This is a genomic window from Pseudomonas sp. MPB03 (assembly GCF_046605385.1).
Classification (GTDB): domain Bacteria; phylum Pseudomonadota; class Gammaproteobacteria; order Pseudomonadales; family Pseudomonadaceae; genus Aquipseudomonas; species Aquipseudomonas zanjanensis.
This window is the reverse complement of record NZ_CP176770.1, coordinates 397501-512843: the sequence shown is the minus strand read 5'-3', so window position 1 is coordinate 512843 and position 115343 is coordinate 397501. Positions and strand designations below refer to the sequence as shown.

Sequence of the window (115343 nt, the reverse complement as noted above, 5' to 3'; positions counted from 1 at the left end):
GGTGACCACCTGCCCGGCTTCGGCGTTCCAGGCGGTGACGACGGCGTCGTGGTCCGCGTGCAATTGGCTGTAGTTGAGTTGGTCGCGGGCCTGCTCCACCGAAGCCCGGGCCTGTTCGAGGGACGCCCCGGTGGTTTTCAGGTCAGTCTGGGCGACGTCCAGTTGCGCCTGGGCGCCGACACCACGGTCGAACAATTGCTGCTGGCGACGGGCATTGGCCTGGGCATTGATGTACTGCGCCTCGATCCGCGCCAGATCGCCCTGGGCGGCGCGGAGCTGGTTCTGCTGGTCGGTGGGATCGAGCGTGGCGAGCAGGTCGCCCTTCTTCACTTCGGCGCCAACATCGACGTTGCGGCTGGCAATGCGTCCGGGCACCCGGAAACCGACGTTGCTCTCGTAGCGGGCCTGGATATTCCCGGCGAAACGCCCGAGGGCCTGCTGGTCGAGGGCCCGGACTTCAACGGACAATACCGGGCGTACCGGTTCGGGCGGTGCTTCTTCCTGGGAGCAGGCGGCCAGCAAGAGGCCGGCCGCGACCATCCACACACGCTTCATGGCTGGGCTCCCGGCGTGGATTTTTCATAAGTGTTTTCAGCGATCTCGACGCGTACGCCGGGGTGCAGCAATTGCCCACCGGCGGTGACGATTTTCTCTCCCCCCTTGAGGCCCGCGCTGATGATGACCTTGCCGGTCAGGTAGCGGCCGACCGTCACCGTCTGCAACTGCGCCTTGCCCTCGCCGTCCACCAGCCACACGGCCGGCTCACTGAGGTTCTTGGTCAGGGCCGACCAAGGCAACTCGAAGGCGGTCTTGCCGGCGGACTTGGCCGTGGCGCTGACCACCGACCCCAAGCGCATGCCTTCGGGCAACGCATCGAGGGTCACCTTGACCTGCACGGTGCCGGTCTGGGCAGACACCGCCGGGGTGATCTCGCGCACGGTGCCGGTGGTCTTGATGGTGGGGTTATCCAACAGGCTGATGGTGATTGCAGGGTCCGATGGCGGTTCGCTCAACAGTGATTCGTAGATGTTGAACACCGCGTCGCGTTCACCGTCCCGGGCCAGACTGAAGATCGGCTCCGTGGCCTGCACCACCTGGCCGACTTCCGCCTGGCGCGCGGTGATGATGCCCGGCGCTTCGGCAATCAGCGCGGTGTAGCTCAGTTGTTCGCGAGCGTTGGCCAGTTGGGCCTGGGCGGCGGTCAGCGCACTCTGGCTGCTGCGCAGTTGGGCCTGGGCCGCGTCGTATTCGCTCTGGCTGGTGTAGCCCTTGGGCAGGAGCTTCTGTTGGCGCACGAACGCCGCCGCACTCTGCTTGACCCGCGCCTGCTCGGCGGCCACCTGGGCTTGGGCGGAGTCGACGTTGGTCTGCAGGTCCCGGGGATCGAGCCGGGCCAGCACTTGCCGGGCCGAGACTCGGTCGCCGACATCCACCTTGCGCTCGATGATCTTGCCACCCACGCGAAACGACAGGTCGGCCTGCACCCGCGCCTGGACATCGCCGGTCAGGGTCACCGAGGCCGCGTATTCGCTGGGCACGGCCTGCTGCACGAAAACCCGTGGCAGGGCCTTTTCTTCGGGCTTCTTGTCACCACACCCCGCCAACAACGCACACACGCCCAAGCCAACAATCAATTTGATTCCGGGACCAGCCATGCAGACTCCTTTGCGTTGTACGGACGTACCAGTGACGATACGACTGTGAGCTTAGAACAGGGTTCACTGAATGCACAGCAATCGGGCAGACTTGCCCTCCACGCCCAGGCAGAAAGGAAATATGCATGCTCGAGACCCTGGCAGTGGCCAACTACCGGTCCATCAATAAACTGGTCGTTCCACTGGGCCGGCTGAACCTGATCACCGGGCCCAACGGCAGTGGCAAATCCAATCTGTATCGCGCCCTTCGGCTGCTGTCGGAAACGGCACAAGGCGGCGTGATCAATGCGCTTGCCCGTGAAGGCGGACTGGACTCGACCTTCTGGGCCGGGCCGGAGGAAATCAGCCGTCGCATGCGCAACGGCGAAGTGCCTGTCCAGGCGGTTGTGCGCCAGGGCACCAAGCGCCTGCGCCTGGGCTTCGCCGGCGAAGACTTCAGCTATTCCATCGCCCTCGGCCTGCCTGCACCCAGTCGCTCAGCGTTTTCCCTGGACCCGGAAATCAAGCGTGAATGCATCTGGGCCGGCCCGGTGTTTCGTCCCGCCAGCCTGCTGGTGGACCGCAACGGGCCGATGGTCCGTGCCCGCGAAGGCCGTTCATGGGATGTACTGGCCCAGCACACGCCCACCTTCGACAGCCTGTTCGACCAGGTCGGCAGCCTGCGCGCTTCGCCGGAGGTCCTGCAGATGCGCGAGTTCATTCGTCGCTGGCGCTTCTACGATCATTTTCGCAGCGACGCCGACGCCCCGGTGCGCCAACCACAACTGGGCACCCGCACGCCGGTGCTGCATCACGATGGGCGCGATCTGGCCGCCGCGCTCCAGACCATTCTTGAAATCGGTGACGTCGAGGCCTTGCATGCCGCCATCGGGGACGCGTTCCCCGGCGCCCGACTGCACATCGATAAGCTGCAAGGTGGACGTTTCGCCATCGCGTTCCAGCAGCACGGCCTGCTGCGGCCGCTGTCCGCCGCCGAGCTGTCGGACGGGACCTTGCGCTATCTGTTGCTGGTGGCCGCCCTGCTCACCCCCAGACCGCCCTCGCTGATGGTGCTCAACGAACCGGAAACCAGCCTGCACCCCGACCTGTTGCCGGCCCTGGCGCGGTTGATTATCCGCGCCTCGGCAAATTGCCAGGTCTGGGTGGTGTCCCATGCCTCGCGTCTGATTGCCGCGTTGGAGCAGGATGAACAGTGCAATTGCATCGTGCTGGAGAAAGACCTTGGACAGACCGGGATTGTCGGGCAGCGGGCGTTGGATGAGCCGGCCTGGCATTGGCCGGATTGAATGGCGCCTGATCAACCGAATCGCGAGCAAGCTCGCTCCCACAGTAGCCGGTGGTGGGCGGAGGAGTTGCGGTCGAACACAATTCCACCTGTGGGAGCGAGCTTGCTCGCGATAGCTATCGGAAGGCCTAAACAAAATCAGCGAATCACCCCTGCCACTTCCCACCCTCGACAATCACGCTCTCAGGCTTGGTGTCATCGCTCAGTTCCTTGCGCACATATTGGTCGTACAGCTTGAGCAAATACTTCTCTTCACCCAGCTTCGCCAGCTCGGCATTGACCCAATCGCGCAACTCGACATTGCCCTTCTTCACCGCTGGTGCAATCGGTGCTTCGGCGCCCAGGGTCTGCTCAAGCACACGATAGCCAGGGTTCTGCTTGGCCCAACTGAACAGCACCAGGTTGTCTTGGGCATACGCATCGCCGCGACCATTGGCCAACGCCTGCAAGGACTCGGAATTTTTCTCGAACTTGAGCAACTTCCAGTCCGGGTGATTCTTGGTCAGCCAGATGTCCGCCGTAGTGCCGGTGGTGACGATGGTGGTGCGGGTCGCCAGGTCATCGAGGCTTTTCACCGCGCTGGCTTGTGGCACCAGCGCCTGCACCGCGACTTTCAGGTTCGGGTTGGTGAATTCAACCGCTTCCTTGCGCTCCGGGGTCACGGTCATGTTGGCGAGGATCAGGTCGACCTTGTCGCTTTGCAGGAACGGAATCCGGCTCGCCGGTTCAACCGCAACGAACTCCACCTTGTTCTCATCGCCGAGCAGATCCTTGGCGAATCGACGGCCGATGTCGGTATCGAAGCCGACATACCGCCCTGCCTCATCGACGAAGCCAAACGGTGGCTTGTCGGTAAAGACGCCGACGATCAATTTGTCCCGTGCCTTGATTTTGTCCAGGTAGCTGACCGGTGCGGTGCCTTGGCTGGCGACGTTCGGCTTCGGCGGTTCTTCGGGTTTATTGCAGCCGGCCAGTAAGGCGGCGAGCAGCGGCAGTAGCAGCAGAGAAGACTTGGCAGCTTTCATGACAGTTCCAGTTCCTTTTTTTGAGTCGTTTCAGGGAGTGCGGCGACGTAGGAGAACTTCTCCAGGAACTGCTGCGCGCGTGCGGTTTGCGGGTTCGTAAAGAAAGTCTCGGGTGGGTTTTGTTCAAGGATGCGCCCGGCGTCCATGAACACGATGCGGTCAGCCACGGCGCGGGCGAACGCCATTTCGTGGGTGACGATCAACAGCGTCATGCCTTCGCGGGCCAAGCCCTGGATGACTTCCAGGACCTCCTTGACCATTTCCGGATCGAGGGCGGCGGTGACCTCATCGAACAACATGACCTTGGGGTTCATGCACAGCGAACGCACGATGGCGATACGTTGCTGCTGGCCGCCGGAGAGCTGGCGCGGGAAAGCATCACGCTTGTCCAGCAGGCCCACCCGCGCCAGCAAGGCTTCGGCCTGGTCGCGTGCTTCGCGGCGATCGCGTTTTTGCACCTTGACCGGGCCCAGCAGCAGGTTATCGAGCACGCTCATGTGCGGGAACAGGTGATAGCTCTGGAACACCATGCCGATCTGCTGCCGCACTTCGCGCCAGTCGGTGCCCTTGTCCAGCAACTCGCGACCGGCGAATGCCAGGCTGCCGCTGTGGGCCGCTTCCAGCCCGTTGAGGCAACGCAGCAAAGTACTTTTGCCGCAACCACTAGGGCCGAGAATGACGATCACCTCGCCTGGCTTCACGTGCAGGTCGATGCCATCCAGCACCTGCTGTTCGCCGAAAAACTTGTTGAAACCCTTGAACTCGATCAATGCGTTCATGCTTGCGTCCAGCGCCGCTCCAGCACGCGGGAGGCGGCCGAAAGCGGGTAGCAGATGAAAAAGAAAAACAGGAACAGCGCGCCGTAGATCAGCACGGATTCGTAGGTGCGTTCGATGATCTGCTGGCCGACCTTGATCACATCCACCACGCCAATCAGCACGGCCAGGGAGCTGGTCTTGATGATGCGTGTGTAGACGTTGATGGTCGGCGGCGTCATGCGTCTCAGCGCTTGCGGAAGCAGCACATGGCCGTAGAGTTGCGGACCGTTCAACCCAATCGACAAGCCCGCCTCGCGCTGGCCGCGCGGCAACGAATGCAAGGCGCCGCGCACCACTTCACCGACCTCACTGGCACCCCACAGCGACAACACCAGGACCGCGCACCAAAAGCTTGGAAGGCTCACACCGAAAAAGATCGGCAAGCCGAAGAACAGCAGGTACAACCAGACCAGCACCGGGATCGCCCGGAACAACTCCAGGTAGACCCGCAGGACGGCGTCCAGCCACTTCACACCCAGCGTACGCAACACCCCATAAAGCACACCGCCCACGGTGCTGAAGGCGATACTCAGAAAGGAAATCGACAAAGTTTGCGCAGCGCCCTTGCCCAGTTGCGGCAGAGACACCCAGAGCAACTCAAGACCCGAACTGGCCATGCTGGAGCCTCCTTTCCAAGCGGCTGAGCAACAGCGACAGCGGCAAAAACAGCAGCACGCAAATCAACGTCAGCACGGCGAGCATTTCGTAGGTCTTGTAGTAGAGCGCGATGTAGCTTTTGGTGGTGTAGAGGATCTCCGGCACCGCCACGGCCGAGACCACGGTGGTCTCCTTCAGCAGGAAAATGAAGTTGGCGAACAACGACGGCAGGCTGAGAATACCGGCCTGTGGCAGGACTACGTAGCGCAGCAATTGCCCGTGGGACAGCCCGATGGAGCGACCGGATTCCAATTGCGCCTGGGGCACCGCGTCCACCCCCGCCCGCAGCACTTCCGTGAGGTAGGCACCGCCCAGGAACGTCATGGTGATGATCGCAGCCGCAAACCCCGAGACCTTGACGCCCAGCGCCGGCAAGGCGAAGTAGACGAAGAACAACTGGATGAGCAGCGGCGTGTTACGGGCCAGCTCCACATACAGCCCCACCAAGCGTTGCAGGTAAGGCGTGCGCGACACGAGGATCGTCGCGTTGACCAGCGCCACCAGCAGCGACGTGGCGATGGCGATAAGGCCGACCTGCAGCGTCACGCCCACAGCCTTGAGAAACGCCGGGAGGGTGCTGAGGATAAAAGCGTAATCGAAGTTCATTGAGCATCCTGGACGCCGCTCGGTAAGCGACAGTGATACGGTCCATGGGCAGCGGATAGCTGCTCGGCAGGAGCTGACTTTAAAGGCATAAGAACTGTAATTTAAATACCGTTAAAGCATATTGATATCACACAAAAAACTATCTTCGGATTTGCCGGAAAGGACAAAGACGACTATTTTCCTTGCGCCGCAGGGAGCATCTTTTCGACATCCCCCTCACCATTACAAGGAAGAAAAACATGGCTGACGTGAAAGTGCCGCAGCGACTGGAACCACAGGAAATAGTGAAATTATTGGTGGCGTTGCGCCGCGCGTTGAAGACCAGGGTGGCCTGATTTGCGCCTCTGATCTGTGACCTGTAGGAGCTGTGTAGGAGCTGACGAGTGCAGCGAGGCTGCGATCCTTCCAAAGACACTTGAATCCCAAGCGAAAGATCAAAAGATCGTCCGAACGCGGCCCGAGCCTTCGCCAGCTCCTACAGAGCCGAGCGGGAGCAAGCTCCCTCGCCACAGGTAATCCTGTCCTCTACCCAAGCAATCTTTCGAGCATAAAAAACGCCGACGCTGTATCAGCCGTCGACGTTTGAAACCGTAACAGGGTTAACCGCGCGAATCAGAACGCCGGCAGTACCGCGCCGCTGTATTTCTTCTCGATGAACGCCTTCACTTCAGGACTGGTCAGGGCCTTGGCCAGTTTCTGGATGGCCGGGCTGTCCTTGTTGTCCGGGCGGGCAACCAGGAAGTTCACGTATGGCGAATCCGAACCTTCGATCACCAAGGCGTCCTTGGCCGGGTTAAGACCTGCTTCCAAGGCGTAATTGGTGTTGATCATGTCCAGGTCGACCTGATCCAACACACGCGGCAGCATGGCCGATTCCAGTTCCTTGAACTTGAAGTTCTTAGGGTTCTCGGCAATGTCCTTCGGCGTCGCCAGGGCGTTTTTCGGATCCTTGAGTGTGATCAGGCCAGCCTTCTGCAGCAGGATCAGCGCACGGCCGCTGTTGCTGCCTTCGTTAGGGATGGCAATGGTTGCGCCGTCCTTCAGCTCAGCCAGGCTCTTGACCTTTTTCGAGTAGCCGCCAAACGGTTCGACGTGCACGCCGATGACCGTCACCAGGTGAGTGCCTTTGCCTTCGTTGAAGCTCGTGAGGTAAGGCAAGGTCTGGAAATAGTTGGCGTCCAGGCGTTTCTGGTCGACTTGTACGTTGGGTTGGACGTAGTCGGTGAAAACCTTGATCTGCAAATCCACGCCTTCTTTAGCCAGGGCCGGCTTGATCAGCTCGAGGATTTCCGCGTGGGGTACTGGCGTGGCGGCCACGACCAGCTTCTCCGCGGCCTGGGCCAGGCCCGAGGCCAGGGCTGCCGCCAATGCGGTGAACAACAGAACCTTTTTCATGCAGTGTCCTTATCGAAAATCACGGTCGTCATGGACGACGGCTAAATGTGGGTGTGCCAGTGAAGTGCTATCGCTGGCGTGATGCGGACAATACCGATATTTTTTATTCCTTAACAATATCTTTTATTCAAGTTCATATTCATTTCTCTCATATAGAAAACACCGTTTTTGTGGCGAGGGAGCTTGCTCCCGCTGGGCCGCGCAGCGGACCCAAGATTTTGCGGTCGCTGCGCAACCGAGCGGGAGCAAGCTCCCTCGCCACAGGTGGGTATCCAGTCTAGAGCGTTTGGCTCAATTGATTGAGCAGCGCCTTGAGGGCTGTACGCTCGGCGTCCGAACCCAGGGCAATGACCTGCGCCACTTGCTGATCGATCAGCTCCAGGGCCGATGGTTGGGACGGCAGATTCAAATGCTCCGGCAAAATTTCATCCCCTGTGCTCACCAGCAATGCAAAGTGAATGACGTTCTCCAGCTCGCGAGTGTTGCCCGGCCAACTGTGCCGCTCAAGAGCTTGCTGCGCGGCTTCACTGATCAGCGGCACGGCCAGGCCGAGTCGCTGGCTGTAGATGCCCAGGAAGTATTCGGCCAGGGACAGGATATCGCCCACCCGTTCGCGCAGGGCCGGCAGTTCGAGCCGGCCTTCGCCCAGATAGTGATAGAGCCGTTCATGGAATTTCCCCGCCGCCACCGCTTGCGCCAGGTCGATGCTGGTGGCCGCGACCAGGCGAACATCCACCGGACTGGGCTGATGAGCGCCGACACGGGTGACTTCATGGTTTTCCAGGGCCGCCAGCAGCTTGATCTGGATCGGCAGCGGCAAATCGCCGATTTCATCCAGGTAAAGGGTGCCGCCGTTGGCCGAACCGAACCAGCCGGCCCGGCTGCTGGCCGAACCGCTGTAGCTGCCGGCGGCATAGCCGAACAGTTCGGCGTCGGCGTAGGTCGGGCTGATGGCGCCGCAGTTGACCGACACAAACAATCCGCCGCGATCGCTTTCGCGATGGATATGCCGGGCCAGCAGTTCCTTGCCGCTACCGGTTTCGCCGCGTATCAGCACTGAAATCGCCCGGGGCGCCAATTGCTCCAATTCCTGGCGCAACTGCCGTGAACGGGGATCGACGAACACCAGCGCCTTGGCGCGAATGCTCAGGGGGCTTTTTTCCGCATCGGGAAAGGTCAGCAAGGGCTGACCGAAGGTTTCATGCAAACTCATGGCAGGCTCCCGCCCCAGGCCGCCGGGAGACGGGGGGCGCTAAAAATTCAGGCGCGACGCAGGGCGTGATGCTCCATGCGGTTTTGCAGACGGTAGAGGTAAGCGAAACCCTGCTCCCAACGCTGGTGGCCAGACTTCACATTGATATGCCCCGCCCCTGACAGAATCCCGGCCTCGGAGCCCCAGTTGCGGGCCAGCTCCAAGGCGCGCGGGGCGCTCACGGCGGCGTCGTTGTCGGAGCTGACCACTTGGCTTGGGAACGGCAGCAGATCATTGGGAATCGGCGCGAAATTGCGCAGCGCCGGGACGCAGGCTGGCCGCTCGACATCCGCCGGCGCCACCAGCAACGCCCCGCGCACCTGCCGCAGGAAGTGCACCGGTGCGGTGGCGGCCCAATGGGCCACGGTGATGCAGCCCAGGCTATGGGCAATCAGGATCACCGGCGTGCTGTCGGCGGCCACGGCCTCGGCCAGCGCCGCGACCCAGTCCTCACGCCGGGGCGTCATCCAGTCGGCCTGCTCGACCCGGGCGCTGTTGGGCAGGCTGTTCTGCCAGTGGGTTTGCCAATGATTTTCCGGCGATCCTTGCCAGCCCGGCACAATCAGGTAGCGAATCGATTCGTTGCGCATGGGTGCTCTCCTGCGTGTCTGTTCCCGGACGAGTATAGGGAGGAGAGGTATATTATTTAAGGAATAAGAAGCTATTTGTTAATACTTAAAACGAATAACAAGTTAACCCTGTGGGAGCGAGCTTGCTCGCGATAGCGATATGTCTGTTGCATCAGTGTTGGCTGACGGTCCGCCATCGCGAGCAAGCTCGCTCCCACAAGTTATTGCCCAAGCCCTGCATCGGCATCACTCACTGCGGCCCTTGCGCAACAGCACGTCGAGCTGATCCACCACCACCGCCCAGTCCGCATCCTCGAGGATTTCGTCGCGCAGGAGTTGCCGCTGACCCTCGCTCCAGAAGAAGGCATCGGACAGGTGCAGATCGGGTTTAAGGGGAGAATGGCTGGCAATGAATTGATCGATGCTGATGGCGTCGTCAGGCAGGCCGAGTTGTTTGAACAGGGCGGGAAGTGTATGGATCGGGGTTTCCATGCGGGACTCCTGGGCATGAATGGATGGCTGGGCTCTACTCCTGCAGTCTAGTCCCTTGGAGCTGAGCACACCGTGGCGAGGAGGCTTGCTCCCGCTGGGCCGGTCCGACGCTTCGGGCGAAGCGGCCCCACGACTTTGCGGTTGCTGCGCAACCGAGCGGGAGCAAGCTCCCTCGCCACAAAAGCGGTTTGAATCCCGCTACGGAGGGAGTGAGTTCAACGCCTCGTAAGGCCCCTGCGCCCAGCGCAGGACCCGCTCACGCAACAGCGCCGAAGCCTCCCGGCGCTTGTCCTCGCTGTCGCCAACAAACACCTGCGCCGGCTGCTTGGCATGTTGCCCGACCGCTGCGAACATTTGTTTGCACTGCCCTTCATCGAGGCCGAAAAACGCCGCCAGTCTGCCCGTCATCGCCTCAGGCAGGTCAGTGTAGTTGACCGCCATCCCAGCCAATGCCTGGCAGTGGTCCAAGCCCGTCGCCAATAACCGTCCCACCCGGCGCGGGATGAAATCTTCCTGGCCGGCGAACGGCAATCCATCGTCCAGGACCGTCGCACCGATCATCCCCGGCACCATGTGCATGCCGGGACGGCGCAGGTGAGAGACCGAGATTTCCAAGGGGTCGCGGTACACGAACAACCAGGGCGTGTCGGGAAAGCACTCACGCAACAACGGCAGTTCACCGATGTTCCAGGCGTCGAGCTTGACCACCAGCCGTTGCTCCACGCCTCGGCGGCGCTGCCCATAGGCCGACATCAAGCCCTTGAGCGCCACGCACCGCTCGGGCAACGGCAAATCACTGCGCAGCAGCGTATCCAGGGGCGGTGGTTCCGAAATGACGATGTGATGGTCCAATTGGGCAAGCATCTGGCTGATCAATGTCGAGCCGCAACGGGAAGCATGGAAAATGAACGCATTGGGCGCCAGGCCCGGGCTTTGTCGTTGCCACTGACCGAGCACCTCCAAGGGTGTCTGGCGGCGGAACGCCTGGTTGAAGGGCAGGCGCAGGGCGTCTTCCACCGCATCTCCAAAGAACGGCTGTGACAGTCGCATGTCGCCGAACCAGCACCAATCGACCCGCCACTGCCCGGCCTCTTGCCATACGCGGATCGGCAACCAGCCGTGCAGATTCAGGTCTTCCACTGGTTTCTCCACTGCTGGCGACCGGTGCGCATCGCAGCCCGCAATTCCTCCCGGGTGAAGTGAAGCCCTTGTTCGGCCCCCAGTGCCAGGGCAGAGTCAATGAAAGCGTCCAGCTCATGCAAGTTCTGCAAGGTTCGCGCGAGATGAGGATCCGTTTCCACGCGCTGCTGAAAACGGACAAAGTCGCTTGGCCCGACGCCCGCGGCGGGTGTGGTGGGTAGCCCATCGGCAATCTGCTGGGCCAGCCACGGCCCGGGGCGACAATCGAGCACCAGGTGAACCCGCGAATGAGCACTTCGATTCATAACGCGATGGGGCCGCGCCAGATCGAGAAACCAGCACTCGCCGGCCGTCATCGGAATAATGTGTCCATCCAGGAAAAAATCCACGTCAGGTGGGCTGAGCAGCGGCACGTGCAGGCGCAGATCAGCATCCGGCCCGCCCAGATCATAGTCGCGATGCTCGTGGATGCGCCCACCGGGGCCCAACCGCAGCAGCCGGGCCGAGACGATCTCCAGGGGCCAGTCATGCAATGCCTCTTGCCAGCGACTGTCCGCTGTCCAAGGCGCGCGATGCACGGGCTGACCGTGCCCGGGCGACAGTTCGGTAACGGCATCGGCCGCCGATATCAGCGCCACGCCGCTCCAGTCGCCGCTGTGATAGGCACTGTTGAAGTGCCCCTGCCAACGTGCGTCGTCAATGGCCGCCAGTGCGTGCAACAGCAACGGCAGGTTCACCGCCACCGGCAGCCGGGAAAACGCCGGGCGCGTCATCATGGTTGCGCCCGGTTATTGAGTCACCGTGGCAGGCTTCGGCAGCGTGATATCACCTTGGGCCCAGGCCGCTTCGCGGTTGGCCAGCGCCGTGGCAATCGACTGGACTTCGGTCGACTGCACTTCGTTCGGCAGTGGATCGAGGCCGGCGCTGGCAAAGATCTGCCCGTAGGCGTTGCGCAGGTCGGCATAAGCCAAGTCCCGACGCAGGTCGGCCTGCAAGGTGTTCAGTTCACCCTGGATCAGGTCCAACTCGCCAATGCCGGCAGCCTGGTGACGGCTACGCAATTGACCGACAATCTGCCCATCGATGTCCGACAGTTGCTGGCTGGTCTTGAACTGGCGCAGGGCTTCACGATAGTTGGCATTGGCCACGTACAGCTGCGCCAGCACGGCGATTGACATCGCCTGACGCCGTGCCGACGCCACTTCTTCACCGGCCTTGGCCACGTCGATGGCCGCCGGGGCGGAGATCACGTTGAACAGGTTCCAGGTGACTTTCACGCCATAGTCGGCCCAGCCTTGTTCCACCAAAAACGAGTTGCTGTCGTAGTGCCCGCCGGCGGAAAACTCCAGCCCCGGCAGCAGGCGCAACATGGCCTTGCGGGTTTCGGCGGCGGTGATGCGGGTCTGGTAATCCTGCTCGCGCAATTCCGGACGACTGGCCAGGGCTTCCTGTTCGAGACGAGCCAGGTCGACCTTGAGTTCCGGGATGGTGTATTCATCCTGGGTCGCCAGGGTCAGCTCGGTGCCCAGGGGCAAGTTGATCAGCGTCGCCAGTTCGGTCTTGGCCAGGGACAGCGCCCGGCGTTGCTCTTCCAGTTGGCGGGTGGCCTGGATCAGCGAACGCTGGTAACCCAGGGCTTGCACCGGGTCGCCGATGCGCTGTTCACTCATGCTCTGGCTGTTGTCACGTGCCGCCTCGACCCGGACCATCAGGCTGTCGATCTGCTTGAGCAGGCGCTCGGCGGCCATGGCGCGCCAGTAGGCCGAACGCACGTCCTGGACGATGGTGTTGATCACCTTGCGCCGACGTTCCTGCACGATCAGCCGCTGGTCCCCGGCTTGCTTGGCACTGATGTAGCTGACACCGAAATCGAGCACGTTCCAGACCATGGTCAGGTCCGCCACTTCACGGTCACGGTCTTGGGAGGTCGACGGCTCCAGGGACTGGGTACCGGTTTCCACGCTCTGGCTGCTGGAGGCACTGACGTTGTTACGGCCCACGTACCCGGCGTCCAGGGCCATGCGCGGCAGCATGTCGAAACTGGCCAGATCCAGCTGACGCTTGGCCAGGGCTTCCTCCATGATCTTCAAGCGACCTTCGAGGTTGTACTTCACCGCCCGGGCCATGGCCTGGTGCAGGGTCAGGGGGCCGCTCAGCGGCTCCTGGTCCTTGTACATGTTCTGCAGGTCGGTTCGAGCGCGCTGTTCGCTGACGCTACGCTCGATCGGATCGCTGGTGACCGCACATCCACTCACCACCAACGCCAGCACACTCATACCGAATAACTTCTGACTTCTATTCATTCCCTGGATTGCCCCTGGCTGCCCCAATATTTTTTAGAATTCAGGCCTGCACTTGGCTGATGCCGACCTGTCGTAACGCGGTTGCCAGGCTGTCGACCTGATGTTGTTCAGTGTCCTTGAGCTGTTGCAGTTGCTGACCCAGGGTGGGCGCCCCGAACACCCCACGCACCCCTTGGGACACATCGCCGCCCTGCATCGACTGGCTGCCGAAGGCCTCCATCGACTCGCCCTCGGAACCAGAGTCCTGGTTGAACAGGGTCGAAAGCGTGCTGCTGCCGAACACCCCGCCATCACCCCCACCAAAGCCCAGGAACCCCTGGCCGCTACCGTCGCCGGCGGCGTCAGTGCTGAACACCTGGGCGATATAGCTCGGCGCCAGGGCGCCATGGTTGATGAAAATATCCCCGATCGGCCGCAGGCCCCCACCCACGTCCCGTTGCTCGAACAGCGGCGGGAAGCCCAGCGGCGAACCCAGGTTGCCGGTCGGCGGGGTAAAGACGATCGGTTGCAGCGGCACCTCGGACGGCGAGATCACCGTGACCGGGTCGGACGTCAGGAACTCCGGTGGCGGCTTCACGTCGTTGGGCACCACGGTGTCGATCGCATAGTTGTTGGACACCGCCACGCTGGCCCCGGCGTTGCCCGTCAGGTCGCTGACGTTGCTGGTGTCCAGGGCGATGAAGTTGCTCGGGTCGGTGAGGTTCACCGTTGGCGTGAATGTCGCCGTCCAGGTCTTGCCGCCGTCGCTGGTGGTCAGGTTGGTCAGTTCACCGTTGGTGACGCTGAGGTCCGACAGGTCGAAATCCGTCACCGCTTCGCTGAAGGTGAAGGTCACTTGGGTCGTCTCGCCCACCGTCAGGTCCGGATCGGCGACGACGATGGTCGCCGTCGGCCGGGTGGCGTCGAGTGCATAGTTGCTGGAAATCGCGATGCCCACCCCGGCGTTGCCGGCCAGGTCCTGCACAGTGCTGGCGTCGAGCAGAATCAGGTTGGTGGCATCGTTGACGCCCGCAGTCGGCGTCAGTGTCGCCGTCCAGGTCAGGCCGCCGTTACTGCTGGCGAGGTTGGACAACACGCCATTGGCGACGCTGAGGTCCGACAGGTCGAATCCGGACACCGCCTCGCTGAAACTGATGGTCACGGTGGTGCTCTGGCCAATGCCCAAGGTGGTATCGCCGACGGTGATGGTCGCGCCTGGACGAACCGTGTCGATCGCGTAGTTGTTGGAGTTCACCACGTCGACACCACTGTTGCCCGAGGCGTTGACCACGCCGCTGGTGTCCAGGCTGATCAGGTTGCTGGTGTCGGTGATGCTGGTGGTCGGGGTGAAGGTGGCCGTCCAGGTGACGCCGCCGTCGGAAGAGGAAACGTTGCTCAGCGTGCCGTTGCTGATGGTCAGGTCGCTGTTGTCGAAACCGCTGACCGCTTCCGAGAAGGTGATGGTGACCTGCGAGGTTTCCCCTATCCGCAGCGCACTGTCGGCCACCACGATGGTAGCCGTCGGGACGCGTGTCTCGACCGCATAGTTGGCCGAGTCGGTCGTGCCTGTCCCGATGTTGCCGGCCGCATCGCTCACACCGGTATTGTCCAGGGTGATCACATTGCTGGCGTCGGTCACGCCCAGGGTCGGCGTGAACGTCGCGGTCCAGGTCAGGCCGCCGTCGCTGCTGCTGACGGCGCTCAGGGTGCCGTTGGCCACGCTCAGGTCAGCGTTGCTGAAACCCGTCACCGCCTCGCTGAAGGTGATGGTCACCTGGGCAGTTTCGCCCGGTTTCAACACCGAATCGCTCAGCACAATGGTGGCAGTCGGACGCTGGCTGTCGACGCTGTAGTTGTTCGAATCGGTGGTGCCGCTGCCGGCGTTGCCCGCCAGGTCGGCGACGCCGCTGTTGGCGAGGGTGATGAGATTGCTGGTGTCGGTGATGCCAACAGCAGGCGTGAAGGTCGCGGTCCAGGTGATGCCGCCGTCGCTGCTGCTCAGCCCGCTGAGCGTACCGTTGGCGACGCTCAGGTCGGCGTCGGTGAAGCCCGTCACGGCCTCATTGAAGGTGATGGTCACCAGCGAAGTTTCACCTGCGGCGATAGCCGTGTCGGCAACGACGATGGTTGCCGTTGGACGCACGGTGTCGATGGAGTAGTTGTTCGAATCGGTAGTGCCGACGCCGGCGTTGCCCGAGACGTTGACGACACCTGTATTGTCCAGGGTGATCAGGTTGCTGGTGTCGGCAATGCTCGCGCTCGGCGTGAACGTGGCCGTCCAGGTAACGCCGCCGTCGGAGGACGACACATTGCTCAGCGTGCCGTTGCTGATGGTCAGGTCGCTGTTGTCGAAACCGCTCACTGCTTCGTTGAAGGTGATGGTTACCTGGCTGGTTTCACCGATGCTCAGGGACGTATCGGCCACCACGATGGTCGCCGTCGGCACCTGGGTGTCGATGGCGTAGTTGGCCGAGTTGGTCGTGCCCGTGCCGGTGTTGCCCGCCGCGTCGCTTACGCCGCTGTTATTCAGGACGATCAGGTTGGTCGCGTCCCGCACGCCGAGGGTCGGCGTGAAAGTCGCGGTCCAGGTCAAGCCGCCATCGCTGCTGCTGACAGCGCTGAGTGTGCCGTTGGCAACGCTCAGGTCCGAATTGTCGAAACCGCTGACCGCCTCGGAGAAGGTGATGGTCACCAACGAGGTCTCACCGACACTGAGGTTGGAGTCGGCCAGCACGATCGTTGCGGTGGGACGTTCAGTGTCCAGCGCATAATTGTTGGAGTCGGTGCCGCCGACGTTGACGTTGCCGGCCAGGTCGACGATGCCGCCACTGTTGAGCGAGATGACGTTACTGGTGTCCGTGACGCCAGCGGTCGGCGTAAAGGTCGCGGTCCAGGTGATGCCGCCGTCGCTGCTGCTCAACCCTGAGATCACGCCGTTGGCGACCGTCAGGTCGGCACTGGTGAACGCCGTCACGGCCTCGCTGAAGGTGATGGTCACCAGCGAAGTCTCGCCGGCGGCAATGGCCGTGTCGGCCACGACGATGGTCGCGGTCGGACGCACCGTGTCGACCGCGTAGTTGTTCGAGTCGGTAGTGCCCACGCCAGCGTTGCCCGCGCCGTTGATCAAGCCAGTGTTGTCCAGGGTAATGACGTTGCTGGTATCGGAAATGCTCGCGCTCGGCGTGAACGTGGCCGTCCAGGTGACGCCGCCGTCGGTGCTGCTCATGGTGCTCAGGGTGCCGTTGCTGACGGTCAGGTCCGCATTGTCGAACCCGCTGACCGCCGAGTTGAAGGTCACGGTGACCACGGTGGTTTCACCGATGCTCAGAGACGAGTCGGCCACCACCACGGTCGCCGTCGGCACGTTGGTGTCGATGGCGTAGTTGTTGGAACTGGTCGTGCCGGTGCCGGTGTTGCCCGCCCCATCGTTGATCCCGGTGTTGTTCAGGACAATGAGGTTGGAGACGTCGGTGACCCCGAGGCTGGGCGTGAACGTCGCGGTCCAGGTGATGCCGCCATCGCTGCTGCTGACCGCACTCAGCGTGCCGTTGGCTACGCTCAGGTCCGAATTGTCGAAACCTGTGACCGCCTCGCTGAAGGTAATGGTCACCAGCGACGTTTCGCCGACGCTCAGCGCCGTGTCGGCCACCACGATGGTAGCGGTCGGACGCTGGGTATCGACGGCGTAGTTGTTGGAGTCGGTGGTGCCGCTGCCGGTATTGCCCGCGCCGTCCACCACCCCCGTGTTATTGAGGGTGATCAGGTTGGAGGCATCGCTGACGCCCGCGCTCGGCGTAAAAGTCGCGGTGTAGGTAATGTTGTCGCTGGTGCTCAGGCCGCTCAGGCTGCCGTTGGTGACACTCAGGTCCGCCAGGGTGAAACCGGTCACCGCCTCGCTGAAGGTGATGGTCACCACCGAGGTTTCGCCCACGGCGATGGCCGTGTCGGCGACCACGACGGTGGCGGTCGGACGCGCGGTGTCGACGGCGTAGTTGTTGGAGTCGGTGGTGCCGCTGCCAGCATTGCCCGCCGCGTCGCTCACGCCGGTGTTATCCAGGGTGATGAGGTTGCTGGTGTCGCTGGTGCTGGCGCTTGGCGTGAGCGTCCCGGTCCAGGTAATGCCGCCGTCGCCGCTGCTCAGGCCGGTGACCGTGCCGTTGGCGACCGTCAGGTCGGCGGTGGTAAAGCCGGTCACCGCTTCGTTGAAAGTAATGGTCACCAGCGAGGTTTCGCCGACGCTCAGGGAGGTGTCGCTCACGACGATACTGGCGGTTGGGCGCTGTGTGTCGACGGCGTAGTTGTTGGAACTGGTGGTGCCGCTGCCGGCGTTCCCGGCCGCGTCCGCCACACCGGTATTGGCCAGGATGACCAGGTTGGTGGCATCGCTGATGCTGGCGCTCGGGGTGAGCGTCGCGGTCCAGGTGATGCCGCCGTCACCGCTGCTCAGACCGCTCAAGGAGCCGTTGGCCACGGTCATGTCCGCCAGGGTGAAACCCGTGACGGCCTCGCTGAAGGTGATCGTGACCAGGGACGTTTCGCCGATGTTCAGCGCGTTATCGGCCACCACGATGGAAGCGGTCGGACGCTGGGTATCGACGGCGTAGTTGTTCGAGTCGGTGGTGCCGCTGCCGACGTTGCCGGCCAGGTCGGCAATGCCACTGTTGGTCAGCGTGATCAGGTTGCTGGTGTCATCGATGCTGGCGCTCGGGGTGAGCGTCGAGGTCCAGGTGATACCGCCGTCACCGCTGCTCAGCCCGCTCAAGCTGCCATTGGCAGCGGCCAGGTCCGCCAGGGTGAAACCACTCACCGCCTCGGTGAAGGTGATCGTCACTACGGAGGTTTCACCGATCCTCAGCGCGGTATCGGTCACTACGATGGTGGCCGTCGGGCGTTGCGTGTCAATGGCGTAGTTGTTGGAGTTGGTCGTCCCCACGCCGGCGTTGCCATTGAGGTCGGCCACGCCCGTGTTGTTCAGGACAATGAGATTGGAGGTATCGGTGACAGTCGCATCCGGTGTCAGCGTGGCCGTCCAGGTGATGCCGCCGTCACTGGTGCTCAGGCCGCTGATCGAGCCGTTGGCGACGGTCAGGTCGGCCGTGGTGAAGCCGGAGACGGCCTCGGAGAACGTGATGGTGACCGTCGAGGTCTCGCCAATCCTGAGGGCCGTGTCACTCACCACGATGGACGCCGTAGGCGCCACGGTGTCGTTGACGATGTAATTGTTCGAATCGGTGGTGCCCACCCCGGCATTGCCGGCCAGGTCGGCCACGCCGGTATTGTTCAGGGTGATGATGTTGGTGGTGTCGGCGATGTTGCTGGCCGCGGTCAACGTACCGGTCCAGGTGATGCCGCCGTCGCCACTGGTCAAGGTGCCGACGGTGCCGTTCTGCACCGTCAGGTCCGCCGCGGTGAGGCCGGTCACGGCTTCGGAGAAGGTGATGGTCACCGTCGACGTGCCACCGGAGTTCAGGTTGGTATTGGCCACCACGACGGTCGCGGTGGGCGGCGTCTCGTCCGGCACATAGTTGGTGTTGATGGTGCCGCCATCGCCGTAGACGTTGGCCACCGACGCTGGCGAAACACCGGCGGTGCCCGCACTCGTCCCACCCACGCCGCTGCCGCCGACGTTGCCGGCCAGGGCGGCGAAGTTGGCGGCAGTGATCAGGATCGAGCCCTTGTTCCAGATGGCACCGACACCGACACCGCCCGCACCACCTGCCTGGAGATAGCTACCGCCCGCCCCGCCGCCACCACCGCCACCGCCGGCGCCGACGTTGTTGGAAATGGTCGAGTTGCCGATGATCCGCAGGGTCGCGCCGGTGTCGTTATAGATACCACCGACCGCACCGCCGCCGTCGCCGCCGAAGTTGTCATACCCGTCACCACCGCCGCCACCGCCGATGGACAAGCCACCGCTGGAGGCCGTGCCGCCGGCCGAACCGGTGCTGTAGCCCGGATACGCCGCACCACCCGCGCCACCCGTGGTGGAACCGCCACGCCCGCCAATGTTGAAGAAACCGCCGCCCGCGCCGCCCTGCCCGGCCGAGCCATTGGAGCCCGTGGAGTTGAGCGTGTCGCCGCCCTTGCCGCCGATACCGCTACCGACCGCACCACCGCCACCGCCGCCGCCACCGGCGTACTGCGGCGTCACACCGCCGCCGCCACCGCCGCCTGAAGCGGCGTTCGCGGTGACCGTAACGTTGCGCAGGGTCAAGGTGCCGGCGTTGTAGATGCCGCCGCCCTGGGACACCAGCGCATCGTCGCCGCCATTACCACCGTTGCCTGCCACCATGCCCCGGGTGATCACCAGGCCATCGAGGGTGGCCGTGGTGCCGGACGTCACTTGCATGATCTGGGTGCGGTTCTGGCCGTCGAGGGTCACGTCGGCGACGTTGTCATTGTTCAGGTCACCATCGATGGTGACGTTCCTGTTGACCACCAGCACCTGGGTCAGGGCGACGGTCATGCTGGTATTGAACGTGACAATGTCGCCGTTCTGCGCGGACGTCAGGGCGGCGCGCAGGGAGCCCACGCCGCTATTGAGGTTGTTGGTGGCGGTCCAGGTAGCCAGGCCCCACTGGTACTCGCTCATGGCATTGGCCGAGAGCACGTTGGCGCTTTCGATGGTGCCGGTGGCGATTTCCAGGTCCCAGTCGCCACCCAGGCCGGTGCGGTCGTTGGACGCCGCCACATCGCGGCCGGTCAACTGCGCCAATGAATCCACCAGGCTCAAACCACGCTCGCCTTCGGCGGTGTAGCAGCCATAGATCAGGATATCGCCACCGGCGTTCATGTCCTGGCCGATCTGCGCCAGCACTTCGCTACGGGCCTGGACGTTATCCGCCGACAGGTAGCTGTTGCCCAGCCACAAATCACCGGCGTTGCCGTGGGCGATGATCTGCACCGAGCTGACGCCCTGGTGGGTGTCCAGGTAATCGGCAATCTGCTGCAAGCCGTCCTTCGTGGCATCCAGCTGTACGACCTGGGTACCGGGCGCCACGCCTTCGAGCAGGCTGGCGGAATCCTTGACCCGGGAATCGACAAACACCACGGATTTGCCCGGCACGGCAGCCTGGGTGGCATCGACCTGGCCCTGGGGCGCATGGGTATCGGTCGCCTGGTCCGCCGTTGGCGTCTTGGCCGCCTCGGCAGTGGGCTGCGCGTCCGGCTGCGCGGCATCGGCCACGGTGGCCGCCACCGCGCCGTCGAACAGCATTCGCGGTTCCAGGGACATGATCATTGGCGATGCCAGGGCCTGTGTGCCCTCGGTTACCCGCGATTTGCCTTTGCTCCACCACATGACGATCACCTGGACTCGAACTTTCTGAAACGCAAATGAAAAAAACCGCAGTCAGCTGACGGCGGCGTCGGTTTTCATACGAATGACATTGGCGGCGCTTGCTGACCCATCGCGCCAGAACGACAACTCGGCATACTTTTCAAACAGGTCCGGCGGCAACAAGGTCCGCCGGGCTTGCGGCGCGACCTTGGGCTTGACCTTATGCAGGCCGGCCACGCCCAAGGCCTGGTCGAAGGCCGGTGCGTCGTAGGTCAAGTGATTGAAATCGTGTTCGAACCAGGGCTCGCCGATGAACTCGTACACCAGGCGCATCACCCGCTCCGGGGCCTGGCTCAACAAGTCGTAGTCGACGATCAGCAGCGACTCGGCGTTCTCGCCGTAATAGGCCTCTTTGAGCGCCGTCCAGGCGAACCCCACCAGGCGGTTGCGCTGGGCCAGGGTTTCACAGCGGCTGTAGACGGTGTTGCGCTCATCATCGTCGTTGAACAGCTTGGTGTTCTCGAACGGGTTGGCACGGTAGAGCCGCTCCAGGCTGTCGAGCACCCAGGCCACGTTGCGCACGCAAGCGATGGTCTTGGCTTGGGGGAACAGGTCCTGCAGGGCTGGCAGGCGGGCACACCATTGGCGGTTGGTGTCGAAGATGACCGGCTTGTCGGCTTTGTCGGCGTAGTAGGAATCGAAGAGGCCGCGCAAGAGGCGGCGGCGCAGGTCGGTGTCGATCACCGAGCCGAACTCGCTGCCGGCGCTGCATTGCTGCAGGACGCTGTTGAACAGCGTGCCGACGGGACTGGTCATGCCGGCATGAAAGCGCGGGTTCTGCAACAAAATGGCAGAGAGCAGGGTCGAGCCTGAGCGCGGCAAACCGGAAATGAAGTGAAACTGCGGCAATCCATTCACCTTTGTTTGTAGTCCTTTTGTAGCCGAAGCGTAGCCGAGGAAACAATCTTCGCCTAGTAGTACTTTGATATCAGATTCATCCCAAGCCGTAAAAAAGGATGGACGGTAGCGTCGCTCGGGAACCTGAATCGATTAAGCCGTGTCGCGGAATTTTTCCGCCCGCTTCGCCCGGCAAAATCAAACATCCCGGTCTACGCTCAGCCGTGCGTGACCAGGCCAGGGAATCAAGGAGTCGGGCTGATCGCACTCTTGTCCTTCACGTCCGGGCACTGCAAGAACCAATCACCTGAAGGATGAGGAATCTATGGAAGTATTCATCGGCACTATCCAGTCGTTCGCCTTTAACTTTGCACCCAGGGATTGGGCGCTGTGCAACGGGCAGACGCTTGCCCTTTCCCAGTACCAGACCTTGTTCGCCCTGATCGGCGTGACCTACGGAGGCAACGGCCAGACCACCTTCATGCTACCCAACCTGCAAGGTCGCCTGCCCATGGGCCAAGGCAGTGGCCTGGGCCTGACCCCGCGAGTCATCGGAGAGATATCCGGCACCGAAAACGTCACGGCAACGCTCAACAACCTGCCCAACCACACCCATGCCCTCACCGGCATTACCGCTTCCACTACCCTGCAGTTGGCCAACCCGGCCAGCAACCCGGTGAATACGCCCACGGCAACCAACTCGTTCATCGGCACCTCGGGCACCGGGCCGGGCTCGGCGGCGATCTATTCCGACCAGATAGGCGCTTCGCCAGTGCCGCTGCAAGGCGTGACCACCACGGTCAACGGCACGGTCGCCCCCACCGGCGGCAACACGCCGATGACGGTCATGAACCCGTTCCTGGCCATCAACTTCAGCATCGCCCTTCAAGGCTACTTCCCGTCCCGTAACTGATGAGCCGCCGGAGGGCTGCGGTCCTCCGGCCTTTTGGAGTGTCGACATGCTGCAACAGGTTCATAGCCGCCATTTCCAACCGCTGCTGGGCCAGACCGGCAGCCTGACCCTCCCCGACGGCAGCTGCCTGCCGGTGCGCTTCGAAACCCTTGAAGAAAGCCCACGGGCGAAGATGCCGAACACCGCGCGGATGCCGTTCAGCGTGGAATTCAACAGCCTGGAAGGTACTGAATTCGTCGACGGACTCTGCGCTCTGGAAGTGCCGGAACTGGGCAAGATCGAGGGGGTGTTCGTATCACGGATACCGCCCATGGGGCGGGATCCGACGCTGGGGTATTTCTACATCGCGTTTAACTGACTGGACTCATTTCAAACTGTGGTAGCGAGCTTGCTCGCGATGGCGTCAGCCCAGACGACCCGGAACCTGTGGCGAGGGAGCTTGCTCCCGCTCGGCTGCGAAGCAGTCGCAAAACCTGACAAAACTGTCCGACTGGAGAAAGACAGAGGGCCTGCTTCGCAGGCCAGCGGGAGCAAGCTCCCTCGCCACGGGTTCCGGATGGATGGAAGATCGCCTTCGCGAGCAAGCTCGCTCCCACATGGGCCATGCATGGGGTAGATCAGTTGCCTTTCGGATACCAGACCAACCGCTCCGCCGCCGGGTTGCGCTCTTGCACTTCGAAGCCCAGCGCCAGGTAGTGCCGACGGGCGTGGGGGTTGCTGGCCCAGACCACGGTCGCCACCGGGCAGCGGATCTGTTGCGCGGCTTTCTGCACCCCTTGCAACACCGCCCGGCCATAGCCCTGGCCACGGGCCTGGGGGATGAAGGCCAGGTACAGCACGCGAATCTCATTGGGGCCGAAATCCGTACTCAAGGCGCCAATCGCAGTGCCGAGTTTTTCCACGACGTAATGCATGGCGTTGGGGAAGTTCTCGCCCAACCCTTGCTCCTGCACTTGGAACTGCTGGGCAATCACCTGCTGTACCTGTTCATGTTCGCCGTCGATCCATTGCAGGTCCGGCCGCGCCGCCTGGTACAGGCCCTGCAGGAACGGACCATCGCTGATCCGCGATGGACGCACCACCAACCCCTCTGCCGCCACCGAATCCATGCTTGCCCCCTAGGCCTAGAACCCGCTTTCCCTGACACCCAACGCCGCCAACCGACGCCAGGCCGCTCCCAACACCGACTCGCCCTCGCCCTGCAACACCGCCACGCCACGCAGCGGCTGCACCGGAGCGGACGTGGCGTCCACCGTACTCAGGCGCACGCCGTACTGGGCCTGGACCGGCTCGGCCCGTTGTTGCGAGTCGCGGCGCACCGCAATCGGCCCGTGATGGTCGGACGTCAACGCTTGCTGTTCGACCCAGGCCACGCCGTTGGTGTCGATTTCATTCAACCGCACGGCCATCGATGTGTGCATCGGATCGTCAGCGATGAACCGGCCCGTGGCACCCGGCCCGACCCGCCAAAGCTCGGCTTCGGTGAGGTAGCCGCGCAACCGCGAATCGGTCTGCACCACCCGCGCCAGTGCCTGTGTGGGTGACAACCAGCGCCCTATCGACAGTTGCGGCAACACATCGCGCACCTGGCCGGCATGGGGCGCACGCAACAACAGCCGTTCGCGCTGGGCCACCAGGCCGCGGTACTCGGCCACCGCTTCGGCCAGTTGCTGTTCGACGATGCCGGCATCGGCGGCGGTTTCGCTGCGCCCGGCCTGACGGCGCATCTGCAACTGCTGGATCTCGATTTCCCGGCGCACAATGGCCAGGCGCGACGCCATGTCCGGCGACTCCAACTCAATCAGCACATCGCCTTGGGCCACGGTCTGGCCGTCGTGCACATTCACCTGCTTGACCCGCGCCGCCACCGGCGCATGCAAGGCACTGGCGCGCCCGGCCTCGAGCATGGCCGGCACTTCCACCGCGCTGCGCCAAGGGAGCAGCAACACCAGCAGCAGCGCCAGCAACACCAGGCCACTCAGGAGCATCCGCCCGCCGTGGGCTTGCTCACGACGACTCCACCATTGCCGCCACTCATTCACGATGGGCATGAAAATGAACCACACCAATTCCACCATCATTAGAAAAATGCCCAGCACCTTGAAGAACAGGTGATAGACCGCCAAGGCAATCCCGAAAAACAACAATGCCCGCCACAGCCACGAGCCATAACCCCACACCAGCAAACGCCGACGCATCTTCGGCGACCAGGGTTCCGGCGCCGCCGCGCCATACCCGAACAAGGCTTCGCGCAGGCGCCAGCGACACAGGGCAAACGCCCGCCCCTGAAGGTTATCCACCGCCCAGAAATCACTGAGCAGGAAATACCCGTCGAAGCGCATGAAGGGGTTCAGGTTGATGATCAACGTGGTGATCCAGGTGGCGCTGGCCAACATGAACGCCGCGGTACGTGCCGGCCCATCGGGCAACAGCGACCAGGCCAGCAGCGCGATGCACGCCAGCAGCAGTTCGGCCAGCACCCCACCGGCACCGATCAGCAACCGTGCGCGGCGATCCCTGATCCGCCAGGCGTCGCTGACGTCGGTATAGAACATCGGCAACAGCACCATGAACGCCACGCCCATGCTCTGTACCCGGCAACCGGCGCGCTTGGCCATGAAGGCGTGGCCGAACTCGTGGCACAGCTTGGCGAAGAGCAACGCCGCCCCGAACGCCAGCGCACCGCCCAGGCTGAACAGGTGTGGAAATGTCGCGACGAATCGCTGCCAGTCCCGCGACACCAGGAAGATGCCGAGACCCAGGGTCAGCGGCAGGCCATAACGCAGGATCCCAGGGCCGAACCGCGCCAACCAGGGCCAGGCCCGATTTAGAAAAGCGTCCGGGCGCCACAGCGGAATGCGAAAAAACAGGTACTGATGCAGCAGGATCTGCCACACGCTCTGGCGTTGTGCAGCGGTCTTGAACAGATAGCTGTCGCGCTGTTGCGGGTCCATCGCGCTGATCAGGTCATGACCACGCAAGAAGCCCAGCAGTTGCTCCAGCGATTCGCCATTGAGCGGCAGGCCCGGCTCGCGGTTCGCGGCCTGCAGTACCTGTTCCGGATCGCCCAGGGACCAGTGCCGCAACATGCGCATCGCCGCCGCGCCCAGTTTGAAATAGCGCCCGCGCACCGGATCGGCCAAGGTCCACTGCGGCGAACCGTCCGGGTCTGAGGCCGCCGGGGACAGTTGCAGGTCCGGCCGCAGGCTCGGCAAGTCCATGCTACAGGCCTACGCTCTGGCGCAGGCCGGCCAGCGGCCGCCGCAGCAGGTACAACGCCAGCGGGGCACGGTCGCCGAAGACCTTCGCCGTGCCTCGCAGGCCAATGCGCGGCGCCGTGGCATCGAAACGCGCATCCAATCGATACGCCAGTTGGCCGGCGGCGGTAGGCTGCGCTTCATAGGCCGAACGCTCGAGCCGGGCCAGGTGCCGCTGCAACGGGTCGCTGTCGAGAAACAACGCCACTTGCGCACCGGGCTCAAGGGCAATCGCGTCACCCACCGCCAATTCAATGCGTAACTCGGCCTGGTTTGGATCGGCGATTTCCATCAGCCGCTCACCGGTCTGCACGGGCTTGCCGAGCCAGCGCTCAGCGTCGGCAAACACCGCGATGCCATCCCGCTCGGCGCGCACTTCGCTGCGCTTGAGCAGTTCAAGTGCGTAGTTGCGCTCGGCGCGCTTCTGCTCGACGCGGGCAGCCAGCAGGTCAATCTTGGAACTGGATTCAGCGTCGGCAAACGAGCGCTGGGAATTGGCCTTGAGTTCGGCCTCGGCCACGCCCAACGCCCGCTCGGCCACATCGGCCTGGGCCTTGAGACTGGTACTTTCGAAACGCAACAACAGGTCGCCGTTCTTGACGCTCTGGTTGGGCTTGACCAGGAACTCGGCGATCACCCCATCCAACGGCGCCGCCACCACTTGCCCGCCCAGCGGTACCACTTCGGCCGGGGCCAAAACGGACTGGCGCACCGGGATCAGCAAGCCCAGCAGCAACAGCGCCACCAGCGCCACCTGGCGCTTGCGTGTCCAGCGCAGGCGCCATGGCTTGCGCGGTTGCAACGCCAACCACGCATGGCTGTAGGTGTCGCCCAGTTGCGACAGCAGCACTTGCTCCGGCGGCGTCCATGGCAGGTCGCGGGCCAACCACAAACCGCCGAACACCTGGCCCTGATGATCGATCAACGGCAGCCAGAACACTTGCCCGGCCGACAGGCTGCGCCAGTCTGCCCGGATGGATTCGCTCACCCCATCGGCGGCGATCACCCGGGCCTGGTTCAACAGGCCCTGTTTGAACAACTGCGCCACCGCCTGCTCGACAAACGCCACGAACGGCGCATTCGGCTCCACGGTACTGACGCCGGTCACGGCCTGGACCTTGCCGGCGATCAACAACGCGGCGTGGCGAAAGCCGAACAGCGCCTGGCCGTCGTTGACCAGGCTGTAACTCAGCTGCTCCGGTGTACGCGCAGCCCTCGTCTGGCGCTCCAGATCGAGGAAGCGGGCGAACACCTGCTCGGTACTGCCCGTCACTGGCGCGTTCACTTCGACTCCGAGAAACGCGCCGTGCCGCTCATGCCGGACAGCAGGCCGCTGGCATCCGGCACGTTCGCCACCAGTAGCAGCGTCTGGCTGCCCTCGTCGATGCGCGCGCCCAGGCGCTTGACCGTCGCTTGCAACGGTTTGCCGGTTTCATCGGGGACGAAGGTAAAGGGCTGGCCGGGCTTGAGCCTGTCCATCCAGCGTGAAGGCACCAGCAGGTGAATCTCCAGGGTGCGGTTATCGACCACATCCAGCAATGGCGCGCCGGCCGCGACGCTTTCATAACGCTGGACCTTGCGCGCCACCACCTGTCCATCGAACGGCGCGATCACGCTGCAACGCTTGACCTGCACCTGGTACACCTGGGATTGCGCCTGGGCCTCGCTGAGGCGCGCCTCGGCCCGCGACACCTCGAAACGCCCGACGGATTTCAACGCCGCCAACTGCCGGTTATGGGCCAGTTCTTCACCGGCACCACGGCTGGCCGCCTGGGCCGCATTGAGCTGGGCCTGATAGGCCGAACAATCGAAACGCGCCAGGGTGTCACCCTTCTTGAACGACTCGCCCTCGCTGAACGGCAACTCGACAATCCGCCCGGCCAACTCGCTGGCCAACACTGCCTGGTCCCGTGCTCGAAGCACGCCACGCGCCTCGCTGGCCGACGCACTGGTCGAGACGTTGCTCTCCAGCAACGGATCATCGGAAGCCGGCGTCTGCGCCTGAACCCCGCACGTGATGAAGGCCAATCCCACAACCCAACTGCACAAACGTCGCATGACCGTTACTCCCTGACGGATGGGCGGAGTCTACGACAGCGGTGGGGGGCGTCAAGGGAGTAGCGGTGAAGAAGGGGGAATTCTCTGTGGCAACGGTGGTGTTGACCTCGCGATTTCTTCAACTTAGGATTCGCTCACTGCTCAACCCCGTACGCAGAGATTAAGTTCTCTGGCCGTTGGGGTGAAAACACCGGCTTCGGCCGGTTTTTTCGTTTCTGGGGATTGAGAACAGCTCCAGAGTTGAACGCACTCCTTGTGGCGAGGGAGCTTGCTCCCGCTGGACTGCGCAGCAGTCCCAAACCCTAACGCCTCGGTGTATCAGGCAGATCGCATTCAAATTGCTTGGGGTTGCTGCGCAACCCAGCGGGAGCAAGCTCCCTCGCCACAGGTTCTGTGATCGACGGATCATCGCGCTGCCTACTCCACCAACCTCAACACCCCATCGCAATACACCACCTCACGCCCCAACCAAGCCACATCCACCTGAGGCAATACCGCCGAAGGCTTGCGCAATTCACGCAGCAGCGTCGAGCCGTGGGACAGGCGGCCACCCATGCGCGCGATCACCGCACGGGCGCTTTGATAGTGGGCGTGGCGACCAGGGTCCAGGGTGTCCTCCAACAGGATATCCTCGCCCAAAATACCTTGAGCCTGCCCCGGGTAAATCAAGAAACCACTCGCCTGCTCGGTGCCTTCACGGCCGTCCTGCCAGAAGCTGCCGTCACGGCTACGAATGTCCGGGTGCGGGGTGAACCAATACGCCCGGTCCACCGCCGGCATGGCGTGATGCAAGCGAAAGAAAATCCGCATCAGGTTGTCGCGATACCATTCGCGCACTTGCAAGTAATAACCGCGCAGCCCCGGCAGGCCGGCGCCATGGGCCAGGCGAATCGCCAACGGCCATTGTGGGAAGGCCTGCAACGGCAGCTCGGTCGGTGCCGGGCGTGGCGTCGCTGGGTCGGTCTCCCACGGCAGCCGATGGGGGCTGTGTTCAAGGTTGTCATAGGCGGTCGGTGGCCGTCCCAGCCAGTCACCGCCACTGCTGGCCAAGGCGCTGGCGATGCACAGGTTGCCCTGCACCACGAACACGTAGAAGCGGGTAAACCAGTCGGCCAGTTGCTGGCCGTCGGCACCTTGCTCGGTGAGTTCGTGCAGTTCTCGATCAAAACGTCGCAAGCCATTTTCCAGCGTCAGCAAATGCCCACGGGCGATGCGTTGCATGCGCAGGAACAACGGCAGCGAACGCATCAGGCGCAGTGGCCGCCAAGGCAGGTGCGGTGTCGCGCCGCCGACCTCGCCGGCGTAGCTGCTGGCGCTGATGCCCCAGTCGGCCAGTCGGGCGAGAAACAGGTCATTGTTGATGTACGAAGCGCCGCCAAACACTGCCGTGAAGGGCTCGTTGTCCTGCAGCACCCGCGAATCCCAACGCGCCATGATCGCCGGAATGCTTGCCGCCGCGCGACGCTGGGCGTACTCCACCAACACACTGGGTCGGGGCGGCAGGATCTCGGCGATGTTGGCGGCGGTCAGGTGGCGGCGCCAGCCGTAGTCGCTGATCGGCCGGTATTGCAGCAGCCACAGTTGGGTGCCGTCCCAGGCCCATTCGACGTCGCCGGGCACGTAGTGAAAGACCCGCAATACGCCTTGGAGAAAGCGCCATAGCGCCTCGGCGGTCAGGCCGTGGGCTGGCTTGAACGTGCCGCTGTTCCATGACTCGCCGAGGCGGGAAATAACCGCCCGCTCGGGGCTCACTTGGCCATCGGCCAACGACTCCAGGTGCCCCTCGACCCATTCCAGTTCAACGGACAGGTGACGCACGAACGCGATCCCGGACAGCCGTGGCGTGATGAAGCGCTGCACCACCACTTCCTCGACACCCGCCGCGCTCAACTCGGCAATCCGCGCTGGCACGTTGTGCGTCGGTTCGCGCAGGTACGTGGTGCTCAAGCCCGCATTGGCCGCATCGGCCTGGTCCTCACCGTAACTGGAGGAGCGCACCGCCCAGGTAGCGTCCGGCTGGCCGTCCAAAAAACCCTGCAGACGCGGATCATCGCAATGGTTGAGTGACAGCGCCGCCGGCACCGGCTGCCCCGCCAGCGCCGCGAGACGCAAGCGGCCGCCTTTGGTATGCGCGACAAAACCACGCTCGCCAGACTCCAGCCATGCCGTGAATTCAGCGGGCGAGTCGATCCACGGGTAGTGGCCCCAACCGGGCTTCAGGCTGATGGTCAAGTCGGCACGGGCCAGAATGGCCGACCAGGCCGCCGCCTGCGCAATGCCCAATACCTTGTCCTGATCGCCCCACACCAGTTCGACCGGATCGGTAATCCACTCCAGCAATGGCAACGCGGTGTCGGCACGCACCAGGTCCCAGTGCGGCACAAAGGCTCGGCAACGAGCATAGCCGGCGCCCATGCGTTGGTACTGCGCAGGCGTCCAGGCCTGGCTGGAGAACTTGTGGGCAAACAGCGTCGGCTTGTTCGCCAGCAGCCAATGAATGGTCTTGCGAATCGGCAGTGGCGACATCAATGCCGGCAGTCGCCGCTGCCACAAAAACGCGCCCACCGGCGCCAGCAACACGCTGCGGCAAAAGTGCCCCGGTTGCCGTTGCAAGGCGTGCAGCACCAGCAAGGCGTTGACTCCGACCGCCATGATCGCGCTGCCCTTGTCCGTTGCCGCCAGCAATGCCTGCGCGTAGGCCGCCAGGTCTTCACAGGGAGCCTGAGGATTGCTGCCAAAACCAGGCAGCTCCAGCGACACCACGTCGTGGTGTTGAAAATGCGGCAACGCGTCGTCCCACCAATCGGCCGCGCTGCCGTTGCCGGCTAGCAGGTACATCCGGGGCTTACTCATGGGCGCTCCTCAGGCCAAGTCGCGCAGGGCGGCGTCGAGCGTCGGGTAACGGAACGTATAGCCGGCCTCGACGAGACGATTGGGCACCACCCGCTGGCCGTCGAAAAACAACTGGGCCATCTCACCTGCCAAGGCGCGCACCGGCGCAGCGGGAATGTGAAACCACACTGGCCGCTTGAGCACCTTGCCGACACTTTCGGCAAACAACGCCTGGCTGACCGACTCGGGTGCCACCAGGTTGTAGGTGCCGCACAGGCTTTCATCATCGAAGGCTCGGGCGATCACTTGGATGACATCGTCGCGGTGCACCCAGCTCATGATCTGTTTGCCGTCGCCCATGCGCCCGCCGAACCCCAGGCGAAACGGAATCAGCAACGGCAGCAACGCACCGCCCGGACCGAACACCACGCCCAGGCGCATCACCACCTGCCGCACGCCCAACTCAGTGGCAGGCCGGGCTGAGGCTTCCCAACGCACACAGAGTTCAGCCATGAAGCCATCGCCCTGGGCGGCGCTTTCATCGAGGCTTTCGCTGGCGTCACGCACGCCGTAAAAACCCACGGCTGAGGCCTGTATCCACAATGCCGGTTTGTGCCGGGCGTTTTTCAACCAGGCCATCAAGGCTTCGGTGGTGTTGACCCGGCTGGCAATGAGTTGCGCCTGACGCTTGGGACTCCAACGCGGCCCAGCCACCGGGGCACCCGCCAGGTTGATCACCACATCGAACATTTCGTCATGGCCCAGCTTGCCCAGCGAACGCAGGCAGCGGGCGCGGCCGTCAAACAGATAAGCCGCTTTCAACGGATCGCGAGCCAGCACGCTGACCGTGTGCCCGGCGTCGAGCAATTGATTGACCAGGGTCTCGCCGATAAACCCGGTGCCCCCCGTGACCAGCACGCGCTTGTAGGCGCCACCGGCAAACGGGTTGGCAGGCTTGCCTGCGCGTTGCATGCGCAAGGCCGCCAAGCCGTCGCGAATACCCGAGGCCGTGACCCCGATGGCGAACAAGGTCAGCAGCCAGCCGCGCCAACCGAGGTCGATCGCGCTCAGGCCGGTGGGCAAACTCGCCCACTGCGCCAGTTGCACGCCGTACAGTGCGAAAAAGGCCCCGCCGTTGACCGCCAGCACCGTATGCATGATGCGCTCGATGGCCGGCAGCTTGCGGCTGCGGTCCTCGACCACGAAGTCCCAGAGCGTCAGGCAAATCTCCAGGGCGAACAGCAGCGCGATGACAATCGCCCACGTTCCCTCGAAGGCCAGATGCGCCATGCCCAGGAACAGGATCCCGTAGAAACATGAGCGCAGGGCGTGGATCGACAGCTCCAGCCGCGCACTGTGGCGATAGGGCAAGGCGACGGTGAGTTCGTGGTGATACAGGGTGTCCAGCGCACCGAGGATGGCTTGGGCGATCAGCAGGGCGATGGCCCAGTCCAGCAGTGAAAAATCAGCCATGGTTGGAATCACTCGGCGCATTGTCAGTCAGGGAGGTACGGCGGTCGTGGCGATAGAGCCAGAACAGCGGCGGCAATAAAACGAGCAGTGCGAAGCTGTCGAACCACAGGTGCGACCAGACCTGTGCCTGGGCGGAAATCCACATGTCCTGGGGTGCCCACAGCAGGATGCCGGCGATCAGCCAGCCCCAGGGCATGGCGCGTTTCAATCGATTGCCGATGTGGACGAGGGCGAGCATGTACAGCGCGTAGCTTTGCAACGTGGCGCCGAACAAGGCCAGCCACCAGACTTGTTGTGCGTGGGCCGTAGCGGGCACGGCATTGGTGCCCCAGAACGCTTGTTCGATGGTGTTCAGATAGTGATCGAGCAAGCCAGAGTGACCAGCCCACGTCAGCGTGACGCCGGCGAGCAGGTGCATCAGGGCCGCCGCGTACAACCAAACGACCAGGGCTTTGCGAAGGGTGCGGTGAGGGGTTGGCATTCCATGTCCTGAAGGCTTGCTTGAGGGCGGCCAGTCTAAAGGAAATGGGAGGGGCTTTACTGGGCTGATGGGCTGGCAGCGATAATTAAATCTCGCCAACGAGACCTGCTTCGCAGGCCAGCGGGATCAAGCTCTCTCGCCACAGGGATTTAAGTGTCAGGTTAGCGGTGAATTGAAGATTGTCATCGCGAGCAAGCTCGCTCCCACAGGGGTTTTGTGTCGAACTCAATATCGAGACCAACCCCGATCACCTGTGGGAGCGAGCTTGCTCGCGATGACGTCAGCCCAGACAACCCGTGGCGAGGGAGCTTGCTCCCGCTGGCCTGCGAAGCAGGCCCCCAGCATTCCTTCCGGCACACCGCATCGCCCGGGTTTGCGACTGCTGCGCAGCCGAGCGGGAGCAAGCTCCCTCGCCACAGGTTCTGTGTACCGCTTACCTACAACTGCGTCCTAGGAGATTTCCTTCAAGTTGCGGCGATGTTGGTGAACTTGTCCGCCTTTAGGCTCACCGCTAGTCTGGGTTTGTCACTGAAAAAACGGTGACACGGACGTGCAAGTCCGAACAAACTGTTTAGGATGCGACGCTACATCGCTCAGGGGCTTTCTTCTGCCCACTGGCTTTATGGCGGCTGCGCGCAGGAGATCCTTGGATCTGCTGGGTGTCCTAAACAGGCCCGGTCTTGCACACCTGCGTACGGCCGCCACCCCATTCGCGTGCAAGCGGACGGTGACGGTTCCCAACTAATTACTGTTTAGGGTATCTCTCATGTTCAAAGTAACGCCAAATCCGCCAGGAAGCCCTGGCAACACCGCCGACAAATCCTCGAAAACCAAAAAACTCGACGAAGCCGCCGAGCGCGCCCTCGACTACTACCTCAACCCCAAACCTGCCGATAAATCCTCAGCCAAATCCCAAACCGCCCAGCTCTTCACGGTCGCCCCAGACATCGACACCGAAACCTTGCTGGCCAATGCTTCCGAAGACCTGCTGTCCATCAGCGCCATCGCCGCCGACCTGGCCGATGATGTCGACGGTTCGCGCCGCAGCGTGATCCTGGCGATCAGTCGAATGGCCGATGGGGTGCATCTGTTGGTGGAGCGGGCGATGGATCGGCTGGAGGTTCAAGCGGCGGGCTGACATACCTGTGGTGAATTGAGGATTGCCATCGCGAGCAAGCTCGCTCCCACAGGGTTTTGTGTCGAACTCAATATCGAGATCAACACCGATCAACTGTGGGAGCGAGCTTGCTCGCGAAGGCGTCAGCCCAGGCAACCCAACCCCCGTGGCGAGGGAGCTTGCTCCCGCTGGCCTGCGAAGCAGGCCCCCGGCATTCCTTCAGGCACACCGCATCGCCCGATTTTGCGACTGCTGCGCAGCCGAGCGGGAGCAAGCTCCCTCGCCACAAGGGTGTATCACTGGCTCACCGCTGCATCCCCCAACGCTTCACCGTCACCCGCTCCAAACTGTCGAACACCAGGTTCTCCACCAGCAACCCGATGAGGATCACCACCGCCAACCCGGCAAACACCTTGTCGGTGTACAGCTCGTTACGGTTCTGGAAGATGTACCAACCCAAGCCGCCCTTGCCGCTGGTGGCACCGAACACCAGCTCCGCGGCGATCAGGGTGCGCCAGGCGAACGCCCAGCCGATCTTCAACCCGGCGAGGATCGACGGCAGCGCCGCCGGGATCAGGATGAACAAGACAAAGCGCAGGCCCTTGAGCCCGTAGTTGCGCCCAGCCATGCGCAGCGTTTCCGACACGCCAAGAAATCCCGCATACATGTTCAACGCCAGCGCCCACAGCACCGAATGCACCAGCACGAAAATCAGGCTGTTCTGCCCCAGGCCGAACCACAGCAGCGCCAAAGGCAACAGGGCGATGGCCGGCAGCGGGTTGAACATCGAGGTCAAGGTGCTGAGCAGGTCGCGGCCCAACTGGGTCGACACCGCCAGGGTAGTCAGGCCAAACGCCAGGAGGATGCCCAGCAAATAACCCTTGAGCAGCACCACCAGGGAAATCCACACTTTGCCCAGCAGCTCGCCACTCAGCATTCCGTCGTACAAAGCGCTGGTGGTCTGCAAAAAGCTCGGCAGCAGCAGGTCGTTATTTTGATAGCGGGCTACTCCTTCCCACAGAACCGCCAGCACAATCAGGATCAGCGCTTTACGCAGCCAACCCTGTTGCCAGAGGCGCTGGCCCAGGGGCAACTCCCGCTCCAGCGGCACGTGGGTCAGAGGTTGCAGGTCGACTTCGTATTCTTCGCGCACAGGCGATAACTGGCTCATGAAACGCTTTCCTTAATACGCGATACGGATGTCGGTGAAATCCAGCTCACGCTCGGCGTCCGGCAACTGGCCTTGCTCGAACAGCAACGAATGAATCCGTCGCGCCGTGTGCTGGAAACCCACGCCGCCGAGGCTGTGCAGGTCGTATTGATGGCTGTGGATTTCCGCCCTCACCCGTCCCGGGTGCGGCGACAACAGCAAAATACGATTGCCCACCACCAATGCCTCTTCAATGGAGTGGGTGACGAACAACAGGGTGAAACGCACCTCCTCCCAGAGCAGCAGCAATTCCTCCTGCATCTTGCGTCGTGTCAGGGCATCGAGGGCGGCAAAGGGCTCGTCCATCAAGAGGATTTTTGGTTGCATCGCCAGCGCCCGGGCAATCGCGACGCGGGCCTTCATGCCACCGGACAAGGTGTGGGGGTAGGCATCGGCAAACGCCGCCAGGCCGACCTTGTCGAGGTAATGCAGCGCCCGCTCCTCGGCCTCGCGACGCTTGAGCGTGCCCGACGCCAGCAGCGCGAACATCACGTTCTGCTTGACGGTTTTCCACGGCGGCAATTGGTCGAACTCCTGGAACACCACGATGCGATCCGGGCCCGGCGCGTTGACGGTTTGGCCTTGCAAGCGGATCTCACCTTCGCACGGTGCGATAAACCCACCAATGGCCTTGAGCAGCGTGGACTTGCCGCACCCGGACGGGCCGAGCAGTACAAAGCGGTCCGCCGGATCGACCTCGAAACTCACTTGATGGGTGGCCCGCACCACACGCTGCGGGGTGCGGTATTCCAGGCTGACGTTGTCCACTGACAGCAGCGCAGTGTCAGCGGAGGTGGCGTTGCTGGCCGCGTGGCCTTGCAATGGCGCGTTCATGACGATCAGCTCCCCTGCAACGGCTTGGCGTCCTGGAAGAAATAATCTTCCCACGACGCCGGTTTGTGCTTGATGGCGCCGACGCGGTAGAGGAACTCCGCCAGCGGGTAGGTGTTTTTCGGGGTGACGGTGAATTCGATCTGCGGGTTGTCGATGATCTTCAGCAAGGTCGCCCGGTCGATCTTGGCCTTGGTCACACGCAGGTAGGTGTCCGCCGCCGCGCCTTTGTCCTTCTGGGCGAACTCGGCCGCTTCGGTCAGGGCCTCGACGAAGGCCTTGTAGGTCTTCGGGTTTTGATCGCGGAATTTCTCGGTGGCGAACAGCACCGTGGGTGAATTCAGCCCGAGCACGTCATAGGAATTGAGTACGACGTGGACGTTGGGATTTTGCAGGGCCTGGTCCTGGAACGGCGGGTTGGAAAAATGCCCGGTCAACTCGGTGCCGCCGGCAATCAACGCGGCCGTGGCGTCCGGGTGCGGGACGGCCAGGGTGTACTTGTCGAGGCGATTGAAGTCCTTGTCGCCCCACTGCTTGGCGGCGGCGAATTGCAGGAACCGCGACTGCACCGACACCCCCACCGCGGGGACCGCGATGCGGTCCTTCTCGGTGAAGTCGGCGATGGTCTTGACGTTCGGGTTGTTGCTCAACAGGTAATAGGGAAAGTTGCCCAGGGAGGCCACGGCCTTGACGTTCTGCTTGCCACGGGTGCGGTCCCAGACCGTCAGCAGCGGTCCGACGCCAGCCCCGGCAATGTCGATGGAACCCGACAGCAACGCATCGTTGACAGCCGCGCCGCCTGATAGCTGGGTCCAGTCGACCTTGATGTCGATGCCCTCCTCCTTGCCATGCTTCTCGATCAATTGCTGGTCGCGGACCACGTTCAGCAACAGGTAAACGATGCCGAACTGTTCGGCGATGCGAATCTCGCCCTCGGCGTGGGCGCTGGCGGGCGCGACGAGGCTGCCGGCCAGCAAACTGAACCCCAGGCCGATGGCGGCGGCCAGCGGGGCAAAAGCAATGCGTGTGGACATGGTGATTCTCCGGGCTTTGTGCGCAAGGCGCAGCCGATCAGAAAGGGGCGTCGCCCTGGATGGTGGTGCGGTACAGCTTGCGGCGCAGATGACTCGGGCAACCGGCGGCCAGGTGAATCAGCGAGCGGTTGTCCCAGAACACCAAGTCGTGGGGCTGCCATTGATGGCGATAGATGTTCTGCGGCAGCACGCTGTGGGCATACAGATCCGTCAGGATGGCTTTGCTTTCATCTTCCGGCAGGCCGACGATGCGGGTGGTGAAGCCTTCGCTGACGAACAGCGCCTTGCGCCCGGTTTCCGGATGGGTGCGGACGATGGGATGCACGACTTCGGCGACCTGGGCCAGTTGCTCAGGCGTGAGCGTCGGGCGCCAGTTGCCTTCGAATTTGGTCTCGCTGTAGCGCGCCGTGTAGGAGTGCGCCGCCGAACGGCCCTCCACCGCTTTGCGCAGCGTTTCCGGCAACCCGTCCCAGGCCTTGTGCATGTCAGCGAACAGCGTATCGCCGCCTTCGCTCGGCAGCTCCTGGGCATGAAGCATCGAGCCGAGGCTGGGCAGTTCTTTATAGGAAAGATCCGAATGCCAGAACTTGCCGGCGTCCCCCAGGCCGATGGATTGGCCGTTTTCGATGATGTTGGAAACGATGAGGATTTCCGGATGCCCGGCCAGCAGGAATTGCTTGAGCACATGGATCTGCAGCACGCCAAAACGACGACTGAAAGCAATGTGCTGTTCGGGTGTGATGCGTTGGTCGCGAAACACCACGACGTGATAGTCCAAGTGGGCGCGGTGGATGCGGGCGAAATCCTGGTCGTTGATGGGGCTGGACAAGTCCAGGCCAACGATCTCGGCGCCTACGGCATCGGGGAATGGACGGATGTCGAACGACTGCGGCGCGATGTTCGCGGCATTTGAATCTGGAGAAAAAGAGACGACTGGCATACATCACTCCCACGCACGGCGCGCTTGAATGGGCGCGCAATCGATCAAAACTCACGGCGTTACCGTGTTGGTTTGTGTCGTGCGGCGCGCCGATTGGTCGGCAGGTACGCAGGGGGATGACTTTAAAGGTATAAGAACAGCAATTTAAATACTAAAAATGCATAACCATATGGCAGAACCGGTGGGAGCGACTCTGATCCTGTGGGAGCCGGCGTTTTTCAAGGTAGTTGTCGCGTCACCGTTTTGTTATGCCACTTTTGCGATCACAGTAAGCTCTCTTCAGGGTTCAGATACACCGTCCCGACTGGCCTCCAGTTACGTGTTTCTCCTGACCACCGTCCAGGTTTTTTCGCTCTAGCTAATCTGTAAACAGTGTCACGGCGGGCGAGGATTTCATTGTCCTTGCCTTCATGACGCTGGGCCGGCGTGACGAAGCGGATTCTGCTATGACGATGCACGGTGTTGTACCAGACCATAAAATCCCGAACCCAGACACGCGCATCATCCAGACTGTCAAACCCGCCCAAGGGCCACTGCGGACAGTATTTCAATGTTCTGAACAACGACTCGGAATAAGGGTTGTCGTTGCTGACGCGAGGTCGTCCTCGCGAAGGCGTAATGCCCAAATCGTACATTTTGGACAGCAGTGTCACCGACTTCATGGGCGCGCCATTATCCGAGTGGAGCACCAACGGCTGCTGCCAGCACTTCTCCTGATTCACGCTTCGTTGCAGCAGTGCCGCCGCCTTTTCTCCGCTTTCTGCTTCGTAGACTTCCCAGCCCACGGCTTTGCGGCTGTAGATATCTTCGATCAAGTAGAGATAGTAAAACTGCCCGCGAATCGGCGTGGGCAGATAGGTAATGTCCCAGGACCACACCTGGTTGGCCGACGTCGCGGCATACGTCGTCGGTGCCACATGATGCTGTGGTCTCTTGGCTCGTGACCTGTGTTGCTGCTGGCCCGCAGCCTTGAGCACCCGATAAAAGGTGGCCTTCGAAGCGAGATAACGCCCTTCGTCTGCCAATTGCGGCACGATCTGACTTGGCGGCAGATGGGCATAGGCCTTGCTGTTGCACAGTACCAGGATGTTTGGCGCTCCAGTTCACTGAGCGCATTACCGGGTATGGGCCTGATCGTTGTCGTACGGCCATCGGCGAGGATTTCGGACGGTAACTCCAGCGTTGCAGCGTCCTGAGCGAAATGCCAACTTCCTGACAAGCAGGCGCCCTACGGGCGCCCGCCGTGATGGCTTCGTTGAGCCAGCCCACGAGCAAATACCGTTCTGGCAACAAGGTCAGTTGTCCTCGTCGTCGCTTCCCCAGTAGGCATTGAGCTTTTTTCGCAGCACCAGCAGAGCCGCCGTTTCAGCGAGAGCGGCATCTTTGCGGCGCAGTTCGCGTTCCAGTTGTTGGATGCGTTTCTTGTCCCTCGCACTTGCGCGGCATCAGCTTTCTACCGGTCGGCTGATGGGTGCTGTTAGCAATAAACTCGTTGCGCCAAGCGGCGACCTGCTCAGGGAAAATGCCCACTCGGCGGCAATATTCGCCCATTTCCAGTTCCGATAGTGCTGATGTTTCGATGACCGCTGTCAGTTTTGACTCGGCTGACCAGTTCTCTACCGGTTGATTTTTTTCGGACAATTGTGAGCCTCGGGCAGCCGCTTGTTTGCGCCATTGATAAAGAGAAAAATCGCTGCAACCCTCACGACGCGCGACCTCTTTGCAGAGAGACTAAGGGGCGGAAGCATCATTTTCAGCAACGCGGCTTTACGTTCAGGTGAATAGAAAGGCATGACCATACTCTTGCCGCCCCCGAAATGCTTTTAGGAATTTGGAGAGGCGACAACTAGCCTGACACCGGGGAGCGAGCTTGCTCGCGATAGCGTCAGGTCAGACACGTATCTGTCGCTGACAGACTGCTATCGCGAGCAAGCTCGCTCCCACAAGGGTTTCGGGAGCACCACGGTCCTGTGGCGAGGGAGCTTGCTCCCGCTCGAGTGCGCAGCGCTCATCGCTTTTTGGGGCCGCTGCGCGACCCAGCGGAGCAAGCTCCCTCGCCACAAAAGCGTCCAAATCATCACATCATAAATTGATCAACAGTAAATCCTGTGGGAGCGAGCTTGCTCGCGATGGCGTCAGGTCAGACACGCATCTGTCGCTGACACACTGCTATCGCGAGCAAGCTCGCTCCCACAAGGGTTTCGGGAGCACCACGGTCCTGTGGCGAGGGAGCTTGCTCCCGCTCGAGTGCGCAGCGCTCATCGCTTTTTTGAGGCCGCTGCGCGACCCAGCGGAGCAAGCTCCCTCGCCACAAAAGCGTCCAAATCATCACATCATAAATTGATCAACAGTAAATCCTGTGGAGCGAGCTTGCTCGCGATGGCGTCAGGTCAGACACGCATCTGTCGCTGACACATTGCTATCGCGAGCAAGCTCGCTCCCACAAGGGTTTCGGGAGCACCACGGTCCTGTGGCGAGGGAGCTTGCTCCCGCTTGAGTGCGCAGCGCTCATCGCTTTTTGGGGCCGCTGCGCGACCCAGCGGGTGCAAGCTCCCTCGCCACAAAAGCGTCCAAATCATCACATCATAAATTGATCAACAGTAAATCCTGTGGAGCGAGCTTGCTCGCGATGGCGTCAGGTCAGACACGCATCTGTCGCTGACACACTGCTATCGCGAGCAAGCTCGCTCCCACAACGATTTCGGGAACGCCACAGAGATATCGCTGGACCTGGCGACTCGGTGCTACCGCTCGTGCAACGCCTCGGACCGGGCCTTGATGATCGGCTTGAGCAGGTAGCTGAGCACGGTTTTCTTGCCGGTGATGATGTCCACCGACGCCACCATCCCAGGGATGATCAGCAAGGGCTTTTCAGGCGTGCCCAGATGGCTGCGTTCGGTGCGCAGCTTGATGATGTAGTAGGTGGTCTTCTTGTCTTCATCGGTGATGGTGTCGGCGCCGATCTGTTCCAGCTTGGCTTTCATCCCACCGTAGATGGTGTAGTCGTACGCGGTGAATTTAACCGTGGCGTCCTGGCCAGGATGCAGGAAGGCGATGTCCTGGGGACGGATTTTCGCTTCCACCAGGAGGGTGTCGTCCAGCGGCACGATTTCCACCAGGTCGCTGCCGGGCTGGATCACGCCGCCGATGGTGTTCACCAGCAGTTTATTGACAATGCCGCGCACCGGCGAGGTCACCAGGGTACGGCTCACGCGGTCTTCCAAGGCCTTGCCGGTGGCTTGGGCCTTGTTCAGGTCGGTACGTGCTTCGTTGAGTTGGGTCAGGGCTTCGCTGCGGAACTTGCCGCGGGTCTCGTCGATCTTGCGCTGCACTTCCTTGATCGCCGATTCGGCGCGAGGAATCGCCAGCGTCGTGGCGTCCAGTTGCCCGCGGGTCTCGACTTCGGCGCGCTTGAGCCGCAGCACTTCCACCGGCGACACCGCGCCTTGGGCCACCAACGGCTCGGACATGTTGATTTCCTGGCGTTGCAGCGCCAGGCCGGAGCGGTACTGCGCCTGCTTGGACACGAACTCACGCAGTTCCTGCTGGCGCTGGATCAACTGCTCCTGCAAGCCACCGATTTCATCATGCAATTGCTGGCGACGGCTGATGTACAGCGACTCTTCGCTGGCGGCCTGGCCCGGCACCGCCTTGAGCACATCGGCCGGGAAGTTCAGTGGCCGGTCATCGACCTCGGCACTCAGGCGTTCGACCCGCAACAGCATGGACAGGCGATCCGCTTCGGTTTCGCCGACGTTGGAGACGAACCGCGTGTCGTCCAGGCGAATCAACGACGCGCCGGCTTCGACAATTTGCCCTTCCTTCACGAACAGCTCAGCGACGATGCCGCCTTCCAGGTTCTGGATTTTCTGGATCTTGGACGAGGGGATCGCCTTGCCGTCGCCCTTGGTCACTTCGTCGATCTCGGCGAAGTTGGCCCACAGCGCCAGGAACACAAAGAAGCCGATGATGCCCCAGATTGTCAGGCGCACCACCCGGGGAGCGTCCTCGATCAGGGCTTTGTTGACCTCGGGCAGCGGTTGGCCATGCAGTGAATCGGAACCTTTGAAGTAACGACCCACAGCGCCCTTGAAACCTGATTTAAGCAACACTGATCTGCCCCTTTTTCAACGCTTCCATGACGGCGGCTTTCGGGCCATCGGCGAGGATCTGTCCACGGTCGATCACCAGCAGGCGGTCCACCAGGGACAGCAAGGAGGCCCGGTGCGTCACCAGCAGCACGGTCTTGTTTTCCACCACGGCGGCCAGGCGCTGTTTCAAGCGTTCTTCACCGGTGTTGTCCATGGCGCTGGTGGGTTCGTCCAGCAGCAGGATCGGCGGGTTGAGCAACAACGCACGGGCCAGGGCGACATTCTGGCGTTGGCCACCAGACAGGTTCTGCCCGCGCTCGCCAACTTGCAGTTCATAGCCTTGCGGATGCAGGCGGGCGAACTCATGCACGCCGGCCAGCTCAGCGGCCTGGAGCACCAGTTCGTCTTCGACGTAACGGGCACCGGAGGTCAGGTTGTCCCGCAGGGTCCCGGCCAGCAATTGGATGTCCTGGGGCACGTAGCCAATGTTGTAGCGCAGCTCGCTGACGTCGATCTGGCGGATGTCCACGCCGTCCACCAGCAAGGCGCCGTCATCCGGCTGATAAAGGCCCACCAGCAACTTGGCCAGGGAACTCTTGCCCGAGCCGCTGCGGCCGATGATGCCGATTTTCTCGCCCGGCTTGATCACCAGGTTGATGTTCTTCAGCGCGGGGTTCTGCTGGTTCGGGTAGGTGAAGTTCAACTGCCGGCATTCAACGGCGCCCTGCAACACCTTGCGACTCAGTGGGCGCTCGTCGAAATTGCGCTCCTGGGGCAGCTCCATCATCTGGTCGACCGAGGTCATGGTCACCCGCGCCTGCTGGTAACGGGTCAGCAGGCCCGACAGCGAGGCTAACGGGCTGAGGGCGCGGCCGCTGAGCATGTAGCAGGCCACCAGCCCACCCATGCTCAGGTTGCCGGCGATGATCAGGTAAACCCCGAAGACGATCATGATCACCCCGGCCAATTGCTGGATCAGCAAGGTGATGTTCATCGCCAGGCCGGACAGCATCTTCACCCGCAGTTCGAGGCGACTGAGGGTGCCGATGGTCTGCTCCCACTGGTACTGGCGTTCGCTCTCGGCGTTGTTGACCTTCACCGCGTCCAGGCCGGCCAGGGTTTCGATCAGGCTCGACTGGCGCTCGGCGCCCAGGGCCATGGTGCGCTCCATGGTCGCGACCAATGGCTTCTGCAAGGCATAGCCGATCAGCAGGGCAATCGGGAACGCCAGCACCGGAATCCACACCAGGTGCCCACCGATAATCGCGATGACCATGAAGATCAGCAGGGTGAACGGCAAGTCGATCAGGCTGGTGAGGGTGAGCGAGGCGAGGAAGTCCCGCAGGCTCTGGAACTCATGGATGTTCTGGGCAAAGCTGCCGACCCGCGCCGGGCGGTGTTTCATGGCCATGCCGACGATGCGCTCGAACAGCGTCGCCGAAATGATCAAGTCGGTTTTCTTGCCCGCCAGGTCCAGGCACAGGCTGCGCAGCATCTTGAGGATCAGGTCGAAGACATAGGCGCCGGTGATGCCGACGGCCAATACCCACAGGGTCGATTCGGCCTGGTTCGGCACGACGCGGTCGTAGACGTTCATCACGAACAGCGGCGCGGCCATGGCGATGATGTTGATCAGCAGGCTGGCGGCGATGGCATCGGCGTACAGCCAACGGGAGCGCTTGAGGGTGTCGCGAAACCACGAACGCGCCCGGGGAATGAGCGTGCCGTGGTTAACGTCAAATTTATGCTGCGGTTGGGCGAAGAACACCTTGCCGCTGTAGTCATCGGCCAGCAGCTCGCGGCTGACCGTCACCTCACCGCCGTCGCTTTCGCTGAGCAGCAATCGCGCCTGGTCGTCACCGACCCAGCCCAGCAGCACGGCGCTGCGGCCGTCTTTAAGCAGCAGCAGCGCCGGCATGGCGATGGTCGGAATTTGCTCGAGCTTGCGTTGCAACACCCGCCCTTGCAGACCGGCACGGGCTGCCGCGCGCGACAATAATTCGACGCTCAGCCGTTGCTTGGGCAGCGGCAGGCCGGTGGTGAGCATCGCCGCGCTGGCCGGCTTCTGATGCAGCATGCAGAGCGCCAGCAGACCGTCCAGCAGCGGGTCGTCGTGCAGCGTGCGCGGGTCATGAACTAGTTCGACTGGACTGACTTCTGATTCCACGCTCGGCACTCTGACTGATTAAAACGGCTGGTAGGACTCAATTCATCCCAGGCAACTGGACCTTGGGTTTCACGTCGTTCTGCACAACCGATGCCAACGGCGCGACCACACCCTGGCTTTTCAACAACTGGCCCATGGTTGCCTTGATCCGGTACTGGGTGAACAGCTGCACATTCTTGATTTCCGCCAGGCGACGGGAAGCGCTGAACAGCTCGTTTTCGCTGTCGAGCAAGTCGAGCAGCGTGCGTTCGCCGAGGCTGAACTGCTTCTGGTAGGCGGTGCGCACGTTGGCGCTGCGGTCCACGTATTGCTGGGCGACCGGCACCTGGGCATTGGCGTTGTTCAAGGCGTTCCAGGCCAGGCCCAATTCTTCGTTCAACTGGCGCAGCGCGTTGTTGCGGATGTCCAGGGCCTGGTTGGACAGGTACGACTTGGATTCCAGGTCGGCCTTGTTGCTGCCACCGGCATACAGGTTGAAACGCATGCGCAGCATGGCTTGCCATTCATTGTTGTGACCGTTCTGGCCGTCCAGGTCGTTGTCGGCGGTGCGACCCAACTCGGCGTCGAAGCGTGGGTAGAAGCTCGATTTGGCGGCTTCATACTGTTGCTCGGCGGCAGCGATGTCGGCTTCGGCCGAACGCAGCACCGGGCTGTTTTCCAGCATCTGGGCGCGGGCTTCGGTCAGGTTGGCCGGCAGCAATGCCAGAAAATCGGCAGGACGCTCCAGTTGATCGGGCAGTTGGCCGACGGCGCTGAGGTAGTTGGTCTCGGCATCGGCCAGGTTGGTTTGTTCGGTGATCAAGTTGTTGCGAGCCTGGGCCATGCGCGCTTCGGCCTGGTCCAGGTCAGCGCCGCTGCCCACGCCACGGGAAGTGCGCAGCTTGATCTGGTCGAAGATGCGTTCATGGCTCTTGAGGTTTTCCTCGGCCAGGCGCACGAACTCACGACGGGTCAGCACGTCCAGGTAAACCTGGGCCACTGTCAAACCGGTGCGCTCGGAGGCGTCCAGCAACGAATAGGCACGGGCATTGACGGTGGCTTGTTGACGCCCGACTTCGCTGGACGTCGCAAAACCGTCAAAAACCATTTGCGACAAGCGCAGGCTCGATTCGCTGCGGTTCAGGGTTTCCCAATGGTTATTACCGCCCGAACGGGTGGTGACACTGTCGGTGCCTTCGCGGCCATATCCGGCTGCAAGGTCCACTCTAGGCAGGTAGCCGCCCTTGGCCGCCTTGAGTTGGTAATCCGCCGCGAGACGACTGTTCACGCCGGCCTGGATTTCAGGATGGACATCCAAAGCCTGTTGCATGGCCTGCGGCAAGGTTTGTGCTTGTACGAAACTGGCGGCGAGGGCGAAGGGTAAAGCCTTGAGCAGGTGCGAACGCATGGTTGGATTATTCCCAGAACTCTTGTCTTGAATCACAGCGAAACGTGGCGCTGCATCGGATGATGGCAACCGGAATGACCGTATGTCGGAAAGTTCAAAACAGGAGCAGGAACACGCACTGAAAGAACAGGTCGCCGCTTAAATATCAATGTGACATTACGTTGGCAATTGTTTAGGATGGCCAGCAGAAGGTCAATAGTTTGGCACAAACAAAAATGATCGGAAAAACAGCCAAAATATTGACAAAGAAAAGCGTCAAATAACCTTACCTTGTACACATGAACGTCCAGACCGCTGCTGCCTAAAAGCCGCCGGGTCCATGGAAGTCTACTGAGCGTGGCACCCGGAGAGTCTTCAATGAGCAGTGTTATTGCCGTTGTCAAAAGCATTGTTGGTCAGGTTTTCGTCGTATCCCCAGAGGGCATCCGGCGCGTACTCATTGAAGGCGATCGCCTGAACGTAGGCGACCAGTTGGACACCGGCCCTGCCGGCGCCGTCACATTGGAGCTGGCCGATGGCCGCACCCTGGACCTGGGCCGCGACACCCAGTGGAGCGCCAATGCTCCGGACTCGTCCACTGACCTGGCACAAGCCACCGCCCAAGCCGCGCCGTCGGTAGAAGAACTGCAACAAGCCATCGCCGCGGGCGTCGACCCGACGACTGCCCTGGAAGCCACCGCCGCCGGCGCCACTGCCGCAGGTACGGGGGGCGCCGCTGGTGGCGGCCACAGCTTTGTGGTGCTGGATGCCACCGCCGGCAGCGTCGACCCTACCGTCGGTTTCCCAACCGAAGGCCTCGCTGCGGCGGCGGCCACCGATGACAACATCCTGGGTGGCGATACCACGGCCGATACGACCGCCAACGCCGTGCTCAATGCGACCATGACCCTGAGCGCCACGCCGACCCTGACCGAGGCCGGCGGCGTGCTGGTGTACACCGCGACCGTGACCCAGGCGCCGCAGACCAACCTGACCGTAACCTTGTCCAACGGCGCGGTCATCGTGATCCCGGCTGGCCAACTGACCGGCAGCGTCAACGTTCCACTGGCGCCGAACGACACGGTCTACAACGACCCAAGCCAGATCAGCGTGACCGTCACCGGCACCACCGGCGGCACCGGCATCGCCGTGACCGTGCCCACTACGCCGGCCGTGACTCAGATCACCGACACCGTCGACACCACCACTGTCACCCTGAGCGCGGGCAATACGGTCACCGAAGGCGGCCAGATTACCTACACCGCGACGCTGACCAACCCGGCCCAGACTCCGGTGACCGTGACCTTGAGCAACGGCTCGGTCATCACCATTGCTGCTGGCCAAACCACCGGCACTGTCAACGTTGATACGCCAGCCAATGACGTCTACAACAACGGCAGTACCGTCAGCACCACCATCACCGGTGCGACCGGTGGCAACTTCGAAAACCTGGTGCCGAGCACGGCGCCTGCGGTCACCACGATTACTGATTCGGCGGATGCCACTGGCCTGACCTTGACCGCCAGCAACACCATCACCGAAGGCGGCCAGATCACCTACACCGCGACGCTGACCAACCCGGCCCAGACTCCGGTGACCGTGACCTTGAGCAATGGCTCGGTCATCACCATTGCTGCTGGCCAAACCACGGGCACCGTCAACGTCGATACACCGACCAATGACGTCTACAACAACGGCAGTACCGTCAGCACCACCATCACCGGTGCGACCGGTGGCAACTTCGAGAACCTGGTGCCGAGCACGGCGCCTGCGGTCACCACGATTACCGATTCGGCCGACACCACCGGCCTGACGCTGACGGCCAGCAATACCATCACCGAAGGCGGCCAGATTACCTACACCGCCACCTTGACTAACCCGGCCCAGACGCCGGTGACCGTGACCTTGAGCAATGGCTCGGTGATCACCATTGCTGCTGGCCAGACGACCGGCAGCGTTAACGTCGAGACGCCAGCCAATGACGTCTACAACAACGGCAGCACGGTCAGCACCACGATTACCGGCGCAACCGGCGGTAACTTCGAGAACCTGGTCCCGAGCACTGCGCCTGCGGTCACCACCATCACTGACTCCGCCGACACCACTGGCCTGACGCTGACGGCCAGCAATACCATCACCGAAGGCGGCCAGATTACCTACACCGCCACCCTGACCAACCCGGCCCAGACGCCGGTGACCGTGACCTTGAGCAATGGCTCGGTGATCACCATTGCTGCTGGCCAAACCACTGGCACTGTCGCCGTTGATACGCCTGCCAATGACGTCTACAACAACGGCAGTACCGTCAGCACCACGATTACCGGCGCAACCGGCGGTAACTTCGAGAACCTGGTGCCGAGCACGGCGCCTGCGGTCACCACGATTACTGATTCGGCGGATGCCACTGGCCTGACCTTGACCGCCAGCAACACCATCACCGAAGGTGGCCAGATCACCTACACCGCCACCTTGACCAACCCGGCCCAGACTCCGGTAACCGTGACCTTGAGCAATGGCTCGGTCATCACCATTGCTGCTGGCCAAACCACGGGCACTGTCAACGTTGATACGCCTGCCAATGACGTCTACAACAACGGCAGCACCGTCAGCACCACCATCACCGGTACGACCGGTGGCAACTTCGAGAACCTGGTGCCGAGCACGGCGCCTGCGGTCACCACGATTACTGATTCGGCGGATACCACTGGCCTGACCTTGACCGCCAGCAACACCATCACCGAAGGCGGCCAGATCACCTACACCGCCACCTTGACCAACCCGGCCCAGACTCCGGTGACCGTGACCTTGAGCAACGGCGCGGTGATCAACATCGCTGCCGGTCAGACGACCGGGACCGTCAACGTCGAGACACCGGCTAATGACGTCTATAACAACGGCAGCACGGTCAGCACCACGATTACCGGCACAACCGGCGGTAACTTCGAGAATCTGGTGCCGAGCACGACGCCTGCCGTTACTACGATCACCGATTCGGCCGATACAACCGGCCTGACGCTGAGCGCCAGCGAAACCATCACCGAAGGCGGCCAGATCACCTACACGGCGACGCTGAGCAACCCGGCCCAGACCCCGGTGACCGTGACCTTGAGCAACGGCGCGGTGATCAACATCGCTGCCGGTGCGACCACCGGCACCGTCGCCGTGGATACACCCGCCAACGACGTCTACAACAACGGCAGTACCGTCAGCACCACTATTACCGGTGCGACGGGTGGCAACTTTGAGAGTCTGGTGCCGAGCACTGTGCCTGCGGTCACTACGATTACCGATTCGGTAGACCCTACTACCGTGACGTTGACTGCTACGCCAACCGTGAATGAAAACGGCACCATCACTTACACCGCGACCCTGACCGGTGCCGATGGCAAGCCCGTCACCGCGCAGAACGGTCCGGTGACCGTGACGCTGGAAAGCGGCAAGACCATCACCATCGCTGCTGGCGCTAGCTCGGGCACGCTCGATGTCGCTGTGGGTAACGACGTTTACCAAGGTCCGACCACCGTCACCGAAAGCATCAGTACCGCCACTGGCGGCAACCTCGAAGCTATCGCGCCAAACACCGCTCCGGTCAGCACCGTAGTCAGCGATGTCAACGACACCACCACCGTGACGTTGACCGCTACGCCGACCGTGAACGAAAACGGCACCATCACCTACACCGCGACCCTGACCGGTGCCGATGGCAAGCCCGTCACCGCGCAGAACGGTCCGGTGACCGTGACGCTGGAAAGCGGCAAGACCATCACCATCGCTGCTGGCGCTAGCTCGGGCACGCTCGATGTCGCTGTGGGTAACGACGTTTACCAAGGTCCGACCACCGTCACCGAAAGCATCAGTACCGCCACTGGCGGCAACCTCGAAGCTATCGCGCCAAACACCGCTCCGGTCAGCACCGTAGTCAGCGATGTCAACGACACCACCACCGTGACGTTGACCGCTACGCCGACCGTGAACGAAAACGGCACCATCACCTACACCGCGACCCTGACCGGTGCCGATGGCAAGCCCGTCACCGCGCAGAACGGTCCGGTGACCGTGACTCTGGAAAGTGGCAAGACCATCACCATCGCCGCTGGCGCAAGCTCGGGTACGCTCGATGTCGCTGTGGGTAACGACGTTTACCAAGGTCCGACCACCGTCACCGAAAGCATCAGTACCGCCACTGGCGGCAACCTCGAAGCTATCGCGCCAAACACCGCTCCGGTTAGCACCGTGGTCAGCGATGTCAACGACACCACCACCGTGACGTTGACCGCTACGCCGACCGTGAACGAAAACGGCACCATCACCTACACCGCGACCCTGACCGGTGCCGATGGCAAGCCCGTCACCGCGCAGAACGGTCCGGTGACCGTGACGCTGGAAAGCGGCAAGACCATCACCATCGCCGCTGGCGCAAGCTCGGGCACGCTCGATGTCGCTGTGGGTAACGACGTTTACCAAGGTCCGACCACCGTCACCGAAAGCATCAGTACCGCCACTGGCGGCAACCTCGAAGCTATCGCGCCTAACACCGCTCCGGTCAGCACCGTGGTCAGTGATGTCGATGACACCACCACCGTGACGTTGACCGCTACGCCGACCGTGAATGAAAACGGCACCATCACTTACACCGCGACCCTGACCGGTGCCGATGGCAAGCCAGTTACCGCGCAGAACGGTCCCGTGACCGTGACGCTGGAAAGCGGCAAGACCATCACCATCGCCGCTGGCGCAAGCTCGGGCACGCTCGATGTCGCTGTGGGTAACGACGTTTACCAAGGTCCGACCACCGTCACCGAATCGATTGACTCGGCATCGGGCGGTAACCTGGAAGCCATCGCTCCAAACACTACGCCAGTTAGCACTGTGGTCAGCGATGTCAACGACACCACCACCGTGACGTTGACCGCCACGCCGACCGTGAATGAAAACGGCACCATCACCTACACCGCGACTCTGACTGGTGCCGACGGCAAGCCAGTTACCGCGCAAAACGGTCCGGTGACAGTCACGCTCGAAAGCGGCAAAACCATCACCATCGTCGCCGGCGCGAGCTCAGGCGAATTGGACGTGACGGTCGGCAACGACGTGTACCAAGGTCCGACCACCGTCACCGAAAGCATCAGTACCGCTACTGGCGGCAACCTCGAAGCCATCGCGCCTAACACCGCTCCGGTTAGCACCGTGGTCAGCGACGTCAACGACACCACCACCGTGACGTTGACCGCTACGCCGACCGTGAACGAAAACGGCACCATCACCTACACCGCGACCCTGACCGGTGCCGATGGCAAGCCCGTCACCGCGCAGAACGGTCCGGTGACCGTGACTCTGGAAAGCGGCAAGACCATCACCATCGCTGCTGGCGCTAGCTCGGGTACGCTCGATGTCGCTGTGGGTAACGACGTTTATCAAGGTCCGACCACCGTCACCGAATCGATTGCCTCGGCATCGGGCGGTAACCTGGAAGCCATCGCGCCTAACACTGCGCCAGTCAGCACTGTCGTTAGCGATGTTGACGACACCACCACTGTGACGTTGACCGCCACTCCGACCGTGAATGAAAACGGCACCATCACCTACACCGCGACCCTGACCGGTGCCGACGGAAAACCCGTCACCGCGCAGAACGGTCCGGTCACCGTGACGTTGGAAAGCGGCAAGACCATCACCATCGCCGCCGGCGCAAGCTCGGGTGCATTGGATGTAGCCGTTGGCAACGATGTGTACCAAGGCCCAACGACAGTTACTGAGTCGATCAAAGATGCATCCGGTGGCAACTTGGAGGCCATTGCTCCAAACACCGCCCCAGTTAGCACCATCGTTAGCGATGTCGACGACACCACCACCGTGACGTTGACCGCTACGCCAACTGTGAACGAAAACGGCACCATCACTTACACCGCAACCCTCACCGGCGCCGACGGCAAACCGGTTACCGCGCAAAACGGTCCCGTGACCGTGACCTTGGAAAGCGGCAAGACCATCACCATCGCCGCCGGCGCAAGCTCGGGTGCATTGGATGTAGCCGTTGGCAACGATGTGTACCAAGGCCCAACGACAGTTACTGAGTCGATCAAAGATGCATCCGGTGGCAACTTGGAGGCCATTGCTCCAAACACCGCCCCAGTTAGCACCATCGTTAGCGATGTCGACGACACCACCACCGTGACGTTGACCGCTACGCCAACTGTGAACGAAAACGGCACCATCACTTACACCGCAACCCTCACCGGCGCCGACGGCAAACCGGTTACCGCGCAAAACGGTCCCGTGACCGTGACCTTGGAAAGCGGCAAGACCATCACCATCGCCGCCGGCGCAAGCTCGGGTGCATTGGATGTAGCCGTTGGCAACGATGTGTACCAAGGCCCAACGACAGTTACTGAGTCGATCAAAGATGCATCCGGTGGCAACTTGGAGGCCATTGCTCCAAACACCGCCCCAGTTAGCACCATCGTTAGCGATGTCGACGACACCACCACCGTGACGTTGACCGCCACTCCGACCGTGAATGAAAACGGCACCATCACTTACACCGCTACCCTGACCGGTGCCGACGGCAAGCCAGTTACCGCACAAAACGGCCCGGTCACCGTGACGCTGGAAAGCGGCAAGACCATCACCATCGCAGCCGGTGCAAGTTCGGGTACGCTCGATGTCGCTGTGGGTAATGACGTTTACCAAGGTCCGACCACCGTCACTGAGTCGATCAAAGATGCATCCGGTGGCAACCTCGAAGCCATCGCGCCTAACACCGCTCCGGTTAGCACCGTGGTCAGCGATGTCAACGACACCACCACCGTGACGTTGACCGCCACTCCGACCGTGAATGAAAACGGCACCATCACTTACACCGCTACCCTGACCGGTGCCGACGGCAAGCCAGTTACCGCACAAAACGGCCCGGTCACCGTGACGCTGGAAAGCGGCAAGACCATCACCATCGCAGCCGGTGCAAGTTCGGGTACGCTCGATGTCGCTGTGGGTAATGACGTTTACCAAGGTCCGACCACCGTCACTGAGTCGATCAAAGATGCATCCGGTGGCAACCTCGAAGCCATCGCGCCTAACACCGCTCCGGTTAGCACCGTGGTCAGCGATGTCAACGACACCACCACCGTGACGTTGACCGCCACTCCGACCGTGAATGAAAACGGCACCATCACTTACACCGCTACCCTGACCGGTGCCGACGGCAAGCCAGTTACCGCACAAAACGGCCCGGTCACCGTGACGCTGGAAAGCGGCAAGACCATCACCATCGCAGCCGGTGCAAGTTCGGGTACGCTCGATGTCGCTGTGGGTAATGACGTTTATCAAGGTCCGACCACCGTCACCGAATCGATTGACTCGGCATCGGGCGGTAACCTGGAAGCCATCGCTCCAAACACTACGCCAGTTAGCACTGTGGTCAGCGATGTCAACGACACCACCACCGTGACGTTGACCGCCACGCCGACCGTGAATGAAAACGGCACCATCACCTACACCGCGACTCTGACTGGTGCCGACGGCAAGCCAGTTACCGCGCAAAACGGTCCGGTGACAGTCACGCTCGAAAGCGGCAAAACCATCACCATCGTCGCCGGCGCGAGCTCAGGCGAATTGGACGTGACGGTCGGCAACGACGTGTACCAAGGTCCGACCACCGTCACCGAAAGCATCAGTACCGCTACTGGCGGCAACCTCGAAGCCATCGCGCCTAACACCGCTCCGGTTAGCACCGTGGTCAGCGACGTCAACGACACCACCACCGTGACGTTGACCGCTAATCCGACCGTGAATGAAAACGGCACGATCACTTACACCGCGACCCTGACCGGCGCCGATGGCAAGCCAGTTACTGCGCAAAACGGTCCGGTGACAGTCACGCTCGAAAGCGGCAAAACCATCACCATCGTCGCCGGCGCGAGCTCAGGCGAATTGGACGTGACGGTCGGCAACGACGTGTACCAAGGTCCGACCACCGTCACCGAAAGCATCAGTACCGCTACTGGCGGCAACCTCGAAGCCATCGCGCCTAACACCGCTCCGGTTAGCACCGTGGTCAGCGACGTCAACGACACCACCACCGTGACGTTGACCGCTAATCCGACCGTGAATGAAAACGGCACGATCACTTACACCGCGACCCTGACCGGCGCCGATGGCAAGCCAGTTACTGCGCAAAACGGTCCGGTGACCGTGACGTTGGAAAGTGGCAAAACCATCACCATCGCCGCCGGCGCAAGCTCGGGTGCGTTGGATGTAGCCGTCGGCAACGATGTTTACCAAGGCCCAACCACCATCACCGAATCGATTACCTCGGCATCGGGCGGTAACCTGGAAGCCATCGCTCCAAACACCACGCCAGTCAGCACTGTGGTTAGCGATGTCAACGACACCACTACCGTGACGCTGACCGCCACGCCGACCGTGAACGAAAACGGCACCATCACCTACACCGCCACCCTGACCGGTGCCGACGGCAAACCCGTCACTGCGCAGAACGGTCCGGTCACCGTGACGTTGGAAAGCGGCAAGACCATCACCATCGCTGCCGGCGCGAGCTCAGGCGAATTGGACGTAGCAGTCGGCAACGACGTGTACCAAGGCCCAACCACCGTCACCGAGTCGATCAAAGATGCATCCGGTGGCAACTTGGAAGCCATCGCCCCAAACACCGCGCCAGTTAGCACTGTGGTCAGCGACGTCAACGACACCACCACCGTGACGTTGACCGCTAATCCGACCGTGAACGAAAACGGCACCATCACCTACACCGCCACCCTGACCGGTGCCGATGGCAAGCCAGTTACCGCGCAAAACGGTCCTGTGACGGTCACGCTCGAAAGCGGCAAGACCATCACCATCGCAGCCGGCGCAAGCTCGGGTGCGTTGGATGTAGCCGTCGGCAACGACGTCTACCAAGGCCCAACCACCGTCACTGAGTCGATCAAAGATGCATCCGGTGGCAACCTCGAAGCCATTGCTCCGAACACCGCGCCAGTCAGCACCGTGGTCAGCGACGTCAACGACACCACCACCGTGACATTGACCGCTAATCCGACCGTGAACGAAAACGGCACCATCACCTACACCGCGACCCTGACCGGTGCCGACGGCAAACCCGTCACTGCGCAGAACGGTCCGGTGACCGTGACGCTGGAAAGCGGCAAGACCGTCACCATCGCCGCCGGCGCAAGCTCGGGCGCGCTGGATGTCGCGGTTGGCAACGATGTGTACCAAGGCCCAACCACCGTCACCGAGTCGATCAAGGATGCATCCGGTGGCAACCTCGAAGCCATCGCAGTCGATAAGACCGGCGCGTCGACGGCCGTGGGCGACACTGTCGACAACACCAGCGTCAGCATCACCGGCAGCACATCGGTCACCGAAGGCCAAGCAGCGACCTACACCGTCAGCCTGACGAACCCGGCGCAAACCGAGGTAACGCTCAAGATCGTCTACAGCGGCACCGCCGCCGACGGCACGGACTTCACCGGCGTCTACACCGTGAAGATCCCGGCCAACGCCACCAGCGCGACCTTCAACGTGGCGACGCTGGACGACAAGATCACCGAAGGCACCGAAAACTTCGTGGTCCGGATCGACTCGGCCACCGGTGGCAACTTCGAGCACCTGGCGGTCAGCGGCACCAATGGCAGCGTCAGCACCTCGATCATCGACAACGATGCACCGCCGGTACTCGACCTGGACGCCAACAACTCCAGCGGCAAGACCGGTGCCGATTACCAAGTGACCTTTACCGAAGGCACCACCGGCCCGGGCGTGTCGATTGGCGACACCGACCTGAAGATCACCGACCCGGACAGCACCCTGCTGACCGGCGCCACCATCGTGCTGACCAACCGTCAGCCTGGCGATCATCTGAACCTGGGCAATAGCGTCAACGGCATCAGCATCAACGCCAACAGCACCGACGGCAAAGTCGTCCTGACGCTGACAGGCAATGCAACGCTGGCCGACTACATGCAGCAGATCAAGAACATCAGCTTCATCAACAACAGCGAAGATCCGAGCACCGTACCGCGCGTCATCACCGTGACGGTGACCGACGGCACGAGTTATTCCAACACGGCGACCACCACCGTGAACGTGGTCGGGGTCAACGACGCACCCGTAGCCACCGGTGGCGCGGTGACCGGTACCGAAGACACTTCACTGGTCCTCGGCTGGTCGACGTTCGGCATCAGCGACGTGGACAGCGCCGCCGCCAGCCAAGGTGTGAAAATCACCGGGCTGCCGGGTGACGGCAAGTTGCAGTACCTGGACGGCGCAACCTGGAAGGACGTGGCCAACAACCAGACCTTCACCAAGGCGGACATCGACGCTGGCAAGCTGCGCTTCACCCCCGATGCCAACGAATCCGGTGCCAACGGCAACCCGGCGGGCGTGGGCAATCAAAAGGCCGACTACGCGCAAATCAGCTTCCAGCCAACCGACGGCCAGACGCTGGGCAATACCGGCACCGTGAAGATCGACATCACGCCGGTCGCCGACGCACCGAGCCTCAACGTGGCCGGCAACAACGTGACCTCCACCGGTTTGATCAAGGAAGTCTGGACCGGCCTGTCGGGCCTGGGCACCGATGGCAGCGGCGCGCCGTCCGGCACGCTCAAGTCGGTGATCGATGCCGCCGGCACGCCGAACAGCAGCACCAATGTGAGCAACGTTCAGAACGACGGCAACGTCAATCCGGGCACCGCGTCGAAAACTTCAGGGCTGATTTTCCTCGAGGCCGGCAAGACCTACACCTTCAGCGGCACGGGCGATGACAGCCTGCTGGTGACCATCGGCGGCAAGACCGCCGCGGCAACCACGTGGGGTGCGGGCGGTCAGTTGAACGGTTCGTTCACGCCAACCGCAAGCGGCTACTACACCCTGGACATCTACCACCACAACCAGACCGGACCGGGCAGCTACGACGTGAACCTGTCGGTCAACGGCAGCACGCCAGTGGACCTGAGCAATGCCGGCGTGCCGCTCTACACCGGTGTGACCGACCTGGCGAACGCGGGCGTGACCGTCTCCGACCTGCACGGCACCAACGGCGAAGGCTACTACGACGGCTTCAAGCTCAACGAAGGCGCCGAAGGCACCAGCGTGCACCTGTCGAAGATCACCACCGCCCTGACCGACACCGACGGCTCCGAAAGCCTGAGCGTGAAGATCGGTGGCATTCCGGAAGGCAGCGTACTGACCGACGGCGCCGGCCATACCGCGACCGTGGGCAGCAACGGCGAAGCCTCGGTCACCGGCTGGAACCTGGGCAGCCTCACCCTGACCCCACCGACCTACTACCACGGCCAGTTCAACCTGACCGTGACCTCGACGTCCACCGAAGCCCTTGGCGGCTCGGCGGTCAGCACGGCGCAGATTCCTGTCACGGTGTATCCGGCCACTTACAACGCAATCACCGCCACGTCCGGTAGTGACAATGTCACGGGGACCGATGGCAACGACATCGTGGTCGCCGACATCGGTGGGCTGACCGTCGTGCCAGGGGTCAACTACAACATCGCCTTCATGGTCGACAGCTCCGGCAGCATGAGCGACTCGTCCGTCGCCGCCGCGAAGAACTCGTTGACCCAAGTGTTCAACACCCTCAAGCAGAGCCTGGGCAGCAACTCAGGGACTGTGAACATTTTCCTGGCGGACTTCGATAACCAGGTCAACAAGAACGTTGCAGTCAACCTCAACGATCCGAACGCGCTGACACTGCTCAAGAACGTGCTCGACTCGATGGTGTCCGGCGGCAATACCAACTATGAAGACGTATTCAAGACCACCGCAAACTTCTTCAACAGCACCCAGGCCCTGAGCAATACCGGCGCGAAGAACCTGACGTATTTCATCACCGACGGTGAGCCAACGCGCTATCAGTCCGGCGAACAGCCGAACCCAGTGTTGTACGGCACCGTCAAGCTCGACGACGTCCTGAGCGCGGCCAACTACACCGTTGGCAAGTACTACACCCAGACGATCGACAGCACACACAAATTCACCATCGAAGAAAATGGGGACATGTACCTGTCCATCAAGAACGGCAAGAATTGGAATGAAAACTACGTCGGCACGGTGCATGCCGAGGGTAATGGCACGTTCGAGTTCTCCAACCAGGCCGGCGGCTGGTGGGGCGACTCCTCGGCAGCAGACGGCTCAACGGCCAGCTTCACGCTGCTCAAAGGTCTGAGTAACGTTGAAGCGATCGGCCTGAACAACGGCGTCACCCTGTCCGATCTCGCCCCCTACGATTCGGATGGCAAGCCGCAAACCAACATCGACCCGAGCAACCTGGCCAACTCCATCATCGGCCACACCGAAGCGACCCTGCCGGGCGCCGATACGGTCAACGGAGGCGAAGGCAACGACATCCTGTTCGGCGACCTGGTGAGCTTCAATGGTGTTGCGGGTGAGGGCTACCAGGCCATCCAGGCCTTCGTCGCCAAACAGAGCGGCGTGGACGTCAGCAAGGTCACCACCAGCAACGTGCACCAGTACATCACCGAGCACTACACCGCGTTCGATGTGTCCGGTGCCCACGATGGCAACGACACCCTGCTGGGCGGCGCCGGCAACGACATCATCTTCGGCCAGGGCGGCAACGACACCCTCGACGGTGGCAAGGGCAATGACATCTTGCTGGGTGGCACCGGTAACGACACTCTGATCGGCGGCCAGGGCAATGACACCCTGATCGGCGGCCTGGGGGGCGATACCTTTGTCTGGAAGTCCGGCGACACCGGCACCGACGTGATCAAGAACTTCAACGCCGGCGAAGGCGACCGGATCGACCTGCGAGACCTGCTGCAAGGTGAAACCGGCAGCACCATCGACCACTTCCTGAAAATCAGCACGATCGATGGCGTGTCGTCGCTGCAGGTCAGCACTTCCGGCCAGTTCAATGGGGCCAACGGTGCCGCGGCGACGCCGGACGTGACGATCAAGCTCGAGGGCAACAACTGGTCGAACGTGAACCTGAACTCGTTGATCGCCGGTAGCGACCCGACCATCAAGGTCGATCACAACAACAGCTGAAGCTGACACAAACCCGTCGCGAGGGAGCTTGCTCCCGCTGGGGCGCGAAGCGGCCCTATTTTTTAGGGCTGCTGCGCACTCAAGCGGGAGCAAGCTCCCTCGCCACGGGATAAGTGTTCATACTCCCCCACAGTTGGCCTATGCTGCCCAGCATGACGCTGCTTCATACATGAGGGATGCCCGATGTTTTATGTGCAACGCGATGCACAAGGCCTGCTGGTGCGCGTAGAAGCCACCGCCTACGCCGAGGCCACCGAGACCTTGCCGGCCGACAACCACGAGATCCAGGACTGGTTCGCCAACCAGGCGGTGGAAAACAGCCTCAAGCAACTCAAGCAGAGCGACCTGGAGATGATCCGGGTACTCGATGACTTGATCCAGGTGCTGACCAGCAAAGGCGTCATCCGCGTCACCGACCTGCCACCGGCGGCCCAGGCCAAGCTGATGGACCGCAACCAGGCCCGTGAAGCCTTGGGTGGGTTGAGTCGGTTGATCGATGATGATGAGAAAGGGTTGATCTAGGCTGCCACCTCGAGCAGCACACAAAACCCTGTGGCGAGGGAATTTATCCCCGCTGGGCTGCGCAGCAGCCCCAGATGCTTAAAGGTGAATTGCCTGACACACCGAGGCCGCTGGTGTTTAGGGCTGCTGCGCAGCCCAGCGGGGATAAATCCCCTCGCCACAGGTTCTGGGTTGTCTGGGCGGACGCCATCGCGAGCAAGCTCGCTCCCACAGTTGATCGGTGTTGATTTCGATATTTCGGTTCGACACAGATCCAGTGTGGGAGCGAGCTTGCTCGCGATGACAATCGTCAATTCACCGCAGGCCTGTCAGCCTGACGCTTGAACCTCCAGCCGATCCATCGCCCTCTCCACCAACAAATGCACCCCATCGGCCATTCGGCTGATCGCCAGGATCACACTGCGGCGTGAGCCGTCGACGTCGTCAGCCAGGTCGGCGGCGATGGCGCTGATGGACAGCAGGTCTTCGGAGGCATTGGCCAGGAGGGTTTCGGTGTCGATGTCCGGGGAGACCATGAAGAGCTGGGCAGTTTGGTTTTTTCCCGAGGCTTCATCGGTGGGTTTGGGGTTGAGGTAGTAGTCGAGGGCGCGTTCGGCGGCTTCGTCGAGTTTTTTGGATTTCGAGGATTTGTCGGAGTTGTTGCCAGGGTTTTCTGGCGGATTCGGAGTTACTTTGAACATGTCGTGAAGCTCCATCTGTAGAAGTGGAACCGACACCCTTCGCTTGCACGCAAATGAGGTGGCAGTTGTACGCAGGTGTGCAAGACCGGGCAGACGGAACCCCGGCAGAATCCTTCTCACGAAGAAATCTCCCACGCACAACCGCCATAAAGCGCTTGCGCGTCGTCTTTTAACCGGCTTGCACGCCAGTGTCACCGTTTTTTTCAGTGACAACCCCAGACTAGCCACGAGGCAGACGCCGGACAAGTTCACCAAGTTCGCCACAACTCGAAGGAAATCTCCTAGGACGTTACTTTTAGAGGGGGGTGTATATCCGTTTCTGCGGTAACGGCCACTTAGGGTTTCGCCCTGACGGCGGGTCACTTTTGAAAAGCGCAAAAGTAACCAAAACGCTTCTGCCCCACCACTTGGCACCTCGCTTAGGCTCGGTGTGCCCGAGATCAACGTCCACCACGAGGCGGCCTTATAGCCGACCTGGTTCTTGGTCGGACCGCGTTTCTCCTGTGGGAGCGAGCCTGCTCGCGATGAGGCCGGCAAGCCCGACATCCATATGACTGAACCACCACCACCGCCATCGCGAGCAAGCTCGCTCCCACACAGGTTTTTGGTCGTTTATAAGATCAGTGTCCACCGCCGGTCCCTGTGGGAGCCGAGCTTGCTCGCGATGGCGGTGGGTCTGCTTGCACTAATGCTGAATGTGCCGCCGCCTTCGCGAGCAGGCTCGCTCCCACAATAGGATCGAAGTACGGCCGAAAGAGCCAGGTCGGCTATCAGGCCGCCTCGCGAGCAAGCTTTGCTCCCACAGGTCCTGCTCAAACAGATCTGACGGGTGTACGACCGGGAGAGCCAGGTCGGCTACTAGGCCGCCTCGCGGTGGACGTTGATCTCGGCGCCCCGTTAACCACGCTGGCCGAACGCAGGCATTGTGGAGTGGGCATCCCGGCATGGATGCCGGGATAGCCGCGCTGGGCCATGGATGGCCCTTCGCGGCGGGCCCACGGAGCAATGCCGGAGTGAGGGCATGCCGAGCCTAGGCGAGGCACCGAGTGGTGGGGCAGAAGCGCTTTGGTTACTTTCGCGCTTTTCGAAAGTGACCCGCTGTAAGAGCGGAACCATAAGCAGCCGTTACCGCAGAAACGGATATGTACTCACTCAGAAGTCTCAATCCCAACGCTTAGGCTCACCCACCAGTTGCCCCTGCACCCCAAACAACCCCATCTCGCGAATCACCGCCAGCTCCCCCTCCGTCTCAACCCGCTCGGCAATCAACGGCAGATCAATACTGTGAGCAGCCCGCTGAATAGCCTCGATGAACAGCCGCTTGTCGCTCTCCTGATCAATCGCGCGAATGTAGCTGCCATCAATCTTCAGGTAAGCCAACCCCAACCGCGACAAGTTGCCAATCATGCTGAACCGCCCACCAAAACGCTGCAGGCTCAAGGAGAAACCAAGCTCGCGCAACTGCCGGGTCAACTGCTCCAGCACCGCTTGCTCCGGCAGTTGCTCTTCACCAATCTCCAGGGTCAGGCGCGACCCGAGGTTGGAATGCGCCCGCAGGATTTCAAAGACCTTGTTCAACGCCTGCGGATCGGCAAGCGTGGCGGAGGACAGGTTCAACGCCAAGGACTGCTCATGTCCTGCCATCTGCTTGAGCACCTGTTCAAGCATCAAGCGGTCCAGGCGCGCAGTCCAGCCGAAGCGCTCCAACCACGGCAGGAAACGCCCGGCGGGGATCGTCTGGCCCTGCTCGTCCAACAGCCGCGACAACACCTTGTAATGCAGCACCACCTGAGTGTCCTGGGCCGCCACTACCGGCTGGAAGTACAGCTCGAAGCGCTGATGACTCAAGGCCTGGTCGAGCAGCGTGTGCCAGGCATGGTGATCATCACCGACACTGGCCGAGGCACTGTGGTCCAGGCAGGCCCAGCCCGGTTCTCCCTGGCTTTCGGCCTGGGCCAGGGCCTGGTCGCCGAGCTGGAGCACCGCTTGCGGCGAGTCGCCATGGACGAACGGCGCCAGCCCGATGGAGGCCACCGAGGCCACGTCAGTCGCGCCGGTGGCATGCAGGCTCGCCAACGCGGCTTCGAGGTTCTGCGCCAATTGCAGCGCTTCCTCACGCACCAGCCCCGGGGCCAGCACCGCGAACTCGCCGCCGCGAATACGCGTGACCAGGTTGTGGGTTTCCGGGTAGCGGGCGCACTCACGCTGCAATTGCTCGCCCACGGCCTTGAGCAACTGATCGGTGCGCTGGCCGCCCAGCCGCTGGTTCAAACCGGCCAAATCCTTGACCCGCAACAGCAGCAGGTAACCGGAACTGGCCTGCTCCGGGTTGCTCACCCGGGCATTGAGCTGCATTTCGAAATAACGCCGGTTGGCCAGGCCCGTGAGGTTGTCCTGGTAGGACTCGACCCGCAGTTTCTCGCTGCGCTCGGCCTGTTCCTGGAACAGCGCCTTGAGCTTCTCGACCATCTGGTTCATCGCCTGCACTACCCGACGCAGTTCAGGCGTGCGCGGCAGCTCCGGCAGGCTCAGGAATTCACGGCGGGCAATGGCGTGGGACTGATGCACCATGTAGTCCAGTGGCTTGAGCTGGCGACGCAGCAGCAAGGCCCCCAGCACCGCGCTCACGGCGCCGCACAGCAGCAGCCAGCCCAGGCTGCCCAACGCGCTCTGCCACAGCTTGGCGAGGGCGAACATCGGGTGGCTGACCACTTCGACCCGCGCCGCCTGCTCCCAGCCGCGGCTGACGATGGCATCGCCACCGGCCGGTTCCAGGCCGATCAGCTTGACGAACCATTGCGGCACACTGCCGGCGTCCGGTGTACCGGTGCGCTCGACCAGGGTCTTGTCGGTGGCCACGTCGACCACGCGAATGCTGGCGTAGTAGCCGCTGTCGAAGATCGAGCTGACCATCAATTCCACCATCGCCGGGTCGTCGATGTTCGGCGTCAACGACAGCGCCAGCGCCGTGGCCGCGTCCTGGGCGTGGGAGCGCAACTGGTTGACGTATTGGGCCCGCGAGCTTTCCAGGCTGACCATGAAGCTGCCGCTGAAGGCAACCACCAGGAACAGACAGATAGCGATCAACAGCTGTTTGAACAAGGACATCTGAGCGCGCGCTCCTAGTTAGTCGTCTCGACCGGAAAACCTTCGGCCTGCATTTTTTTCAACACGTCCTGCCACCGGGACAGGCGCTTGGTGTCACCCACTTTCTTGTTGCCCTTGGCGCCCGGCAGCCACAGCCCTTCGGCATTGAAAGAGTAGACCGGGAGCAAGTCGGTTCGCTGGCTGGCCGGCTGGATACCGTCGATCAGGCTGTCGAGGACCAACGGCATCGCCTCGGGCGTGGCGTAATAGGTGAGCACCATGTGCGCACGGTTCTGCCGCAACGCCTTGACGTAGGTGATGCGCAGCTTGTCACTGGACACCCCGAGACGACGCAGGCTGAAATACTTGGCGATGGCGTAGTCTTCACAGTCGCCGGCGCCCTTCCACAAGGCCTGGATCGGCGTCTCCCAATAGTCGACTTCACGCCACAGGTCGATGTCTTCCACGTAGCGCACCTGTTTGTTGAAAAACAGGTTCACCACTTTGAGCTGTTCCAATTCGGGGATCTGCTTCTGAGTCGCCAGCAGTTGCTGCCACGCGTCGATCCGCTGCTGCCCTTCGCCCAGTGGCCCATATAACGCTTGCGCCCGCCGGCTGATCTGCGCAAAGTCCCAGTCGGCTTGCAGGCCGCCCAGCATCACGCCGGCCAGCAATAGTGCCGAACACAGCCAACGCAAGGACCTGAGGACTGGGAAAGGTGCAGCCAAGGGAAATACGTCCGAAAAGGGCCGTTGGAAATTCGTTGGATGGTGAAGCCTGGCCGGGCAAAAAACAATGGCAGGTTGCAATCACCGCAAGCAGACTAAACTTTAGTTCAGGAACCGGGGCCGCGAGATTTTGACGGCTTGGCAATCTGTAACTAACGTTGGCATGGATCCAATTTTCGTTACTACCCGTTCAGGTGTTGTCGTGACAAAGAAGCCCAAACCGCTCAGCACTATCCAGGTCAACGGTCCCGTCCCTGCCGATCAGGCGCGGTCGATCATCGAAAGCTCCGTGCGCGAGGCCATCCTCGACGGGCGCCTGCCCAGCGGCACCGCCCTGCGCCAGCAAGAGCTGGCCGACCTGTTCGGCGTGAGCCGCATGCCGGTACGTGAGGCGTTGCGTCAGCTCGAAGCACAGTCGTTGCTCAATGTCGTCCAGCACAAAGGCGCCGTGGTGGCCCCGCTGATTACCAACAATGCGGTCGAGACCTACGCCTTGCGTGCGGTCCTGGAAGCTTTCGCCTTGCGCTTGTCCATCCCCCTGCTCGATGACGGTGACCTGGCGCTGGCAGCCCAGTACATCGAACAGTTGGAGGCACAAACCGAATACGCTGAAATCGCCAAGCTCAACCGGCTGTTCCATATGTCGCTTTACCACAAGGCACCCAACAGCAAACTGCTGGACCTGATCGAACACGAGCTCAATGAAGAAGAGCGCTTTTTGCGTTTTCATCTTTCGTCCATGGGGTTGGGCGAGCTGACCCAGGAGGACCATCGCGACATCCTCGCTGCCGCGGCGGCCAGAGATATCGAGAAAGCGGTCGCCTTGGTGGAGCAGCATCTGGAAAAAGCCTCCATCACCATGCGTCGGTACCTGGAACAGCCGTCGAAGCCTTGATCCCACGCCGGCGCTTCGTCCGGCGTAAAAATTTCTTACATATCCTTCCAACTCACTTGTCGCCAGCGCGGCGCGGCCTGACCGTGGCCGCGATTCGTCGCCCCATCAGTCCAATGGCACTGCCATCGATTTGGGCTCACTCTTGCGCTTGTCGATTCAGACCTGAAGAAGTCAACGCCTGGCCAAGGCCAGACGAATCGAAGCCAATACGCAAGGAGCGTCGTCCAACCGGCGGGATGATCGGAAGTCCGACCGATGTCCTGCCCCTAATAAAAAACTTCTTACTCCCCGATTCCTGAAGTGCTCCGAGTGAGGCATTCACTCGAACTATTCGATTCTGATCTCGCTAAATCGGAAGGAGCTTCTTCGCCCCAATAAAACTTACATAAAAAGTTTTAAAAGCCCTCTTCGCGCTCAATAAAACTACAACTTCAAATAATTAAAAAAACACTTGCCGCTTACTTGTTACATGTATTAATTTTTTATTCGCCGCGTTACCAGCGGCCCTTTCTAGGCACTAATACCCCAGCAAACACAGGCATCAAAAGCTGGAGCAACAATAAAAGAGAATACTTAACCCCCTTGGGTAATTCATGGATTCCGGTTCAGGCACCCGCTCGCCTTCACTAACTAACGAGCCGCCTTCCGGACATAACATCATTGATGAGGACGTTCCAATGCAGCCATCCAAAGAACAACTATCCCTGAAAAAGCATGAACTTGGACAACACCCGGTTTTTTCCGAGATTACATCAATCGATCTGTTACGCCGTTTCATGGAAAGCCATGTCTTTGCCGTCTGGGACTTCATGTCGCTGACCAAGCGGCTGCAACGCGAGCTCACCTGTGTCCACCTGCCTTGGCTGCCGCCAGCCGACCCTCACGCGGCACGCTTGATCAATGAAATCGTGCTGGGGGAAGAGTCGGATGACCGCCCCGGCGCAGGCTACTGCAGCCATTTCGAACTGTACCTGGACGCCATGCGGGAAATCGGCGCCGATACCCGTGCAATCGAGCAGTTCATTACCCTGCAGCAGGAAGGCGTCAGCCCCGAAACCGCGCTGGACAGCGTCGAGGTCGAACCGGCGGCGGCGCGGTTCGTCCGCCAGACCTTGCACACCGCCCTGCACGCCCCGGCCCACAGCGTGGCCGCCGCGTTCGTGCATGGCCGCGAGAGCGTCATCCCACAGATGTTCCAACGCATGTTGGACGCCTGGGGCATTGGCCTGGATCAGGCTCCGACCTTTCGCTACTACCTGCAACGGCACATCGAGGTCGATTCCGAAGACCACGGTCCGGCGGCAGAGAAACTCTTGGCGCGGCTGATCGATGGCGACCCGCAGCGCGAAACCGAGGTGCTGGCCGCCGCGCTCGCCGCCGTTCACAGTCGCGCGGCCTTGTGGGACGGCCTGCGCCAGAGCATGGCCCAGCCGGTTGCACAGGTGATGCCATGAACGCCGTCGAATACCAATCCTTCGCCGACGCCTGGGAAAGCCGCGCCACGATCCGTACCCGGCCACGGCGCCGGGTCGAAGACGACGACAAGCTGATCTTCCCCATGAGCCGCCAGCCGCTGGTGCACAGCCAGACCTTCCTCAGCCACTGTGCGCAACTACGCGACTTCGTGCTGGTGCAGAGCCTCTACAAATTCATCAATGACGTGGTGATTTTCGAGACCGAACTGGTGGACCACACCGCCCGGCGAATCGCCAAGAACCGCTTCGGCATCGAGTTCCCGTTCGCCTGCCGCTACGACGCGATGACCGTGGTGGTGGACGAGGATTACCACGCTTTGGTGGCGATGGACTTCATGCAGCAGACCATCGACATGACCGGCATCGAACCGATCCCGTTGCCTGGGCAGATCGAACTCAGCCGCGCCATACCGGCGACCCTGGCCGAGGCGCCAGAGCATCTGCTCAGTGCCGTGGAGCTGATCTGCATCGCCATTGCCGAGAACACCGTGACCAACGAAGTGGCCGCCTTCGCCCGGGACGACTCGGTCAAGGCCTCGATCAAGGGGCTGATGGCCGATCACTTGCTCGACGAGGGCCGGCACTCCGGTTTCTGGACGCGACTGGTGCAGATCTACTGGCGCACCGCCTCCGAAGAGGACCGCGCGCAAATTGCCCGCCTGATGCCCGGTTTCATCGCCCAGTACCTGGCGAGCGACCTGCAGCAAGCATTCGACTTCGAGCTGATCGCGCACCTGCCCGTCGACGAATCGGTGCGCCAGTCGCTGCGGGAAGACGCCAGTGCGCTGGCGTATCCCATCAATCGTTTTCACCCCTTGGTGGGCAACATCACGCGTTTTTTCCGCGGCAGCTCGATGCTCGCGTCCCCCTGCGTACGCGATGCCCTCGCTGATTATCTGACCCCATGAGGACCTTTTTATGAGACGCCTCGACATTGCAGTGCCTGGCACCAGCCAGGCCATGGCCGAACTGGCCCGGGAATTGGAGCAGCACGGTCACGCGGTGGTGGACCTGCAATCGCCGGTCGACCTGTTGATCGACGACGGTACGACACCGCGCGTCATTGAAGCCCGCTCATGCCTTCAGGTCCGCGTGGCGCTGCGCACGCTGCCCGGCGAGGCATTGCCGCAACCGGTGCTGTTCTTTCGCGACGGTGCGCAGCGGCTGTTGTGCCGGGAAGCGATCGCACCGCAACGCGATGGCAACGGTCAATCCTTGCGCCTGCGTACGCTGGCGACGCTGGTCGAAACCGGCGCACGACTGGTCAGCCAGTTGTCCCGGGATGAGACCTGCTTCGATCACTGGCCGACGGTACACGCTGACGCCGTTGACCAACCCCTGCTCGGGCTCGATGCGCTGGAGCCGCTGGCCTTCGAGCACAGTCTCAATCGACCGCCGGTGCCCTGGCTGCTGGCCGCCGCCGACGTGCCGGTGATGCACAGCATCGAACAGCGCTTGCTCGATGACGCGACGCAACCGGCCCTGTGGGTCGATGGGCAATTGATCGACTACAAATCCTTGCGCCGTCTGGCGCTGAGGTTGCAGCAGCCGATGTTGGAAATACTGCACCGAGCAGAACATGAGAAAGGAGCTGTTGGAGCAAGAAAAGCAGAACCTGTGGGAGCAAGGCTTGCCCGCGATGAAGACACCGATGCTCTCAAGCAAACCGCGTCATCGTTCATCGGGGGCAAGTCTTCCTCCCACGGGCCGTGTTCCCACAAAGTAATCGGCGTATGCCTGCCCAAATCCGCGCACCTGTACGCGGCGATCCTGGCGGTGCTCGGCTGTGGGGCGGTGTACCTGCCGCTGGACCCGCAGCATCCGGCGCAACGTCGGCGCTTTATCCTGGAAAATGCCCAGGCGGACCTGCTGCTGCACGACGGCGACAGCGACTTGGGCGACCTGATGCTGCCAACGCTGAACATCCATCAGCTGCCAGCGCCCAAGCCAGGCATTCCGGCCTCGTTGATCCGCCGCACCGTGGACGGCGACGAACCGGCCGTGGCGATCTACACCTCCGGCACCACTGGCCAGCCCAAAGGCGTGTTGCTCAGCCACCGCAACCTCAGCCATTTCTGTGCCTGGTACGGCGACCACGTCGGGTTGCAGCGCGACAGTCGGGCGTTGCAGTTTTCCACCATCAACTTTGACGCGTCGCTGCTGGATATCCTGCCGACCTTCATCCACGGCGCCCTGCTGGTGGTGCCCAGCGAAGACCAGCGCCGCGATCCGCAACAATTGGTCGCGTTGATACAGCAACAGCGGGTCAGCCACGCCTTCCTGCCGCCTGCGCTGCTGAGCGTCATGCCCCTGGAGGCGCCGTTGGGCCTGGCGCATCTGATCACCGGTGGCGATGTCTGCGAGCCGTTCGTGATCGAACAGCTCGCGCCACAATGCCGGTTCCACAACATCTACGGCCCGACCGAAACCACAGTGCTGGCGACCACCCGGCGCTTCGGCGTCGGCGACAACAACCGCAACCTCGGCGTGCCCATCGCCAACGGTCGGGTGCTGATCCTGGACGAGCAACTGCAACCGGTTCCCCAGGGTGTTACGGGCGAGCTGTACATCGCCGGCCCGGGCGTCGGCCTCGGCTATCTGAATGATCCGACGCTGACCGCGGCGCGTTACCTCAACCTGACGCTGCCCACCGGGCAAACGCTGCGGGTCTATCGCACCGGCGACATCGGCCAATGGACCGACAACGGCATCGAACTGTGTGGCCGTCGCGATAACCAAGTGAAGATCCGTGGCTTTCGAGTCGAACCCGAGGAAATCGAACACTGCCTGCGGGAAAGCCAGTTGTTTCGCCAGGTGGCGGTGGGGGTCGATGAACGGCGGCGGATCCTGGCGTTCCTGGTTCATCCCGAACAAGAGCGCCCCGGCGCCGCTCTTCAGGCCTTGCGTGAGCATGTACAGAACAGCTTGCCCAGCTACATGCACCCGGCCGCCTATGTCGAATTGCCCAGCCTGCCCTACACCAGTAACGGCAAGGTCGATCGCCGGGCGTTGCTCGCCATGGCGGTGCAGGTGCACGTCGACGGCCAGCGGCGCCAGCCGCAGAACGCCTTGGAGACACAACTGCAGCAACTGTGGGCCGAGCTGCTGGAGCTGCCGATCGACGACATCGCCACCGATGAAAGCTTCTTCAACCTCGGCGGGCATTCGATCCTGCTGTCACGATTGCTGCTGAGCATTCGCCAGGCGTTCGGCCGTAGCCTGTCGATCAACCGCTTCATCGAAGCGCCGACGCTGATGACCTTGGCGAAGTTGCTGGACGACCCCGAGCAAAACAGTGCGTCGAGCCTCAGCCCCCAGGCCTTCATCGATGCCGAAGCCGAGCTCAACCTCGATCCACTGCCCATCAGCCAATGCGGCGATGTGCACAAAGTGGTAGTGACTGGCGCCAACAGTTTCCTCGGCGTACACATCGTCGAAGCGCTGCTGGCCTGGGGTGCCACCGAAGTCGCCTGCCTGGTGCGCGCCAGTGCTGAACAGAGCGCGGCCGAGCGTTTCTCCCAGGCCCTGCGGGACAATCACCTGACCCATCTGGACCTGGACCGCGTCAGCGTCTACGCCGCCGACATCACGCAACCGCAATTGGGTTTGCCGGACGACGTCTATGCCCGCATCGACGCCACCTTCGGCGCGCTGGTGCACAACGCGGCCCACGTCAACCATGTACTCGACTACGAGTCGTTGGCACGGGACAACGTGGAACCGATTTTCGAGTGCCTGCGCCTGTGCGAAGGGCGCAGCAAGAAAATCTTCAATTTCGTCTCCACGCTGTCCGCCTCCAGTGCCCTGGATGCCGACGGTCAGGTGCTGGAACAGCCGGCCGCCGAGACGCCGCCGATCTACATCAAGAACGGCTACAACCTGTCCAAATGGGTTGGCGAACGGATCCTGCAACGGGCCCGGGATCGCGGTGTGTGGGTCAATCTTTTCCGCCCCGGCAACATCAGCTTCAACAGCCTGACCGGGGTCTGCCAACCCCACAAGAATCGCTTGATGCTGATGCTCAAGGGCTCGATCCAGCTCGGCCAGGTGCCGGACCTCTCGCTCAATTTCGACCTGATGCCGGTGGACTTCCTGGCCCGCTTCATCGCCTTCCACGCCAGCCGCTACCAGCCCAGCCAAGCGGTGTTCAACCTGCACAACCCGCAACCGTTGAGCTGGGACGCTTATGTGGCGTCGTTCCGTGACAGCGGCCGGGAATTTTCCCTGGTGAGCATCGCCGAGTGGCAACGGCAATTGGCTCGGGTCGATGCCGACAATGCGTTGTTTGGCGTGCTGGGTTTCTACCTCAACGGCTTCGAGGAAGACATCGGTGACATCTCACTGATCAGCCACGACAACGCCCGCGCCGGCGTGCGGCAAATGGGCGCCAGCTACCCGGAAAAATCCCCGGCCCTGCTACGCCGCGGCGCCGAGTACCTCAAGGCCATCGACTTCATCTGAAACACCCTCAACCCAAAGCAAGGAGCAAGACCATGAGTGCATTTCAACCCGACACCCTGATCAAAAACCCACAAGCCTGCCAGGTCGAAACCTCGGTGGAGGTCGCGGCCGATGCGGCGCGGGTCTGGGACGTGGTGGGTGATTTTGGCGGCTTCAACCGTTTCATCCCGGCCCTGGAGCGCATCGAAATGACCGGCGAAGGCGTGAGATCCCTGCGCAAGAAGTTCTTCGTCGATGGGCAGAACCTGGTGGTGGAACAGCTCAACAGCCGTGACGACCAGGCCATGCACATGACCTGGACGCTGATCTACAACACCCTGGGCATCGACAACCTGTGGGCGGCCATGCACGTCGAACCCTTGGCGGATAACCGCTGCCGCGCCACCTGGACCATCATCGCCGACCACACCGACGCCCATACACCGTCAGGCTTCCGGGATTTCCTCCAGGGCTTCGCCGATGAGGCGATGGGGAATGTGCAGGGGATGTTCAAGTAGCGCCCATCCCTTGTGAGAGCGGGCTTGCTCGCGAAAGCGGTGGGTCTGTGCCGATGATGTCGACTGGATGGCCGCCATCGCGAGCAAGCTCGGCTCCCACAGTTTGGTTCTGGGATGGACGCAAGATCCAGGCTCACCGCAAATCCCCTGTGGGAGCGAGCTTGCTCGCGATGGCGTCAGCCCAGGCAACCCGCACCCGTGGCGAGGGAGCTTGCTCCCGCTCGGCTGCGCAGCAGTCGTAAAACCGGCCAATGCGATAAGCCTGTAGACCGGCTGGGGCCTGCTGCGCAGGCCAGCGGGAGCAAGCTCCCTCGCCACAGGGGATTGGGTCGGCTTGCGACCGGGTCAGATCTTGAAGCTGTCCACCAGTTGCTTCAGGCGATTGGCCTGTTGGGACAAGGCATCGCAGTCCTTCAGGGTTTCATTGAGGTTGGCCACGCTTTGCTGGTTCAGCAGGTTGATGTGGCTGACGTCCATGTTGAGGGTTTCAACCACGGCGGTCTGCTCTTCGGTCGCGGCTGCAACCGACTGGTTCATGCCGTCGATCTCGCCGATGCGCTGCGTCACGCTGACCAGTCGCAGGCCGGCCTGGTTGGCCACTTCCACGCTTTCTTCGCTGGAGGTCTGGCTGGCGTTCATCGTGGTCACCGCTTCACGGGAACCGACCTGAAGCGAGGTGATCATCTTGTGAATTTCTTCCGCCGACTCCTGGGTGCGGTGCGCCAGGTTGCGCACTTCATCGGCCACCACCGCAAACCCGCGTCCAGCTTCACCGGCACGGGCCGCTTCGATGGCCGCGTTCAGCGCCAGCAGGTTGGTTTGCTGGGAGATGCCCTTGATCACGTCCAGGATGTGCCCGATGTTGTCGGTGCTGGCGTTCAGGGTTTCGATCTGGGTGCACGAGAGGCTGATCTTCTGCGACAGCTCGGTCATGGCCTGGATGGTTTTTTCCACCACCTGGCGACCGTCATCGGCCTGTTCGCTGGCACCGCTGGCCTGTTGCGAGGCATCGGCGGCATTGCGGGCGATTTCCTGGGTGGCGGCGCCCAACTGGTTGATGGCCGCTGCCACACTGTTGGTGCGGGCGCTCTGCTCATCCGAGCCGACGAGCGAAGCGTTGGAGGAGGTCATCACTCGCTGCGACAGGTCATGCACCTGGCGGGTGGCGGAAGACACTTCCGCGATCGACGCGTGAATCCGCTCCACGAACTGGTTGAACGAACCACCCAGCACCGCGAACTCATCCTTGCCCTGCACCACCAGGCGCCGGGTCAAGTCGCCTTCGCCCTGGGCGATGTCCTGCATGGCACGGCCCATGGTGGTCAACGGGCGCATCAGCACCTGGATCAACAGGCTCAGCAGCAAGGCAATCGCCGCCACCGCGACAAACATCGCGATCAGCGCCGACGTACGGAACTGGCTCAACGGCGCGTAGGCCTTGGCCTCATCAATCGACAGGCCGATGTACCACTCGGCGTTCGGCAGGCCGGTCACCGGGGTGAACGAAAGGATACGGTTCTGGCCGTTCAGCTCGACCTCCTGGATACCCTTGCCAATGCGCACCGGCGTACCTGGGTAGATGTCCTTGAGGTTTTTCATCACGTGGTCCTTGTCGGGGCTGACGATCACCTGACCGTCGCCACTGACCAGGAACGCATGGCCAATGCCACCGAAGTCCACGGAGTTGATGATTTTCACCAGGGTTTCCAGGCTCAGGTCGCCGCCCACCACGCCAAGCAATTCGCCGTTGTGCTTCACCGGCAGGGCCACGGTCACCACCAGGCCACCCACCGCCGCCAGGTAGGGCGGGGTCAACATGGTTTTATCGGCGCTCACTGCCTGCTTGTACCAAGGGCGCTGACGCGGGTCGTAGCCGTCAGGCATTTTGGCGTCCGGGCGTTGAGTGAAGACACCGTTGGCCTGGCCCACATAAGTGAATTGGAAGTTCGACGTCAGCGCCGGCTGATCCACCAGCCCCGGCAGATCTGCAGCAGTGCCCTGATGCGCGATGTTTTGCGCCAGGTTTTCCAATACCAGGATCCGCCCACTCATCCAGTTCTGGATGCTGCTGGCCGTCAGGTCGCCGGATTGCTCGATGGACGACTCCAGGCTGCTACCGATGGTGTTGCGCTGCAAATAATCGTTGTAGAGCGTGAACAGGGCAAAAGCCAAAACCACCACACCAGAGGCGGCAAGAAGGATTTTGTGGCTGAACTTTAGATTCATCGATGGGGCTTCTCATGCAAGGAGTGGGGGTGCATTCCAGGTTGCAACGTTCCATGTAACAGCGCGGGCAGTCTTGTCACTTGCTCCACTTTGGTGCACGCATATCCACTCTGTCGGCAAGCTTGTACAAATAATTAGGCATTTGTACAAATAGGCGACGGGAGGCTCGCCGGGTCGAACGGTGGTTGCAAATTCGCCGGCGGCTGATGACAATGCGACACGTTATCATTCGTAACATCCAGGCCGTCGCGTCCATGTCATCTCCCGAGTTTGCAGTACAGGCGCTCTACAGCCAGCATCACGGCTGGCTCAACACATGGCTGCGCACCCGCTTGGGCAATGCCGCCGATGCGGCCGACCTGGCCCAGGACACCTTCGTGCGCCTGTTGCAGCGTAGCGAACGCCCAGAGCTTCGGGCCCCACGCGCCTTTTTACGCACCATCGCCCAAGGCCTGGTGATCGACCATTGGCGGCGGGAAGAAATCGAACGCGCCTACCTTCAAACCATAGCGCACCTGCCGGAAGCCGAAACCCCCGGCGCCGAAGCCCAGGCCTTGATCCTGGAATTGCTCGAAGCCATTGCCAGGATGCTCGAAGGCCTCAAGCCGAAAGTCCGCAAGGCCTTTCTGTTGGCCCAATGCGAAGGCCTGACGTACAAGCAGATTGCCGAACAGATGGGCATTTCGTTGCGCTCGGTGGAGCGCTACGTCGCCGATGCGCTGTACCACTGCTACGTGTTGCGCTATGAAAGCTGAGCCGGCGGATCACTTGCAGAGCCGCCGCAACGGCCCGTCGCAACAGGTCGTCAGGCAGGCGATCAACTGGCTGCTGCGCCTGCGCAACCACGCCACCCACCCGACACTGCGCCAACAATGCGACACCTGGCGTGCCGCCCATCCTGAACACGAGCTGGCCTGGCAACGGGTGCAATCGCTGCACAGCGAAATAACCTCGAACCTGCGGGCGGTACCCGGTGCCCACATCGCCCTGGACACCCTGGAAAACAGTGCCCAGCGCCTCAGTCGTCGCCAGGCCCTGAAGCTGCTGTCGGGCGTCGCCCTGATGGGCGGTGCGGCGTGGCTGGGCAAGGACCTGGGCTGGCAGTCGTGGAATGCCGATTTCGCCACTGCCACCGGTGAGCGCCGAGGGTTCCAATTGCCAGATGGCACGCGGCTGGAACTCAATACCCACAGCGCCGCCGACCTGGATTTCACCGCCCAGCAGCGCCTGATCACCCTGGCCCGCGGCGAAATCATGGTCACCTGTGGCCGCGACCCCGGGCGCCCACTGCTGGTGAAAAGCCGCCATGGGCTGTTCGAAGGGCTGGAGGGGCGTTTCGTCGTGCGCCAAGACAGCGATTGCACACGCCTGAGCGTCACCAGCGGGCGGGTGGTTATCCGTTCGCACCCAAACAGCGATGGCTCGCCCATCCAGGTGGAAGCCGGGCAAAGCTACTTGATCACCGCAGCGACAGCGACCCTGGCGCCACCGCTGGACATGGACGCAGGGGCCTGGGCCGACGGGTTGATCGTCACGCGCAACATGCGCCTGGCAGATTTTCTCAACGAAGTAGGCCGCTACCGCCCAGGCTATCTGAACTGCGCAGCGTCGATTGCCGACCTGCGGTTGTCGGGGGTTTTCCGCTTGGAGGACACCGACAAGTTGCTCGCCGTCCTGCCACGCACGCTCCCGGTGCAGATCCGCTATCGAACCCGTTGGTGGACCACGGTGGAACGCCTGGCCTGATTTTTTTTGGCGGGTTTCAGGCCGGCGTCCGGCTAGGACAGTAAGCAACCCTTATCGGCCTTCAGCGACTCCAACGGAACCTACAATGACTGAGCGCGTACTTCTCAAGAACCCCTTCGGCTTCTCTTCGCAACCGGGCCTGTTGCGCCAGGCCATTCATGCCGCGCTGTTCTCCACGGCGCTGGGGGTCAGCGTGGTGCCGATGCTCGCGGTGGCCGCACAAGACGGCGTGACCGCCAGCCGCCAGAGCTACAACATTGCCCCCGGCCCGCTGAGCGATGTACTGAACCAGTTCGCCCGCCAAGCCGGGATCACCCTGGCCAGCACCCCGGCGCAAACCGGCGGCGTCCAGTCACCGGGGCTCAAGGGCGAATACTCGCCCGACCAGGCCCTGAACCAGTTGCTCAGTGGCTCGGGACTGGTTGCCGTCAGCCAGGATGGCAGCAGCTACGTGCTGCAAACCGAGACCGCTGGCAGCACCCTGGAACTGCCGAGCACCGACATCAAGGGCTTCGCCCTGGGTAACGCGCTGGGCAGCATGGAAGGCTACAACGCCACCCACAGCCAGGTCGCCACCAAGACCAGTACCGCCCTGCGGGAAACCTCCCAGAGCGTCTCCGTGGTGACCCGCGAGCAAATGGACGACCAGGGCGCGCAAACCGTGTCCCAGGCCATGCGCTACACCCCCGGCGTGCTGACCAACCCCTACGGCGCCACCCATCGCTACGACTACGTGGCGATGCGCGGCTTCAACGACGGCTCGGTGGATAACATCTACCTCGACGGCCTCAAGTCCATGGGCGACAGCGGCACCTACAGCTCCATCCAGGTCGATCCGTATTTCCTCGAGCGAGTCGATATCCTCAAGGGGCCGTCGTCGGTGCTCTATGGCCGCAGTTCGCCCGGCGGCCTGGTGGCGCTGACCAGCAAAAAGCCCCTGTACGAGGCCTATCACCAGATCCAGGCCACGGTCGGCACCCAGGGCCAACGGGGCATGGGCTTTGATTTCAGCGGCCCGGTGGATGACGACAAACGCATCACCTATCGCCTGGTCGGCCTGGCGGACACGTCCGATACCCAGTTCGACCACAACAAGGAAAAGCGCTTCGCCCTCGCGCCCACGGTGAACATCGACTTCAGCGAAGACACCTCGCTGACGCTCCAGGCCTACCTGCAGCATGACCCCGACGGCGGCTACCACGGCGGCATGCCGGCCGACGGCACCTTGCATCAGCGCAACGGCCGGCGAATCTCCGAAAACTTCTTCGAAGGCGAGCCGGGCGTCGACGGTTACGAACGCGACCAGCAGTCGTTCGGCTACCAGTTCGAGCACCGTTTCAACGACGTCTTCACCGCCCGGCAGAACTTCCGTTACCTGGACTCCGACGTCACCAACGATCAGGTCTATGCCTACGACTGGACCACCCCCACCAGCAACGAGCTGAACCGCTATTACACGGGCGCCGAAGAAAAACTCCACGCCTTCATCGTCGACAACATGCTGCAGGCCGAATTCTTTACCGGCGCGACCAAGCACACCGTGCTGATGGGCGCCGACTACCAGCGGCGCAAAACCGTGGTCGACTGGACCAGCGGCAGCCTCGCGCCGATCAATGCCTTCGACCCGGTCTACGGTAACTCGGCCATCACCTACTACAGCCCCACCAGCTACCTGCGGCGCCTGGAGCAGACCGGCGTGTACCTGCAAGACCTGATCGAAATGGACAAATGGCGCTTCTCCCTGGGCCTGCGCCAGGACTGGGTCCAAACCTCGGATGAGAACCGCATCGCCGAGTTCGGTCGCCCGGCAGGCACCGAGATCAACGACAAACGCACCAAGCTCACTGGCCGGGTCGGTGCGCTGTACCTGTTCGACAACGGCCTGGCGCCGTACATCAGTTATTCCGAGTCGTTCAACCCGAACTCCTATGCCGACAGCGCCGGCAATCCACTGGCGCCCACCGATGGCAAGCAATGGGAACTGGGCCTGAAGTACCAACCACCCGGCACCGATGATCTCTACACCGCTTCGCTGTTCCGCATCGACCAGGAAAACCTCGCGACCAAACTGCCCCAGGAAAACTTCTACCGCGCCGTCGGTGCCGTACGCTCCCAAGGCCTGGAACTGGAAGCGCACCTGCAGTTGACCGAACAATTCAAGGTGCTGGGCAGCTACACCTTCACCGACATCGAATACTCGAAATCGATGGTCAGTACCCTCAGCACGCCCACCAACATCATCGAAAACAAAGGCAACTCACCGACCCAGGCTCCGCGCCACATGGCCTCGCTCTGGGCTGACTACAAGTTCGACAGCGGCGCTCTCGATGGCCTGCGCCTGGGCGGCGGCGTGCGCTATGTCGGCTACAGCTGGGCCGATGCGGAGAACACCATGAAGGTGCCGTCCTACACACTGTTCGATGCCTCGGTGGGGTATGACCTGGGCAAGGTCGGCTTGAAAGGCGTGGATATGCGCCTGAACGCGAACAACCTGACCAACGAAACCTACGTCGCTTCGTGCGCCAGCCTGAGTTATTGCTATATGGGCGAAGAGCGCAATGTGGCGGCGACGGTGAGTTACCAGTTCTGACCTGCTTTCAAACTTGATTCATTCCCCGTGGCGAGGGAGCTTGCTCCCGCTGGGCTGCGCAGCAGCCCCAAAATCTTGCGGTCGCTACGCAACCGAGCGGGAGCAAGCTCCCTCGCCACGGGTTTATCGTCGCTCATAAGGGAGCGATCAGGCCTGAACCGCCTCCGTCTCTTCCCTCGCAACACCTTCCTCGCCAGCAAACCGATTCGCCCGCCCGAACGTACCAAAGTCATTGAACCGCACGCCCATCTCGCGCATCACCTTATGGGCCACCGGCACCGTCAGTTGGCGAATGTAGAACGGCTCCCTCACCACGAAATGATGAATGCCATGGCTGCTGCCGAAGTTGAAGCAGAACGCCTGCAACGGCCACAACCACCACGGGTTGAGTACCTGGGTTTGCTGGATGACATTGCCCGGCTCGATGTCGCCGTAGTAGTGCATGTTCGAGCTGACGAAATGCAGGCAAAAGGTGCGCAACACGTTCGGCCCGATGATCACCACCGCCGCGATGTCGATCACCTGCATCGTTGCCAGCGTGCTTGCCGACCAGTCAATTGAAGCGCCCATCAGGCTGGCGACGCCGTTGACCCCGTGGAAACCGAGGAACACATACCAAGCGCCCCAGTGCAGTAGCGCCAGCGGAAAATAAACTTTCAGCGTGCGCTTGAGAATGCTGCGCTTGTGCGCCCAGGTCCGGGCCCGCAGCAGGCGGATGAAGGCCGACATCACGTTGTCGCCGACCATCAGCAACCGCGCCAGCCCCCAGGGTTCGCCGTTGGTAATGGCCCGCTCTTCCATGTCAGCCTCGCTGCCGGACACCTTGTGATGGTTGAGGTGCAGGTGGCGGCGGATCCACGGGTTGATGGTGCTCGGCCGCGCCAGCCACACCAGGCCCATCATCAAGTTGTGGGGCAGGCGCTGCTTGCGAAAATACATGCTGTGGATCAGGTCGTGTTCCAGCTCGTGGGTCAGGGACGCGAAAAACGCGTTGAGCAACAGGCACGCCCAGCCAGCCAGGTCACCATTGAGGTAGAGCAGCGCCGAACCGATCATCCCCGCCAGGGCGAACGCCAGGATGCCCGCACCCAGCGCATCCTGATGACGCAGGATCGGATAGCGCTGACGCAATTCCTCACCCCGGGCCAGGACCACCTGGCGAATATGGGCCGCTCGTTGTTGTGCATTCAATCGCTCGGGGCTTGCGCAAGTGCCGTGCATGGCTTACATCCTCTGTTAGAGATGTGCTCATCCTGCCGGGCGTTGTCCCACGGGGTGGTAGCCGTAAACGCCAACCTGTTGACCGCAAGCGCCAATCGTCATGACGGAACCGACTTCCCTCGCCAGCTGGACCCGCGCCCTGCGCAAACAGCTCGATGCGCTGGGCCTGGACAGCCATGCCTTGTGCGTCGAGGCCGGCCTCGACCCGCAATGGATGGACGACCCGAACGCCCGCTACCCGCTCTCGGCCACCACGCGCCTGTGGGCATTGGCGGTGCAGGCCAGCGGCGACCCGGCCATCGGCCTGCGGGTGTCGCGCTTCGTCAGCCCCACCACGTTCCACGCATTGGGCTATGCCCTGGTGGCCAGTGGCAGCCTGAGGGAAGTGTTCGAGCGGATCGTGCGTTATCACCCCGTGGTCAGCGATGCCCTGGCCCTGCAATTGAGCCGTGGCGAAGACCGCTACCGCTTCAGCCTCGATGTGCCCCCGGGCCGGCCGGCGCCGGCGTTTGAAGCCATCGATGCGTTCGCGGCGATTTACGTGCGCACCTGCCGCAACCGTCTCGGCCGCGATTACGCACCGCTGGCGGTGTACCTGCGGCGTCCGGAACCGACCGACCCCAGCCCGTGGCACAAGGTGTTCCGCTCGCCAGTGCATTTTGGCGCCGCCCAGGATTGCCTGGAGTTCAACCTCAGCGACTTCGACAGCCACCTGGACGACGCCAACCCGGAACTGGCCGAACACAACGAAACCGTGCTCGAACGCACCCTCGCCCAGCTCCAGCCACTGACCTGGGAGCGCAAGGTTCGCGCGGCCATCGAGGCGCAACTGCCCGAAGGCGAGCCCAGCGCCGAACGCATCGCCCAGGCCATGCACTTGAGCCTGCGCAGCCTGCAACGGCACCTGGCCGACGAAGGCTGCCGCTTCGACGCACTGCTCAACGAATGCCGGGAAAACCTTGCATTGCTGCACCTGCGCGATCCGCAATGCTCGCTGAGCGAAGTCAGTTACCTGCTGGGCTTTGCCGACGCCAGCAGCTTCAGCCGCGCCTTCAAACGCTGGACCGGCATGACGCCGGGGCAGTTCCGGGATGGGTTGCGCTAGGGATTTGCAGTGCCTGGGCTGGCCCTATCGCGAGCAAGCTCGCTCCCACATTGGAAGCGGTGTGACCGCAATAGCTGCGACAACACCTAACCCCTGTGGGAGCGAGCTTGCTCGCGATGACTTTCGCCCAGACAACCCAAGCCCGTGGCGAGGGAGCTTGCTCCCGCTCGACTGCGCAGCAGTCGCAAAACCGGCCTATGCGATCCGCCTGTAGATTGCTGGGGCCTGCTGCGCAGGCCAGCGGGAGCAAGCTCCCTCGCCACGGATGCCGCGTCGGCTTTTAGATTGTGGTCAGGGCTCGCAACCGTTCAATGTCGACGATTTCGATCTCGCCGTAGCCCAGGTGAAGAATGCCCTGGGCCTGCAGGTCCTTGAGGATCTGGTTGGTGGTCTGGCGTGACAGCGAGAGCATCAGCGCCAGTTGTTCCTGAGGCAGTTGCAGGACCCGCCGGGCCGGTTCGGTTTCGCCGTAGCCTTCGGCGATCATCAGCAGGCGATGGGCCAAGCGGGCCGGGGCCGGCATCAGGCTCAGGTGTTCGAGGTTGATGAACGCCAGGCGCAGTTTGTGGCTCATCAACAAGGCGAGATGCCGCCAGTGGATCGGTTGCTCCTGCAGGAAAGCCAACAACGGCGCCTGGGGCACGTGCAGCAGCACGCCTTGACCCACCACGACCGCATCATGGGTCCGTGGCTGGCCATCGAACAGGCAGATTTCACCGAACCAGTGAGGCGCTTCCACCACGCTCAGCAACGCCTCCTTGCCCTGTTCGTTCACCGCACCGACGCGCACCGCGCCTTCCAGCACGGCATACAGCCCGCAGGGTGGATCGCCGCGCTGGAACAGCCGATGGCCCGGCGGCAGATGGCGCACCCGCGCCATGCCCAGCAGACTATTCTGTAACTCAGCAGGCAGATGGCTGTACCAGTGGCCGGCCATCAGGTGTGAGTGCCAGGGATGGGAATTCATGGAAACTCCGGGACAAGTGTCGGCTAACTGACAGAACGCCTGGTGATACCCGGGCATCATGCAGGCATCACCTCAGGAGGAACAACAATGAAAAGCCTCGTCGATCATCTCAGTCAATACGCCGCGTATCATCGCGATCCGCGCAACATCGCCAGCCACTTCATCGGCATCCCGCTGATCTTCGTCGCCGTCGCCGTGCTGCTGTCACGGCCCGGCTGGCCAGTGGGCACAGTGCTGGTGTCGCCGGCGCTGCTGGTGGCGGTGGCCAGTGCCTGGTTCTACCTGCGCCTGGAACTGCGCCTAGGCGTGCTGATGACCGTGCTGCTGGGTCTCGCCGTCTGGCTGGGCCAGGTCCTTGCCGCGCAAAGCACCTCGGTGTGGCTGGGCAGTGGCCTGGGCATGTTCGTGGTGGGCTGGGTGATCCAGTTCGTCGGCCACTATTACGAAGGCCGCAAGCCGGCGTTCGTCGACGACCTCACCGGGCTGATTGTCGGGCCGCTGTTTGTGGTGGTGGAAGCCGGCTTCCTGCTGGGGCTTCGCGGCGAACTGAAGCACGCCATCGAAGAGCGCGCCGGGCCGGTGGCATTGCGCAACCAGCGTTCGGCCGCCTGAAAGCTACACCACGCAGGTAGCGGTTAGGCTACCTCTGTGGGAGCGAGCTTGCTCGCGATTGCGCTCGGCCAGTCACCGATGTGTCGACTGCTCCACCGCCATCGCGAGCAAGCTCGCTCCCACAATGGCTCTCCATATGCACACCAATATTGTGTTCACTAAAGTTCTACTGTGGGAGCGAGCCTGCTCGCGATGCTTTTGCTTGTTCTTTTGCTCTTAGAGGTTGGCGATTTTCTGCCAGACCTTCGGCTTGAAGAACAGCGTCTCGCCCTTCGCCAGCCCCACCAGGCTGTCATGGTCCTTCACCACTTCCGCCTCGATCAGCTCGCTCTGGCCTTCCACCTTCAGGGTCACCCGAGTGGTAGCGCCGAGCGGACGGATGTCGCGTACTTCGGCGGCGTGGTGGTCTTCCAGTTCCGAGCGCGACAGCGAGACTTCGTGCGGGCGGAACAGCACATGCCGGTCCTCTCCCAGGTGCAGGCGGTTCGAGTCGCCGAGGAAGTGATACACAAAGTCGCTGGCCGGGTTTTCGTAGACATCCCCCGGCGAGCCGATCTGCTCGATCACGCCCTTGTTCATCACCACGATGCGGTCGGCGACTTCCATGGCTTCTTCCTGGTCGTGGGTCACGAACACCGAAGTCAGGTTGATGTCCTCGTGCAACCGCGCCAGCCAGCGGCGCAGTTCCTTGCGGACCTTGGCGTCGAGGGCGCCAAACGGTTCGTCCAGCAGCAGCACCTTGGGTTCCACCGCCAAGGCGCGGGCCAAGGCGATACGCTGGCGCTGGCCGCCGGACAACTGCTCCGGGTAGCGGTCGGCGAGCCAGTCCAATTGCACCATGTTCAGCAGTTCATGGACCTTGGTCGCGATCTGGCTTTCGTTCGGACGCTGGCCCTTGGGCTTCATGCGCAGGCCGAAAGCAACGTTGTCGAACACCGTCATGTGGCGGAACAAGGCGTAGTGCTGGAACACGAAACCGACGTTGCGATCACGCACGTCGTGGCCGGAGACATCCTCGCCGTGGAACACAATGTTGCCTTGGTCCGGGGTCTCGAGGCCGGCGATGATCCGCAGCAAGGTGGTCTTGCCGCAACCGGATGGCCCGAGCAGCGCTACCAGCTCACCGCTCTGGATGTCCAGGCTGATGTCGTCCAGGGCCCGGAAGGCGTTGAAATTCTTGCTGACGTTACGGACTTCGATCGACATGACTTATTCCTCCGCGGCGCTGGCGCGCAGGCGGTTGATTCGGTTTTCGCTCCACTGCTTGAGCAGCAGGATGAAGAGCGCCAGGATCAGCAACAGGCTCGCCACAGCGAACGCGGCCACGTGGTTGTATTCGTTGTAGAGGATCTCGACGTGCAGCGGCAGGGTGTTGGTCACCCCGCGAATGTGCCCGGACACCACCGACACCGCGCCGAACTCACCCATGGCCCGGGCGGTACACAGCACCACGCCATAAATCAGGCCCCACTTGATGTTCGGCACGGTGACATGCCAGAACATCTGCCAGCCATTGGCGCCCAGCAGGCGCGCGGCCTCTTCTTCCTGGGTGCCTTGTTCCTGCATCAGCGGGATCAGCTCACGGGCCACGAACGGCACGGTGACGAAGATCGTCGCCAGCACAATGCCCGGCAGCGCAAACACGATCTGGATGTCGTGATCCGACAGCCACGGCCCGAACAGGCCCTGGGCGCCGAACATCAGCACATAGACAAGACCGGCGATCACTGGCGACACCGAGAACGGCAGGTCGATCAGCGTCACCAGCATGCTTTTGCCACGGAATGAGTATTTGCTTACGCACCACGCGGCACTGACGCCGAACACCAGGTTCAGCGGCACCGAGATCAGCACGGCAATCACGGTGAGCTTCAATGCCGACAGCGCGTCGGGTTCGAAGATCGCGGTAAAAAACGCCCCCAGCCCGAGTTTCAGGCCCTGGGAAACGACGATGAACAGTGGCAACAGCAAGAACAGCGCAAAAATCAGCCAGCCGAGGCCGATCAAGACCCGCCGCGACGTCGCACTGCCACGACGGGCAGCGTTGGTGGAGGCTGCGGAAATAGACGATTGGGACATGGTTCGCGCCTCCTTATGGGGTTTCGATGCGCCGCTGCAGCAGGTTGATCAGCAGCAACAGGACGAAGGAAACCACCAGCATCAGCACGCCGATGGAAGTGGCGCCGGTGTAGTCGTATTGGTCGAGCTTGACCATGATCAGCAGCGGCAGGATCTCGGTTTTCATCGGCATGTTGCCGGCGATGAAAATCACCGAACCGTACTCGCCCACGCCACGGGCAAAAGCCAGGGCGAAGCCGGTCAACCAGGCCGGCAACAACGCCGGCACGAGGATGTGGCGGAATACCTGCCACGGTTTCGCACCGAGGCAGGCGGCGGCTTCTTCGACTTCACGGGGAATATCGGCCAACACCGGCTGCACCGTGCGCACCACGAACGGCAGCGTCACGAAGGTCAGCGCCAGGGTGATGCCCAGCGGGGTATAGGCGATCTTGAAACCCAGGTCAGTGGCGAATTGGCCGACCAGGCCGGTCGGCGCGTACAACGCCGTCAGCGCGATACCGGCCACGGCGGTGGGCAGGGCGAACGGCAGGTCGATCATTGCGTCGATGATCTTGCGGCCGGGGAAGGTGTAGCGCACCAGCACCCAAGCCAGCAGCGTACCGATCACGCCGTTGATGATCGCGGCGTACAGGGCGGTGCCGAAACTGAGCTTCAAGGCTGCCAGCACCCGGGGCGCCGAGATGATCGCCCAGAATTGTTCCCAGGTGAGTTGAGCGGCATGCACGAACATCGCCGCCAGGGGGATGAGCACAATCAGGCTGAGGTACACCAGAGTGTAGCCCAGCGTCAGCCCGAAGCCGGGTATGACGGGGGATATGCGACGCGACATAAAGGTCCTTGGTTGAGAGCTCGCAGGGTGCGGAACCTGTGGGAGCGAGCTTGCTCGCGAAAGCGGTGTATCAGGCAACAGGGTTATTGACTGTGCCACCGCCTTCGCGAGCAAGCTCGCTCCCACATGAATTGCGCACTATTTCAGCTTACTGCGCCTGATAGATCTGGTCGAACACGCCGCCATCGTTGAAGAATTTCGGCTGGGCAGTTTTCCAGCCGCCGAAGTCCTTGTCGATGGTCACCAGCTCCACCTTTGGAAATTGCCGGGCGTACTTGGCGGCCACATCCTTGTCACGCGGGCGATAGTAGTTTTTCGCGGCGATTTCCTGGCCGGCCGGACTATAGAGGTGCTTGAGGTACGCTTCGGCGATCTCGGCATTGCCCTTCTTCTCGGCGTTCTTGTCCACCACCGCCACCGGCGGTTCGGCGAGGATCGACAGCGACGGCACGACGATGTCGAATTTTTCGGCGCCACCGTCTTCTTTCAGCGCCAGGAAGGCTTCGTTTTCCCAGGCCAGCAACACGTCGCCCTGACCGTTGTTGACGAAAGTAATGGTCGAGCCACGAGCGCCGGTGTCGAGGATCGGCACGTGCTTGAACAGCGCCTGCACGTATTCCTTGGCCTTGGCTTCGTCACCCCCATTGGCCTTCAGACCATAGGCCCAGGCGGCGAGGAAGTTCCAGCGAGCGCCGCCGGAGGTCTTCGGGTTCGGGGTGATGACCGACACGTCGTTCTTGATCAGGTCATCCCAATCCTTGATGCCCTTGGGGTTGCCCTTGCGCACCAGGAACACGATGGTCGAGGTGTAGGGCGTGCTGGCGTCCGGCAGGCGGGTTTGCCAGTCCGCCGGCAGGGACTTGCCCAGCTTGGCGATTTCATCGATGTCGCCGGCCAGGGCCAGGGTCACCACGTCGGCGCGCAGACCATCGATCACCGCCCGGCCTTGCTTGCCCGAGCCACCATGGGACTGCTGGATCTTCACGCTGTCGTCCGGGTGCGCCTTCTTCCAGAAATTGACGAATTCGGCGTTGTAATCCTGGTACAGCTCGCGCGTCGGGTCGTAGGACACGTTGAGCAACTCGTAATCCTTGGCAACGGCGGAACCTGCAAAAACAGCACTGGCCAGTGCGGCCAGGGCATAACGACGAATGGGCGACATGGTGAAAGCTCCTGGAATTCTGGTTTTCTTATGACTTCTGGAAATTCGTTTGGCTTTTAGTAAGAGATCGCAGCCTTCGGCAGCTCCTACACCTAGCCCCCGTAGGAGCTGCCGAAGGCTGCGATCTTTTGGCTTTCAAGACGGCTTATGACTGGGTTGCTGCAAGCGGAATTTTTCCTTGCGTTCGATCTGCACCACCTGGGCGTTATGCACAGTGATTTCCACTGCCCCAAAACGCAGGTCGCGCAACGCGCTCTGGATCTCGCGCAAGATGGTTGCTTCGTCCTGGCCGTCAACGCTACGTAGAGATGCGCTCATGCTGCTGCTCCTTTGAATGAATGCCTGGCAGTGGGCGGCACTGCTTGCGGCGTGGGAGCAATACTAGATAAGTGCAGATATTCTTAAAAAGACTATTTAAGAATTTTTATATAACCAAAATTACAGAAAGTAGCCAACGTCCTACGGCAGGAGTGATTGGGGGCTTTTTCCCCGCCCATTCCTCGGAGATTTCCTTCAAGACGTAGGGCTGTGCATGAACTAGGCACCCTGGTTTTGCAGCGCTAACCTTGGTTCGTCATCGCAAAAAACGGTGACACGGACGTGCAAGTCCGGGTAAAACACCAACCCTTAATGCTTCTAGCCATTCGTGGCGCGTTCGCGCCCGTGTTTTATGGCGGCTGTGTTCGGGAGATCTTCGGATCTGCCGAGTTTTGGGTATGGTTGCTCGGTCTTGCACACTCGCACACAGCTGCCACCCTTCATTGCGTGCAAGCGATCCAGGGCGGTTCTCTATAGGAAACCTACCCATGTTCAAACCTACGCCGAATCCACCGCAAAACGGCCACAAATCCCGCGTCCAAGCACAGGAAGAAAAAAAGCTCGATGACGCCGCCACCCGCGCCCTCGACTACTACCTCAAGCCCAAGCCCGCCTCACCGCCCGAACCCGACAAAAACCAACTCTTCATCGTGTCCCCCCACATCGACACCGAAACCCTGCTCGCCAACGCCTCCGAAGACCTGCTCTCCATCAGCACCATCGCCGCCGACCTGGCTGACGACGTGGATGACTCACGCCGCTGCGTCGCCTTGGCAATCAGCCGGATGGCCGATGGGGTGCAGTCGCTGGTTGAGCGGGCGTTGGATCATTTGGAAACCAAGGAGGCGGTGGCGCCTGGGGCCAAGGGGTAGCGCTTTGCTCTGATGCAAGCTGAGCCGACGCCATCGCGAGCAAGCTCGCTCCCACAGGTAATGCCGTTCACTTAAGAAAAATGATGACCCTGTGGCGAGGGAGCTTGCTCCCGCTCGGCTGCGAAGCAGTCGTAAACCGGCGGGTGCGGTGTGTCTGATACGCCGCAATTGGCAGGTTTTGGGGCCGCTTCGCGGCCCAGCGGGAGCAAGCTCCCTCGCCACGGGTTTATCGATTGCCTTGAGTGAACAGCATTGCGCTCCCACAGGGTCCTGCGTCGAACCAAATCTCAAATTCAACGCCCATCCATTGTGGGAGCGAGCTTGCTCGCGATGGCGGTGGGTCAACCAACATCAATACCACTGGCGATCAAGCAATAACCGGCGCCCGCTCCCAATCCAACTGCGCCGCCGCGACGGGCCGGCCGAACCAGTAGCCCTGCCCCAGCTCACACGCCAGCCCAAGCAAAAACGCCGCTTGCTCACGCTGCTCGATTCCTTCGGCGTGCACTTGCATCCCCATGCTATGGGCCAAGGCAATGATCACCCGGACGATCGCGGCGTCATCCTCATCCCACGGCAACCCCGCGACGAAACCCTGATCAATCTTGAGCTTCTGCACCGGCAAACGCTTGAGCCGCAGCAGCGACGAATAGCCCGTGCCGAAATCGTCGATGGCCAGCCGCACGCCCAACTCCCGCAGGCGATGCATCTGCTCCAGCGCCACCTCCGGGTCTTCCATCACCGCGCTTTCCGTCACTTCCAGCTCCAGACACGCCGGATCCAGGCCCGTGTCGTGCAATACCTGGGCGACCTGGTCATACAACTCACGACGAGCAAACAACCGACTCGAGACGTTGACGGCGATGAACGACAGCGCCACACCCGCCTGTTGCCACCGGCACATCTGCCGACAGGCCTGGTCCATGACCCAGGCGTCGATCTGGGCAATCAGCCCGGTACGCTCGGCGATGGGAATGAACTCAGCCGGCGACACCAGCCCCCGCGTCGGATGCTCCCAACGCACCAGCGCCTCGACACCGATCAAACGGCTGCTCGCCAGGTCGTGTACCGGTTGGTAATGAACACGCAACTCTTGCTGTTGCAGCGCACGACGCAGTTCGAAGGCAATTTCGACCCGTTGCTGGGCGTGGGCGGTGAGCTCTTCGGTGTACAGGGCGTAGCCGTCGCGCCCGGCGCTCTTGGCCTTGAACAGCGCCGAGTCGGCGTTGCGCAGCAATTGCCCGGCGCTGAGGGCATCACCGGGGAACAGGCTGATACCGATGCTGGCGTTGATAAACAAGGACTGGTCGCCGAGCTGCACCGGCTCTTTCAGTGCATCGAGGATACGCCGGGCCAAGGCCGCCGCCTGACCTGGCTGCGAGCAGTTTTCCGCGAGCACCGCGAACTCGTCACCGCCTAGTCGCGCCAGGGTTATACCCGGTGCAAACAGCCCGAGAAAACGCTCGGCCACGCCTTTGAGCAACTCGTCACCGACGTTGTGCCCAAGGCTGTCGTTGATGTTCTTGAAATGATCCAGATCCAGCAGCAGAAGCGCACATCCGCGCTTGTGAAGCTGCGCCGAAGCCACGGCTTGCTCCGCGCGATCAGAAAACAGCAGCCGGTTTGGCAGGCCTGTCAGCGGGTCGTGATGGGCCAGGTGCGCCAGCTCATGCTCCGAATCCTTGATGGCGCTGATGTCCGAAAATACCGCGACATAATGACTGACCTGGTCGTTATCGTCGTGAATGACACGAATCGTCTGCCATTGCGGATAGATCTCACCACTTTTACGTCGGTTCCAGATCTCACCGCTCCACTCGCCCTGGCTGGTCAGGGCGGCAAACATGTCGCGATAGAACTCCGGCCCATGGCGACCGGACTTGAACAGATTGGGGCGCTGGCCCAGTACTTCGTCCCGGGCATAACCGGTGATCGCCATGAACGCCCGGTTCACATGCACGATCAAGCCATTGCGGTCCGTCACCAACACCCCTTCGCGGGTGCAATCGAAGACGGCCGCGGCCTGGCGCAGGCGCTCGCGATCGACGCCGTGCTCACCCTTGGCGAAAAACCGCGAGATCCGTGCCCGGGCCAGGAAGATCAGCCCGGCGCTGAGCAGCACCCAGGCATAACCATTGATCAGCAGCCAACGCTGCCTGTCAGCGAATTGATCGAAGAAACTGCTCAATAAATAACCAATCAGCTGCAGCCAGGTGACTGACAGCACGAGGTAAAGCAGCGCTACGCGCACGGCACTGCGTTGATAGGCAGGCATTCGGCCATCCATGTCCCTACAAAGTGATGGGATTATAGAGGAAGAAACATTCAGCCACTCTTATCTGAAAGGCCGACTGGTTTTATCTGTGGGGCTGGTGATAATGCAACGGCGGTTTCTATCTTTATCGAGGGCCCTACAGCCTATGTGGTACGAAGGTTTTCTTGGCTTGTCGGCCTGGTCACTGGTGGCAGTCACCCTGCTGATGACCCACGTCACAATCATTGCCGTCACGGTCTACCTGCACCGTTATTCGGCGCATCGCTCCCTGGAGCTCAACGCCGGTCTCAAACATTTCTTCCGCTTCTGGCTGTGGTTGACCACGGCGCAGAACACCCGCGAGTGGACCGCCATCCACCGCAAGCACCACGCCAAATGCGAAACCGAGGATGACCCCCACAGCCCGGTCATCAAGGGTTTGTCCACGGTGTTGCGCAAAGGCGCCGAGCTGTACCGCGCCGAGGCGGAAAACCCCGAGACCCTGCGCATCTACGGCAAGAACTGCCCCGACGACTGGATCGAGCGCAACCTCTACAGCCGCTTTCCGCTGCTGGGTGTGGCGATCATGGGCGTCATCGACCTGCTGCTGTTCGGCACCATCGGTATCACCATCTGGGCCATCCAGATGATGTGGATCCCCGTCTGGGCCGCCGGCGTGGTCAATGGCCTGGGCCATGCCGTGGGCTATCGCAACTTCGAATGCCGCGACGCGGCGACCAACCTGGTGCCCTGGGGCATCCTGATTGGCGGCGAAGAACTGCACAACAACCACCACACCTACCCCAACTCGGCCAAGCTGTCGGTGCGCAAATGGGAGTTCGACCTGGGCTGGGCCTGGATCAAGGTCTTCAGTTTCCTGCGCCTGGCCAAGGTCCAGCGCGTTGCGCCGATCGCCCACCGGGTCGAAGGCAAGGGCCACCTGGACATGGACACGGCCATGGCGATCCTCAACAACCGCTTCCAGATCATGGCGCAGTACCGCCGGCTGGTCATTGCGCCGCTGGTCAAGCAGGAACTGGAGAAGGTCGATCACTCGGTGCGTCACCAGTTCCACCGGGCCAAACGCCTGCTGTCGCGGGAGACCAGCCTGTTGGACGAACGTCACCATGTGCGCATCCAGAACATGCTCGAACACAGCCAGGCGCTGAAGGTGATCTACGAGAAACGCCTGGCCTTGCAGCAGATCTGGGTCAAGACCAGCAGCAACGGCCACGACATGCTCGCCGCCATCAAGGAATGGGTCAGCGAAGCCGAGGCCAGTGGCATCCAGTCCCTGCGCGACTTTGCCGATCAGCTCAAGACCTACTCGCTACGGCCTGCCACGGCCTGACCACCAAGGCGGTGAATATGGCTTCTTGTGGCGAGGGAGCTTGCTCCCGCTGGGCTGCGCAGCAGCCCTGAAACCTGCTGACTCGGTGCATCAGATCAATTGAATTGACCGTCTTGGGGCTGCTCCGCAGCCCAGCGGGAGCAAGCTCCCTCGCCACAGGTTCAACACTTGGTATCTGACTCGCTAAATCCCCCGCCCTTCGTCGCCTGAAAAGGAACTTCGTCCCAAATCCCCTATCTCAAAGAGCACTTCGCCATCCAGGCGGGCTTTGGAGAAAAGTGCGTGCGAACCCACAGCAGTGCACGCTCTTTGAGATTTGTGCCGATGGTCGACAAGAACCTGCAGGATTACTCCCTACCTCATTGGCCCGAGGCGGCCCAGACGCTCATGGCGCTGATGCATGCCCAGGGTGAAGTGGCGCGACTGAGCGAGCGCGAGCAACTGTTCAGCTCGCTGCTGGTCAGCGTCAATGCCGTGCTTTGGGCGTTCAACTGGGAAACCCGGCAAGTGCTGTATGTCAGCCCCGCCTATGAGCGCATCTTCGGCCGTCCCGCCGGCCTGGTCCTGGCGGACTACAACGAATGGCGCGACGCAATTTACCCCGACGACCTGGAGTACGCCGAACGCAGCCTGGCCGAGGTGCTGGTCAAGGGCGCCGTCGAAGACCGTGAATACCGCATCATCGCCGGCGACGGCCAGGTCCGCTGGCTGAGCGACAAGTGCTTCATCAACCGTCAGGCCGAGCCCGGGCAACCCGTGATCGTGGTCGGCATCGCCGAGGACATCACTGAAAAGAAGCTGCTGGAAAGTGAACTGCAGCGACTGGCGACCACCGATGTGCTGACCCAGAGCAGCAATCGCCGGCATTTCTTCGAATGCGCCCACCGTGAATTCGAGCAGGCGCGGCTACAAGGGACGCCCATGGCGTTCCTGTTGCTGGACATCGATGACTTCAAGGTAATCAACGACACCTACGGCCATCAGGAAGGCGATACCGTGTTGCAGAAGATCGCCGAAAGCGGCCGATCCGTGCTGCGGCGCGGTGACCTGTTCGGGCGGATTGGTGGCGAAGAGTTCGCGGCAGTGTTCCCCGGCTGCCCCCCCGACATGGCCTTGCAAGTAGCCGAGCGCTTGCAACGGGAAATCCAGCGGCTGATGTTCCGCTGCGGCGAGCAGACCTTCGGCATTACCGTCAGCCAGGGGCTCACCGCCATTACTCCCGAGGACCAGTCCCTCGACAGCCTGTTCGCCCGCGCCGACGCGGCCATGTACGAAGCCAAGCGCAAGGGGAAGAACCGCATCATCGCGGCTTGACGCCAATCGCAGCTCAATTGAATCCAGCCATGCCACAGACCCTGTGGGAGCGAGCTTGCTCGCGATGAGGGTCTGACATTCAATGACGGGGCGGCAGTAGGCTGCCATCGCGAGCAAGCTCGCTCCCACAGTGGTTTCGGGATGGATGCCAAATTCCGACCATCGCCAAGCCCCTGTGGCGAGGGAGCTTGCTCCCGCTCGGCTGCGCAGCAGTCGTAAAATCAAACAACGCGCTCTGCCTGTCAGCATGCTGGGGGCCTGCTGCGCAGGCCAGCGGGAGCAAGCTCCCTCGCCACGGGTTCTGGGTTGTCTGGACTGGCGCCATCGCGAGCAAGCTCGCTCCCACAGGGTTAGGTGGTGGGCTATTTACGGCGCAACCGCATCAATTCCGGCAAGCCGATCTTCAGCAACCGCGCCGTGCGGCCACGGGCCAGTTCTTCAAGGCCTTCATGGGCGGGCAGATGCGCCATCTGCGCCGCCATGTTCATCACCAAGGCTTCACGGGAATAGACCCCGCCACCCAGGCCATAGACCGCCGCGATCAGCTCTCTGAGCTCCAACGGCAAACGCCAGCGGGCACGCAATGCCGAGCCGAAACTGGCGCCGAATTTTTCCAGCGAGTCGCCGACTTCCTCCGGCTCATCCAGCTCGCCACCGGCCTGTTTCCATTCCTCCAGGCAGCGCAATAACGCCAGGTCGCCCAGGCGATGCAATAACCCGGCGCAGTAACAGCGCTCCTGCTCCAGGTCCAGCAAGCGGGCCATCGTCCGGGCGTACTCGGCGGTGTGCAGCGACAGCTCCCAGTAACGCTCGGCATAGTCCGCCAGGCACGGAACGCTGAGCCGGGCGCAACGCTTGAGGGTCAGGCCGAGGATCAGGTTCATGCTTTGCCCGGTGCCGAGCTGGTGCAGCGCCTGGGCCACGGTCTGCACCGGACCGCCGCCCTGATGCTGGGCAGCGCTGTTGGCCGCGGCGATCAGCACCGCGGTGATCTGCGGGTCGGTGCGCAGTTCTTCTTCGAGCAGTTTCAGATCCAGGCCGCCGGGGTTGAGGCTGCGCTTGATCGCCACTTGCACATCGGTCATCAGGGGCGCGCCTTCGGACAGGTCACGCCGACGCTCCAGAAAGATGGGCAAAGTCAGTCCCGGCCCTGGAATCGGCGCGGCGTTGGAAGTGTCTTCACCACTCAGAAGCAACCCCAGCAAACGCTGGGCCAGGTTCTCCCGGTTCAAGGGCTTGGTCAGATAGGCCGTCGGCGCCAGTGGCAAGACCTCGCGCACGCTGGCGCTGTCGTTACGCTGGCTCACAAGGATGAACGGCAACGCCGGCGTACGATGCTGTTGGCGCAAGCCACGCAGAATGCTCAGGCCATCGACACCTGGCAGCTCCCAGTCGGCGATCACCAGGTCGTAAGGATGATGAGCCAACAGCTCAAGGGCCTGCCGCCCTTCGCCGCACGTGTCTATCCGGGCATCACAGCGCACACCTGACAACACCTGTTCAAGCAGCTCCCTGGACGCCGGATCGGCCTCGGCGATCAGCACACGCGGTACAGCGGGTAAATCCACAGCAGTCATGCCGCATCGCTCCCTTGCAATACATGCACCTTAGACAATAACCGCCGTTCCAGACAGCTCGAAACGCCAGGGAGCGGATGCCGGATATGAAAAAACCCGCCGAAGCGGGTTTTTTGTGGGGCAGCGCACAGGCTCAGAGTTCGGAGAAGCACTCTTCGATAATCGCCAGGCCCTTGTCCAGTTGCTCGTCCGGCGAGGTCAGCGGCACCAGCACCCGCAGCACGTTGCCATAAGTGCCGCAGGACAGCAGGATCAGGCCCTTGTCCCGCGCCTTGGCCACCACCTGGGCCACCGCCGCGGCGTTCGGCTTGTGGGTGTCGCCGTTTTCGAACAGTTCCACGGCGATCATCGCGCCCAGGGCACGCACTTCACCGATGACCGGGTACTTCTTCTGGATCGCCTTGAGACCAGTCACCAGGCGCTCCCCCACGGCCTTGCAACGATCCAGCAGGTGTTCTTCTTCGAACACGTCCATTACCGCCAGCGCCGCCGCACAGGCGATCGGGCTACCGGCATAGGTGCCGCCCAGGCCACCCGGTGCGATGGCGTCCATGTACTCGGCCTTGCCGCACACACCGGCCAACGGGAAGCCACCGGCGATGGATTTGGCGAAGGTGGTCAGGTCGGCGGCAACGCCCATCTGTTCCATCGCGAAGAACGTGCCGGTACGGCCGGCACCGGTCTGCACTTCGTCAGCGATGAGCAGGATGCCGTGCTGGTCGCACAAGGCGCGCAGGCGCTGCATGAATGCTTTTGGCGCCACATAGAAACCACCCTCGCCCTGGACCGGCTCGATGATGATGGCGGCGATGTCACGGGGCTCGGCGTCGTTCTTGAAGATGCGCTCGATGCTGGCGATGGAATCATCGATGCTCACACCGTGCAGTTCGTTCGGGTACAGGGCGCGGAAGATGCCACCGGGCATCAGGCCCATGCCGGCCGAGTACGGCACGACTTTACCGGTCAGGCCCAGGGTCATCATGGTGCGACCGTGGTAAGCGCCGGTGAACGCGATCACGCCGGCGCGGCCGGTGGCGGCACGGGCGATTTTCACGGCGTTTTCCACCGCTTCCGAACCGGTGGTCACCAACAGGGTTTTCTTGGCGAAATCACCCGGGACCTTGGCGTTGATTTTTTCGCACAGTTCCACGTACGGCTCATAGGCCAGGACCTGGAAGCAGGTGTGGGTCAGCTTGTTCAGCTGTGCGGTCACGGCGGCGATGATTTTCGGGTGCACGTGGCCGGTGTTCAGCACGGCGATACCGCCGGCGAAGTCGATGAACTCACGACCTTCAACGTCGGTCACCGTGGCGTTCTTCGCCGATTCGGCAAAGATCGGGTGAATCTGGCCGACGCCACGGGGAACAGCGGCGATACGGCGGGCCATCAAGTCAGCGTTAGTCTTGCTCATTACAGTCCTCATTCGCAGCTCAGGGCGGCGTGGATCAAGGAATAACATGGCGGGGAGGCAACTGCGACAGCATGCGATGATCGACTGCCGCAGCGTTCCGGCCACAAGAAACAGAACGGGTGAAACGCGCAAAGGGACAGCGCTCTCGTGCCCCTTGCGCTTGAAGCAGATCAGATACCCAGGCAGAGGTATTTGATTTCCAGGTAATCCTCGATGCCGTATTTGGAACCCTCACGGCCCAGGCCCGAAGCCTTGATGCCGCCAAACGGCGCGACTTCGTTGGAAATCAACCCGGTATTGACGCCGACCATGCCATATTCCAGGGCCTCGGCCACACGGAACACACGGCCCAGGTCGCGGGCATAGAAGTACGAGGCCAGGCCGAACTCGGTGTCGTTGGACATCGCGATCACTTCGGCTTCGTCTTTGAAGCGGAACAGCGGCGCCAGCGGGCCGAAGGTTTCTTCCTTCGCCACGGCGGCATTTTTCGGTACGTTGGTCAGGATGGTCGGCTCGAAGAAGTTGCCTTCCATCGCCTTGCCGCCCGACAGCACGGTCGCGCCTTTGCTGACGGCATCGGCGATGTGTTCCTGCACCTTGGCGACTGCCTTGCCGTCGATCAACGGACCGGTGGTGGTGCCATCGTCCAGGCCGTTGCCGATCTTGAGCTTGGCCACCGCCACCTTGAGTTTTTCAGCGAACGCGTCGTACACCGAATCCTGGATGTACAGGCGGTTGGCGCAGACGCAGGTCTGGCCGTTGTTGCGGTACTTGGAAATGATCGCGCCTTCGACGGCCTTATCCAGGTCCGCGTCGTCGAACACGATGAACGGCGCGTTGCCGCCCAGTTCCAGGGAGACTTTCTTGATGTCCTTGGCACATTCGGCCATCAGTTGGCGACCGATCTCGGTCGAACCGGTGAAGGACAGCTTGCGCACGATCGGGTTGCTGGTCAGCTCGCCGCCGATGTCGCCGGCGCTGCCGGTGACCACGCTCAGCACGCCTTGCGGGATGCCGGCACGGTGCGCCAGTTCCACCAGGGCCAGGGCCGAGAACGGCGTTTGCGAAGCCGGCTTGATGACCATGGTGCAACCGGCAGCCAGGGCCGGGCCAGCCTTGCGGGTGATCATCGCGGCCGGGAAGTTCCACGGGGTAATGGCTGCGGTCACGCCGATTGGCTGCTTGATCACGATCAGGCGCTTGTCGGGCTGGTGGCCGGGAATCACGTCACCGTAGATGCGCTTGGCTTCTTCGGCGAACCATTCGATGAACGAGGCGGCATAGACGATTTCGCCCTTGGCTTCGGCCAGCGGCTTGCCTTGTTCGAGGGTCATCAGGCGACCAAGGTCGTCCTGGTTTTCAATCAGCAATTCATACCAGCGGCGCAGCTTGTTGGCGCGCTCCTTGGCAGTCAGCGCACGCCAGGCCGGCAGCGCCTTGTCGGCGGCTTCGATCGCGCGACGGGTTTCGGCGGCGCCCATCTTCGGCACTGTGCCCAGTACTTCGCCCGTCGCCGGGTTGGTGACCTTGATCGTCTGACCATTGTCCGCATCGACCCAAGCGCCATCGATAAAGGCTTGCTGGCGGAACAACTGGGTGTCTTTAAGCTGCATGTCGGCTTTCCTTAACAGCACCGCGCGCACGCGGAGCGAATTAGAGTTGTAGAAAGGCGCCTCGGGGGCTGCCGTCAGGGAAATCATTCACCGGGCTGAAGCACAGAAATAACGCACATAAGCACAGACGTGCGGTTCAGCACCCAGACAAGAGCGTTTGAAATCTCAAACGAATCCTAGGGCCGATAGGGGTGAAGGACAATAGGCTGTTCGAAAAAAAGAACGAAAAAGCCGAATTTGCCCGCTTTTTCTGATCAGCGTAGCCAACACCCGGCGAACTGCCCAAAAACGCAGGCGATTCAGCAGCATGGACGCCTGCCACGCATATGAGTATCATGGCGCCCGCGCTGCACCAGTAGCTCAGCTGGATAGAGTACTGCCCTCCGAAGGCAGGGGTCGTGGGTTCGAATCCCGCCTGGTGCACCATATCGAAAAAGCTAGACCTGTCCCGGACAGTCTACGAGTCTCTCCAAAAAACCCGCCCTGTGCGGGTTTTCTTGTTTTTGCTGCCTTGTGGCGAGGGAGCTTGCTCCCGCTCGGCCTGTAGGAGCTGCCGAGCGAAGCGAGGCTGCGATCTTTCCCCTGGCGCTTGAATCTCAAGCGAAAGATCAAAAGATCGTCCGAACGCGGCCCGAGCCTTCGGCAGCTCCTGCAGCGCAGCCCAGCGGGAGCAAGCTCCCTCGCCACGGACGTTGCCAACTTCAAGGCTTGCGCAACGCCTCCAACCGCGCCGGCAAGTCTTCCTTGGGAAAACGTTTGTGCAGCGCCAGCAGTTTTTCATCTGCAGCCTTGGTATCCCCCGCCTGCCGCAAACGCAGGATTTCCAGCAAGCCTTGCTCCAGCGACGGCAATGCAGCCGGCGCGGATTTGCTCATTTTCGCCGCTGGCTTTTCCGCCAAGGACTGCATCGGGCTGGCCGGGGCTCGGGCCAGTTCGCCCTGGGGCGCCATGCGGGTGATCGGTGCGGGGGCGGGCATGGCCGGCGGCGGTGCCGCGGCAACGGCGGGCGCTTGCCAATCGGCGGAAAACTCCATCGAGGCAGGTGAGGCCAGCTCGTCGTGGGGCACGGGTGAACGCAGCACCAGGCCGATCATCAGTGCCACACCGGCGACCGTGGCGAATGCCATCTGCCAGCGCGGCTGTTGGCACATCTGCAGCCAGCGTTGCCACAGGGTGGGCGCAGGCGCGGGGGCTTCGCGACGGGCGGTGGCGAGGATGAAGGCGTCCAGGGAGGCCGGCGGCTCGCCGCTGGCGTGTTGGCGGAAATGCTCGACAAGCCTTTCGTCGTCGAGGTCCGGGGTGTGTTTGGGGTCGATCATGCGGGTACCTCCTCGGCCAGCAGTCGCTGCAGTTTCTGCTGGGCGTAACGCAAGCGGCTCTTGACCGTTTCCAGCGGGGCACCGGTCAGGGCGGCAATCTGTGGCAGCTCCAGGTCGCCGTGCAGGCGCAGCAGGAAGACTTCGCGCTGGTCTTCGGGCAAGGCCTGCAACGCGGCGTCGAGACGCGCCTGGTCGCGACTCAGGCTCAGCTGTTGCTCGGGGCCGCAGGTGTCGTCGGGCTGGACGTGCAGTTGCTCGTCGTAGCTGTCGTGCAACGGGTTGTGAACGCCATGCTTGCGCCAGTGGTCGATCAAGCGGTTGCGGGCGATCTGGAACAACCAGGTCCGAAAACTCGCCCGGCCTTGTGGTTGGGTGGTGCTGCGGATCAGGCTGAGCCAAGTGTCCTGGAACACTTCCTCGGCCAGTTCGGCCTTGTTGCTCAAGGACACGAGAAAGCGATAAAGCCCTTGTCGATGGCGGGCGTACAGGACTTCGAAAGAAGCCCCGTCGCCGCTGCGGTAGCGGGCCAGCAGCGATTCGTCGCTGGGAGGATCAAGCGCAGCGGGCATGTGGGGGGCGAACTCCTTTGCGGTCATTGCAACACAGTCCTGGCAGACAACATGGGAACCCTGTGGGAGCGAGCTTGCTCGCGATGGCGTCGGATCAGTCAATGATAATGGTGATCGGTCCGCCGCTATCGCGAGCAAGCTCGCTCCCACATTTTGGCTCTCGTTGCGCTCGGGATCAGCGCTTGGCCGCAGGCTCAAGGCTCTGGGCCAGCTCCACCAACTGTACAAACTCGCCACGCAGCCCGAACGGATCGTCACCACGGGCCGAGCGCGCCAATTGCGCGGTGTCCTTCAAGGTCATCGTCCCAGTGTAGCGCCCATCCCCCTTGAGCTGTTGGGCAAAGGCGGCCACGGCGGCGGAGAAGCGCAGGTCATCGCTGGGCTTGCGGTCGTTCTGTACGCTGGCGATGGGATGCTCGATCAATCGGCTGCTGCCGCCCTCGGCCGGCTTGTAGCGTACGCGCAACATGGCCAATTCACCCGAGGTGCCCTCCGACTTAGGGGTACTGCCATAGCGCAACGGCTCCAACCAGCCCGGCGCGCCCTTCGGAACGATTTCATACAAGGCCGTCACTGTATGCCCGGCGCCGATCTCGCCCGCGTCGACCTTGTCATTGTTGAAGTCCTCACGCTTCAATGCGCGATTCTCATAGCCCAACAGGCGATATTCGCTGACCTGGGCGGGGTTGAATTCCACCTGCAACTTCACGTCCCGCGCCACCACCGCCAGGGTGGAACTGAGTTGGTCCACCAGGACCTTGCGCGCTTCGAGCAGGTTGTCGATGTAGGCGTAGTTGCCGTCACCGGCGTCGGCCAATTGTTCCATCAGGTGTTCGTTGTAGTTATCCACACCGAAGCCCAGCGTCGTCAGGGAGACCCCGCTTTTGCGCTGGTCCACCGCCATCTGCTTGAGGCTGTCGAAATCACTGACCCCGACGTTGAAGTCGCCATCGGTGGCCAGCAGGATGCGGTTGATGCCTTTGTCGATGAAGCTCTCCCGCGCCATCTGATAGGCCAGCTCGATACCCGAAGCGCCCGCCGTGGAACCACCGGCGTCGAGTTGATCAATGGCGTTGCGGATTGTCGCCTTGTCGCGACCCGAGGTGGGCTTGAGCACCACCCGGGATTCACCGGCATAAACCACCAGGGACACCCGGTCCTGGTCACGCAATTGGTCCACCAACAGTTTCAGCGTGCTCTTGACCAGCGGCAGGCCTTCGCGACGGTCCATGGAGCCGGAAACGTCCACCAGGAAGACCAGGTTGGCCGGCGCCAGGTCCGCCACGGCGCGGTCGCTGGCCTTGATGCCGATGCGCAGCAAGCGGGTGTGGGGGTTCCACGGTGACGGGGCCACTTCGGTGGTCACGCCAAAGGGTGAACCGTCGGTGGGCAGGGCGTAGCTATACGGAAAATAATTGACCATTTCCTCCAGCCGCACCGCACCTTCGGGTGGCAGGCTGCCTTGGTTGAGCAGACGTCGCACATTGGCATAGCTGCCGGTATCGACATCCACGCTGAAGGTCGAGACCGGCGTTTCGGCCACGCTGTGGATCGGGTTGTCCGGGAGCTTTTCGTACTGTTCACGCGGCTCGGCGCGATAACCCGCAGCGATGGCGTCGCCCGCCACGCTGGGGGCGGGCATCGCTGCCGGTTTCATGAGCATGCGCTTGACCGTCGACTGACGCACTTCGGCGATCTCGCCTTGCGGTACGACGCTGGGCGCCACGGACACCGGTTCGGATGGAATGGCCGTCTCCCGGGAGGAAGACAACCCACAACCGGCCAACGCCACCAGCAAAGTCACGGCGAAGCCTTGGGCAGCAGGACGCATAAAAAGAAGTGGACGGGACATGGGCTGAACCTCGTGAATGAATGATCCGTTCACAGCGTCAGACGCAGGGCACACGCGGTTCGGGTTAACGACCAAGAAATATTTTTCTCCAGCGCTGCAAAGACGGGGCTGACCACCTTGAACGTGGCCAGCCCGGTGCCGATCGGAGCAATCGCCGGCGCGCTACGCAGGCATTGCTAGCGGGACGGAATGCCCCGCAGGTCGTCGTCGATGAATCCGCTCAAATGACCGGTGTAATAGTCTTCGACATCGGAGTTGCCTCTGTTCGTCAGGGCGCCCGCTATGCCTCTCATGGCCTCAAGTTGGCCGACCGCCCCTCCCGGCATCAGCCCCTGGCGGGCCTGGGCAAAGTGCAACACCTCGACATCGGCCTTCTTCACCTTGACCTGATAATTGAAATCGACACTGGCCAGATACGTACCGTCGGCAACGATTCAAGCTGTCTGGTCTTGCAGAGTGCGGTCCGGTTGAAAATCCCGATTAGGCTTCACACGCCAATGACTGCTGCGCTGCCTTCCCCTGCCGCTTCGGAAAATACGCCGCCGCAGCCACGCCCACCGCGCCCATCACCACGCAATACCCCACGCACACCCACGGGCTCCACGGCACCAAGGCGATCAACATCAACGGGGTCATGCTCGCCCACAGGGCATAGGCGATGTTGTAGGTGAGCGAGATGCCGGACACGCGAATTTTCGGCGGAAACAGGCTGACCATCACCGACGGCACCGCGCCGACCACGCCACAACCCAGGCCGGCCACGGCGTAGGCCAGGCCCAGCCAGGCGCTGCCGCTGATCAGGCTGGCATAGAGCACGGCGATGCCCAGGGGCAGCAGCAGGCTGTAGAGCATGACGGTGCGCCAGGCGCCGATGCGGTCGACGATCAGGCCGGCGAGGACGCAGCCGATGTTCAGGAAGACGATGCCCAGGCTGCTCAGGGCGAAGGTGTGGCTGGGGGTCATGCCGAAGCTTTTTTGCATCACGGTCGGGGTGATGACCACGAACACCACCACGGCCGAGGTCAGCACGCAGGTCAGGATGGCGGCGGGCAGCAAGGCCTGGCGGTGGTCGCGCAGGACCGTGCGCAACGGCAGTTCCGCAGCGCCTTCGCGATTGGCTTGCAGGGCCACGAAGATCGGCGTTTCGCTCAACCAACGGCGCAACCAGACGCCGATCACACCGAAGACGCCCCCCAGCAGGAACGGCAGGCGCCAGGCGTAATCGAAAATCTCCGCCGGGGTGTAGATCCGCGCCAGCGCCGTTGCGGTCAAGGCGCCCAGCAGGTAGCCGAAGGTCAGGCCGGCCTGGAGGAAACCCAGGGCATAGCCGCGATGATGCAACGGCGCATGTTCGGCCACGAACACCCAGGCGCTGGGCACCTCGCCGCCCACCGCCGCGCCCTGCAAGATACGCAGCGCCAGCAACAGCAACGGAGCGAAATAACCGATTTGCGCGTAGGTCGGCATCACCCCGATGAGCAGGCACGGCAAGGCCATCATCAGGATGCTCAGGCTGAACACGCGCTTGCGCCCCAGGCGATCGGCAAAGTGCGCCATGAGAATGCCGCCCAGGGGCCGGGCCAGGTAACCGGTGGCGAAAATCCCGAAGCTTTGCAGCAAGCGCAGCCAATCGGGCGTTTCCGGCGGGAAGAACAACTGGCTAAGGGTCAGGGCGAAGAAGACGAAGATGATGAAATCGTAGATTTCCAGCGCGCCGCCCAAGGCGGCCAGGCCCAGGGTCTTGTAGTCGGAGCGGCTGAATCGATCACCGGTTAGAACAGTGGCGGCAGTCATAGGCAGATTTGAACAAGTCAGTTGAAAGAGGCGACGGCTCAGTCGTCGCGATCATTGTCCACCGGTTCAACTGGTGGCTGGCCTGGCTCGGCGTCATCGGCCTCGTCGACAGGCAGGAAATCCTTACGGCTCTGGGCGATGGCCCGGCGTATTTCGTCGCCCTTGGTGGGGCAGTTCAAGAGGCGGGCGATGCCGTCGGGTTTCTGCGTCATCGCCATCCTCCGGCATGAGTGAACAGGGGCTCGATAGTGCTCGTTTTTGGCGCGTGATGCCAATGTTGTGTCTGGGCCAGCGTCATGGGGGCTGCTTTGCAGCCCAGCGGGAGCAAGCTCCCTCGCCACGGGGGGTTGCGTTGTCTAGCGGTGGTAGCGGCGCACGACGCTGCTGTTGCGCAGGACGTGGCCTTTGATTTTTTCCATCAGTTGGGCCCGTGTGAGGCCGGCGGGCAAGGCTTCCGGCGGCAGGTCGAGGGCGAAGAGCTGGATCAGGTAATGGTGAGCGCTGTCGCCGATAGGCGGGCATGGGCCGATGTAGCCGTGGGTGTTCTTGCTGTTGATACCGCTCAGGCCTTCCAACGAGGACTTGGTTCCGGCGCCCGTCGGAATCTGCCGCGTGGAGGCCTTGATGCCGTAGTGGATCCAGTGGTCGACACCCTGGCCCCGTTGGCCGTCCGGGTCCAACATGACGATGGCGTAGCTGAGGGTGCCTGGCGGGCCGGCGTTCCAGCTCAGCGCCGGGGAAATGTTCTTGCCACCGCAGGTGTTGGCGTCACTGGCCTGCGCGGCAGTGAAGAGACGGTCGTCCGACACGCCGGGAATACTGAGGGTAAAACGCTCCTCGGCCTGGGCAGCCCCTTGTGCGCACAGCACCAGGGCGACGGCCGCCAGCCAAGGGGTGAGAATCTTCAATCGGGTCATACCGGGGCACCTTGTGCGTGTCAGGCCATGGACGGCTTGCGAACTATAGCCGCAGCTTCGCCAAGGGTGCAGTGACAATTGCGCTGAACCTCGTTCCGGCCCTGGGACTCCAACGGGAAACGCCAGCCGGAGAACGATCATGTCTCTGCATCAAGTCGCCCGTTTCGCCGACGTTCGCGAAGACCGCGGCCTCGAAGTCAAGATCAACGACACCCCTATCCTGCTGCTGCGTGCAGGCGACCAGGTGCGCGCCTTCCAAGGCAAATGTCCCCATGCCGGCGCCCCCCTGGCCAAGGGCGCGGTGTGCCATGGACGGCTGATATGCCCATGGCACAAGGCGGCGTTCCGGGCTGAAGACGGCGCCCTGTGCGAGCCGCCGGCCCTCGACAGCCTGACGCGCTATCACGTCGAGGTGCGGGACGGTGACGTCTGGGTCGATGACCAACCACTGCCGGCCGATAAAGTCCCGCCGGCCGATGATGCGCGCACGTTTGTCATTATCGGTGCCGGTGCGGGCGGCACGGCTTGCGCGGCGGCGTTGCGGGAGAAGGGCTTTGGCGGACGCATCCTGATGATCGACCGCGAAGCCGAAGCCGGCTACGACCGCACGGTGCTGAGCAAATACGTGTTGGCCGGCGACATGGCGGTCAACGAGACGGCGCCGCTGCGCGATGAAACTTACTTCACCCAGCAACGCATCGAAAGGCTCCATGGCGAGGCCACCCATTTGGACCCTGGTGCCCGGCAAATCCATCTCGCCGATGGCCGGCGCCTGGACTACGACGCCGCGCTCATTGCCACGGGCGGGGAGCCGAAGACGCTAGCGCTGCCTGGCATCGATTTGCCGCAAGTCTTCGTGCTGCGTTCGATCGCCCACGCCCGCCAGATTCTCGACGCGGTCCGGCCAGGGCAACGGGCGGTGGTCATCGGCGACAGTTTCATTGCCCTGGAAGTCGCTTCGTCCCTGCGCAAGCGCGAGCTGAGCATCACTGTCCTGGCCCGGCACCCGGTGCCGTTCGCCGCGCAGTTGGGGGAGAGCGTCGGCCAGGCCATCCTTGCCCGGCACCGGGCCAACGGCGTGGTGTACCACACCGACGGCGAAGCGGCGCGGATCGAGGGCTCGCACAAGGTTGAAGCCGTGGTGCTGGATAACGGCCAGCGTTTTGCCGTGGACCTGGTGATCATCGGCGTCGGCGTGCGCCCGGCCACCGAGCCGTTTGCACAGCTGCCGCGGGAACAGGACGAGTCGCTGTCGGTTGACGCGGGCATGCGTGTGGCGGATGGCGTATGGGCCGTGGGTGATATCGCGACCTTCCCCCTGAACGGCGCGCCTGTGCGCATCGAACATTGGCGCCTGGCCCAGCAACAGGCGCGCATCGCCGCCGCGAACATGCTCGGCGGCGACGAGCACTATCTGGACGTGCCGTTTTTCTGGACGTATCACTTTGGCAAACGCTACGACTACCTCGGCCACGCCGAGCATTGGGATGAGGTCGAGTTCAAGGGTACGCCCGAGCATCCGCCCTTTATCGCCTTGCTGGGCAAGAACGGCCTAGTCGCCGCCGCCGTGGCCTGCGATGAAGGCCGGGCGATGGCGGCGCTGGCCCAGCGCATGAAACAACCGTTGCCGGTGGACGAGGCGTGGCGGCTGATCCGGGATTTTTCGTCCTAGCCCCAAATTCCCTGTGGGAGCGCGCTTGCTCCGGGCGGCGATCCGACGAAAGCGTCGGCACAGCTTGCATCAATGCACGGACTGATCAGCCGGCAAGTGAATCACCCGTGGCCGCTCCAACGGCGCCAGGGGCGGAGGTTGCAACTCCGGACTGAGTAGGTGGAAATGCGGCACGACGTGGCTGATGTCGCCTTCCTGGTTGTTGTGGATGATCTTCGAGCCGGGCTGGCGCAAGGTGTCCAGACGCTCGTCGGTCAACTTGAAACTGGCGCTCAAGCCTTGGTCGTCTACCACCGGCGCCGGAAGTCGACGCTGGGCGAAGCTGCGGCTTTTGCGCTGTTGATAACGGGCCCAGGCAATCAGCAGCACCGCGTTGACCAATGCAATCCAACCATAGACCTGCAAAGTCGCCAGGGTGTCGAACAGCGCCCCGCCCAAGCGCGGGCCTGCCTGGCTGTCGAGCAGCGGCCATAGCCCATTGACCAGCAAATACAAGAGCCCCACCCACGCCAGCACGGTGAAAAGCGCATCGATGACCACCAGAAAAGGCCGCTGCCGGGTCCTGATAATTTTCATCGGATCACGTCCTCTTCCTGATCGTCGAACGGTTTGATGCCGCGATCCGGACTGATCCAGCGCGCACGCTTCTGATGCTGCCCGAACAGCACTTTAGGAAAGCTCACCAGGGTGGTGAACAGGCTGATCAGCCAGAACACCAACGGGTACCAGACCACCCAGAACATGATGTGCCACAGGCCTTTTTCGTAGCGCCGGTCGATCAGGATGCTCACCGCGAATTGCAACAGGCACACCACCGCCAGCAACAGGCCGGTGAAGGCCGGCGGCATCAGGTGATCCACGGCAATGGCGGCTGGCATCTCGACGAATTTACCGGCGCCCCAGAAGATCACCGACAGCAGGAAGGTGAACGCCCAACCGGTGGACAGGCAGTATTCGAACAGCAACGGCCACAGGTAGCGGTGGCGGTATTGCCAGATGCCACGGATGTTCTTGAACAGCACCTCGGCGCCGCCCTGGGCCCAGCGCAGCCGTTGCCGCCACAGGCCGCGCAGGGTTTCAGGCATGAGAATCCAGCACAGCGCACGGGGCTCGTAGAAGATGCTCCAGTGATCCAGCTGCAGCTTCCAACTGATGTCGATGTCTTCGGTGATCATGTCCGGGCTCCAGTAGCCCACCCGGTGCAGGGCCGTGCGACGGAACGCGACAATCACGCCGGACACGGTGAAGATTCGCCCGAAGACCCGCTGGGTGCGCTTGATCAGGCCGATGATCGAGGAAAACTCACCGACCTGGACCCGACCGATCAACGTTGAACGGGTGCGGATGCGCGGGTTGCCCGTCACCGCGCCGAGGCGGGCGTTGTCCAGCATCGGCGCCACCAGGTAGGCACAGGTGTTCGGCGCCAGCAGCGCATCACCGTCGATGCACACCAGGTATTCGCTGCGCGCCGCGATGGCACCCATGCGCAGCGCCACGGCCTTGCCCTGGTTTTCCGCCAGGTGCAGGACGCGCAGGCGCGGGTCTTCGGCCGCCAGTTGATCGAGCATCTGGGCGGTGTTGTCTTTGGAGCCGTCGTTGATGGCGATGACTTCGATGTTCGGATAATGCTGGCCCAGCGCCGCGTGAATGGTGTCGGCGACGTTGTCGCCTTCGTTGAAGCACGGGATCAGGATGCTGATCAGCGGCTCGCCTGCCAGGGCCGGTGGCAAGGTGTCGTCCTTCCACGGCCAGTGACGCTCCCAGTGCAGCCAGAAATACAGGCCGCCGGCGATCCACAGCCCGGACATGAACAGCGGGTAAAAGAACACGAAGTCCATCAGGAATTGCCCGGTGACCAGGAAGATCAGGCCCAGGGGCACCCCAAGGACGATCGCCAGCACCAGCAGGGCGAGCAGTCTGTCGAGCATGTCAAGGATTCCACTTGTTGGAGAGCGCCGGCCGCACGGTTTTCACGGCAGGCTGGTCTTCGATGAAGTTGTCCGGGTAGTAGCCGAAACTGGTCACGCCTTTGCGCTTGAGACGTCCCATCCAGTCGGCCAGTTGTTTGCCGTCGATGTCGCCGGCCGGCTTGCTGTGCCAGTCACGAGCCTGCAATTCGAACACCGTGCGCTTGAGCGCGCCGGGGCGAGCCTTGACGGTGTCCACCAGGCGCTCGAGCCAGGGGCCGGATTGTTCGGGGGCCTGCTTTTCCATCAGCGGCATGGCCATCGGTGCCGTCCAGTCGTAGGCGCCGAGGAAGTCGTCGAGGTTCTGGGCGAACCAGGCTTCGCTTTCCGGGTTGAGCATCGGTTCGGCAAAGATGTTGCGCGCCGTCAGGATCTGCGGGCCGCGAATCGCCCGCACCTTGGCGGTCAGCTCATGGGTGAAGTCGATCAGGTAGCGGCTCTTGAAGCGGGTCCAGCGCTGCATCGCCGCAGGATCGTCCCGCAGGGCGGCGATGGACGTCGGCAAGCCGTGGGCGGCATAGACTTTCAGGGCTTCGGGGCTGGCATCCTCGAAATCGGAGAACACCGCGTCGTCATGGTACAAAACGCCATCCAACGAGCTCATCCGCGCCAGGTCCTGGTAGATTTCGCCGATGACTTGGCGCACCTTCGGGTCAAATGGCGACAGGCGCACGTATTGGTCCGGGGCGACGCCGATCTTGCCGGTTTCCGGGTCCCAGCGCTGGACCCGTGGCAGTTTCGCGTCCAGGGCGAAACTGAGCACCGGCATCCAGGCATAGACCTTGGCATTGGCCCGGGTACGCAACTGCCAGGCAACCCGGTCAAACAGGTCAGCGCGTACCGGCAGGTGACGGTTGGGGAAGTACAACGAATGCACGAGGCCGTCGCCTTTCGGATCGGCGAAGGCTTGGAGAAATACGGTATTGGCGCCCAGGTCGGAAATGCGCTGGACCAGCTTGCCGACGTTGGCTTCCTGCTGCACCGGGTCCGCGTCATAGACGTAATCCAGATCGACATGCACAACGCGCATCGGATCCATCGTCTGCACGGACACGATGCTTTCGGCGAAATGAGCGCCATCGGGATCGGACGCCACCAGGAAGCGTGGGCCGCTCATCAGGTTATCCAGGCTGTCGAGGCCGTCCTCCAAGGTCAGGGCCATTTGATAACCCTCGCTGCCAATCACCTGCAATGCCGTGCCGTCAGCTTCACCGTAAGGCCAGACCCAGACGCGCGGGCGGTAGCCGGCGACCTTGCGGATCTTCTCGGATATGGCCGCCACGTCCTTGCGCAGGCGGGCCTGGAAATCGGCCTCGGTCTCATAACGACCGGTGGCGGGGTCGTAGCGCCGGGTGGTCGCGGCGGGTTGCTGGTTACCTTGCGGGTTGGCGAGGATGCCCTTGTGATTGGCGTCGGTGTGGGCGGCGATTTCCACCAGGCCCGATTTCGACACCTCGCGGATCTGCTCCCAGGTCAGGAACTCGGAACGCTTGCGCGGCACCCCCGCAAAATCCACGGTTTGGTTCAGCGGCGTATCCACCCAACTGCCGACCGGGGCGAGAATCGCCGGCCAGTTATAGGCACGCAGGATAGGCATGACACGGGTATAGAAGCTCGAATAGCCATCGTCGAAACTCAGCAGCACCGCACGCGGTGGCAGTTCCGGGCCGCCATTGCGGGCGGTGATGATCTGGTCCACCGTGACCGGCTGGTAGTTGTTTTCTCGCAGCCACGCCAGCTGTTCGATCAAGCGTTCGGTGCGCACGGCCACCAGTGCCTGGTCCGGGTCTCGGTCGTCGACATCGTGGTACGCGATGCCAAGCACGTGGTTCTTCGGCCACGGGGCGTCATTGGCCGCCAGCGGACGCTGCGAAGGTGGCGCGAAGGCCGGGGCTTGCTGGGCACAAGCGCTGATCAGCAAGGCCCCCAGCAGAAGGATGAATCGCGAAATGACAGGCATCTTCAAACTCTTCTAGAAGCGATAGGTGAGGTCGACAAGCAGGCGCAGATCGCTTTCACGATCGCCGTCGTAGGGGCGGTTGAGCCAGCTCAGCGCGGCACCGGCTTCCAGTACGTCGTTCCAGATGAAACGCTGACCGTAGCTGAGCAATCCCATGGCCCCCGTGCCGTAGTCGCGCTGGCTGTAGGTACCCGCGCCGGCCTGGAATTGCTGGCTCCACGTGGTTTCGTAGCGGCGGTACAACACGTGGTTGGCGCTCACGGTCGGCATGACGCTGAAATCCGATTCCGGATTGAAATAAGGCACTTCGTTGGAGCCGCTGTTGCGGCTGGCGCCCACTTCCAGGCCCAGTTCCACCTGCAGGCGCGGCGCGCTGTAGATGCCCTCGCGACCCGTCAGCATGGCTTCGAGGCGATTGTTGCCGTCGCTGAAATGGGACGGGTTGACAGCCAGCCGCCACTCACGGCTTTCATGGGCACGCCACCGGACGAAGCCGCTCCCGCCATTGGCGCGAATACCGCTGTTGAGGGCCCGCAGCGGGGTATTGGCCGAGAGATAATCCAAACTGCCGCCGTACTGCCAGTGATCGTCGATGTCCCGAGCCACCGCCACGCGCGCGCCCTGTTTGTCACCGGAACCATAAGAGTGATTGGACACCTCGGCCTCCAGCGTCATGTCGCGGGTGCGACGTTCCACACCCAGGCGCTGCCAACGGTGATGGCCGGTGCCTTCCTCGAAATCACCGGTGGCGTAGCCGGCACCGCCGAACAACCGCCAGTCTTCATCGATGGGCGGGCTGTAGAGCAGCGTTTCGATGCCAAAGTCCCGGCTGCCAGTGACTGCACCGGCGTCACCGCTACCACCGCCATAGCTCTTGCCGGTGTAGGCCTCAATGCGCAGCTCGGCCATGTCGTGGACCTCACGCTGGCGTTGCAGGCGTTTGACGTGGGCATTTTCCGGGTAGCGGGCGACCACGTCGTCGGTCAGCGCATCCATCTGCCGCCATTCCTGCAAATCCATGGCGGCACGCGCCTGGGCGACTTCCAGATCACGGTTGCGCGGGATCGTCGCCTCGACTTCCTTGAGCAGGCTTTCCGAACGGCGCGGCCAGTCACGGGCCTGGTACAGATCGGCCTGGGCCAGGCGCATCCCGGTGTTGCCGGGGCCTTGGCTGACCAGGGTTTCCAGGCGGGCTTCGGCGGAAGGCAGGTCGGCGCCGTAGGTGCCGGCCTGGGCAGCGAGTTGCTGGGCGTCCATCCATTCATCGTTGGGGTTGCCGATCGGCAGCCCCTTGAGCTCGACGCGTGGACGCTGGGCTTTCGCCATGTCTTCGGCCAGGGCACGGGCCTCTGCGGATTTTTCACTTTCCAACAACGCGTAGTAGAGCGCGGTGCTGTCTTCAAAGCGCTCCGCAGGATCGGCATCCGGCGCGATCAGGACCCGGCGGTACAGGTCGACGGCAATCTCCGGCTCTCGCTGTTCCAGATAAGAAGAAGCCACCCAGCGCAGGGCATAGGTAGGAATGCTCACACCCTCGGCGAGCAACTTTTGATATTCGGTAATCACTTCGGCACGACGGGCACGGGCATTGAGAGCGCCCATGCGATCGATGCGCCAACGGAGCACGTCGTCTTTGGCTTCGGCTACCGGAGTCCAGGTGGCGAGCAACTTGTCGTAGTCGGCCAGGGCGCGGTCGGCAATGACGAAGCGCTCCTGTTCGCTGCGGCTGGCCATGTCCGCCAGGCGCACCCGTTCGGCCGCGACGTCACCCTCCAGGCGCCGCTGCACGCCACGGTCGATCAACCCCGGCTGTAGACGCGCCAGGCGCAGCGCCGGCTCCGGCAGCCGCGCGCGTTGCAGGGCGTAGATGTATTCGCGTGCCACCTCTGGGCTGTTGCCGGCGCGGGTGAAGGCCTGGTCGTATTCAAACAGCGCTTCGTGGGGGCTGTCGGCGCGGGTCAAGGCATAACCCAGGGCCAGCCGACGCATCGGATCTGTTGGCTTGGCAGCCACCAAGGCCTTGGCGCGCGTGACAGCTTCGTCGGGCCGGCCTGCATCGGCCTGGGTCAAGGCCAAGCCGAGTTGCAAATCAGGATTCTGAGGGTCGATCACCAAGGCCTGGCGGTACAGCTCGGCCGCCGAATCCCAGCGCTTGAGGTTGCGATAGGCACGCGCCGTTGCAGTCAACGCCTGGACGGGCAGCGTTCGATAACGGCCTTGGGCCTCATAGACTTTCACCACCTCGGCGTCGAGACCGGCCCAACTGGCGATTTGCAGGTGGTCACTGATCTGCGCGGCGCTGGCCTGGTCGGCCGGCACCTGGCGCAGCGCGCTCAGCGCAGGCGTGTAATGGCCCGCCCGGGCATCGAGCACCATTTGGTCATAGGCGGTATCGGCAAGCACCAGCATCGGCCAGCACAATTGGCTGCACAGCGCGACGCGAAACAACGGGCGCAAACCACGATGAATAAAAGGACCCACAGTACGCGGCATTCGTCAGCATCCTTACATGGCCAGCCGGGTCGCAGTGCCCCCTTGCCCATCAAACAGGAAGCCGGATCAAGGAATCCAGCCAAGCTCTAATGGGCCTAGTCTTGCACTCTCGGAAGGGGCATATTCAGGAACGCCACAATTCTTCAGAATCGATACAGATTTCGGCGCAGGGCTGATCGGTGGCCATAAAAAACCCGGCCCATGCGTCATGCACGGGCCGGGCTTGGGGTATTGCTCGAATGCTTACTGGAGGGCGACGCCACCACCCAGCTTGCTCATCACGAATGCCGTGAATTGCTCAACGGTCATTTTCTGGCCGTTGAAGTCGACCTGATTGTTGGCATAGTGCAGCTTGGTGACCACATCGTTGCCTTCAAGGGTCGCCAGCTGAGTACCCACTGCCATCGCACTGAACATGTCGCTGGTGGCGGTGGCTTGATCGGCGATCAGCTTGGCATCCGTCTGGCCTTCCATCTGTGCCTGCACGGTCATCAGGTCCACCAGCATCGGCTTGGAAACCTTGAGATTGAAATCCAGCAGGGCGAGCAGCTGACGGCCCAATTCATCCGGTGGCAAGTCCATGGACTGTGGCTTGGCCAGATCAACGATCAGGCTGGCACGGCTTTCACCGTTGGCGGTGTTGAACGACAGGTTTTCCAAGGCCACTTGCGGAGCACCGGCCAGGAGTTTTTCCAGATCGGCCTTGACCTGGGCTTCCTCGGCTTCGGTCAGGCTCAACTCTGGTGCTGGCTCACCGGCCGCAGCAGCCTCGGCAGCGGCTTTTTCGTAGGGTTGCAGCTTGGTCTGGTAAATCTGCATCAGCGACATGGTGGCCGGGATGTCCAGGTTCTTCAGGCTGACCGCCATCTGCGCCGAACCAATGGTCTTGTCGTTGAACGACAACTCACCGATCTTGTAATCGGCACGCCCCGAAGCGCTGGTGCCGTTCTCGCTGCTGCTGTTCTTCATTTCGAAGTTCTTCAGGCCCAGCACCGACTTCGGCTCGCCAAAGGTGGCCTTGGTGCTGCTCATCAGCAGGGTGTTGTCACCCATGTAGTAACCGTAGGTGCTTTTGCTCAGGTTACTGGCCAATGTCAGGCCGTTCAGCTCGACCTGCACAGGTGTCTGGTCTTCGGCGACGGTGGTCAACTTGAAGCTGTCCATGTAGCCGTCAGCCTTGACTTTCTGTCCCTGGGCGCTGGCGGCCACGTCGATCTTCAGGCCGGAGAAGGTGAGCTGGGATTGCTCATCCAGCTTCGTCTCCAATGGCAGCAGCTCGTAGGTGCCGTTGATGGACTCGTCGTAACCCAGGTTGACCACGCCTTTGAGCGGGGACTGATCCTTGGTGGCAGCGAACCACTTGTCTGTCAGTGGATTGCGCTCGAGAGCGGTATGACTGGTAGCCATGACCGGCAACCACTTGAGCGTAATCAAACGCGAGAATGGCAGTGGGCCGTGCTCGATCCGGTCGACGAAGAGCAGCTCGACCGACTCACCACCGAATATCTCGCCTTCGCCTTTGAGGCGGTAGTGGGCGGTGCTGCTGAATGTGCCACGGTCCATGGAAACCAGCTCCAGGGCGGCAGTGCTGTTGGATCCGGACAAGGCTGTTTGCATCTGCTTATTGCTATCGGCAATAGCATTTTTCAACACGCCTTCGAGTTTGGTTCCGGTGTACCAGGCGCCACCCGCGCTGATAGCTCCGACAGCCACAACGATTCCCAGAAGTACGCTTGCTGATTTATTCATGAGTAACCCGATCGATATCCATGGTTGAAGAAAGCCGTCGTCTTCCCTGACCCGCGAAGGGTGTGGCTCGACGCCGTAAAGAGGAGGGGAGATTACCATCAGGCACCCTTGCGGGCCCAATGTTTATAGGGGTAAAAGCATTTTCTTGAGAGGTGGTCTACGAATATTGGACTTCGATCTCGTCGAGCTGATGATCGAAAGTCTTGAGTCGGGCCGTCCAGGTGTACACCAGCACTTCAAAATCGCGATTGATCACCGCCGCACCCGATGACTCTGCGCGTGAATCGCAAAAGTCCAGTTGATAGCGCTCCCGGGCCATGGCGTTCGCCACGTCACACAATTCACGGGCGTTGTTGAGCCAGTGCCAGCCTTCTTGGGTGACTTGCTTGTCCAAGGCTGCGCATTGGGTTTTCAGAGCCTCCAGGCTTTTCTCCAGCGGGGTGCCGGTGAGTTCGCCCATGACTTCCTGGAAGGTGCGGCCTGGCTGCCAATAGCTGCCCCAGAAATAACGGTCAAACACCGTTTCGACACGGCGCAGCGCCACTTTGGTGTCCCAAATCAGCACCAGGGTCTTGCCTTGCTCGAGGTGTTTTTTCTTGATGCGTTGGCCCTGAAGCGATGCCCAGGCCACGATTACAATGGATATCACGCCAATCAACGCCGCAGCGCTATCGAGGAACAATAGCGCCTTGTCGATCTGGTGAGTGAGCATGACGCCATAGAAATAAGTGGCTGACAGCAGCAGTAATGCCGCAGTCGCACACCAAAAGCCGGGAGCATAAGGGTTTTTCATTATTGGAATCCCCATGACCAGTGACCGTCGCGGGCTTTTGGGTCACCAAAGCCCGACTACAACAGCATAGCAACGGCATTGGGGGTTTGCCGGGGCATCAGAGGCTCGATCCGATTACCGGCCCAAAAACGACAAAACCCCTGTCTGCATCAGCAGACAGGGGTTCTGGGAATTCAATCTTGACGATGACCTACTCTCACATGGGGAAACCCCACACTACCATCGGCGATGCATCGTTTCACTGCTGAGTTCGGGATGGGATCAGGTGGTTCCAATGCTCTATGGTCGTCAAGAAATTCGGTGTCCAACCCGTTCAACAGCAACGTGTCGGTAAAATCGATGACTTTTACTAAAACAAAACCCCTACCTGCATCAGCAGATAGGGGTTTCGGAATTTAATCTTGACGATGACCTACTCTCACATGGGGAAACCCCACACTACCATCGGCGATGCATCGTTTCACTGCTGAGTTCGGGATGGGATCAGGTGGTTCCAATGCTCTATGGTCGTCAAGAAATTCGGGTACCGAATCGTGGCCTGGTGGCCTCGCTTCAGCAAATTGGGTATGTGACAGCTTTCGGTGTTTTGTGAGATTCGAACTTTCGGTTCGTTTCGTCTTCACACACCGCAATCTGGTGCTCTTTCGAGTCAGCAAATTGCTTGGGTGTTATATGGTCAAGCCTCACGGGCAATTAGTACAGGTTAGCTCAACGCCTCACAGCGCTTACACACCCTGCCTATCAACGTCGTAGTCTTCGACGGCCCTTCAGGGGACTCAAGGTCCCAGTGAGATCTCATCTTGAGGCAAGTTTCCCGCTTAGATGCTTTCAGCGGTTATCTTTCCCGAACATAGCTACCCGGCAATGCCACTGGCGTGACAACCGGAACACCAGAGGTTCGTCCACTCCGGTCCTCTCGTACTAGGAGCAGCCCCTCTCAAATCTCAAACGTCCACGGCAGATAGGGACCGAACTGTCTCACGACGTTCTAAACCCAGCTCGCGTACCACTTTAAATGGCGAACAGCCATACCCTTGGGACCGGCTTCAGCCCCAGGATGTGATGAGCCGACATCGAGGTGCCAAACACCGCCGTCGATATGAACTCTTGGGCGGTATCAGCCTGTTATCCCCGGAGTACCTTTTATCCGTTGAGCGATGGCCCTTCCATACAGAACCACCGGATCACTAAGACCTACTTTCGTACCTGCTCGACGTGTCTGTCTCGCAGTCAAGCGCGCTTTTGCCTTTATACTCTACGACCGATTTCCGACCGGTCTGAGCGCACCTTCGTACTCCTCCGTTACTCTTTAGGAGGAGACCGCCCCAGTCAAACTACCCACCATACACTGTCCTCGATCCGGATAACGGACCTGAGTTAGAACCTCAAAGTTGCCAGGGTGGTATTTCAAGGATGGCTCCACGCAGACTGGCGTCCACGCTTCAAAGCCTCCCACCTATCCTACACAAGCAAATTCAAAGTCCAGTGCAAAGCTATAGTAAAGGTTCACGGGGTCTTTCCGTCTAGCCGCGGATACACTGCATCTTCACAGCGATTTCAATTTCACTGAGTCTCGGGTGGAGACAGCGCCGCCATCGTTACGCCATTCGTGCAGGTCGGAACTTACCCGACAAGGAATTTCGCTACCTTAGGACCGTTATAGTTACGGCCGCCGTTTACCGGGGCTTCGATCAAGAGCTTCGCGTTAGCTAACCCCATCAATTAACCTTCCGGCACCGGGCAGGCGTCACACCCTATACGTCCACTTTCGTGTTTGCAGAGTGCTGTGTTTTTAATAAACAGTCGCAGCGGCCTGGTATCTTCGACCGGCGTGGGCTTACGCAGCAAGTGCTTCACCCTCACCGGCGCACCTTCTCCCGAAGTTACGGTGCCATTTTGCCTAGTTCCTTCACCCGAGTTCTCTCAAGCGCCTTGGTATTCTCTACCCAACCACCTGTGTCGGTTTGGGGTACGGTTCCTGGTTACCTGAAGCTTAGAAGCTTTTCTTGGAAGCATGGCATCAACCACTTCGTCACCCAAAGGGTAACTCGTCATCAGCTCTCGGCCTTAGAATCCCGGATTTACCTAAGATTCCAGCCTACCACCTTAAACTTGGACAACCAACGCCAAGCTGGCCTAGCCTTCTCCGTCCCTCCATCGCAATAACCAGAAGTACAGGAATATTAACCTGTTTTCCATCGACTACGCTTTTCAGCCTCGCCTTAGGGACCGACTAACCCTGCGTCGATTAACGTTGCGCAGGAAACCTTGGTCTTTCGGCGTGGGTGTTTTTCACACCCATTGTCGTTACTCATGTCAGCATTCGCACTTCTGATACCTCCAGCAAGCTTCTCAACTCACCTTCACAGGCTTACAGAACGCTCCTCTACCGCATCACTTACGTGATACCCGTAGCTTCGGTGTATGGTTTGAGCCCCGTTACATCTTCCGCGCAGGCCGACTCGACTAGTGAGCTATTACGCTTTCTTTAAAG

General features: G+C 62.0%; 76 protein-coding genes, 1 tRNA gene, 3 rRNA genes and 2 pseudogenes (2 of these 82 only partly in view). 21 read left to right on the top strand and 61 right to left on the bottom strand.

The window, feature by feature from the left end:
- Window positions 1–555: the 5' portion of an efflux RND transporter periplasmic adaptor subunit gene (locus ACLH0I_RS02135; RefSeq protein ID WP_411386173.1), read on the bottom strand. Its footprint begins 510 nt before the window's first position; 555 of the gene's 1065 nt are visible here — the first part of the coding sequence; its start codon is at window positions 553–555; its stop codon lies beyond the left edge, outside the window.
- Entirely contained in the window at window positions 552–1655 is a 1104-nt protein-coding gene (locus tag ACLH0I_RS02130; RefSeq protein WP_411386172.1) for an efflux RND transporter periplasmic adaptor subunit, read from the bottom strand. The genes ACLH0I_RS02135 and ACLH0I_RS02130 overlap by 4 nt, the downstream gene beginning before the upstream one ends.
- Window positions 1656–1780: 125 nt before the next feature.
- On the opposite strand from ACLH0I_RS02130, the gene ACLH0I_RS02125 reads away from it, so the two are divergent.
- Window positions 1781–2941, top strand: a complete 1161-nt coding sequence (locus tag ACLH0I_RS02125) for an AAA family ATPase (RefSeq protein ID WP_411386171.1) — start codon at window positions 1781–1783, stop codon at window positions 2939–2941.
- Between the two features lie 145 nt (window positions 2942–3086).
- On the opposite strand, the gene ACLH0I_RS02120 is transcribed toward ACLH0I_RS02125, so the two are convergent.
- The 13 genes from ACLH0I_RS02120 to ACLH0I_RS02060 all read right to left on the bottom strand — a co-directional run bounded on the left by ACLH0I_RS02120 (window position 3087) and on the right by ACLH0I_RS02060 (window position 21373).
- A complete protein-coding gene (locus ACLH0I_RS02120) occupies window positions 3087–3965 on the bottom strand; it encodes a transporter substrate-binding domain-containing protein (protein WP_411386170.1) in 879 nt (292 codons plus the stop codon).
- Window positions 3962–4744 carry an amino acid ABC transporter ATP-binding protein gene (locus tag ACLH0I_RS02115; RefSeq protein WP_411386169.1) on the bottom strand — a complete coding sequence of 261 codons (783 nt, stop codon included), beginning with the start codon at window positions 4742–4744 and terminating at the stop codon, window positions 3962–3964. The genes ACLH0I_RS02120 and ACLH0I_RS02115 overlap by 4 nt, the downstream gene beginning before the upstream one ends.
- The gene (locus ACLH0I_RS02110; protein ID WP_250964222.1) at window positions 4741–5400 is read right to left on the bottom strand and encodes an amino acid ABC transporter permease; all 660 of its coding nucleotides are present in this window, start codon (window positions 5398–5400) and stop codon (window positions 4741–4743) included. The genes ACLH0I_RS02115 and ACLH0I_RS02110 overlap by 4 nt, the downstream gene beginning before the upstream one ends.
- Entirely contained in the window at window positions 5381–6046 is a 666-nt protein-coding gene (locus ACLH0I_RS02105; RefSeq protein ID WP_411386168.1) for an amino acid ABC transporter permease, read from the bottom strand. Before ACLH0I_RS02105 ends, ACLH0I_RS02110 begins: the two co-directional genes overlap by 20 nt.
- A 612-nt stretch (window positions 6047–6658) precedes the next feature.
- The gene (locus ACLH0I_RS02100; protein WP_411386167.1) at window positions 6659–7441 is read right to left on the bottom strand and encodes a MetQ/NlpA family ABC transporter substrate-binding protein; all 783 of its coding nucleotides are present in this window, start codon (window positions 7439–7441) and stop codon (window positions 6659–6661) included.
- Window positions 7442–7718: 277 nt separating this feature from the next.
- Window positions 7719–8654, bottom strand: coding sequence for a sigma 54-interacting transcriptional regulator (locus ACLH0I_RS02095; protein ID WP_411386166.1), 936 nt, complete (start codon window positions 8652–8654; stop codon window positions 7719–7721).
- A 47-nt stretch (window positions 8655–8701) separates the two neighbouring features.
- Entirely contained in the window at window positions 8702–9283 is a 582-nt protein-coding gene (locus ACLH0I_RS02090) for an alpha/beta hydrolase (protein ID WP_411386165.1), read from the bottom strand.
- Window positions 9284–9508: 225 nt separating this feature from the next.
- Window positions 9509–9754: a DUF2789 domain-containing protein gene (locus ACLH0I_RS02085; protein WP_250964227.1), complete on the bottom strand. Its 246-nt coding sequence runs from the start codon at window positions 9752–9754 to the stop codon at window positions 9509–9511.
- A gap of 198 nt (window positions 9755–9952) precedes the next feature.
- On the bottom strand, window positions 9953–10894 hold the full coding sequence (locus ACLH0I_RS02080) for a sulfotransferase family protein (protein ID WP_411386164.1): 942 nt from the start codon (window positions 10892–10894) through the stop codon (window positions 9953–9955).
- On the bottom strand, window positions 10882–11667 hold the full coding sequence (locus ACLH0I_RS02075; protein ID WP_250964245.1) for an aspartyl/asparaginyl beta-hydroxylase domain-containing protein: 786 nt from the start codon (window positions 11665–11667) through the stop codon (window positions 10882–10884). Before ACLH0I_RS02075 ends, ACLH0I_RS02080 begins: the two co-directional genes overlap by 13 nt.
- A 15-nt stretch (window positions 11668–11682) precedes the next feature.
- Window positions 11683–13197: a TolC family protein gene (locus ACLH0I_RS02070; RefSeq protein ID WP_122565140.1), complete on the bottom strand. Its 1515-nt coding sequence runs from the start codon at window positions 13195–13197 to the stop codon at window positions 11683–11685.
- A gap of 40 nt (window positions 13198–13237) precedes the next feature.
- Complete coding sequence (locus ACLH0I_RS02065; RefSeq protein WP_411386163.1) at window positions 13238–20476, bottom strand: Ig-like domain-containing protein; 7239 nt, start codon at window positions 20474–20476, stop codon at window positions 13238–13240.
- 51 nt (window positions 20477–20527) lie between these two features.
- Window positions 20528–21373, bottom strand: coding sequence for a sulfotransferase family protein (locus ACLH0I_RS02060; protein ID WP_411386162.1), 846 nt, complete (start codon window positions 21371–21373; stop codon window positions 20528–20530).
- Window positions 21374–21677: 304 nt separating this feature from the next.
- Between ACLH0I_RS02060 and ACLH0I_RS02055 the strand changes: the two genes are divergently transcribed.
- A complete protein-coding gene (locus tag ACLH0I_RS02055) occupies window positions 21678–22265 on the top strand; it encodes a phage tail protein (protein ID WP_411386161.1) in 588 nt (195 codons plus the stop codon).
- 46 nt (window positions 22266–22311) lie between these two features.
- Window positions 22312–22623: a DUF6916 family protein gene (locus tag ACLH0I_RS02050; RefSeq protein WP_250964233.1), complete on the top strand. Its 312-nt coding sequence runs from the start codon at window positions 22312–22314 to the stop codon at window positions 22621–22623.
- A 259-nt stretch (window positions 22624–22882) separates the two neighbouring features.
- On the opposite strand, the gene ACLH0I_RS02045 is transcribed toward ACLH0I_RS02050, so the two are convergent.
- From ACLH0I_RS02045 to ACLH0I_RS02015, 7 genes are all read right to left on the bottom strand, one after another.
- Window positions 22883–23374 carry a GNAT family N-acetyltransferase gene (locus ACLH0I_RS02045; RefSeq protein WP_186709457.1) on the bottom strand — a complete coding sequence of 164 codons (492 nt, stop codon included), beginning with the start codon at window positions 23372–23374 and terminating at the stop codon, window positions 22883–22885.
- Window positions 23375–23389: 15 nt separating this feature from the next.
- Window positions 23390–25486: a biotin/lipoyl-binding protein gene (locus ACLH0I_RS02040; RefSeq protein WP_411386160.1), complete on the bottom strand. Its 2097-nt coding sequence runs from the start codon at window positions 25484–25486 to the stop codon at window positions 23390–23392.
- 1 nt (window position 25487) lies between these two features.
- Window positions 25488–26807 (bottom strand): efflux RND transporter periplasmic adaptor subunit, encoded by a 1320-nt coding sequence (locus tag ACLH0I_RS02035; protein ID WP_411386159.1) that lies wholly within the window; start codon window positions 26805–26807, stop codon window positions 25488–25490.
- A complete protein-coding gene (locus ACLH0I_RS02030; RefSeq protein WP_411386158.1) occupies window positions 26804–27580 on the bottom strand; it encodes an efflux RND transporter periplasmic adaptor subunit in 777 nt (258 codons plus the stop codon). Before ACLH0I_RS02030 ends, ACLH0I_RS02035 begins: the two co-directional genes overlap by 4 nt.
- 417 nt (window positions 27581–27997) lie before the next feature.
- A complete protein-coding gene (locus ACLH0I_RS02025) occupies window positions 27998–30433 on the bottom strand; it encodes an alpha/beta hydrolase (RefSeq protein ID WP_411386157.1) in 2436 nt (811 codons plus the stop codon).
- 9 nt (window positions 30434–30442) lie between these two features.
- A complete protein-coding gene (locus ACLH0I_RS02020; RefSeq protein WP_411386156.1) occupies window positions 30443–31885 on the bottom strand; it encodes a TIGR01777 family oxidoreductase in 1443 nt (480 codons plus the stop codon).
- On the bottom strand, window positions 31878–32366 hold the full coding sequence (locus ACLH0I_RS02015; protein ID WP_411386155.1) for a cell division protein: 489 nt from the start codon (window positions 32364–32366) through the stop codon (window positions 31878–31880). Before ACLH0I_RS02015 ends, ACLH0I_RS02020 begins: the two co-directional genes overlap by 8 nt.
- Window positions 32367–33132: 766 nt before the next feature.
- On the opposite strand from ACLH0I_RS02015, the gene ACLH0I_RS02010 reads away from it, so the two are divergent.
- The gene (locus ACLH0I_RS02010) at window positions 33133–33504 is read left to right on the top strand and encodes a DUF6124 family protein (RefSeq protein WP_411386154.1); all 372 of its coding nucleotides are present in this window, start codon (window positions 33133–33135) and stop codon (window positions 33502–33504) included.
- Between the two features lie 283 nt (window positions 33505–33787).
- On the opposite strand, the gene ACLH0I_RS02005 is transcribed toward ACLH0I_RS02010, so the two are convergent.
- From ACLH0I_RS02005 to ACLH0I_RS01970, 8 genes and pseudogenes are all read right to left on the bottom strand, one after another.
- A complete protein-coding gene (locus ACLH0I_RS02005; RefSeq protein WP_411386153.1) occupies window positions 33788–34654 on the bottom strand; it encodes an ABC transporter permease in 867 nt (288 codons plus the stop codon).
- Window positions 34655–34666: 12 nt separating this feature from the next.
- Window positions 34667–35527: an ABC transporter ATP-binding protein gene (locus ACLH0I_RS02000; protein WP_411386152.1), complete on the bottom strand. Its 861-nt coding sequence runs from the start codon at window positions 35525–35527 to the stop codon at window positions 34667–34669.
- Window positions 35528–35532: 5 nt separating this feature from the next.
- The gene (locus ACLH0I_RS01995) at window positions 35533–36558 is read right to left on the bottom strand and encodes an ABC transporter substrate-binding protein (protein WP_411386151.1); all 1026 of its coding nucleotides are present in this window, start codon (window positions 36556–36558) and stop codon (window positions 35533–35535) included.
- 37 nt (window positions 36559–36595) lie between these two features.
- Window positions 36596–37498 carry a TauD/TfdA dioxygenase family protein gene (locus ACLH0I_RS01990; RefSeq protein ID WP_411386150.1) on the bottom strand — a complete coding sequence of 301 codons (903 nt, stop codon included), beginning with the start codon at window positions 37496–37498 and terminating at the stop codon, window positions 36596–36598.
- A gap of 263 nt (window positions 37499–37761) precedes the next feature.
- Window positions 37762–39291 (bottom strand): annotated as a pseudogene (locus tag ACLH0I_RS01985) (IS3 family transposase).
- Window positions 39292–40242: 951 nt separating this feature from the next.
- Window positions 40243–41610 (bottom strand): HlyD family type I secretion periplasmic adaptor subunit, encoded by a 1368-nt coding sequence (locus ACLH0I_RS01980; RefSeq protein ID WP_186709498.1) that lies wholly within the window; start codon window positions 41608–41610, stop codon window positions 40243–40245.
- Complete coding sequence (locus ACLH0I_RS01975; RefSeq protein WP_186709500.1) at window positions 41600–43756, bottom strand: type I secretion system permease/ATPase; 2157 nt, start codon at window positions 43754–43756, stop codon at window positions 41600–41602. Before ACLH0I_RS01975 ends, ACLH0I_RS01980 begins: the two co-directional genes overlap by 11 nt.
- A gap of 37 nt (window positions 43757–43793) precedes the next feature.
- Window positions 43794–45143 (bottom strand): TolC family outer membrane protein, encoded by a 1350-nt coding sequence (locus ACLH0I_RS01970; protein WP_122565123.1) that lies wholly within the window; start codon window positions 45141–45143, stop codon window positions 43794–43796.
- Window positions 45144–45500: 357 nt separating this feature from the next.
- Here ACLH0I_RS01970 and ACLH0I_RS01965 point away from each other — a divergent pair, with 357 nt between their 5' ends.
- Together ACLH0I_RS01965 and ACLH0I_RS01960 are read left to right on the top strand one after the other, a co-directional pair.
- On the top strand, window positions 45501–58169 hold the full coding sequence (locus ACLH0I_RS01965) for a retention module-containing protein (protein WP_411386149.1): 12669 nt from the start codon (window positions 45501–45503) through the stop codon (window positions 58167–58169).
- Between the two features lie 183 nt (window positions 58170–58352).
- Window positions 58353–58691 carry a hypothetical protein gene (locus ACLH0I_RS01960; RefSeq protein ID WP_014335964.1) on the top strand — a complete coding sequence of 113 codons (339 nt, stop codon included), beginning with the start codon at window positions 58353–58355 and terminating at the stop codon, window positions 58689–58691.
- A 308-nt stretch (window positions 58692–58999) separates the two neighbouring features.
- Here ACLH0I_RS01960 and ACLH0I_RS01955 read toward each other — a convergent pair whose 3' ends face one another.
- The 3 genes from ACLH0I_RS01955 to lapG form a co-directional block, all read right to left on the bottom strand.
- Window positions 59000–59371, bottom strand: a complete 372-nt coding sequence (locus tag ACLH0I_RS01955; RefSeq protein ID WP_411386148.1) for a DUF6124 family protein — start codon at window positions 59369–59371, stop codon at window positions 59000–59002.
- Window positions 59372–60532: 1161 nt separating this feature from the next.
- On the bottom strand, window positions 60533–62479 hold the full coding sequence (gene lapD, locus ACLH0I_RS01950) for a cyclic di-GMP receptor LapD (protein WP_411386147.1): 1947 nt from the start codon (window positions 62477–62479) through the stop codon (window positions 60533–60535).
- 14 nt (window positions 62480–62493) lie between these two features.
- On the bottom strand, window positions 62494–63186 hold the full coding sequence (gene lapG / locus ACLH0I_RS01945; protein ID WP_250965378.1) for a cysteine protease LapG: 693 nt from the start codon (window positions 63184–63186) through the stop codon (window positions 62494–62496).
- Between the two features lie 202 nt (window positions 63187–63388).
- Here lapG and ACLH0I_RS01940 point away from each other — a divergent pair, with 202 nt between their 5' ends.
- The 5 genes from ACLH0I_RS01940 to ACLH0I_RS01920 all read left to right on the top strand — a co-directional run bounded on the left by ACLH0I_RS01940 (window position 63389) and on the right by ACLH0I_RS01920 (window position 70514).
- A complete protein-coding gene (locus ACLH0I_RS01940) occupies window positions 63389–64081 on the top strand; it encodes a GntR family transcriptional regulator (RefSeq protein WP_411386146.1) in 693 nt (230 codons plus the stop codon).
- A 677-nt stretch (window positions 64082–64758) separates the two neighbouring features.
- Window positions 64759–65535: a DUF3050 domain-containing protein gene (locus ACLH0I_RS01935; RefSeq protein ID WP_158457536.1), complete on the top strand. Its 777-nt coding sequence runs from the start codon at window positions 64759–64761 to the stop codon at window positions 65533–65535.
- Window positions 65532–66464 carry a diiron oxygenase gene (locus ACLH0I_RS01930; protein WP_411386145.1) on the top strand — a complete coding sequence of 311 codons (933 nt, stop codon included), beginning with the start codon at window positions 65532–65534 and terminating at the stop codon, window positions 66462–66464. The genes ACLH0I_RS01935 and ACLH0I_RS01930 overlap by 4 nt, the downstream gene beginning before the upstream one ends.
- A gap of 10 nt (window positions 66465–66474) precedes the next feature.
- The gene (locus ACLH0I_RS01925) at window positions 66475–70017 is read left to right on the top strand and encodes an amino acid adenylation domain-containing protein (RefSeq protein WP_411386144.1); all 3543 of its coding nucleotides are present in this window, start codon (window positions 66475–66477) and stop codon (window positions 70015–70017) included.
- Between the two features lie 32 nt (window positions 70018–70049).
- On the top strand, window positions 70050–70514 hold the full coding sequence (locus tag ACLH0I_RS01920) for an SRPBCC family protein (RefSeq protein ID WP_250965373.1): 465 nt from the start codon (window positions 70050–70052) through the stop codon (window positions 70512–70514).
- A 345-nt stretch (window positions 70515–70859) separates the two neighbouring features.
- On the opposite strand, the gene ACLH0I_RS01915 is transcribed toward ACLH0I_RS01920, so the two are convergent.
- Window positions 70860–72740 carry a methyl-accepting chemotaxis protein gene (locus ACLH0I_RS01915; RefSeq protein ID WP_186709998.1) on the bottom strand — a complete coding sequence of 627 codons (1881 nt, stop codon included), beginning with the start codon at window positions 72738–72740 and terminating at the stop codon, window positions 70860–70862.
- A 254-nt stretch (window positions 72741–72994) separates the two neighbouring features.
- On the opposite strand from ACLH0I_RS01915, the gene ACLH0I_RS01910 reads away from it, so the two are divergent.
- The 3 genes from ACLH0I_RS01910 (at window position 72995) to ACLH0I_RS01900 (ending at window position 77076) form a co-directional block, all read left to right on the top strand.
- Complete coding sequence (locus ACLH0I_RS01910; RefSeq protein WP_411387447.1) at window positions 72995–73495, top strand: sigma-70 family RNA polymerase sigma factor; 501 nt, start codon at window positions 72995–72997, stop codon at window positions 73493–73495.
- Complete coding sequence (locus tag ACLH0I_RS01905; protein ID WP_411386143.1) at window positions 73485–74486, top strand: FecR domain-containing protein; 1002 nt, start codon at window positions 73485–73487, stop codon at window positions 74484–74486. The genes ACLH0I_RS01910 and ACLH0I_RS01905 overlap by 11 nt, the downstream gene beginning before the upstream one ends.
- Window positions 74487–74571: 85 nt before the next feature.
- Window positions 74572–77076: a TonB-dependent siderophore receptor gene (locus ACLH0I_RS01900; protein WP_411386142.1), complete on the top strand. Its 2505-nt coding sequence runs from the start codon at window positions 74572–74574 to the stop codon at window positions 77074–77076.
- 147 nt (window positions 77077–77223) lie between these two features.
- On the opposite strand, the gene ACLH0I_RS01895 is transcribed toward ACLH0I_RS01900, so the two are convergent.
- Entirely contained in the window at window positions 77224–78297 is a 1074-nt protein-coding gene (locus ACLH0I_RS01895) for a fatty acid desaturase (RefSeq protein ID WP_411386141.1), read from the bottom strand.
- Between the two features lie 100 nt (window positions 78298–78397).
- Between ACLH0I_RS01895 and ACLH0I_RS01890 the strand changes: the two genes are divergently transcribed.
- A complete protein-coding gene (locus ACLH0I_RS01890) occupies window positions 78398–79402 on the top strand; it encodes an AraC family transcriptional regulator (RefSeq protein ID WP_411386140.1) in 1005 nt (334 codons plus the stop codon).
- A 280-nt stretch (window positions 79403–79682) separates the two neighbouring features.
- Here the strand turns inward: ACLH0I_RS01890 and ACLH0I_RS01885 are convergent, their stop codons facing one another.
- Complete coding sequence (locus ACLH0I_RS01885) at window positions 79683–80369, bottom strand: Crp/Fnr family transcriptional regulator (protein ID WP_411386139.1); 687 nt, start codon at window positions 80367–80369, stop codon at window positions 79683–79685.
- A gap of 87 nt (window positions 80370–80456) precedes the next feature.
- Between ACLH0I_RS01885 and ACLH0I_RS01880 the strand changes: the two genes are divergently transcribed.
- On the top strand, window positions 80457–80981 hold the full coding sequence (locus ACLH0I_RS01880; RefSeq protein ID WP_411386138.1) for a DUF962 domain-containing protein: 525 nt from the start codon (window positions 80457–80459) through the stop codon (window positions 80979–80981).
- A gap of 216 nt (window positions 80982–81197) precedes the next feature.
- On the opposite strand, the gene ACLH0I_RS01875 is transcribed toward ACLH0I_RS01880, so the two are convergent.
- From ACLH0I_RS01875 to oscA, 5 genes are all read right to left on the bottom strand, one after another.
- Complete coding sequence (locus tag ACLH0I_RS01875; RefSeq protein WP_411386137.1) at window positions 81198–82187, bottom strand: sulfate/molybdate ABC transporter ATP-binding protein; 990 nt, start codon at window positions 82185–82187, stop codon at window positions 81198–81200.
- A 3-nt stretch (window positions 82188–82190) separates the two neighbouring features.
- The gene (gene cysW, locus ACLH0I_RS01870) at window positions 82191–83060 is read right to left on the bottom strand and encodes a sulfate ABC transporter permease subunit CysW (RefSeq protein ID WP_024618577.1); all 870 of its coding nucleotides are present in this window, start codon (window positions 83058–83060) and stop codon (window positions 82191–82193) included.
- Window positions 83061–83073: 13 nt separating this feature from the next.
- Window positions 83074–83892 (bottom strand): sulfate ABC transporter permease subunit CysT, encoded by an 819-nt coding sequence (cysT, locus tag ACLH0I_RS01865; protein ID WP_013692011.1) that lies wholly within the window; start codon window positions 83890–83892, stop codon window positions 83074–83076.
- Between the two features lie 148 nt (window positions 83893–84040).
- Window positions 84041–85054, bottom strand: coding sequence for a sulfate ABC transporter substrate-binding protein (locus tag ACLH0I_RS01860; RefSeq protein ID WP_411386136.1), 1014 nt, complete (start codon window positions 85052–85054; stop codon window positions 84041–84043).
- 135 nt (window positions 85055–85189) lie between these two features.
- Window positions 85190–85372 (bottom strand): sulfur starvation response protein OscA, encoded by a 183-nt coding sequence (gene oscA, locus ACLH0I_RS01855; RefSeq protein WP_003186967.1) that lies wholly within the window; start codon window positions 85370–85372, stop codon window positions 85190–85192.
- A gap of 488 nt (window positions 85373–85860) precedes the next feature.
- On the opposite strand from oscA, the gene ACLH0I_RS01850 reads away from it, so the two are divergent.
- Entirely contained in the window at window positions 85861–86244 is a 384-nt protein-coding gene (locus ACLH0I_RS01850; protein ID WP_411386135.1) for a DUF6124 family protein, read from the top strand.
- Between the two features lie 367 nt (window positions 86245–86611).
- Here ACLH0I_RS01850 and dibA read toward each other — a convergent pair whose 3' ends face one another.
- Window positions 86612–88519: a phosphodiesterase DibA gene (gene dibA, locus ACLH0I_RS01845; protein WP_411386134.1), complete on the bottom strand. Its 1908-nt coding sequence runs from the start codon at window positions 88517–88519 to the stop codon at window positions 86612–86614.
- Between the two features lie 145 nt (window positions 88520–88664).
- Here dibA and desA point away from each other — a divergent pair, with 145 nt between their 5' ends.
- Together desA and ACLH0I_RS01835 are read left to right on the top strand one after the other, a co-directional pair.
- Entirely contained in the window at window positions 88665–89849 is a 1185-nt protein-coding gene (gene desA / locus ACLH0I_RS01840) for a delta-9 fatty acid desaturase DesA (protein WP_411386133.1), read from the top strand.
- 324 nt (window positions 89850–90173) lie between these two features.
- Window positions 90174–91163 carry a GGDEF domain-containing protein gene (locus tag ACLH0I_RS01835; protein WP_250965990.1) on the top strand — a complete coding sequence of 330 codons (990 nt, stop codon included), beginning with the start codon at window positions 90174–90176 and terminating at the stop codon, window positions 91161–91163.
- 362 nt (window positions 91164–91525) lie between these two features.
- Here the strand turns inward: ACLH0I_RS01835 and ACLH0I_RS01830 are convergent, their stop codons facing one another.
- The 3 genes from ACLH0I_RS01830 to gabD all read right to left on the bottom strand — a co-directional run bounded on the left by ACLH0I_RS01830 (window position 91526) and on the right by gabD (window position 95764).
- Entirely contained in the window at window positions 91526–92740 is a 1215-nt protein-coding gene (locus ACLH0I_RS01830; protein ID WP_411386132.1) for an HDOD domain-containing protein, read from the bottom strand.
- 133 nt (window positions 92741–92873) lie between these two features.
- Window positions 92874–94151, bottom strand: a complete 1278-nt coding sequence (gabT, locus tag ACLH0I_RS01825) for a 4-aminobutyrate--2-oxoglutarate transaminase (RefSeq protein ID WP_411386131.1) — start codon at window positions 94149–94151, stop codon at window positions 92874–92876.
- Window positions 94152–94321: 170 nt separating this feature from the next.
- A complete protein-coding gene (gene gabD, locus ACLH0I_RS01820; protein WP_003196484.1) occupies window positions 94322–95764 on the bottom strand; it encodes an NADP-dependent succinate-semialdehyde dehydrogenase in 1443 nt (480 codons plus the stop codon).
- A gap of 349 nt (window positions 95765–96113) precedes the next feature.
- Here gabD and ACLH0I_RS01815 point away from each other — a divergent pair.
- Window positions 96114–96190 (top strand) — tRNA-Arg (locus tag ACLH0I_RS01815).
- Window positions 96191–96465: 275 nt separating this feature from the next.
- Here ACLH0I_RS01815 and ACLH0I_RS01810 read toward each other — a convergent pair.
- From ACLH0I_RS01810 to ACLH0I_RS01780, 7 genes and pseudogenes are all read right to left on the bottom strand, one after another.
- A complete protein-coding gene (locus ACLH0I_RS01810; RefSeq protein WP_411386130.1) occupies window positions 96466–97083 on the bottom strand; it encodes a hypothetical protein in 618 nt (205 codons plus the stop codon).
- The gene (locus tag ACLH0I_RS01805; protein ID WP_250965495.1) at window positions 97080–97652 is read right to left on the bottom strand and encodes an RNA polymerase sigma factor; all 573 of its coding nucleotides are present in this window, start codon (window positions 97650–97652) and stop codon (window positions 97080–97082) included. The genes ACLH0I_RS01810 and ACLH0I_RS01805 overlap by 4 nt, the downstream gene beginning before the upstream one ends.
- A gap of 175 nt (window positions 97653–97827) precedes the next feature.
- The gene (locus tag ACLH0I_RS01800) at window positions 97828–99504 is read right to left on the bottom strand and encodes a vWA domain-containing protein (protein WP_411386129.1); all 1677 of its coding nucleotides are present in this window, start codon (window positions 99502–99504) and stop codon (window positions 97828–97830) included.
- 176 nt (window positions 99505–99680) lie between these two features.
- Window positions 99681–99938, bottom strand: a pseudogene (locus tag ACLH0I_RS01795) (hypothetical protein); the annotation flags it as partial.
- Between the two features lie 46 nt (window positions 99939–99984).
- Window positions 99985–101298: an MFS transporter gene (locus ACLH0I_RS01790; protein ID WP_411386128.1), complete on the bottom strand. Its 1314-nt coding sequence runs from the start codon at window positions 101296–101298 to the stop codon at window positions 99985–99987.
- Window positions 101299–101336: 38 nt separating this feature from the next.
- Window positions 101337–101510, bottom strand: coding sequence for a hypothetical protein (locus ACLH0I_RS01785; RefSeq protein WP_250965499.1), 174 nt, complete (start codon window positions 101508–101510; stop codon window positions 101337–101339).
- 144 nt (window positions 101511–101654) lie between these two features.
- The gene (locus ACLH0I_RS01780; protein WP_250965500.1) at window positions 101655–102215 is read right to left on the bottom strand and encodes a YbhB/YbcL family Raf kinase inhibitor-like protein; all 561 of its coding nucleotides are present in this window, start codon (window positions 102213–102215) and stop codon (window positions 101655–101657) included.
- A 139-nt stretch (window positions 102216–102354) separates the two neighbouring features.
- On the opposite strand from ACLH0I_RS01780, the gene ACLH0I_RS01775 reads away from it, so the two are divergent.
- A complete protein-coding gene (locus ACLH0I_RS01775; protein ID WP_411386127.1) occupies window positions 102355–103887 on the top strand; it encodes an FAD-dependent oxidoreductase in 1533 nt (510 codons plus the stop codon).
- Window positions 103888–103956: 69 nt separating this feature from the next.
- Here ACLH0I_RS01775 and pgaD read toward each other — a convergent pair whose 3' ends face one another.
- The 9 genes from pgaD to ACLH0I_RS01730 all read right to left on the bottom strand — a co-directional run.
- Window positions 103957–104463, bottom strand: coding sequence for a poly-beta-1,6-N-acetyl-D-glucosamine biosynthesis protein PgaD (pgaD, locus tag ACLH0I_RS01770; RefSeq protein WP_411386126.1), 507 nt, complete (start codon window positions 104461–104463; stop codon window positions 103957–103959).
- Window positions 104460–105815, bottom strand: coding sequence for a poly-beta-1,6-N-acetyl-D-glucosamine synthase (gene pgaC, locus ACLH0I_RS01765; protein WP_411386125.1), 1356 nt, complete (start codon window positions 105813–105815; stop codon window positions 104460–104462). Before pgaC ends, pgaD begins: the two co-directional genes overlap by 4 nt.
- 1 nt (window position 105816) lies before the next feature.
- Entirely contained in the window at window positions 105817–107814 is a 1998-nt protein-coding gene (gene pgaB, locus ACLH0I_RS01760) for a poly-beta-1,6-N-acetyl-D-glucosamine N-deacetylase PgaB (RefSeq protein ID WP_411386124.1), read from the bottom strand.
- Window positions 107815–107826: 12 nt separating this feature from the next.
- The gene (gene pgaA, locus ACLH0I_RS01755; protein WP_411386123.1) at window positions 107827–110307 is read right to left on the bottom strand and encodes a poly-beta-1,6 N-acetyl-D-glucosamine export porin PgaA; all 2481 of its coding nucleotides are present in this window, start codon (window positions 110305–110307) and stop codon (window positions 107827–107829) included.
- Between the two features lie 243 nt (window positions 110308–110550).
- Window positions 110551–112056 (bottom strand): YdgA family protein, encoded by a 1506-nt coding sequence (locus ACLH0I_RS01750; RefSeq protein WP_250965505.1) that lies wholly within the window; start codon window positions 112054–112056, stop codon window positions 110551–110553.
- Window positions 112057–112213: 157 nt separating this feature from the next.
- On the bottom strand, window positions 112214–112849 hold the full coding sequence (locus ACLH0I_RS01745; RefSeq protein ID WP_411386122.1) for an NADH:ubiquinone oxidoreductase subunit N: 636 nt from the start codon (window positions 112847–112849) through the stop codon (window positions 112214–112216).
- Window positions 112850–113026: 177 nt separating this feature from the next.
- Window positions 113027–113142: ribosomal RNA gene (gene rrf, locus ACLH0I_RS01740) — 5S ribosomal RNA — on the bottom strand.
- 106 nt (window positions 113143–113248) lie between these two features.
- A 5S ribosomal RNA gene (rrf, locus tag ACLH0I_RS01735) occupies window positions 113249–113364 on the bottom strand.
- A 157-nt stretch (window positions 113365–113521) separates the two neighbouring features.
- Window positions 113522–115343, bottom strand: a 23S ribosomal RNA gene (locus tag ACLH0I_RS01730) (it continues 1070 nt past the right edge of the window).

Bases quoted from the DNA above. Each gene is read 5' to 3' on its own strand.
- ACLH0I_RS02130 (WP_411386172.1), bottom strand. From the start codon at position 1,655: ATGGCTGGTCCCGGAATCAAATTGATTGTTGGCTTGGGCGTGTGTGCG.
- ACLH0I_RS02125 (WP_411386171.1), top strand. From the start codon at position 1,781: ATGCTCGAGACCCTGGCAGTGGCCAACTACCGGTCCATCAATAAACTG.
- ACLH0I_RS02120 (WP_411386170.1), bottom strand. From the start codon at position 3,965: ATGAAAGCTGCCAAGTCTTCTCTGCTGCTACTGCCGCTGCTCGCCGCC.
- ACLH0I_RS02115 (WP_411386169.1), bottom strand. From the start codon at position 4,744: ATGAACGCATTGATCGAGTTCAAGGGTTTCAACAAGTTTTTCGGCGAA.
- ACLH0I_RS02110 (WP_250964222.1), bottom strand. From the start codon at position 5,400: ATGGCCAGTTCGGGTCTTGAGTTGCTCTGGGTGTCTCTGCCGCAACTG.
- ACLH0I_RS02105 (WP_411386168.1), bottom strand. From the start codon at position 6,046: ATGAACTTCGATTACGCTTTTATCCTCAGCACCCTCCCGGCGTTTCTC.
- ACLH0I_RS02100 (WP_411386167.1), bottom strand. From the start codon at position 7,441: ATGAAAAAGGTTCTGTTGTTCACCGCATTGGCGGCAGCCCTGGCCTCG.
- ACLH0I_RS02095 (WP_411386166.1), bottom strand. From the start codon at position 8,654: ATGAGTTTGCATGAAACCTTCGGTCAGCCCTTGCTGACCTTTCCCGAT.
- ACLH0I_RS02090 (WP_411386165.1), bottom strand. From the start codon at position 9,283: ATGCGCAACGAATCGATTCGCTACCTGATTGTGCCGGGCTGGCAAGGA.
- ACLH0I_RS02085 (WP_250964227.1), bottom strand. From the start codon at position 9,754: ATGGAAACCCCGATCCATACACTTCCCGCCCTGTTCAAACAACTCGGC.
- ACLH0I_RS02075 (WP_250964245.1), bottom strand. From the start codon at position 11,667: ATGACGCGCCCGGCGTTTTCCCGGCTGCCGGTGGCGGTGAACCTGCCG.
- ACLH0I_RS02070 (WP_122565140.1), bottom strand. From the start codon at position 13,197: ATGAATAGAAGTCAGAAGTTATTCGGTATGAGTGTGCTGGCGTTGGTG.
- ACLH0I_RS02065 (WP_411386163.1), bottom strand. From the start codon at position 20,476: ATGTGGTGGAGCAAAGGCAAATCGCGGGTAACCGAGGGCACACAGGCC.
- ACLH0I_RS02055 (WP_411386161.1), top strand. From the start codon at position 21,678: ATGGAAGTATTCATCGGCACTATCCAGTCGTTCGCCTTTAACTTTGCA.
- ACLH0I_RS02050 (WP_250964233.1), top strand. From the start codon at position 22,312: ATGCTGCAACAGGTTCATAGCCGCCATTTCCAACCGCTGCTGGGCCAG.
- ACLH0I_RS02045 (WP_186709457.1), bottom strand. From the start codon at position 23,374: ATGGATTCGGTGGCGGCAGAGGGGTTGGTGGTGCGTCCATCGCGGATC.
- ACLH0I_RS02040 (WP_411386160.1), bottom strand. From the start codon at position 25,486: ATGGACTTGCCGAGCCTGCGGCCGGACCTGCAACTGTCCCCGGCGGCC.
- ACLH0I_RS02030 (WP_411386158.1), bottom strand. From the start codon at position 27,580: ATGCGACGTTTGTGCAGTTGGGTTGTGGGATTGGCCTTCATCACGTGC.
- ACLH0I_RS02025 (WP_411386157.1), bottom strand. From the start codon at position 30,433: ATGAGTAAGCCCCGGATGTACCTGCTAGCCGGCAACGGCAGCGCGGCC.
- ACLH0I_RS02020 (WP_411386156.1), bottom strand. From the start codon at position 31,885: ATGGCTGATTTTTCACTGCTGGACTGGGCCATCGCCCTGCTGATCGCC.
- ACLH0I_RS02015 (WP_411386155.1), bottom strand. From the start codon at position 32,366: ATGCCAACCCCTCACCGCACCCTTCGCAAAGCCCTGGTCGTTTGGTTG.
- ACLH0I_RS02010 (WP_411386154.1), top strand. From the start codon at position 33,133: ATGTTCAAAGTAACGCCAAATCCGCCAGGAAGCCCTGGCAACACCGCC.
- ACLH0I_RS02005 (WP_411386153.1), bottom strand. From the start codon at position 34,654: ATGAGCCAGTTATCGCCTGTGCGCGAAGAATACGAAGTCGACCTGCAA.
- ACLH0I_RS02000 (WP_411386152.1), bottom strand. From the start codon at position 35,527: ATGAACGCGCCATTGCAAGGCCACGCGGCCAGCAACGCCACCTCCGCT.
- ACLH0I_RS01995 (WP_411386151.1), bottom strand. From the start codon at position 36,558: ATGTCCACACGCATTGCTTTTGCCCCGCTGGCCGCCGCCATCGGCCTG.
- ACLH0I_RS01990 (WP_411386150.1), bottom strand. From the start codon at position 37,498: ATGCCAGTCGTCTCTTTTTCTCCAGATTCAAATGCCGCGAACATCGCG.
- ACLH0I_RS01970 (WP_122565123.1), bottom strand. From the start codon at position 45,143: ATGCGTTCGCACCTGCTCAAGGCTTTACCCTTCGCCCTCGCCGCCAGT.
- ACLH0I_RS01965 (WP_411386149.1), top strand. From the start codon at position 45,501: ATGAGCAGTGTTATTGCCGTTGTCAAAAGCATTGTTGGTCAGGTTTTC.
- ACLH0I_RS01960 (WP_014335964.1), top strand. From the start codon at position 58,353: ATGTTTTATGTGCAACGCGATGCACAAGGCCTGCTGGTGCGCGTAGAA.
- ACLH0I_RS01955 (WP_411386148.1), bottom strand. From the start codon at position 59,371: ATGTTCAAAGTAACTCCGAATCCGCCAGAAAACCCTGGCAACAACTCC.
- lapD (WP_411386147.1), bottom strand. From the start codon at position 62,479: ATGTCCTTGTTCAAACAGCTGTTGATCGCTATCTGTCTGTTCCTGGTG.
- ACLH0I_RS01935 (WP_158457536.1), top strand. From the start codon at position 64,759: ATGCAGCCATCCAAAGAACAACTATCCCTGAAAAAGCATGAACTTGGA.
- ACLH0I_RS01930 (WP_411386145.1), top strand. From the start codon at position 65,532: ATGAACGCCGTCGAATACCAATCCTTCGCCGACGCCTGGGAAAGCCGC.
- ACLH0I_RS01925 (WP_411386144.1), top strand. From the start codon at position 66,475: ATGAGACGCCTCGACATTGCAGTGCCTGGCACCAGCCAGGCCATGGCC.
- ACLH0I_RS01920 (WP_250965373.1), top strand. From the start codon at position 70,050: ATGAGTGCATTTCAACCCGACACCCTGATCAAAAACCCACAAGCCTGC.
- ACLH0I_RS01915 (WP_186709998.1), bottom strand. From the start codon at position 72,740: ATGAATCTAAAGTTCAGCCACAAAATCCTTCTTGCCGCCTCTGGTGTG.
- ACLH0I_RS01910 (WP_411387447.1), top strand. From the start codon at position 72,995: ATGTCATCTCCCGAGTTTGCAGTACAGGCGCTCTACAGCCAGCATCAC.
- ACLH0I_RS01905 (WP_411386143.1), top strand. From the start codon at position 73,485: ATGAAAGCTGAGCCGGCGGATCACTTGCAGAGCCGCCGCAACGGCCCG.
- ACLH0I_RS01900 (WP_411386142.1), top strand. From the start codon at position 74,572: ATGACTGAGCGCGTACTTCTCAAGAACCCCTTCGGCTTCTCTTCGCAA.
- ACLH0I_RS01895 (WP_411386141.1), bottom strand. From the start codon at position 78,297: ATGCACGGCACTTGCGCAAGCCCCGAGCGATTGAATGCACAACAACGA.
- ACLH0I_RS01890 (WP_411386140.1), top strand. From the start codon at position 78,398: ATGACGGAACCGACTTCCCTCGCCAGCTGGACCCGCGCCCTGCGCAAA.
- ACLH0I_RS01885 (WP_411386139.1), bottom strand. From the start codon at position 80,369: ATGAATTCCCATCCCTGGCACTCACACCTGATGGCCGGCCACTGGTAC.
- ACLH0I_RS01880 (WP_411386138.1), top strand. From the start codon at position 80,457: ATGAAAAGCCTCGTCGATCATCTCAGTCAATACGCCGCGTATCATCGC.
- ACLH0I_RS01875 (WP_411386137.1), bottom strand. From the start codon at position 82,187: ATGTCGATCGAAGTCCGTAACGTCAGCAAGAATTTCAACGCCTTCCGG.
- cysW (WP_024618577.1), bottom strand. From the start codon at position 83,060: ATGTCCCAATCGTCTATTTCCGCAGCCTCCACCAACGCTGCCCGTCGT.
- cysT (WP_013692011.1), bottom strand. From the start codon at position 83,892: ATGTCGCGTCGCATATCCCCCGTCATACCCGGCTTCGGGCTGACGCTG.
- ACLH0I_RS01860 (WP_411386136.1), bottom strand. From the start codon at position 85,054: ATGTCGCCCATTCGTCGTTATGCCCTGGCCGCACTGGCCAGTGCTGTT.
- oscA (WP_003186967.1), bottom strand. From the start codon at position 85,372: ATGAGCGCATCTCTACGTAGCGTTGACGGCCAGGACGAAGCAACCATC.
- ACLH0I_RS01850 (WP_411386135.1), top strand. From the start codon at position 85,861: ATGTTCAAACCTACGCCGAATCCACCGCAAAACGGCCACAAATCCCGC.
- dibA (WP_411386134.1), bottom strand. From the start codon at position 88,519: ATGCCTGCCTATCAACGCAGTGCCGTGCGCGTAGCGCTGCTTTACCTC.
- desA (WP_411386133.1), top strand. From the start codon at position 88,665: ATGTGGTACGAAGGTTTTCTTGGCTTGTCGGCCTGGTCACTGGTGGCA.
- ACLH0I_RS01835 (WP_250965990.1), top strand. From the start codon at position 90,174: ATGGTCGACAAGAACCTGCAGGATTACTCCCTACCTCATTGGCCCGAG.
- ACLH0I_RS01830 (WP_411386132.1), bottom strand. From the start codon at position 92,740: ATGACTGCTGTGGATTTACCCGCTGTACCGCGTGTGCTGATCGCCGAG.
- gabT (WP_411386131.1), bottom strand. From the start codon at position 94,151: ATGAGCAAGACTAACGCTGACTTGATGGCCCGCCGTATCGCCGCTGTT.
- gabD (WP_003196484.1), bottom strand. From the start codon at position 95,764: ATGCAGCTTAAAGACACCCAGTTGTTCCGCCAGCAAGCCTTTATCGAT.
- ACLH0I_RS01810 (WP_411386130.1), bottom strand. From the start codon at position 97,083: ATGATCGACCCCAAACACACCCCGGACCTCGACGACGAAAGGCTTGTC.
- ACLH0I_RS01805 (WP_250965495.1), bottom strand. From the start codon at position 97,652: ATGCCCGCTGCGCTTGATCCTCCCAGCGACGAATCGCTGCTGGCCCGC.
- ACLH0I_RS01800 (WP_411386129.1), bottom strand. From the start codon at position 99,504: ATGTCCCGTCCACTTCTTTTTATGCGTCCTGCTGCCCAAGGCTTCGCC.
- ACLH0I_RS01790 (WP_411386128.1), bottom strand. From the start codon at position 101,298: ATGACTGCCGCCACTGTTCTAACCGGTGATCGATTCAGCCGCTCCGAC.
- ACLH0I_RS01785 (WP_250965499.1), bottom strand. From the start codon at position 101,510: ATGACGCAGAAACCCGACGGCATCGCCCGCCTCTTGAACTGCCCCACC.
- ACLH0I_RS01780 (WP_250965500.1), bottom strand. From the start codon at position 102,215: ATGACCCGATTGAAGATTCTCACCCCTTGGCTGGCGGCCGTCGCCCTG.
- ACLH0I_RS01775 (WP_411386127.1), top strand. From the start codon at position 102,355: ATGTCTCTGCATCAAGTCGCCCGTTTCGCCGACGTTCGCGAAGACCGC.
- pgaD (WP_411386126.1), bottom strand. From the start codon at position 104,463: ATGAAAATTATCAGGACCCGGCAGCGGCCTTTTCTGGTGGTCATCGAT.
- pgaC (WP_411386125.1), bottom strand. From the start codon at position 105,815: ATGCTCGACAGACTGCTCGCCCTGCTGGTGCTGGCGATCGTCCTTGGG.
- pgaB (WP_411386124.1), bottom strand. From the start codon at position 107,814: ATGCCTGTCATTTCGCGATTCATCCTTCTGCTGGGGGCCTTGCTGATC.
- pgaA (WP_411386123.1), bottom strand. From the start codon at position 110,307: ATGCCGCGTACTGTGGGTCCTTTTATTCATCGTGGTTTGCGCCCGTTG.
- ACLH0I_RS01750 (WP_250965505.1), bottom strand. From the start codon at position 112,056: ATGAATAAATCAGCAAGCGTACTTCTGGGAATCGTTGTGGCTGTCGGA.
- ACLH0I_RS01745 (WP_411386122.1), bottom strand. From the start codon at position 112,849: ATGAAAAACCCTTATGCTCCCGGCTTTTGGTGTGCGACTGCGGCATTA.